Below are 115,343 nucleotides of genomic sequence, written 5' to 3'. Positions count from 1 at the left end.
GCGCCTCGTTATAAGAATATAGAAAAATCCGGTCATTCATAGAATGTTCGGATTTTTCTATTGCTGCTAGAGACTTTCTAAAAGCCGCTTACCATTTGATACTGATATTTTCTTATTATAGTTAATTGCATTTTTTAGGAGAATAGTGTGATAATAGAACTATATATTCATGGGAGATGGATGAAGTGTTAAAAAAAGGGATAAACTTGTATTTAGAGCTTGTAAATGAGGGGAAAAAGGAAAAATATAAAACCAAAATAGCGGAAATGACAGACGATGAGATATTTGTTGAACTGCCTATTCATGATAAAACAAAAAAATTTGCTTTTTTTATTTTAAACACAAGTTTTAAAGCGGTTTATTATGATTCAGGTAAAGTATTTCAGTTTACTACCGTGCTATTGCGTAGAATAAAAGAAAATGTCCCGCTGTTAGTTTTATCTTTTCCAGGAGAAGAAAATATAAAGACCATTCAGCGACGGCAATATGTCCGTGTAGAAACGTCTCTTGATGTGGCCATTCACCCTGTTGTTCCTCATCAATTTTCTCCTTTTACAACCGTCACCTTGGATGTGAGTGGGGGCGGCTTATCCGTCCATTTACCTAAAGACTATGGATGGCAACCTGATCAGGAAGTTGATCTTTGGCTTGTTTTACCGATGGTAACGGGGGAATATAATTATTGCAAAATAAGAGGTCTTTTCATCCGTCAATTTATATCAGGTAAGTTTTTACGAGCTTCTTTTGAATTCAAGAATATTAGTAAGCAGGAGCATCAGAAACTTATACGCTATACACTTGAGAAAGACCTTTATTCCAAACGGTTAGCGAAGTCATAAAGGAGGTTAATCATGCGGAGTGATTTACCAAAAACCGTTGAAAAGTGGTTAGTAAGACTTGTGATTATTCAATTCATTGCGCTTATCATGGCCCAGTTTATGATGAAACACCATACTCTTTCTCCCTATTTAAATAAGGCAGTGAGATATGAGGGCGTTTTTGAGCCGAAAGAGAGTAAGACTCTTGATACCATTCAACAATCTCCCTATATGTGGTATGATGAAAATAAAAAATTTAAGGAATAGTTATGGGAGGCACTATGGATTTGCAGATTGCTATTGATGGGCCAGCGGCGGCTGGGAAAAGTACAGTCGCTAAAATGATCGCTGACAAAATGAACTATATATATATAGATACAGGGGCAATGTATAGAGCGATTACACTTAAAGCCTTGGAAAACAAGGTGGATGTTGAGGATAGCGAAGCGCTATATCAGCTTTTGAAAAAGACAGTGATTGAATTGGTGGCAAAAGAAAAGGGCCAAGCTGTTATCCTTGATCAAAAAGATGTCACAGAAAGTATTCGCCTGCCAGAAGTTACGAACAATGTTTCGTTTGTTTCTAAACATCCAAAACTACGTGAAGAAATGGTCAAGCGCCAGCAAGAACTTGCTGCAAAGCAAGGGGTTGTTATGGATGGTCGGGATATCGGGACTAAAGTTCTACCGAATGCTGAAGTAAAAGTGTTTTTAAAAGCTTCTGTGGAGGAACGAGCGACACGGCGTTATAAAGAGCAGATCAATAAGGGAATTGAAACACCTCTTGAAGAATTGAAAAAAGAAATCGCATTACGTGATACTCGCGATAGTATTCAGTTAGTCAAAGCTCACGATGCTGTCGAAATTGATACCACAAAATTAAGTATTGCTGACGTTGTCGATCGCATTCTAGCAATCATAAAGGAGAGAACTTACCAAAGTGAGTCTTTATGATCTAGGGAGAGGGCCGGTCAAGCTTTTTTTTAAGCTATTTCATCGCATTGAATATATTGGAATTGAGCATTTTGATGCCATTGATCCAAAGGATGGCATATTAATATGTAGTAATCATGTGAGTAACTTTGATCCTCCAGCTGTTGGGGCGGGTTGTCCACGGCGATTAAGCTTTATGGCAAAAGAAGAGTTATTTAAAGTGCCCTTATTGAAACAATTGATTACTAAGTTACATGCCTTTCCTATCAAAAGAGGTGCGGGCGATCGTCAAGCTTTAAAAATGGCTATAAAGATTGTCAATGAAGGGGGAACACTGATCATGTTCCCTGAAGGCCATCGGATGAAAGAGGGGAAATTAGGAAAAGGTCAACCTGGCGTAGGGTTTATTACACTAAAATCAAATGCTGTCGTTGTCCCTGTTGCAATTATCGGACGTTTTAAACTCTTTCAAAAAACAAAAATTGTTTATGGACAGCCTATCGATGTGAGTATTGCAAGGGCTGAGAAGCAAAAAGCAGCAGAAGTTACACTTGAAATCATGAACCATATCCAAGCTTTGATTGATCAGCATTCATAACTTTGGCTATTTTAAAGGTCATTCTACTTGACAAACGCTTTCGTTTATAAGAACTTAAAATAAGGATATTATTTTGGATATTATTTTTCTCTCATCATGAGTCTATTATTTTTGCATGAAAGTAGGGTCTTGACTCTATCGCTTATTTCTAATCCTTCATAGGTAAAAGTATTAGCTAAGCGTTAAGGCTTTTCTAATCGTGTTCAATTTTTAAGGAGGTCACTGTCAATGGTTGATGAAATGAATAATGAAATGACAACTTTTGATGCATTACAAGTCGGAGATGTTGTTACTGGACAAGTAACAAAGGTTGAAGAAAAACATGCGCTTGTTGATGTAAACTACAAGTTCGATGGGATACTACCAATTAGTGAAATTTCGAGTTTACATATTGATAAAGTGAGTGATCTATTGACTGTTGGAGAAGAAGTCACGCTAAAGGTCACTAAACTTTCAGAGGAAGAGCTTGTCTTATCTAAAAAGGCGGTTGAAGCTGATAAGGCATGGGATGACCTTGAACAAAAATTTCAATCAAAGGAAACTTTTACAGTTACCATTGCAGATGTTGTTAAAGGTGGTTTAGTCGCTGATCTAGGTGTGAGAGGTTTTATGCCAGCCTCCTTGGTTGAACGTCATTTTGTCGAGAGTTTTGAAGATTATAAGGGCAAAGAGCTTGAGGTCAAAATTGTAGAATTTGATAAGGAGAAAGGAAAATTAATTCTTTCTCATCGCGCTGTTCTTGAAGAAAAAGCTAATGAGGCCAAACAAAATACCTTAACAAGCTTAAAAGAGGGCGATGTCGTAGAAGGAACAGTTCAACGGTTAACCGATTTTGGTGCTTTTGTAGACATTGGCGGTGTAGATGGACTTGTTCACATTTCGCAGTTAGCCCATTACAGAGTGGAAACACCTTCTGAAATAGTGAATGAAGGGGACAAAGTTAAGGTAAAGATCCTTTCTGTTGATCGTGATAACGAAAGAATTTCTTTATCTATTAAAGATACTCAACCCGGTCCATGGGAAAAGGCCGCAGAAGAGCTTCACGCCGGAGATGTTGTAGAAGGAACGGTTAAACGCCTTGTCCCATTTGGTGCTTTCATCGAGTTATTGCCAGGGGTTGAAGGGCTGGTTCATATCTCAGAAATTTCTCATAAGCACATTGGAACTCCTGGAGAAGTGCTCTCAGAGGGCGATAAAGTAAAGGTTAAAATACTTGATATGAGTCTGGCACAAAAAAGAGTTTCACTCAGTATAAGAGAATTGGAAGAACCAGAAGAAGAACTCTCTGAAACAATAACCACTGAGCAAGAAGAATCAACGGGATTCTCTTTTGGGGATGTCATTGGTGATCAACTTAAAAATTATAAATAAGCATGATAGAACAAAGACGATCCAATCTGGATCGTCTTTTTGAATATAAGGATGTCTAACATTCTGGCAACAGGATGTGTGGATTTCCGCTTCAGAACGCTCGTTTACCTCATGCTTACAGGACTAAGGAAACTTTTATGCATTCTGGTAATTTCAGAAAATGTGCAATTCTTTTTCGGTGAGGTTTATTTTCTCTTTTTCTCTTCCATACTGTGATTGAGGTGAAATCACTTGGAGGGAATCCTATTTTATTGGTTGGCTTGGATGAGTTGGATATTTGTGTCGTTTTTAATGAGAAAAGGCAAGGAGCGAACTTTCCTGAACTTCGGTATTTTACTCCTTATTTGTGTGTCATCTAATTCCTTTCAATTCGATGGCTATACAATAAATTGGGGCTTTTTGATGCTTATTTTTTGCTGTGCTTTTCCATTGAAAGAGTTGTCTGTTTCCTCACTGATTTATCATATTTTTTCCGTAATGATTATTGGGATGTCTTATGTATTGCTGCATATCTATCTCTTGTTTGATCCAGCTATATTACTTATTATTCATCCTTGGATGGTCGTTTTTCCGTTGCTTTTTATCACCCATTTTTTGGTGCGTTCTTTACCCATGCGACTGTATACAACTATTCTAGGTATGGGTGTCGGAGAATGTTTACAAACATTGGTTTTCCAGTCATTTGATCAGACTTTTGGCGATACATCCAGTCTGGATGCGATTGCTCTTGCTACGGGTCTGACGATTCTTTTTGGTCTGATTGGAAGACTTGTCAACAAAATGAGAGTCTTATATGAAAGACAGTTTCCAAAACGACTCTCTAAATAATCATGAAAAATGAAATTGTTTCTATGGCTAATTTTTGATAAGATTATAACGCCTGAGTAGAAGGGGTAAAAGAGTCAGAAGAGAAATGAGCTGTTGAAAGCAATGAGGTCTTTTGGCGCTCACAAAAGACTTCAACATACACCCTTTTAATGAAAGTTTAAGAATAAATCTCAGGTAGGGATGTCAACCTATGGCTTTTTGAAGCCTCTCTAGGGAATTTTTATAATATAAATGGATAGTAAATCATGTTGCATGAATATTAATAAGGTCAGTAGAGTGGCCGAGCATACTGATGTACTGTTACAGGAAGGATGTGCTTTATGGCCCAATCAGTTGTTGCGATTGTGGGAAGACCCAATGTTGGGAAATCAACGATTTTTAATCGAATTGTTGGAGAAAGAATGGCGATTGTAGAGGATACACCTGGTGTGACTCGAGATCGCTTGTTTGGTGAAGGGGAATGGTTAGGTAGACGCTTTCATGTTATTGATACTGGCGGAATCGAAATTGGGGATGAACCTTTACTTGTTCAAATGAGAGAACAAGCTCATTTAGCAATTACTGAAGCCGATGTTATCTTATTTGTTGTTGATGGGAGAGAAGGTTTGACGGGTGCAGATGAGGAAGTCGCGCAGATGCTGTATCGCTCGAAAAAGCCTATCGTCTTAGGTGTGAATAAGATCGATAACCCAGATCGGATCCAAAATCTTTACGAGTTTTATTCTCTTGGTCTTGGAGAACCCATCGGGATTTCCGGTGCCCATGGAATAGGGGTCGGTGATATGTTGGATGCTTGTGTAAGCCATTTCCCTGACGAAGAAGAGGAAGAGTATGATGAAAATACTATTTTATTTTCCCTTATTGGTCGGCCGAATGTAGGGAAATCGTCTTTAACCAATGCTATTTTAGGGAAAGATCGCGTGATTGTGAGCAATATACCCGGTACCACGCGGGATGCTATCGATACACCTTTTCATCAAGATGGACAAGACTATGTCATTATTGATACAGCAGGCATGCGTAAAAGAGGTAAAGTCTATGAAAAGACTGAGAAGTACAGTGTGCTGAGGGCACAAAGAGCTATTGAGCGTTCAGATGTCGTTTTAGTTGTCCTTGATGGTGAAGAGGGCATTATAGAACAAGATAAAAAAATCGCAGGTTATGCCCATCAAGCAGGACGAGCGATTGTGATCGTCGTTAATAAGTGGGATGCTGTGGAAAAAGATGAGAAAACTATGGATGCTTTTCGTAGAAATATAAGAGAGCAATTTAGATTTCTCAGTTATGCTCCGATTGTCTTTGTCTCGGCAAAAACAAAACAGAAGATGCACCAGCTCTTACCTATGATTAACCAAGTAGCTGAAAATCATAGTTTCCGGGTGCAGACAAGTATGTTGAATGATGTCCTTATGGATGCCATTGCACTTACACCACCACCATCTGATAAAGGGCGCCGTCTAAAAATTTATTATGGCACCCAAGTGGCCGTTAAGCCGCCTAATTTTGTCTTTTTTGTTAATGATGCCGAGCTGCTCCATTTTAGTTATGAAAGATACTTGGAAAATAAAATTAGAGAAACCTTTGGCTTTGTAGGAACACCGATTAAGATCAATGCGAGAAATAAGCGGGAGTAGGGGGATATTAGAGTGGTGATGTTCGTTGTATTGTCATGTGTTGTCAGTTATTTGCTAGGGGCCATTAGCTTTAGCTACATCTTTACAAAATGGATTAAAAAAGTTGATATTAGGGAACATGGCAGTGGTAATGCAGGAGCAACTAATACTGCTCGCGTTCTTGGCACTGGTCCAGCCATCGGTGTTTTAATTTTGGATGTTTTGAAAGGGGTCGTGGCTGTTCTGATTTCGATGGCTTTTCACCTTCCAGACTGGGGGATTGCCTTATCGGGATTATGTGCCATTTTAGGCCATATATGGCCCGTCTATTATGGTTTTAAAGGTGGAAAGGGCGTTGCAACCACTATTGCTGTTTTTTTGATGCTTATGTGGTTACCGACCTTGATTGTGGCAATCATAGCCATACTTTTAATTGCTCTGACACGTTACGTATCTTTAGGTTCATTAGTTTTTATTTTGACCCCCATAGCGGGGCTCGCTATTGGTGGTTATCCATCAAGCTATATCATTGTATCCGCTATTATTGCTCTATTACTCTTATGGAAACATCGTGCAAATATTCAGCGGCTTGTCCAAGGAAATGAAAGCAAATTCGGGAGTAAATCAAAGTAAAACATCATTGGAGGTTATTTAATTGAAATCAACAATCGCGGTTCTTGGTGCGGGAAGCTGGGGGACAGCTTTAGCCATCGTCCTTGCTGATAATGGCCACAGGGTGAAATTGTGGGGACGTCGCAAAGAACAAATGGATGAGATTAATCGAAACCATAAAAATTCACGTTATCTACCAGATGTTGTTCTTTCAGATTTAATTGAAGCAGACGATGAGATGGCGAATGTAGTCGATAATGTGGATACTGTCCTAATTGTGACACCGACAAAGAGCATGCGGCAGGTCCTTGGGGAGCTGCGTCTTCATTTAAAGAAGCCAACGACCATTATTCATGCGTCTAAAGGGATTGAACCTCGGACATCTAAAAGGATTTCAGAAATCATTGAAGAAGAACTTCCACCAAGCATTCTGAAAACTGTTGTCGTGCTTTCAGGACCGAGTCATGCTGAAGAGGTGTCACAAAGAAAACCTACGACTGTTACAGTTTCCTCCAAAAAGATTGAGGAAGCAAAAGCTGTCCAAGATCTTTTTATTAACCAGTATTTTCGAGTGTATACCAATGATGATTTAGTTGGTGTTGAAATTGGAGGGGCTTTAAAGAATATCATTGCTCTTGGGGCAGGAATCTCAGATGGTCTAGGCTATGGTGATAATGCTAAGGCGGCTCTCATCACCAGAGGGCTGTCAGAGATTACGCGTTTAGGCATTCAATTAGGTGCCCATCCATTGACCTTTACGGGGCTTGCAGGCATGGGGGATTTAATCGTGACCTGTACAAGTGTACATAGTCGAAATTGGCGAGCTGGGAATATGCTAGGGAAGGGAAGTACCTTAGAGGAGACCTTAGAGTCTATGGGGATGATTGTAGAGGGTGTTCGGACCACTGAGGCAGCATATCTCCTATCAGAAAAAGAAGGCGTAGAAATGCCTATAACTGAAGCTATTTATCACGTTTTATTTAATCATAAGGATCCAAAGGATGCAGTTGACGAGTTAATGAGTAGAGATCGGCGCCATGAATATCATGATATCGATGAGATGTTTACTTCGAAATGGAAGGATTAATGCCTATTTTTTGATGTATTCATTTGTGTAATCACAAACGAAAGCCCTTCGCCATATACTGTCATGAAAGCATGGAAAAAGGAGGGCTTTCATGGATCCTAAACATCCATTATTTGATCAAATTGAAAAGAAGACCAATGTTAAAAAGGAAGATATTTTTGCGTTGGCACAATCTGTAGCGAATGCGGACTTTCGTGATGAAAAAACAGTTCGCGATATTGTGAGTCGTGTTGCTAAGTTAGCGAATGTTGAGGTATCTAAGGAAAAAGAAGATAAAATTGTGAATGCTGTTACAAAAAATAACATGCCTTTAAATATTTCTTCCTTAGCAAATATGTTTACCCAAAAGTAAATTCTAGGCCAACGTCATCAACAATCTAATGTCGTGTGGCATACGGTATAATGAATACACAAAAAATATCCTAATGAAGAGCTGCAAAACGAGTGGAAGGTTTTAGTCACTCCGAGAGAGGCATCTTAAAGCTTCTCTCGGTTTTATTTTAAGTCACCGATGATAACGCTCCTTTGGGTGGGATTTTGGACAAGCTTTAATTTGAATGCGCTTTCCTTATTGGTTTAATATTTTTACAAGCTTTCCCAATCTTCTTTATCTACATAAAATATTGTGTTAAAATACGGAGGTAAATTAAGGAGGGATTATATGTCACCTGGTCTCGCAGCAATGTGGCTTTCCTTTGTGGCCATGGGTCTACTCATCGTCGCTGCCTTACTCATAATGTTTTCTCGCGCAAAATTAAAAGGCTTTTTTAGAGCAATTTTTTCCTTCGTAGCTTATTTGCTATTGATTTTCGGTGGGCTATTAATGATTCTAGTGGTGATCAACTGGCCAGATTAATACATAAGACATGCTGATAAGGTGTTGAGACATATGAAACGATTTTTTATATACATAATTTTAACCATTTTTCTTTTAAGCCTCTCTGGGTGTATGAATTCCGAAAGTGACACCACCTTTCAACATCAGGCTTACAAAGCACAGCTAGTAGCTGTTCAGGATGCTATTGATTCCTATCATAAAGATACAGGCGTTTTACCTATTAAGAATAGTACTGAAGACACTCCCATTTATCAAAAGTACCGTATAGATTTTAAAAAGTTAAAAGAGTATTTACCCAATCCCCCTTCAGATGCCTATGAACAAGGTGGGGATTTTGAGTATGTGCTGATAAATCCTGAAAAAGATCCCACTGTTAAGGTCATAGATATGTCTCTCGTCAGCAAGGTTCAGGACTTAAATAGAGATATTCAAGTGTATTATTCGAATCATAAGTTTTCCCCGCTTAAAGATATTCTTGCGGATGGGCGCTATAGCATCGATTATAAAGCGCTAGGATATAAGAAGCCGTTAACAGTGACAAGTCCATACAGTGGGCGCCAATTAGGATTCATACTCAATGAAAAAGGTGAAGCTTGTATTAATTACTTACCTGATATTTATGATGCCGTAAAGAAATCGAACAAAACTTATAAAGAAGGATATGATCTTAGACAATTGTTAACAAATAGTACGCCATATGTGCCTATAGATTCAGTTGCTTATACAATGAAAAAGGGTGAGGTTGTTTTTTTATTGAATAAATAATCAATGATTTAAAAAAGCTAAAAGATTAATAGCTTTTATGGGAGGAATGAGTGCTTTAATTTTTTAGTATCCAGAGACTATGTGACAGACGTAGAAGAGTCAATGCTGCTAAGCTTTTTGGGTGCACTCACAATCAAAGGCAAACTTTTTTAGCAATCTTTCAAAAATAAATAGTCATGTTTCCCTCTCTTCAACAATAATCTATATTGGGAGAGGGTTTTTTGCGTTCATTCGAAATCATATTTTTCGTATTTGTTAGACCACATAGCATATTTGGTGGACAAAGTCATAGTTATATATTACATGACTTTAATGATTACGTTGATCGGGAGGGTTCAAATTGGAAAGAGTCGATATTTTTAAAGATATCGCCGAGAGAACAGGCGGAGACATCTATTTAGGTGTTGTGGGAGCTGTTCGTACAGGTAAATCTACGTTTATTAAAAAATTTATGGAACTTGTCGTACTGCCTAATATCACAGATGATGCTGAGCGTGCAAGAGCTCAAGATGAGTTACCACAGAGTGGTGCTGGGCGTCAAATCATGACAACTGAGCCAAAGTTTGTGCCTAACAATGCGGTAACTGTCAGTGTCGACGAAGGTCTTGAAGTGAATATTCGAGTCGTCGATTGTGTGGGTTATGCAGTCCAAGGAGCTAAAGGCTTTGAGGATGAAAATGGGCCACGAATGGTGCATACCCCTTGGTACGATGAACCTATTCCTTTCCAAGAGGCAGCAGAAATTGGAACAAGAAAGGTCATTCAAGAGCATTCTACCCTTGGAGTGGTCATTACGACCGATGGCAGTATAGGAGATCTTGGACGAAGAGACTACCTAGAAGCTGAAGAACGCGTTGTTGAAGAACTTAAAGAAGTGGGTAAGCCTTTTATTATGATTGTCAATTCCGCACACCCACATCATTCTGAAACAACAGCACTCCGTAATGAACTCTCTGAAAAATATGACATACCTGTACTGGCTCAAAGTGTTGAAAATATGACGGAACAAGATATTAATAATGTCCTTCGTGAAGCCCTTTATGAATTCCCAGTCCTCGAAGTGAACGTTAATCTTCCAAGCTGGGTCATGGTTCTACGCGAAGATCATTGGCTCCGTCAAAGCTATGAGGATGCAGTCAAAAGTACTGTTAAGGACATAAAACGATTGCGTGATGTAGACCGTGTTGTGGGTCATTTCCATGAGTATGAATTTATTGAAGATGCCCAACTTGCAGGGATGGAAATGGGACGTGGTGTGGCAGAAATCGATCTATATGCACCAGATGAACTTTATGATCAAGTATTAAAAGAAGTTGTGGGTGTCGAGATTCGTGGTAAAGATCACCTTTTACAACTCATGCAAGAATTTTCTTATGCAAAAAGAGAATATGATCAAGTAGCAGATGCGTTAAAGATGGTGAAACAAACAGGTTATGGTATTGCCTCTCCTGCACTAACGGATATGAGTTTAGATGAGCCTGAAATCATTCGCCAAGGTTCACGTTTCGGTGTAAGATTAAGAGCGGTCGCCCCCTCCATTCATATGATTAAGGTGGATGTGGAATCAGAGTTTGCTCCAATCATAGGGACAGAGAAGCAGAGCGAAGAACTTGTAAGATACTTAATGCAAGATTTCGAGGACGACCCACTTTCGATATGGAATTCAGATATCTTTGGGCGTTCACTGAACTCTATAGTTCGTGAAGGAATTTCTGCCAAATTATCATTAATGCCAGAAAATGCTCGCTACAAATTAAAAGAAACTTTAGAGCGTATCATCAACGAAGGCTCTGGTGGTCTGATTGCCATCATTTTATAACTACTTTGACTCCTTAATCTAGGGGTCTTTTTTTGTAAAGTCGGGATGTATCACTTAGCGGAGGACCTTTAAGCGCAACTTAGGCTTTCGCCATAAGACTTAGCGTCAAGCCAAGTTTTCTTAAATAGATCAGTAAATTTCTGGTTATCAGGAGGGTGCGGATTCCGCTCCAATCCACTTGATGGGACTTTGCATTTTAGTAAAAACATTTTATGCCAAATGAATGAGGACCGGGCGCTCTGCCCGGTTTTTCTTATGCGATAACGTATAAGCTTAAGGTTTTATGGAAATGAGTATAAGGAAAACGTATTTTATTGGAATTAAACGCGTGATTTTAGGAGGGTGATGTTTAAAATTGATCGGCATTTTCATATCACTAGAACATTTGCAATAAATATATGAAAATTCCATCTTTGTTTACTGAGATCTATAAAAACAGAGTTTATTTGGGTGAAATTACCAATTTATAGTGTAAATGTGTAAATATTGTGGGTGAAACTCCAAAAAAATAGGGGTTTTTCTTAAAAAGTTGTTGAATTCTTGGGTGAGTTCCTTTAATATAGCGTTGAAAACAGTTTTTTGTCGAAATGGCAAAGCTGAAGCCTTGAGAGGAGGTGAAGGCATTGAATAAAACGGAACTCGTAAATGCTGTTGTCGAATCCACACAACTTTCAAAAAAGGATGCAACACAAGCAGTTGATGCTGTCTTTAATACGATTACGGATGCCTTGAAAGAAGGCTCTAAGGTACAACTTATTGGTTTTGGTAACTTTGAAGTTCGTGAACGCTCTGCTCGTAAAGGACGTAACCCACAAACAGGTGAAGAAATCGAAATCGCAGCAAGTAAAGTACCTGCGTTTAAACCAGGTAAAGCCCTTAAGGACGCTGTAAAATAATAATTTATACATAGGGCGGTAAAAAAAGAGTCACTTAAAGTGGCTCTTTTTTATTGATATAAGAACCTTAAATAAATAGTGGTTAGTCCAGTTCAAATAATGAAAAAGGGATGGTTCATAACAAGAGGAGGCTTGGGCTCCTAGGAGATTACACGGCGACATTCCAACTTCAACCCATATCTAGTTATCTTTTGAAAAAAACTTTGGAATACGCCTGTGAAGTGTTTGGATCCCTTAATCGATAAAGGGAATAGACTACTTAATCAAATAAGTTTTCCTTTATTGAGTCTAACCGGCTTTACTTTACTTTGTGAAAAGCCTTATGATAAAATTTGTACATATATCTCGGTACCATGAATGGAGGATCAACGTGGCAGTCGATCACGATAAAATAGAACAAGCAGTAACGATGATTTTAGAAGCTATAGGGGAAGATCCCCGTCGCGAGGGACTCATTGATACACCTAAACGAGTTGCTCGTATGTATGAAGAGGTTTTTCAAGGTCTTAATCAAGATCCAAAAGAATATTTCGCAACTGTTTTCGGTGAAGATCATGAGGAACTTGTTCTAGTCAAAGATATTCCTTTTTATTCAATGTGTGAGCATCATTTAGTGCCATTCTACGGACAAGCTCATGTCGGTTATATTCCAAGAGGTGGGAAAGTGACAGGACTGAGTAAGTTGGCAAGAGCGGTAGAGGCCGTTGCCAAGCGTCCGCAGCTCCAGGAACGCATTACAACAACAATTGCAGATTCGATAGTGGAAACGCTCGACCCTCATGGCGTCATTGTTGTCGTAGAGGCGGAACATATGTGTATGACAATGCGAGGGGTAAAAAAACCAGGTTCTAAGACGCTTACCTCTGCGGTGCGAGGTGTTTTTGAGGAAAATCCAGCAGCGCGATCTGAAGCGTTGATGTTAATAAAAGGATAATAAGGAGGGTGACCATGGAAGCTAAACAAAGCGAAGAATTTTTTGTGATAAAGGCATTAGAAGATGGTGTAAATGTTATTGGTCTCACACGGGGAGCGGATACTCGTTTTCATCACTCAGAAAAGCTGGACAAAGGCGAAGTGATGATTGCCCAATTTACTGAGCACACTTCAGCTGTGAAAGTTCGAGGGAAATCTCTTATACAAACGAAGCATGGCGAGATGGTTTCTGGGGTAGAATAAGGATAGAATGGCGAAAGGGTTTAGTAGGGATTTGAGGCTAGAACCTTACTCAGCTTCTTAAGCCCAATGATGGAAAACTGGCGGCGATTTTTGTGATGTGTATATCCGAACCGGAGAATTCATTCGGATTTCCTTTGATATAACGGTTTTGTCTCAGCCATCTCATGAAAGAAATAAGGGGATAAATCTGTTTGGAATCATTTTAACCGGTTTTCTCGTATCGCTTTATGCCTCTCACTTAAGTATGCTATACTGAATACAGCGTATCCTTGAACGGGACAATGAAACAAGGATGCTGATCAAACCTTTTAGAATTGGAAAAGACACTTTGATATAGATGAAATCGAAGAAGAAGTTAAGTTTGTAGACTTTAAGGCTTCTCAGGTGAATAAGGGACGCGTGATAATCATGAATAGTGAGCTTAATGAGATCAAGACGATCATTGAAGAAGCAACCCGGCATCCGGTGCTTGATAAATACATAGGAAGACCCGAGATTGATGAAGATAAAATAACGGTCTTGTTAGCGATGTTTCGAGAAAACAACGCCTATAAACATGTAAGTAAGTACATATCCTCAATCCTAATTGTTCAAATGGCTCTAGAAATTCATGATTCTGTAACGTTGATGGCACTTCATACTCCAAGTGAAATTAAATCACGTCAACTTACCGTGCTTGCAGGAGATTTTTATAGTGCGCAATACTATAGCCTTTTAGCAGAAGTTAAAGACTATAAAATGATAGGTCATATTTCTGAAGCGATTCAAAAACTGAATGAATTAAAGACGCGCGCCTTTAAAGCGGAATTCCACTGGGATCGGTTATTTGGATTTTTGCATGATATTGAGTCAACGATACTTATTAAGGTGGCACAGGTTTTGGGACTTGCTCATTGGATTCCCCCCCTTCGCCATTATTTTTCATTGAAAAGAATTCTAATGGAACGGAAAAAGGGACTTGAAGGTGAAGTGTCAACAGTATTGCAGCCTTTTTTTATTCATTTGCCGAAAAAAAAGCAACAATTTATTCAAGCGACAGATGCTTACTTAGCGTCAATGCAGCCTGAATTAATACTCAATCATAAAGAAGTCCCTCCTGTGTTCTCCCAATTAAGTACAAAAGTAAACCGCTGGAAACAGATTGCTGAAAATGATAGAAATAAAAGAATGGCAAAAGAAGGATTATGATGAACGAACAAAAGAGCGAAAAAGTGCACCATGTGTTTCAAAGTATTTATAAAAAATATGATTTCATGAATTCACTAATAAGTTTTAATCAGCATAAGGTTTGGCGCAAAAAAGCGATGCGGGCCATGGCTATTGCCCCCGGAAAGAAGGCACTTGATGTGTGCTGTGGGACAGGCGATTGGACGATTTCTTTAGCACAAGCGGTGGGTCCTAAAGGGCATGTCGAAGGATTGGATTTTAGTGAAAATATGTTATCGGTTGCGCGTCACAAGATTGAAGAACAACAATTATCAAATGTTACTTTAACGCATGGTGATGCGATGCGTTTGCCTTATGCTGATAATACTTTTGATTATGTCTCTATAGGGTTTGGCTTACGAAATGTACCAGACTATTTAACCGTTTTAAAGGAAATCTTTCGGGTTTTAAAGCCTGGAGGAACCTTGACTTGTTTAGAGACATCTCATCCTAAAATTCCTGTTTATACACAACTCTATTTCTTATATTTTCGTTATGTGATGCCGGCTCTTGGGAAGATTTTTAATGGAAGCTACGATGAATATGTATGGTTACATGAATCAACACGAAACTTTCCCGATAAAAAGGCCTTAACCGAACTATTTTCTCAAGCTGGTTTTAGTCCAATTCATGTCATCTCCTTAACAGGTGGGGTAGCGGCCATCCATCATGCAACGAAACCACCACTTCTTAAGTGACATGATATTGTTAAAGAGCTAACCTGAAGGAGCTCTTAAAATACAGGTGTAGAAACCTATATAAAGGTGAAATCCATGAGCTTAGCAACAATATATAAAGAAATTAAGCACGAATTAAATGCAATTGAAAAACTACTAGAAACGGTCGTTGAAGCCGATCAAGACATTCTAACGCAAGCGTCCTCGCAACTGTTAAAAGCGGGAGGAAAGAGAATGCGCCCTATTATGGTCTTGTTGGCTGCTCAATATGGAGAACGTGACCGTGAAGATGTCCGGAAAATCGCAGTCGCTTTAGAACTTATACATATGGCTTCACTTGTTCACGATGATGTGATTGATAACTCGGAAATGCGGCGGGGACAACAGACGGTAAAATCACGCTGGGATAATCGGGTGGCTATGTATACGGGCGACTATATCTTTTCTCGCTCGTTAAAGCTTGCTTCGGAGATCGAGATTCCTGAGGTTCATCAGATTTTGTCTCATACTATGAAAGAAATTAGTTTAGGTGAGATAGAGCAAATCGAGGATCAATATAATTGGACTCAAAATGTTAGAACATACTTTCTGCGTATAAAAAGAAAAACAGCCTTGCTCATGGCCATCAGCTGTCAACTTGGAGCGATAGCGGCTGGTGCCCCTGAAAAAGTCTGTCGTCATCTATATTATTTCGGCTATTATACGGGGATGTCCTACCAAATCATTGATGATGTCCTTGATTTTACGGCAACAGAGAAGCAGTTAGGAAAGCCTGCTGCCAGCGATATAAAGCAAGGGAATGTGACATTGCCTACGCTGATTGCCCTTCGGAAAGAGAATACGGCTGAAAGGTTAATGACAGCCTTAAAGAAGGGTGATAAAAAGACCCATGATTGGGATGCTATTATTCAGTTAATCAAGGACTCTGGTTCTACGAGTGAAGCAGAGAAGGTCAGTACTCAATACATAAAGAAAGCCTATGATCAGTTAACTTACTTACCTCAGACGAAGACGACAAAGCACATGGAGCGTATTGCGGATTATATCAGTAAGAGAAAATATTAGATTGTCACCTGTTATGGGTTTTGATAGACTAAACATTGTAAATAATACGAAGGGGAGCGCTTCCAACTCCCCCTAAACCAACATCTGAAGAAGAGAGGGGACATAGTATGGAAAGAACGTTTTTAATGGTCAAGCCAGATGGTGTACAACGAAATCTTGTTGGAGAGATTGTCTCACGATTCGAGAAAAAAGGATTTAAACTTGTTGGTGCGAAATTAATGTCAGTGGACCGAGCATTGGCTGAAAACCATTATGCCGAACATAAGGAACGACCATTCTTTGGTGACCTAGTTGAGTTTATTACCTCTAGCCCTGTTTTTGCGATGGTTTGGGAGGGCGAGGGTGTTATTGCAACGGCACGTAAAATGATGGGCTCTACAAACCCTGCAGATGCTGCCCCAGGGACTATCAGAGGAGATTATGGTGTACAAATGAGTCAAAATATTATTCATGGCTCTGATTCTCCTGAAAGTGCTAAAAGAGAAATCAACCTATTCTTTTCACAAGATGAAGCGCTTACTTACGAAAAGGCTGTCGAGCGCTGGGTATAAAAGGAAGTTAAGGTACCGACCAAAGGGTTGGTACTTTTTGTTTGAAAAATAAGCAACGAGACAATGAAAGTGTCTGTTGGTCTGACTTTGATTTTAAAAGGATAAGTTGAAGCGCTAGAATTTAGTTTCGGTCTGTTTTTTAGCCATTATACAATAAGATTTTAATAGAAAAATTAAAAAAAGGTCTACATGATCGTCTAGAATATGCTAGTATATAAAAAAATATAGAAATACATATGTTTTAAGAGAATGGCTCTCTTTTCTAAAATCCGTAGTCATACCAAGAGCAGTACGACTTTTAGAAGAAATAGAGATGGGGTGGGGGGAGAGCTGACAAGATGATCGATGACTATGAGTGGTTTCAAAAGAAGATTTTTGAAAGAACAGGCATTGATTTGGCGCTCTATAAAGAAGAGCAAATGAAACGGCGATTGACGAGCTTAAAGACAAAACATAAAGCTTTATCTTTTGAAGAGTACTATTTTAAAATAGAGAAATCGAGTGCGTTATTTGCTGAGTGTCTTGATAAAATCACGATTAATGTCACTGAATTCTTTCGCAACAAGCAGCGTTGGGAGGTTCTAGAAAAACAAATCTTACCGCTTCTTTTAAAAGATAGAACCCATCGCTTAAAAGTATGGAGTTCAGCGTGTTCAACGGGAGAGGAGCCTTATTCTCTTTCGATGATGCTGTCTAAATACTTGAAGCCTCGTGATTATGAAGTACTTGCGACAGATATTGATGAAAAGGTACTAAAGATTGCTCAATTAGCGAGATATCCAGATAGAGTTTTAAAAGAAGTCAGTAAGGATGAGCGGGCCCGTTATTTTAAACCCGCTGATTTACTATGGGAAGTCGATCGTGAAGTGAGAAAACCGGTACAATTTAAAAGACTGAATCTATTGGCGGAGACATACGGAAGTGAGTTTGATCTCATTTTATGTCGAAATGTCGTGATTTACTTTACTGATGAGGCAAAACAGCAATTATATTTAAAATTTGCTCAAGCTTTAAGACCTGGTGGTGTTTTGTTTGTTGGGAGTACAGAGCAGATCTTTAATCCAAGAAGTTATGGTTTAGAACCTTTAGAAACATTTTTTTATCAAAAAGTTTGAGACTGGGAGGAATATCAGAATGAGATTTTTAACTGCAGGTGAATCACACGGACCACAATTGACCATTATTATCGAGGGTTTTCCAGCGGGTCTTGAGGTCAAGGCTGATGCTATAAATGAAGAGTTAAGACGTCGTCAAGGTGGTTATGGACGCGGTCGACGCATGAAAATTGAAAAGGATACTGTGCAAATTGTAGGCGGAATTCGCCATGGGTATACAACAGGAGCACCTATTGCTTTAGTCATTGAAAATAAAGATTGGAGAAACTGGACAGAGATTATGGGTCCAGATCCTATTGAGGATCCGTCATCAGTCAAGAAACGGGTGAGCCGTCCCCGTCCAGGTCACGCAGACTTAAATGGTGCTATAAAGTATGGTCATCGTGATATGAGGGATGTCCTTGAACGTTCGTCAGCACGGGAAACTGCTGCCAGAGTAGCCGTAGGAACGATTGCTAAACTTTATTTAAAGGCCATTGGGATTGAAATTGCTGGGCGTGTAGTAGAAATATGTGGAGCAAAGGACACAAGCCCATTACCTGAAAGTATTGAAGTGATTCGTGAGAAGACAGAAGCATCAGAAGTAAGGTGCCTTGATCAAAAGGCAGAAGAGGAAATGAAAAAAGTCATTGACGAGGCAAAAGCTAACGGAGACTCTGTTGGCGGTGTTGTTGAAACAATCGTTGCGGGTGCCCCCGTAGGTCTTGGAAGTCACGTTCATTATGATCGAAAGTTAGATGCCAAAATCGCGATGGCCGTCATGAGTATCAATGCTTTTAAAGGTGTTGAATTTGGGGCTGGGTTTGAGATGGCAAGTCTGCCTGGAAGTCAAGTTCATGATGAAATTCAATGGGCAGAGGGCCAGGGCTATTCAAGAAAGACTAATCGCCTGGGCGGTTTTGAAGGTGGGATGACCACAGGGATGCCGATTATTGTTAGAGGTGTCATGAAACCTATTCCGACATTGTACAAGCCTCTTCAAAGTGTTGATATTCAGTCGAAAGAGCCTTTTTCCGCAAGTATTGAAAGAACGGACAATTGTGCAGTACCCGCAGCTAGTGTTGTCTGTGAACATATGGTGGCTTGGGAGTTGGCACTTGCTGTAAAAGAAAAATTTGGAGGCGATCGCATGGAAGAAGTCATCCAAGCCGTTAAGCTTCACCGTGAGCGATCAGTGGCATTCTAATGGAACAGTTTACAATAACAACACCCCATAAAACGTATCCAGTCGTGATTGGAAAAGGGTTACGTCATCAATTATTAGAGCTTTTAAAAAAAGAGTTTTCTGCCTATGTTATTGTGACGGATAGTCAAATTGCTCCTTTATATCTTGAGGATGTCAAAAAGGCCTTAATGTCTAAACCCAAAGTCTATAGCTATGTTGTCCCTAGCGGTGAGGCGTCGAAGGATTTTGACACCTATAAGCGCCTCATTGACTACATGGTGGAACTTAATCTTGATCGCCAATGCTGTGTGATTGCTTTAGGGGGAGGGGTTGTTGGCGATCTCGCTGGCTTTGTTGCTGCAAGCTTTTTAAGAGGCGTTGCTTTTGTGCAAATGCCAACCACTTTGCTTGCACATGATAGTAGTCTTGGTGGTAAGGTTGGAATTAATCATGATCTTGGTAAGAACTTAATCGGCGCTTTTTATCATCCAGAAGCGGTTATATATGATACTGAGACTTTGTCTTCCTTACCTGAAAAAGAATGGCGTTCCGGTTTAGCAGAAGTCGTAAAGCACGGTATTATAGATTCCAAGGCACTTTATGATAAAATGCGTCAATTGCTTCCCGAGAGGCAGGCGATTAGTGTGGAGGTCATGGCTTCTATTTTAAAAGAAGCCATGATGGTCAAGGCTAATATTGTTGCTCAAGATGAGACGGAGTCCGGTGTTCGTAAATTCCTTAACTTTGGTCATACGCTAGGACATGCATTAGAAAAGGAAAGTGGTTATGGCGCGCTTACACATGGTGAAGGTGTTGCGATCGGCATGATTTTTGCACTGAAATTAAGTGAGCGAGTCTACCATCATTCTTTGCCGATTGAAGAAATAACAGATTGGTTAGGGCGGTTAGGTTTGCCAACGAGCATTCCCAAAGGTCTTGATAAGGCCAAGCTGGTACAGACTATGAAATATGATAAAAAACGTACAGACGGACAAATTGTCTTCGTATTATTAAAAGCCATTGGTGAACCCAAAACCCAAGCGGTTCCCGAAGATCTAATTATTGAAGTGTTAGAGGATTTTCACGAGTAGGTATTGAAAAATTCCCTTATATCCCATTGACACATATGCAGATTTTGTTTACTCTATATGAAGAAAGAGTATTGACTTATTAGTTTAGTTATTAGTTATCTGATTAGATGAGATGAGTAGAGTGAGAGAATGAGATGAGTTGAGGAGAGCTTAGGGTATATCATGGCATACATTCCCCATAGGCTGTTCGCCTATGGGTTTATTATTTTTCCACATTTATACACCCCCCTAAAACCTCTCATACTCATTCTCTTCCAAAATTAAGGAGGAGAAGGTTTATGACTGTGATGATTCCTAATGAAGACAGCTTTAAGGACGGCCTACGCCGGCTCATGAACGGTGAACAATTTAATAGACAAGAAGCCCGACACATGATGGATTGCATTATGAGTGGGATTGCTACGACAAGCCAGATTTCTGCATTTTTATCTGTTTTACAGTTTAGGGGAGAATCCTCTGAGGAACTGACAGGTTTTGTCGAGTCGATGCGATCACATGCTATCACCATAGAGAAAGCAGAGCATGCACTTGATACCTGTGGAACGGGAGGAGACGGTTTATCTACATTTAACATCTCAACGGCTGTAGCTATTCTTCTCTCTTCACTGAATGTAAAAGTCGCCAAACATGGCAATCGGGCGGTCTCCTCGAAAAGTGGCAGTGCTGATGTTCTAGAATATTTAGGAGTCCCGGTCCAGTCCTCTGTTGAAGATGCTTTAAGAGCCTTAAAAAAGAATAATATGTGCTTCTTATTTGCCCCTCTTTATCATGCTTCGATGAAACACGCTGCCGGACCTCGTAAAGAGCTTGGTTTTCGAACAGTATTTAATATTCTTGGTCCTTTGGTCAATCCCGCCAAAAGTGAATGTCAGCTTCTTGGGGTCTATGACTTTAACATCGCAAGAAAAATGGCAGAAACCCTGAAGGCTCTGGGGACTAAGCGCTCTATGCTCGTCACAGGGGAGTATGGGTTAGATGAACTCTCAATTACAGGACCCTCCAATGTGCTCTTAGTTGAAAACAACCAGATTCGTGAACTGACGATCGCCCCAGAAGATGTTGGCCTTCCCAGAGGCAATTTAAAAGAGATACAGGTCTCTACTGTCGAAGAAAGCGCACGTTTGATCGAAGCCATTTTCAATGGGGAAAATCAATCAACGGCCTATAATATTGTTCTTCTAAACGCTGGGGCTGCCCTGTATGTTGCTGATAAAGTCCCTACTGTTACAGAAGGTGTTAATATGGCAAGAGAGGCTATACGAGCCGGTCGTGTGAGCGAACAATTAAATCGTCTAAAAGGGGAAGCGAGGGAAGAACGTCATGCTTGAAACCATCATTCAATCAAAAAAAGAAGAAATTAAAAAAACTCAATTTGAAGCCGGACGCTTTGAAGGCTTGCGTTATTCTTTGAAAAAGGCCTTATTAAATCCTAATCAAAGTGTAGGGTTAATCGCGGAGGTGAAACAAGCCTCTCCGTCTAAGGGAGTTTTCACGACGGCGTTTGATCCTGAGCACATTGCAAAAAGTTATGAGAGCGCGGGGGCCGATGCGATATCGGTTCTAACCGATCAAAAATTTTTTAAGGGATCCATTAGTTATTTAAAATTAGTCAAACAAGCGGTACATCTTCCTGTTCTTAGAAAAGATTTTATTATTGATGAGCGGCAAATTGATGAAAGTGTTGCCATTGGGGCGGATGCCATTTTGCTCATTGCAGCAGCGCTTGAACCAAAAAAACTTCATGAATTTTATTTGAAGGCGTATGAAGGGGGATTGGAGTGCCTTGTCGAAGTTCATAATCGACAAGAGCTAGAAGCACTTCTTGAAGAATTTCACCCGGAAATCATCGGCATTAATAATAGGGATTTGAAAACCTTTTATACAACTCTTGACACGACAAAGGAGGTTCTCCCTTTTATTCCGGAGACCAGTGTTTCAGTTAGTGAGTCAGGGATACTTGCTCCTGAAGCTATTGATACGCTCAAGCGTTTAGGTGTCAACGGTGCCCTTGTGGGTGAGGCGTTGATGACAGCTGAGACCCCAGAGCGTGGTATTCACTATTTATTTGGAGGGAGTTCGAGGTGACCTTTCCTCTTCTAAAGTATTGTGGCAATCAAAATTTTTATGATTACCAGCTTGCAGCTTCTTCTAAGGCAAGCCATATCGGCTTTATTTTTTATGAAGGGAGTAAACGGTATGTTCGTTCCCAAGAGGTCGGACGATGGATAGGGAAGTATCCTAAGCAAAAGCGACAAAAACTTGTGGGTGTCTTTGTTCATCCCACTCTTGAGGAATTAAAGGACGTCCTTCAATATGTCAAGTTAGATATTATCCAGCTTCACGGTCACGAAACGGTCTCGTTTTTACAGGAGGTCTCCCATGCCGTTAAGCTCCCTATATGGAAAGCAATCCACCATGATGAAGAAGCACTCAGCCTAATGAGGGAATATAATGGAGTGGCTTCAGGTTACGTGATTGATGTGAAGACCAAAGAAGCCTGGGGAGGCACGGGGCAAGCTTTTAACTGGGAAGTTGTTCCTGATTATACACAAGAAGCGGCAAGGCAAGGTGTTCAGTGTTTCATTGCAGGTGGTGTGAACCCTAGTAATGTCAAGCAATTACTTTTGTATGAACCTATGGGAATCGATCTTGCTTCTGGCATTGAACAAGCTGGTGTCAAATCAAAGAAACTGGTGGAAGACTTAGAAAGGAAGGTTGAACAGACGATGAATAAATTTCCAGATGAGCAAGGAAGATTCGGAGATTTTGGTGGGAAATTCGTCCCAGAAACACTCATGTATGCTTTGGAAGAATTAGAATCAGGGTTAGGAGAAGCGATGGCGGATCCCGAATTTATTGATCTTTACCATAAAACAATGAAGGATTATTCCGGTCGTCCTACCCCTGTGACTTATGCCCGGCGATTATCAGAAAAAATAGGTGGGGCAAACCTCTACTTAAAGCGTGAGGATCTTAATCATACCGGTGCCCATAAAATAAATAACGCGATTGGACAAGGACTTTTAGCCAAACGCATGGGAAAAGAGAAATTAGTGGCTGAGACGGGAGCGGGGCAGCACGGAGTTGCTACCGCGACGATTGCCGCTTATCTAGGGCTATCATGTAAAGTGTTTATGGGCAAAAAGGATGTCGAACGCCAACAACTTAATGTCTTCAGAATGGAGTTGTTAGGGGCTGAAGTTATCCCGGTGGAAAGTGGAAGCCAGACCTTAAAAGATGCGACGAATGAAGCTCTTCGTTATTGGGTGGAAAATGTTGAGGATACCTTCTATCTTATTGGGTCAGTTGTCGGACCACATCCTTATCCCATGATGGTACGTGATTTTCAACGCGTTATAGGTGACGAATCTAAAGCACAATTTCTTGAACTAAAAGGGAAGCTACCGGATGTTATTGCTGCCTGTGTGGGTGGTGGAAGTAACTCGATGGGGATGTTTTATCCTTTTTTAGAGGATGATGTAGAACTCATTGCTGCTGAAGCAGGGGGAAAAGGTGAAGATACCGCCTTTCATGCGGCGACCCTCGCGAAAGGTCGAAAGGGCGTCATTCATGGGGCTTTAACTTACTTAATCCAAGATGAAGCTGGACAAATTATCGAACCTTATTCGATCTCGGCGGGGCTTGATTATCCAGGAATTGGACCTGAACATGCCTATCTTGCTTCTATCGATCGTGTCCATTATGAAAGTATTACCGATGAGGAAACGTTAGAAGCGGTAGAATTACTCTGTCGTTTGGAAGGTATCTTGCCAGCTTTAGAAAGTGCCCATGCGTTGGCATTAGCGATAAAAAAAGCGAAGACGTTAACGAAGGAGCAAGATATTTTAGTCTGCTTATCTGGTCGGGGAGATAAAGACGTCCATTCGATTCAGAAGACCTTACAAGGAGGTGGCGTTCATGAGTAGATTATCAAAGACTGTGAGTGCATCTGATAAAATGCATTTTATTCCCTTTATTACAGCGGGGGATCCTAATATCGAAACGACCATAGATCTTGCATTAATGTTGCAAGACATGGGGGCATCAGTTCTTGAGTTGGGGATTCCGTTCTCAGACCCTCTAGCAGATGGTCCGGTCATCCAAAGAGCTTCATTGAGAGCTTTGGCAGGTGGTATGACCCTATCTAAAGCGATGGATATTGTCCCGAAAATGCGCGAAAAAGGGCTAAAAATACCCGTTATTATCTTTACTTATTACAATCTTCTGCTACAATTAGGAGAAAATAATTTTATTAAAAAAGCGATAGAAAATGAGATTGATGGACTTTTAGTGCCTGATCTTCCCTATGAAGAAAGTGCAGCGTTGCGTTCACAATGTCGAGAGCATCATCTTGCCTTAATCTCTTTAGTTGCGCCAACCACATCACAAGAGAGGTTAGAGCGCATTGGGAAGGATTCGGATGGGTTTCTCTATTGTGTATCCTCTCTTGGGGTCACAGGTGTAAGAAAGACCTTCCATCCTCATGTCCTATCTTTCCTTCAACGTGTTCAGAAAGCTTCAGAAATTCCTGTTGCCGTTGGTTTTGGGATTTCTTCTAAGGAGCAAGTGCAGCAACTCAAGGATTATTGTGAGGGTTACGTGGTTGGAAGTGCAATTGTCCGAGAGATAGAAAGTAGAGAAGATCGGCTCCAATCTGCTGAGCGCGATCAGGCGATTGAAGAAATAAGAGAAACATTATCTCAAAAATTACTTTTCTGATAGAATAAGAGGGAAATAAATAGAGTTCTATCGCTTATTGACTTTTCATCAAAAGGAATGACCTCTTAATAGAAGAAAGGGCGGATAAGGTTGAAAGAACAGCTTAGGTCAATTAGCCCTTACCAACCCGGTAAGCCAATTGAAGAAGTAAAAAAAGAGTTCGGATTAGAAAAGGTGATTAAATTAGCTTCCAATGAGAATCCTTTTGGAAGTTCCCCGAAAGCTATTGAAGCCATGAACGCAGCAATTAAGGATGTCGCAGTCTATCCTGATGGTCACGCAACTGAGCTTCGCCAAGCCCTCTCGCATTTACATGGTCTTTCGGAAGATCAATTTATATTTAGTAATGGTTTAGATGAACTCATACACATGTTAAGCCATAGCATTCTAGAAAAGGGCTCTAATACGGTCACGGCTGACATTACTTTTTCGAGCTATAAAATTGCGGCACAAATAGAAGGAGCCGAAATTAAGGAAGTCCCCTTGATTAAAGGGCGTTTTGATTTGCAAGGGATACTCGAGGCTATTGATGAGAACACTGGAATTGTTTGGATATGTAATCCGAATAATCCAACGGGTGATATTCTTTACAAGGATGAGTTTGAAATTTTCTTAGAGAAAGTCCCTCCACATGTTGTCGTTGTTTCTGATGAAGCCTATTACGAATATGTGGCTCACAAGGATTATCCAGATACAATAAAATACCTTGAGCGTTTTCCTAATCTTGTGATCATGCGTACTTTTTCTAAAGCCTACGGATTGGCGGGATTACGGATAGGTTATGGCATGGCCGATGCCAATTTGATCAAAGCTCTAGAACCGGTCAGACAGCCCTTTAATGCCTCACGTATTGCTCAAAAGGCCGCTATTGCCGCACTTGATGATCATGCCTTTATTGATATGGCGGTACAAAAGACACATGAAGGTCTTGACCAGTACTATACCTTCTGTGAAGAATATGGGCTCCATTATTTCCAGTCTTATGCCAATTTTATTCTCATAGATTTTAATACTTCAGGGGAAGAAGTGTTTAATTACCTATTGCCAAGAGGATTTATTGTCCGAGTAGGTGTTGCAAAAGGCATGCCTAACACAGTACGAATTACCATTGGATCTAAGGAAGAGAATGAGGCTATCATCAATTGCTTGAAAGGTTTTTTAGATGAACAAAAGTAAAGTATTTGTGATTGGCTTGGGTCTTATCGGTGGATCTTTGGCAAAAGCATTAAAAGGAAATGAAACGCTCTATATAACGGGTTTTGATCCTAAGAAAGAAACCATGGAAGCCGCTCTAGATTTAGGTGTTATTGACCGTGCAGAACCTGATATCCCTACGGGAGCTTCAGAAGCTGATCTTATTATATTATCTGCACCTATATCAGGGATACTAGATACACTTGATGTCTTGGCAAAAGTGACGTTAAAACCAGGTGTGATTATTACAGACACAGGGAGCACCAAACGCGTGATTCGTGATAAAGCAAATCAAGTTCTCGGATCAGAGGCGTGCTACATAGGTGGACACCCGATGGCTGGGTCCCATAAAAGTGGTGTGTTTGCTTCGAAGGCGGATTTATTCGAAAATGCCTTTTACTTTATCACACCTGAAGATGGGGAAGATAAAGCTAAAATTCGTCAACTAGAAGAGTGGTTAAGTGCAACCCGTGCAAAGATGATGACGATTGACCCGGAGACTCACGATCAAGTGGTCGGTATTATTAGTCATTTTCCTCATATTGTTGCGAGTGCACTTGTCCATCAATTGAATCGGAATCCAGCCAATAAGGAACTGGACTTACCTCGGTTGGCTGCTGGGGGCTTTCGTGACATTACCCGCATTGCTTCTTCAGATCCATACTTATGGCAAGATATTACGATGCACAACCACGATGTCCTACTTAAGTTATTTGATGACTGGGAGCAAGTGCTCCATACAATAAAACAGCAGCTCGTCCAGCATGATAGCACGTCGGTCTACAGCTTTTTTGAGAAGGCCAAAAATATAAGGGATCAATTTCCTGTTAAAAAAACGGGAATATTGCCCCCTTCGTTTGACCTCTATCTCGATATTCCCGATGAGCCTTGCGAAATTTCTAAAGTAACAGGTATTATTGGGAAAGCAAATATTTCAATTATAAATATCAATGTGATTGAATTAAGAGAGAGTGTCTCTGGGGTTTTGCGCCTTTTCTTTCAATCAGAATCCGCTCGTGATCAGGCGATGCGTTTATTGAAAGACCATCATTACAATACGTACTTGATTGATTAATTTTTAAATAGAGTGAACCTTCCCTTGTGGACAGGTTCTTTTTTACTTTTAGCTCACATATCGTTAAATCAAGAAGTTCTAGAGCTGAGGGGAGAGGAAGAACTTGGTTTACTCTATTCGATACGGCTATCCAGAGCAGACACAGTTTCTCGTGATAGAACATGGGAAGATTATTGATTGTACAACTCGGCATCCACGGAGCGAATGCTTAATTGATTTCAAAGGCTTGAGACCGCGTCCGGGTGCAACGTTTTACGCACCCTATTTACTAGATTATTCTAGGAAAGAAGATAGACTTAAAGCCTATCAGTCTATTATGGATCGTGGCGGAACTTCAGTGATTGTTCCCTGTTATTGTAAGAATGTTGCGCTATTAAAAGCGAATCTTCAGGCCACGAGACAAGTGATGAAACATTCCCCTTTAGATTATCTCATTGGTTTGTCAACACATATTGAGTTTTTATCACAAGCCCTTGTCATTGAATGTAATAAACAAAGTATTCCATTTATACAATTTGAGTTTAGTCATATTGATGACCTCTATTCTTATCCATGGGAGTGGTTACGGGATGCGGTAAATGGTCAAAGATTGCTCTTTATCCCCTTTTACAAGACAAGAGGAGAAGATAAGAAAGCAGGGCTACAAAGGAAGAAGTTTTATCACCTCTGGTATCAATTTGCAGATCGAATGAACATTCCAACGGCGCTTGCATTTGAGGAAGACCATGCCATCCCTAATCCCTTAACAAAAAACCTAGGTCTCTATCCTATTAAAGGCGCTCTTGTTCCTGGAAGTGATTGTGATTGTGTCTTGACTCCCGTATCGCTTGAACAGCAAGAGAATCTCCATTATGATGAGAATAATCACAGTGTGGTTGTGATACGTGGGCAGGTTCAAAAAGGGAACGGGAACATGATGTGTCCAGGCTTTGGACAAGAGATAAAAGTCCCGATGGTCCACCGTTTTACAGGAGATTGGGAGTGCTGACAGTCATTATGAATGAGCGATTAGATTGGGCAATACATTTAATAGAGAGTGGTCAATACGACGAAGGATTAAAACAAATAAAAACAATATTAAAGGAAGCAGATGAGGAGACAGCCTTCGAAATTGCGACACATTATCAGGAGTGGGGGATGGCTGAGGACGCTCGTGCCATCTTAACTCGACTTCATAAACAGCATCCAAGTGATTCACATATATTAATGGCGCTTGCGGAAGTCGATATCGATCTGGATCAAGAGGATCAAGCGATAGATTGGCTGATGAGCATTCATCAATTAGACGAAAATTATTTGAGTGCACAAGTTTTACTTGCCGATCTATACCAAGCACAAGGTTTGGAGGAAGCCGCTGAGCGGAGGTTACTTGAAGCTCATAAGTTTTCACCTCACGAGCCCATTTTGATTTTTGCATTGGCCGAGTTTTATGCTTCAGTTGGGCGAGCAGGACAAGCCGCAACATTATATAAACAAGTACTCCATGCGGATACATTAAAACATGAAAATGTTCAATTGAAGCTCGCCGAAGCTTTAAGTTACAATGGTCAGTTTGAAGAAGCACTTATCTACTATAAAAAAGGGCTGGAGTCAGATAAACCATTAAATAGTTTATTTGGTTATGGCATGACGGCATTCAAGGTTGAGCAATATCAGACCACGATTACTGCTTTGGAAGAGCTCAAAGAGCTGGATCCTCAATACAGTACGCTTTACCCTCTATTAGCCAAAGCATATGAAGCAGAAGGGGCTGTTGATGAAGCTTTTGCGACGATTGAGGCGGGGATTAAAATTGATGAATTTAATGAGCAATTATTTATTGAAGCCTCAGATCTCGCAATGAAATTAAAAGACCCTTATAAAGCAGAACATTATTTAGAGCAGTTATTAGCAATAGATCCAGAAAACACTGAGGCTATAAAAAAATGGGTAGAAATAAAAAGAGAACAAGAAGATCATGAGGCTATTATTCAGCTCTTAGAAAAGGAAAAAGCTGATCCGGAACTTTTATGGTATTTGGCGAGTGCCTACGTCGAAGAGGAACACTTGGAAAAAGCAGCAAAAATTTATAATCAAATCGTGTCACATTTTAAAGAAGATCCTGCCTTTTTAAAAGAATATGGGGAGGTATTGTGGCAATTAGGAGAACGCTCTGAGGCGCTACAAATGTTACAGGACTCCTTAAGTTTAGACCCCGAAAACGAAGAATTGAGAGCATTTGTCGAACGAATTGAGCAGGATTTTTAATGTTGGCATAGAATTGTATAGATTAAGAGAAAGAGTTGAACTCATGCTTCATCGATTAAGAGGGATTATGTACACTTTTTGAAGATGATATTTTTCATGAAGGGAGACGCTTTTAATGGAGCAAATGATTTCCATTGAAGAAAAACGTTCGTTTTTAAAATGGTTTCTCCGAAGCTATCAATTAAAAAGCCGTGAATGTATTTGGTTGTTAAATTATATTTTGAGTGATGAACATTTACTTGGACTTCTTAAATTTGTGGATAATATTAGTGGATGCCCGAGAGCGATTGTGGTCTCCGAGAAGAATGTCCCCCATCCTGCTTTTATCTATCGGAAACAAGAAGTGGAAACGCATGAACCGGAAAAAGCTTTTCATGATATACGGATGGATCAAGAAGAAGCGATTTATATCCATCTCATGTTTCCCTCATCTTCTCGCTCCTCAGAGTACGTGTCGATACTTGAAGAAAATCCATATGATCGGAGACATCTTAGTGATCGATATGGTGAAGAAGTTAAACTTCTTATTGAAAAGTCTGAGAAGCAATTTATGATGACTTATTTAGAAAAAAAAATTGACGAATCTCTCGAGAAGAAAGACAAAAATCAGTTTGAGAGACTTGTTGCTGAATTACAAAAATTAATGGTGTAATGAATGAATGGAGGAAGCCCTTGATCTTTTAAGGGCTTCTCTTTTACAATCATAGTCAAAAGGTTTTGGTGAAAGTGGGACTAGTTTAACAAGAAGGGAGCAATCGATGTGAAATGGCGTGCAAAAGATATAGAACGGTTTTTAGAAGAAAAGCAATATGTCGATACTATCATTGTTCCGCTCATCCCATTAAACTGGGATGAAGGGATGCTTGCCACAGTGAGAGAAGGGGAATATGTTCAGATTTTAGGAGATGAAATTGAAAGGCAGCTTAAAGGTCGAGTCGTATTAAATCCGGCTTTTACTTATTTTAAGGAGGAAGCCCTTGAAGAACGAATGAAAAGATTAGAAACGTGGAAGAATGGAATGATAAATGGCGGAGGTAAATTTGTCTATTTTGTGACATCTGATGTGGATTGGAAAGCCTATGAAAGCCAATTAGAACATCTTATCTGGTTACCAGCGGTCCCGTTAGAGCACATGGATGAGCGCCACCGCAACGATTTTGTTGCTGAGACTGTCGGATCAGTCATGAAAACGATAACGGGACAATGGATCAGTTAATTGTACTAAAGCTGTCAATCTTTATTGACAGCTAGCAAAAGATTGCGCTATCATTGGGATGTCTTAGTAAATATGTGTGATCATTCATGTTCGGAACTTCCAATAGAATAGGGGGGGAATTATGAGCAACAAAGAGCATGATGTCAGTCGACGTCAGTTCCTTAACTACACTTTGATGGGTGTAGGCGGTTTCATGGCGGCCACTATGGTGGCACCGATGGCCCGTTTTGCCATCGATCCACTCCTCCAGAAAAAAGAAGGGACGGAAATGATATATGTCATGGATGTTAAGGACATCACGACTGAACCACAGAACAAGAAATTCACTGTGAAAAAAGTGGATGGTTGGCACAAGTTTGATGAGCAAAATATCGCTTATATCTTCAAAAAGAAAAATGGCGATATCTTAGCTTTGTCCCCAACTTGTACACATCTTGGCTGTACGGTCGCATGGAACGATGATCCTGCTCATCCTAATCAATTTCATTGTCCGTGTCACGGAGGACGTTACACAAAAACAGGGATTAACATTCCTGGAACACCCCCGCCGGCACCATTAGGTGTCTACAAGACACAAGTCAAAGACGGGAAATTGTACCTTGGAGAAGTCCAATCAAGAGGGGGGGCTTAATGTATGTTACAAAAATTGTACGATTGGGTAGACGAGCGCTTAGACATTACGCCACTATGGCGCGATGTAGCCGATCATGAAGTCCCTGAGCACGTTAACCCCGCCTACCACTTCTCAGCCTTTGTTTATTGTTTTGGTGGATTGACCTTTTTTACAATCGTTATCCAGATTCTTTCTGGGATGTTTTTGACGATGTATTATGTACCGGACATTAACAATGCATGGGATTCTGTTTATTATTTACAGAATCAAGTGGCCTATGGCGTTATTGTACGTGGCATGCACCATTGGGGTGCCAGCGTGACGATTGTAATGGTCTTCTTACATACTTTACGTGTTTTCTTTACAGGGGCATATAAGAAGCCGCGTGAATTAAACTGGATTGTCGGTGTTCTACTCTTTTTTGTAATTTTAGGCTTAGGTTTTACAGGTTATCTATTACCTTGGGATATGAAAGCTTTGTTTGCCACTAAGGTTGGACTAGACATTGCTGCATCATTCCCATTTATTGGAGATTGGATTAAGGTCCTACTACAGGGAAGCGATATTGTAGGTGCGCAAACACTTGCGCGGTTCTTTGCGATTCATGTATTCTTCCTGCCAGCTGCGTTGTTAGGTTTATTGGCCGCTCACTTCTTAATGATTCGCAGACAAGGTATATCTGGACCGCTATAATCTGTGTTCAAAGGGAGGGGAAAAGGGCGAAATCATGGAAGTTTGCTAGCTCTTTTTTCCAGACTATTTGCACAACCATTTTAAGCCTCACTTGATTTAAAAAGGAGGGAAATGCATGCATCGTGGAAAAGGAATGAAATTCGTCGGTGATTCGAGGGTACCTGTTAAATCAAGAAAATTCATTCCTCCCAAGGATTATTCTGAATACCCAGGGAAAACAGAGGCCTTTTTGCCTAACTTCCTATTAAAGGAATGGATGGTTGGAGCAGTATTCCTCGTTGGGTTTATGATCTTAACCATCGCAGACCCGGCGCCGTTAGAAAAAGAAGCCGATCCAACAAGCTCAGGCTATATTCCACTACCCGACTGGTACTTTTTATTCTTATACCAATTGTTAAAGTATCCTGCAGCTTCAGGTCAATATAAGGTTATCGGTACAGTCTTGATACCGGGTCTTGCTGCCGTAGCATTGTTAGCGGCTCCGTGGCTTGACCGTGGGTTGGAACGTCGGCCCATCAAGCGTCCTATTGCGACCTTGATCATGTTACTTACTTTTGTTTCCATGATATATCTTACATGGGAATCGACAGTTTCTCATAACTGGGAACAAGCTGAACAACAAGGGAAAATCGTTCAAACGGTTGATTTTGATAAATCTGATCCGGGATATAAGCTGTTTAGTCAGAATTGTTCGTCCTGTCATGGTGAAAACCTTGAAGGTGCGGTTGGACCATCTCTTATTGGGAAAAACCTTGATCCTGCTATGGTCAAGAAGATGGCGACCCAAGGTGGCGGACAAATGCCAGCGGGAGTATTCAAAGGTTCAGATAAGGATTTAGATGCATTAGCTAAATTTGTTTCAGATGTAAGTAAAAAATAAGCTGGGATTCCCGGCTTATTTTTTTATAATCAGAATTATAACTTTGAGGAAGACCTTATAAGGTGCAACTTTATTGGTATTGTGGAGCATCAAATCATTCTGGTATATATTGGGACCTAACAATCCTTGACATGCTATTTTGAACTTTTTACTAGGCAGCTATAATTAAATGCGAATGCTTAATTTGAGACGATTGTTGTTTTTCAAGTCATCAATTTTCGGAGTAGAAGGAAATTGCGACATAAATCATAAATCACCGCTACGGAAATACACTCCGCTTTCCGCGGGCGGCTGGTGAGCCTCCTCGCGCTCCGCGCTCCGGGGTCTCACCTATGCCTCTGCTCCCGCAGGACTAAGGAAGGCAACTAGGAGAATAATCCTCGCAGAAAAATCGTGTTTTTTATGATTTTTTGAGTCTACGTGTATTTCCTTTGCTAGCTAGTTAAGATGATCTGATTTAAGTTGCACCAAAGCTAAAATCACCTTGAGAGAAAAAGCAAAGACGCCCGGTCTTTCCTATCAAAAAAGCATCGACAGCACACAAGGAGATTGGAGCGTAAGGCGCGAGACTCCTTCGGGAACAGCAACCAGCGTTACTTCTCGAATAAACTTCGAGTTGTTCCGAGAAAGCTGACTGCGAAGCGGTACGAGTAGACGCAGGAACAGGAGATTTTTATTCATAAATACTTGGGAACAAAAATAGCCCATTCCCAAGTTAGCTGAGGCACTAAGGACGATCGGTTAAAATCGTCACGTCCTGTGACAACACCGATCCTACCCACGTCCTGTGGGCATGAGGAAAGCGAGCGACCTGGAGCGGAGATCTACACTATTAGCTCGGAAAAGTATCACCTTGCAGTTACATCGCAATCTATATCAATTACGCCTTTAATGGTTTGAGTCTTGCTATTTCTGTTTTGAAATCTTATCATTAGTTAAAATCCTTAATACCCTAACATTTCACTGAGAACCAAAAATTTTACTATAAATGGACAAGCTATCGTTTGGGTTAGAAAGATTGAATGGAATGGAGGAGGGTTTTAAATGCCCGTCATTTGGTATCATGTTTTGCGACAAAGGAGCGTTTTATTACTCCTGCTTATTGTCAACACGGTTGGTACAATTTATGGTTATTATTGGTATAAATATCAATTGATGGACACGCCCACTCGTTTTTTATTATTTGTACCAGATAGTCCTACAGCGAGTTTGTTTTTTTGTCTCGTATTGTTTGCTTTCCTTTGCAAACGGCATTTTCCTTTAATTGAAGCTCTGGCCATGACATCCTTATTCAAATATGGCGTATGGGCTGTTGGGATGAACATTGCTTCAGGTTTTACAGGGTTCCATCTTACTTCAGCAAATTATATGCTCATCATTTCTCATGGCTGTATGGCATTGGAAGGCTTATTGTATGCGCCGTTTTATAAAATGAAAATATGGCATCTCATGGTAGCGGGGGTTGTACTGTTGCACAATGATATCATTGATTATGTCTTTAATATGATGCCCAGATATGATCCTTTGGCTGCTCATCAAGATTTGATCGGTTACATCACCTTTTGGCTCAGCCTATTTTCTATCTTTCTAACCTACTGGCTTTGTATACGATATCAAAAAAATACCGATTACATATAAACTGGTCTACTCTTGTCCCTTTTTACATACAATGATGGTGTGAAAGGGGGACGGGCAATGAAAAAGATATGGGTTATTCTTATCATTTGTATATTGTTGTTAACGTTAGGTTTAGGAAATACCGTCCACGGAAAAGAGCAAGTCCCACAGTCTTTGGACTCATTAGTACCTTTATCCAATAAGATTTATGAGTTTATTAATGATCAAGAATATAATGCGGCCAAAGAGTCACTTAAGCAATTCGAGAAAAAGCTTAACACCCTCACTAATAATGAGCAAGCGTCTCTCGATCCAACAGTCATCCGAACAGTGACAACGAGTGAGGAGCAACTCAAGATTATGCTCGGGGTTGATGAAAAAAATAACCAAGAACTTCACCAGGCTGCGCTTGAGTTGAGATTGGTCATCGATGCGTTGGGTTCTGATGGTGAACCCTTATGGAAAAGTTTAAAGAAACCTCTTTTCAGTGCTTTTAACAAAGTCAAGCAGGATGCTGCTAATAAAAATGATCAGAGTTATCAATATGATCTTAATCAGTTTGTAGATCTTTATCAAACCATCTATCCTGCTCTTGTTGTTGATATTTCTCCAATGAAATTAGGACAGATTGATCAAGCCGTAACTAAACTGGTCGAGGCAAGGACGACGACCACTCAAGACGTTAAGAAAAACAAAAAGCAATTGCAGGAAGTGTCTAAAGACTTAAATCGTTTGTTTGATAGTAAGCTGACGACAATCGTTCTTACTGGACCCATGCTTTGGGCAATAGTGCTAGGTAGCGTAGTCGTTATCACATTATTTTATGTGATTTGGAGAAAATATAGAGGAAAGCAATTAGGAAGGGCCTATCCTTAAAGATTCAGTGAACAAATCGCCATCTATGTTGACAGGTCGGGGGGATTTGACTAAAATTGACCTTAATAGATTATTTTATATAATGGCAAGCCAACCCTACTTTGATGTCTTTTGAGTCAAAAATTAGACCATTAAGTAGGACTCATGTGCTTATCATGAATCGATTCTGTTCAACGAACATTCGATGGGGAAGAGCACTCTCCTTTGAATGAGGTTTAACATAATGTTTAAAGAGAGAGAAAGGAAGATTGACCACGCAAAACGATGCATTCCTTTACCTTTTTAAACTACCGCTAACCAAATATGGAGGGTTGTCCTATGAGTCTAGGTGCATATCTTATTTACTTCGTTATAATCATGGCCATTCCCATTTGGGCACAAAGTAAAGTGAGAGGAACCTTTAATAAATACGTTCAAGTGCCGAACGAAACAGGTTTAACAGGGGCACAAGTCGCTAGGCGAATTCTTGACGAGCATGGCTTATATAATGTTGATATTGAAGAGATCCCTGGTCAACTTTCTGATCATTATGATCCGAGAAGTAAAGTATTGAGGTTATCCTCAGCCATTTATCATGGAAATTCAGTTGCAGGGACTGCAGTTGCAGCCCATGAAGTAGGCCACGCCATTCAAGACAAAGAAGACTATGTGCCACTTCGCTTCCGACATGCTTTAGTACCAGTGGCGAATTTTGGTTCCAGTATGGCATGGATCTTTATCATTGCTGGAATGATTTTCAGTGCTACATTAGGATTAATAGGTGTTATCTTTTTTGCAGCAGCTGTCCTTTTCCAAATTGTCACATTACCAGTAGAATTTAATGCCTCAAGAAGAGCGATGGTTCAGCTAGAAACATTAGGGCTCATACACAGTGAGGAGAAGCGGAGTGCTAGAAAAGTCCTAAGTGCTGCTGCTTTAACCTATGTGGCTGCTGCGTTGGTTGCTGTCCTCGAGCTTTTGCGTTTTGTCTTAATGTTTGTTGGGACTAATGATGAGGATTAATTTTAATGAAATCAAAGGGGCTGAGACATAACTCGCCCAAAAGAGTAAAAAAGATTCCGATGACCGCTTTTTGATCATAGGAATCTTTTTTGTTGGTTGCTTACCAAATCCATTAGGTGTTGAGGCTGTAGCCGAGGAAGGGATCGTTGCTTTCACAGGAGAGCTAAATGACCAGAGGCCCCTATTCTTCAAATAAAGGCTTTTTATTTTCATCAAGTGTAAAACCTTCACCAAGGACATCATGGATATCGTTCACAGCCACGAAGGCGTGAGGGTCTATACTTTTAATGATATTCTTCAATCTGAAAATCTCACTACGACTAACGACGCAATATAAGGCATCGATTTCTGCCCCCGTGTACCCACCTTTTCCTGTGAGGAGTGTGGCTGTTCGATCAAGTTTCTCAATAATCTCTTTGGCAATCTCTTGATTTTTTTTAGAAATAATCATAGCAGCATTCGCAGCATAGGCTCCCTTTTGAATAAAGTCAATGACTCGAGAACCAACGAATACTGCGACCAAAGTATACATCGCTTGCCGATAATCAAGATAGATTAATGAAAGCACAATTACACAGGCATCTATGGCAAACATAGTTTTCCCAATTGGCCAACCCAAGTATCGAAAGGTTAACCTGGCGATAATATCTGTGCCTCCCGTAGTGCCACCGTATCTAAAAATAATCCCTAGTCCTGTACCAATTGTAATTCCCGCAAAGAGAGCGGCTAAGGTCATATCGTTTTGAAGTGTAAAGGAAAAAGTAATAAAGTATTGAAAAATCCATAAAAAGAGCGATAGGGAAGCAGTGCCAATGACACTATAGATAAAAACCGTCCGTCCAAGTAAGCGCCATCCAATAATAAATAACGGAATATTAATGATCAGGTTACTGAGACCAGGATCAATGTGAAAAAGATTATAGAGAATAAGGGTGATCCCTGTTACGCCACCTTCAGCTAAATTGTTTTTTATATTAAAATTGACGAGGCCGAAGGCAAAAATCGCAGATCCTAATAGCATGAAAAGTATATTCTTGATTCTAATTTTAAACACCATAAAAAAACCTCCTGTCTTACTCAGTTGAAATAATAATTAGAAAGAAATCAGCTTTTCTTTTTAGGGGAGCGTGTTATTATGTAGGTAAACCGAGAAAATAAGTTAAAACGATTTCTCTCAAGCTTTTTTTCTCTAAAAAAACCTTTGATAAAGTTGGGACATGATGAAATGAAGTGCTTTTGACATCATTACTTTATAAGGTTCCCTAGCTAGTATAGTCAATACCAGCGCTAGTTACAATAAAACGTTTTTCATTTGGCATTAGTCTTTGATATTCGCTAAGATAGAAGAGGAACATGTCATAAAGAAAGTGGGGTCGTGTGAATGAAATCAATGGCTGAACTCCAGCGAGAAGTTGATGAATATATAGGACAATTTAAAGAAGGTTATTTTTCGCCACTGGCTTTGACTGCACGTTTGACTGAAGAACTTGGTGAACTGGCACGTGAAGTGAATCATTACTATGGTGAGAAACCAAAAAAACAGTCAGAGGCACCGAATACGGTTGAGGAAGAACTAGGCGATTTATTATTTGTCGTCATATGTCTCGCCAATTCATTACATATTGATCTTACCGAATCTTTTGATGGTGTCATGAACAAATTCAAGACACGTGATAAAGACCGCTGGACGTTAAAAGAACAACGGGAGGGTATACAAGATGAGTAGCATGATAAAAGTTGCAGTAGCAGGTCCGAGAGGGAAAATGGGGAAAGAGGCCGTGAAGATGATTACGGGTCAATCACATTTTCAACTCGTTGCAGCTGTCGATAGGGAAAATGAAGGTCTACAACTAAAGGATTTAGAGGGTTTTCCAGATAGTGATGCTCCAATTTATACTGATATTGACAAATGTTTCGCAGAAATAGATGTCGACGTCCTTGTTGATTTTACACATCCAGAAGCAGGAAAACGCCATGTTGAAAAGGCACTTGCTCATGGTGTGAGGACTGTTGTAGGGACATCTGGCTTTAGTGAAGACGATGTGGCTAACTTTCGGTTAATGGCTGAAGATAAGCAACTTGGGGCCATTATTGCTCCTAATTTTGCCATTGGCGCTGTGCTGATGATGAAGTTTAGTCAGATGGCTGCCCGTTATTTTCCTCATGTTGAGATTATTGAACAGCACCATGATCAAAAGCGCGACGCCCCCTCTGGCACAGCGATCAAAACAGCAGAATTAATACATAACAATCGTGAAGCGTTACAACAAGGTCATCCTGAAGAAAAGGAATTATTAGAAGGTGCTCGAGGGGCTCATTATCATGGATTTCGGATTCATAGTGTACGACTCCCAGGTTTAATTGCCCATCAACAAGTGATTTTTGGAAGTGATGGGGAGTTATTAACCCTTCGTCATGATTCGATGAACCGCGAATCCTTTATGCATGGCGTGCGTTATGCTATAGAAACGGTGATGCGTCTAGATACATTAGTTTATGGCTTAGAAAACATACTTGAATAAAGGTGGAGCTGTTATGAAGATAGCATTAATTGCCCATGATAAAAAGAAAAAAGATATCGTTCAATTTGCACTTGCCTATCAACCTATTCTAAAGAAACATGAACTTTATGCGACAGGAACTACAGGTTCCAGAATTCAGGAGGCGACAGGGTTAAACATCCACCGGTTTCAATCGGGTCCGTTGGGTGGCGATCAGCAAATTGGTGCAATGATAGCAACAAATGAAATGGATATTGTGATCTTTTTTAGAGACCCACTTACTGCTCAGCCGCATGAGCCTGATATTTCTGCCCTTATACGTTTAAGCGATGTTTATGAGATCCCACTGGCAACAAACATGGCAACCGCTGAATTGTTGATACATGCTTTAGAGAGAGATGAACTTCATTGGCGAAATATTATTAAAGACCGTCGTGAAAAGGATAAGTTATGATGGTTGAATCATTAGATTTATTGGCCTTTGGCGCACATCCCGATGATGTGGAAATCGGCATGGGGGGGACAATTGCCAAACATATCTCTCTAAAGAAAGCAGTGGGCATCATTGATTTAACAAAGGCAGAGCTCTCCTCGAATGGAGATGTTGTCACTCGACAACAAGAAGCCAAGGAGGCCTCCGAGATCCTTGGCTTAACCGTCCGGCAAAGTTTTGATATACCTGATCGCGGTATCGAGATGAACCATGAGACGATTTCGCTTATCGTCGATAGCATAAGGCGCTACCGCCCAAGCGTTGTTTTTGCCCCATATTTTATTGATCGTCATCCTGATCATGGCCATTGTGGCAGGCTTGTGGAAGAAGCCGTTTTTTCGGCTGGAATCAGGAAGTATAAAGGGATGCAAGATTTACCTAGCCATAAAGTAGAGGCACTTTATTTTTATTTTATTAATGGGTTTCATACTCCAAGTTTTTGTGTTGACATTACTCAAGTCCACGAGCAAAAAATGCGAGCTTTAAGTGCCTATAAAAGTCAGTTTATCTTATCAGAGGAAAGTGTTGAGACACCTCTAACAACAGACTACTTAGAAACGGTAGAGAGTCGAGATCGTTTATTTGGCAAAGAAATCGGAACTCGTTATGCAGAAGGCTTTATTTCCAAAAAGCCATTGGTCATCTCATCGTTTATTTAGGAGGATAGGAGAAGAATAATGACACTAAAAATAGGAATTACGTGTTATCCCACGGTTGGCGGTTCAGGCATTGTAGCAACCGAGCTCGGAAAAAAACTTGCCGAGAAGGGCCATGAAGTGCATTTTATAACCTCTAGTATTCCTTTTAGGTTAGATAAATTTTCTCGCAATATTTTCTATCATGAAGTAGAAGTCAATCAATATGCGGTGTTTAGATATCCTCCATATGATATTGCATTAGCAAGTAAGATGGCGGAGGTGGCTCAAAGAGAACACTTAGATCTATTACATGTTCATTATGCTGTCCCTCATGCTATATGTGCGATTTTAGCGAAGCAAATGGTTGGGGATCACTTGAAAATTGTGACCACCCTGCATGGCACCGATATAACCGTTCTCGGATATGATCCTTCATTAACACAGATGATTCGATTTGGGATTGAACATTCTGATCATGTTACCGCAGTCTCTAAAGATTTGGTACAACAAACAAAAGCATTAATTGAAACAGATAAATCGATCACACCGGTTTATAACTTTGTGGATGAAGGCACTTATTATAAAAGAGCATCAAGTGATTTAAGAGAGGCCTATGGGATCACGTCTGAAGAGAAGGTCCTTATTCACATCTCGAATTTTAGAGAGGTCAAACGGGTTCCGGATGTAATCAAAGCTTTTGCGCGTATTCAAGAGAAGATCAGTTCCAAGCTCATCCTTATCGGAGAGGGTCCAGAGCTTCCTATTGTTACACGACTTGTAGACCAATATGGCTTAACGGATAAAGTCCTTTTCCTTGGAAAACAAGAAAATGTTGCTGAAATATTATCGATTAGTGACTTGGCCTTTCTCCTCTCCTCTAAAGAGAGCTTTGGATTGATTCTTCTCGAAGCAGCGGCTTGTGGCGTACCTGCCATTGGAACGAAAGCTGGAGGGATACCAGAAGTGATTGTTGAGGGTGAAACTGGTTATTTAAGCGAAGTGGGTGACATTGAAACTATCGTGTCTCAATCCTTAAAGATTCTTGGAGATCATGACTTACATCAACAAATGGCCAAAAATGCAGTAGAGTTAGTCAGGAAGAAATTCCACTCTGAACATATTGTAAAGCAATATGAAGATATTTATTATCAAGTGTTGAGTAAATTTCCTAATAATGTATAGCGCATAAGAAAAGAAATAGTCTTGTAACTGGAAGGATTAAGGAAATGAGGTCTAAGAAAGTGAAGAATCGTGCCATTGAACAGGCAAACGCTGTTTTATATTTATTAGAGCGCGCACATTACCAAGCCTATATCGTAGGTGGAGCTGTTCGAAATCTTCTCTTAGATCTCCCTATCCATGATGTTGATATTGCCACTTCTGCTGAGCCCGACGAGGTCATGTCGCTTTTTCAGGTCACCTTTCCAGTGGGTATCGAGCATGGTACAGTGGTTGTACGATATGATCATGTTGATTATGAAGTCACTACCTTTCGTTCAGAGTCAGAGTATAAGGATTTTAGGCACCCTGAACAGGTCAGGTTTGTAACATCTCTTGAGAAGGATCTTGCTCGGAGAGATTTTACTGTTAATGCCATTGCCATGAATAGAGAAGGCACTTTGATTGATCCATATAACGGACAAGCTGATATTCAAAGACAGGTTTTGCGCTCTGTTGGTAAGGCTTCAGAGCGTTTCGAAGAAGACCCGCTTAGGATTTTACGGGCGGCCCGTTTTGTAGCTCAGTTGAATTTCAGTCCAGATGTAGAGCTGAAACAGGCGATGCAAGCGAAAAATTTTAGAATACGTAAATTGTCAGTCGAGCGTATCTATCAAGAAATGACAAAGCTTCTTGCTGGACGATGGGCAGCAAAAGGATTACACCTCTTGATGGCAACAGGTGTTTTTTCAGAATTACCGTTGCTTTGTCATCAAAGCCCTAAACAGAATCATGAAGTGGTAAAAATAGATTATAGGGAATGTTCTTCCGATGCCGAGCGCTGGGCGGCGTTTTTACTCTCTTTGGATATCAAAGATGTTAAAGCCTTTTTAAAAGCCTGGCGATTTTCTAGAAAAAACGAAAATCAGGTACAGTTCTTGATCAAACAGTTTAAGGTTTTTACAAAGAAGGAATGGGATGCTTACGCGGTTTATCAAGTGGGTATTGAGAATGTAAGAGCGATTGAAAGATTAAAAAAAGCCTTTCACTTGAGAGGTGAGGGGCAAAAACAATGTGCTGAAGCATACAACGAGAGACTTCCGATTCATTCTCGAAAAGAATTAAAGGTAAATGGAAATGACCTTCAACAATGGTTGGGCCGAAAACCGGGTCCATGGATTCAGGAATGGATAATAAGGATTGAGGCTGCTGTTGTAAAAGGGCAACTCGTTAATGACAGAGTTGCGATTAAAGGATGGGTAGAATCTTGTCACAAACAAAAGAAGAAATTTTAAAATTATTATTTCAACATAAGGAAACCTTTATCTCAGGGCAAGCCATTTGTGAACAACTTGGATGTTCTCGAACAGCGGTTTGGAAGCATATCACTGAATTAAGGAAGGAAGGCTATACGATTGAATCTGTCCAAAAACGAGGGTACAAACTTTTAGAGGCCCCCAAAAGATTGACCAAAGAGGAAGTGCTCGCCAATCTAAATTCCCGCTATTTTGGAAAGGTTATTGATTTTCATGAGGTTGTCCCGTCTACTCAGAAAATCGCCCATCATTTGGCGGAAGATGGTGCGACTCATGGGACGTTGGTTCTTGCTGATGAACAAGCAGGGGGACGGGGAAGATTAGGCCGTGTTTGGCACTCACCAAAGGGAACAGGGATATGGATGAGTTTAATTCTTAAGCCAGACCTGACGATTAACCGTATTCCACAACTCACATTATTAGCAGCAGTGGCGATTGTTCGATCAATTAAAAAGGTTTCAGACGTAGACTGCAGCATTAAGTGGCCGAACGATATTCTCTTTGAGGGGAAGAAACTTGTTGGGATATTAACGGAATTGCAATCGGAAATGGAGAATGTAAGGGCTGTTATTATCGGGATGGGGATTAATGTGAATATCGAATGGGCTGATATGCCGGCAGAAATTCGTGACATTGCCACCTCGCTTAAGATTATCACTGGAAAAACACAGTCAAGAGTGATGTTAATTCAAACGATCATGACCGAATTAGAGAAGTTATATGACCTTTATCTTAACGAGGGTTTTGAAGTCATTAAACCGATGTGGGAGACTTACGCGTTGAGCATAGGAAAAGTCATTCGTGCTCGGACCATGCAAGGCGAGGTTCTCCAAGGCGTTGCCAAGGGCATTAATAATGATGGAGTCCTTCTCCTTGAAGATGATCAAGGCGTTGTCCATCATATCTATTCTGCTGATATTGAAATTTAATTTTTTTACAACTTCATGGATAACTTTCCCCATTCAAAAACAAACTATTTGTTGGAATGGGGGAGGTTGTTATGAAGAAAAAAGTGTTGTTTATCCTAGGGGTTGCCTTAGGCTTATTTGTAAGTTCACATACATTAACCTATGCGGCCGAATTGTCGGGGATTAGACGGATCAAGATGGATATCGCACCTGATGAACTCGTCGTTTCCTTCTTGAAATTAACGTCAGGTGAAGCGACACTGATAAAAAGTGAAGATGAAACCATCCTAGTGAACACAGGGAGTCGTTCCTCTCGAAGGGAACTGCTGAAAAAACTGAAGGTATTTAATACAAAAAACATTGATGATTTGGTTATTACAAATGATAGCCCCTCCTATACAGGGAACATGAGTGCCATCGTCAAAGATTATGATGTGAGTAAAATCTATACATCACATATCATTGCTCATCACATGTGTCAAGACGAAAGATTACCTTATTGCTTTTTAATTAATGTGTGGAAAAAAGGAACGTATTATCCTCTGGATGCATTGAAGACAAGGGTAGTAAGTGTCTCTCCAAGTGGAAGTCTCAATCTTTTATTTACTTTTGGAAAAACCACTTTATTTCACATGGGGTATTTCCCTAGTGAGGAGGAGCAAACACACCTTGAAGAACACCTTAGGGCAACACAGATCCTTAAAGTGGCTGATTATGGCGAGAGTGAATTGTTTGATGAAAGATTCTTAAGGCATATTGATCCTCATGTTGCAGTCCTCTATCACCATCCTGACTTTAGAACCAACGCAGACCTTATTTCGCAAATTGAAAGTCATTGGGTGGATATATACAAATTACATCAGGTTGGGACTGTGACGTTCTTTTTGAACCGTGATGGTTATGAGGTCAAATCCTTTGACTGAAAAGGGAGAGGGCAAAGTCTCTAGTTGCATTTTTACGAAAAAATGATTACGATAGAGATGTTCATTAAAAAACGAAACCCAAAAAAGGTTTCGTTTTTTAAAAGGTGTCGGTTAGGTTTTTTATTTTCCCTTGTCTTATAAAATGAAAGCTGTGTCCCCTGAGGTTACAGCTAGGTGTTTAATTAAGGGTAATTATAGTTTGACCTTGAAACGGCTAAGTATGACTAGTATATTTTGTACGTTTATCCTTTAATCTTTTGTTATATAAGTGGCATTCTCTTGACCATTTTTTATAAAATGTGTTTTCTATTACTGTACATAAGTGAGTGAATGGTTTAATGAAAAAAGCATTATGGATTGTCGGTGCCATTGTTGTCATTATCGGATTTTGTCTTGGACTCCTTTATCACGATGCGATGGGATATAAGCGAAGTCAAGCGACAATCGCCAAAAATGAGGTTTTGAAGCATTACGATGTCAAAAAAGTCAAAAATGTGAGTGCTTTTCATGGGGATGTCCCTTACCAGGTGGTTGACGCCGTTCAAAACTCTGGAGAAGAAGTTTATATTATGATTCCTGATAAAAAGAGTAAGGCTAAAGCCCAAGTCATTCCCGCCAATACAGGGTATACAAAGAAAGAAATTTTGGCTGCCTTTAAATCCCACGTTTCTTATCGGAGTATTGTTTCGACTCAGTTGGGGATGGTGAGCGGAAATCCCGCCTGGGAAATTGTTTATAAAGATAATGAAAATCGTTTCGTTTTCAGTTATTATAATTTTAATAATGGTGATAGCCTTTCGGATCCAATCGCTATTCAATAAAGCTCAAACTAACAATGCTAAGAGTGTAAGTTCAAAGCACGTTTTGGACGGACTCTAAGAATGGGAAATGGGGAGACTAGAGACATGGAATTATCACAAAGAGTGAAGAATATTACACCTTCGAGTACTTTAGCGATAACAGCCAAAGCAAATGAATTAAGAGCAAGTGGCATTGATGTCATCGGTCTTGCTGCTGGTGAACCGGATTTTAACACACCTGAGCCAATTATAGAGGCGGCGATTAAGGCGGCGCGGGAAGGGCATACCAAATACACTGCGACGTCAGGTTTATCAGCATTAAAGGAAGCTATTGTAAAAAAAATAGCCCATGACAACAAAATTCATATTAAAAGTGAAAACATTATCGTTACAACAGGTGCTAAACATGCGCTTTACCTAACATTCCAGGCCTTACTTAATCCAGGAGACGAAGTAATCATTCCTGCGCCTTATTGGGTCAGTTATACAGAGCAAGTGAAACTAGCAGAGGGTGTCCCTGTTATCGTGAATGGGCTTGAGGAAAATGATTTCAAATTATCTCTTGAACAAATCAAGCAAGCGACGACTGAGAAGACCAGAGCCATTATTATTAACTCACCAAGTAATCCAACGGGGATGATTTATTCTAAAGAAGAATTAAAAGAGATTGGTGAGTATTGCTTAGAAAAAGGCTTGGCTGTCATCTCTGATGAAATTTATGAAAAGCTTGTGTATGACGGTGCAGTCGCCACTTCAATAGTGGAAGTGGTCCCTGAGCTTCAAAAGACTGCGGTAATGATCAATGGCGTTTCAAAATCTCATGCGATGACAGGGTGGCGGATTGGCTACGCAGTAGCAGACAGCGTTCTTATAAAGGCCATGACTAATGTTGCCAGTCACAGCACTTCGAATCCTACGTCAATTGCCCAGTATGCCGCTCTAGAAGCTTATACAGGCTCACAGGAGTCTGTTGAACATATGCGCCAGGCGTTTGAAGGACGCTTAAATAGAGCTTATGAACGCCTTATCTCAATTCCTGGTATTCGTTGCATTAAGCCTCAAGGTGCTTTTTACCTTTTTCCTAATGTTAAGCGGGCGGCAGAGATGACAGGATTTTCCTCTGTGGCGGATTGGGCTACGGCTTTAGTTGAAGAAGCTAAAATAGCGGTTGTTCCAGGAGAGGGATTTGGCGCTCCTGATTATATGCGATTATCCTATGCTACCTCAATGGAAAATATTAATGAAGCTCTAGACAGGTTGCATACCTTTATGGAAAGTCATATTAAGTAACCAGCGATATTTTTGCTCGTTCTACCCTTTGACAGATTGTTTTGAGGCGTAAAGGGGGAACGTAATCTGGTATAAATAAGCGTACAATTGAAGAATAAAGGAAGGTTAACATGCAGAAAACGACAATTTCACAAGTATCAAAATATGTTGAACAAGAGGTTAAGATTGGCGCTTGGATCGCGAATAAACGTTCAAGCGGTAAAATTCAATTTTTACAGCTTCGAGACGGTACAGGATTTATACAAGGCGTAGTGGTCAAAAGTGAAGTTTCTGAAGAAACATGGGAAGCTGCGCGATCTTTAACCCAAGAAAGTTCCTTATATGTGATCGGTACTGTCCGTAAAGATGATCGTGCGCCCTCAGGGTACGAACTTACAGTAAATGAAGTCCAAGTCCTCCAGATTGCTCAAGATTACCCGATTACGCCTAAAGAGCATGGAACAGAATTTTTGATGGATCACCGCCATCTATGGTTAAGGTCAAGTAGGCAAAATGCGATTTTACGTATTCGAAATGAAATCATCAAAGCGACCTATGAGTTCTTTAATGAAGAAGGCTTTATTAAGGTTGATCCACCCATACTCACAGGAAGTTCTGCAGAGGGCACAACCGATCTCTTTCATACCGAATATTTTGATCGTGATGCGTATTTGTCACAAAGTGGACAACTTTATATGGAAGCGGCGGCGCTTGCCTTTGGTAAAGTCTTTTCCTTTGGTCCAACGTTCCGTGCTGAAAAATCAAAAACCCGTCGGCACCTCATTGAGTTTTGGATGATTGAACCTGAAATGGCTTTTGTTGAACATGAAGAAAGCTTAGAGATTCAAGAACAATATGTGTCTTACATTGCTCAATCGGTCCTTAACAACTGCAAAATGGAACTTAAAGTTTTAGATCGAGATGTCTCTAAACTTGAGAACATTAAAGCTCCTTTTCCGCGGATTACATATGATGACGCTATTCAATTGCTTAAAAATAAGGGTTTTGATGATATCGAGTGGGGTGAAGACTTTGGTGCACCGCATGAAACAGCAATCGCTGAAAGCTTTGATAAGCCAGTGTTTATTACTCACTATCCAACCAATATCAAAGCTTTTTACATGAAACCTGACCCTGATCGTGAAGACGTCGTATTGTGTGCTGATCTCATTGCACCTGAAGGTTACGGTGAAATTATTGGAGGGAGTCAGCGTATTGATGACCTCGAGCTTCTTCAGCAACGTTATAATGAACACCAATTAACAGATCCTGCGTACGAATGGTACCTAGAACTTCGTAAATACGGATCTGTACCACACTCAGGATTCGGCTTAGGTCTTGAGCGAACAGTGGCGTGGCTATGTGGCATTGAACATGTGCGTGAAACCATTCCATTCCCAAGATTGTTAAACAGATTGTATCCTTGATGTAAAACGAGTGACTCTCTACTGAGTCACTCGTTTTTCTAATAAAATCAAAATGTATTAGTTGACCTCTTACGCGCGTCCTTTTTCTGAATAAATAAAGTTCTGTGGATGTTAATAGAGGCGTTAGTGTTGCTCGCCACTCCAGACTGCTCGCTTTTCCCATGCCAACACGAAGTGGAGAGTGGTAGCGTGGGAGGCGTATGCCTGAACATCAGGCTGGGCTTAAAGAAACGGTGAAGTACAAACCAAGTTTTCTAATCATTCATTCAGCGTGATATTCCTTTTAAATGTGTTATAATCTTCATTAGAGGTGTCGAATGATGGAGAAGGAACTTTTAATTGAATTTCTGACCAATGGTGGTCTGACCATACCTAGGCTTTTAATTGAAAATTATTCAGAATTGGGTTTAAATGAGGAACAGTGTCTTATGGTGATTCATATCTATTCTTTTATTAAAGAAGGGAACACGTTTCCGACACCGGATGAACTCGCTCGGAGGATGTCCTGTGATTCTTCTCAATGTAGCAACCATTTACGAATGCTTGTGCAATCAGGATTTTTAGAAATTAAACAGGAAAAAGATCGGAGCGTTTATACAGAAAGCTATTCTCTTGATCCTTTGTGGGAGCGGCTGATTAGCCTAAAATTCCTAACGAAAAATACAGAAACAAAGATGGAGCAAGAAGATGCCCTCTATACGATATTCGAAAAAGAATTTGGAAGACCGCTTTCGCCGATGGAATGTGAATCCTTAACGATGTGGATGGATCAAGATCAACATTCTCCAGAAATGATTACGGCGGCATTACGTGAAGCTGTTATCTCAGGGAAATTGAATTTCCGCTATATCGATCGCATCTTATTTGACTGGAAAAAAAGTGGCGTTCGAACTTTGGCACAGGCAAAATCTCATGGTGAAAAAATTAGAGGTCGCTATACCGCGACTTCCTCCAAAAAGCCAAGTGATAAACCGAACCATAGGCAAACAAAAATACCGATGTACAATTGGCTTGATAATTAATAGTGGGGCTCCCTTATGGGGAGCCCTGTCCTTTGAACGGAAGGTGATAATATGACAGTTACAAAGAAGGTCATGCGACATATATTAGATACTTTAAAAGAGATGTTTCCTGATGCTGAGTGTGAGTTGACTCACTCTAATGCTTTTGAATTAACAATAGCGGTTCTTTTAAGTGCTCAATGCACAGATAAAAAGGTGAATCAGGTGACGGAGGATCTCTTTAAGAAATATAAGACACCTTGGGATTATTTAGGCGTCTCTCTTGAGGAGTTAGAAAATGATATCAAACGCATTGGTCTTTATCGTAATAAGGCGAAAAATATCCGAAAGTTGTGTGAAGCTTTAATCGAGAAATATGATGGGGAAGTCCCGCGCACTCATGAACAACTCGTAGAATTAGCGGGTGTGGGTCGCAAAACAGCGAATGTCGTCGTCTCTAATGCTTTTGGTGTTCCGGCTATCGCCGTTGATACCCATGTCGAAAGGGTCAGTAAACGCTTAGGCATTTCTCGATGGAAGGATAGTGTCTTAGAGGTTGAAAAGAATTTGCAACGGCTTGTTCCAAAAGAAGAATGGACACAGACGCATCATCGTTTAATTTTCTTTGGGCGTTATCATTGTACAGCTCGAAATCCAAACTGTCCGGAATGTCCTTTATTAGAGATTTGTCGCGAAGGCAAGAAAAGAATGAAGAGCCGTGAGGAATAAGAAGTAGGTGTTGCACTTCACTGCATTTATAGGCATAGAATACAGCATGATAATCTGCGAGGAGGAGAATCATGCAAATTCATGTTGTCAGTCAAGGGGATACCATATATGCGTTAGCTCGTACCTTTGGTGTTCCAGCGCAAGAGATTATTACACAAAACAACTTGGATCACCCCAATGATTTAGTCGTAGGGGAGACCTTACTTATTCCCACAACCAACACCTATATCATTCAACCCGGGGATACGTTATGGGAGATTGCCAAAAAGTTGAACATCAATTATCAGGCACTCCTTGATGCCAATCCCAATGTGAGACCGCAAAATCTGTATCCCGGGCAAAGTTTGTCGTTACCGCAAAGGGAAAAACAGCACATTATAGTCAATGGTTATTTAGAACCTCACACAGGAAATGCTCAGCGTTTTGTGGAGGCTAGTGCCGCACTGACTTATTTATCTGTTTTTAGCTATGAAGTGAGCGCTGAAGGGAATCTAACGGCTCCAGATGATGCTGAAGTCTTAGCAGCGGTTAAAAATACAGATGTTTCACCACTGATGGTCATTACGAATTTATCAGAAGGCGAATTTAAACGGGAAATTGCTGCTGCGATCTTTAATAGTAATGATGTTCAGGAACATTTGATTTCCAATATCTTATCCGTTTTGCGGCAAAAAGGGTATCGGGGCATCAATATTGATTTCGAATTTTTAGGCAGTAATATGCGCGAACAATATAATCAATTTCTCCAGAAAATAACGCAACGCATGCACCAAGAGGGTTATATAGTCAGTACTGCACTCGCTCCCAAGACAAGCGGAACGCAAGTGGGGGCATGGTATGAAGCACATGATTATGCGTTTCACGGTCGGACTGTTGATTTTGTCGTTTTAATGACCTATGAATGGGGATGGAGTGGTGGCCCACCAATGCCAGTAAGTCCAATTACCCAAGTTCGCCAAGTGGTTAACTATGCTCTTTCGGTAATGCCAGCGAATAAGATAGTCATGAGTATACCGCTCTATGGCTATGACTGGACCTTACCCTATCAAGAAGGCGGGAAATTTGCAAGAGCTGTACGGTATCAGCAAGCAATTGATTTAGCAAGACAAAATCACACGAATATCGAGTATAATCAAAAGGAAGAATCACCTTTTTTTAGGTATACCGACGCCCAAGGGCAGCAACATATTGTGTATTTTGAGGATTTAAGAACAATGGAAGCTATGTTTCAAATGGTCGATGATGATAATTTAAGAGGCATTAGCTTCTGGAATCTTGCGTTTACTTTCCCACAAGTTTGGCCACTGTTACAAGATAAGTTCACGATAATAAAAGAAGGATAATAACACGAAGGCTGTTCCACTAAAAGAAAAGAGTGGGCCAGTCTTTTTTATCTATAGAATCCGAATAGAGCCAAAGAATCACACTCAAAAATGGTAATAAGCATTTTTTACTTTCCTTCATTTCTTAAAGAGACTATGATAAAAAAGAAGTCTCTGAGCAAAAGGAAGAGAAGGAGTGATCTCTTTGGGGAAAATTGTTTATTCTTGCATCACCCCACACGGAGGAGAAATTATACCTGAACTCGCAGGGAAGCAACCAAAAAGAATGGAAAAAACAAGACAAAGGATGTGCCAGTTAGGAAAAAGGGTTGAGGCACATCATCTAGAAGCGCTGATTATCATCACCCCTCATGGGATTAGGATCGATGGTCAATTTTCAATTATTAATAGTGAAACGGTAGAAGGAAGCGAACAAGAAAATCAGCGTACATATTACATGATCAGGGAAACCGATCGATCATTAGCGAAAGAGATAGCCCAAGAAGCCCAAAACATGAATCTGCCATGTGGGTTATTAAACTTTGGGACCGCTGAAGGCCCATTATCCCGGTTACCATTAGATTGGGGCGCGGTAGTCCCTTTAGCTTTTATGCCCGATGTTCCCGTAGTCATTATCACACCCTCACGTTTAAATTCGAATGAAGACATGCTTGCCTTTGGAAAAGCCTTAAGAACCGCGGTGGATAAAAGTGATAAACGCGTAGGCATTATCGCAAGTTGTGATTGGTGTCATACTCACGATGCAAGTGGTCCTTATGGGTTCCACCCGTTGGCAAAGCAAGTAGATGAACGTGTGGTGGAGTATATAAAAAAAGGGGAAATAGAAGCTTTAAGTGAGATCTCAAAAGAAGAGATTGAGCAGGCAAAACCTGATGGCATTTGGCAAGCGTTGATTTTAGCAGGGGCAATACCAAAATCTGAGCGTGCAGTTGACTTTTTGTCTTATGAAGCCCCCACGTATTTTGGATTGATTTGTGCAGAGATTAGCCATGAATAACTGCTCGTTAGTTTTTTGAAGCGGCAAAGAGTAACGGTTTTGTCACGGAGCGCAGCCTTAGGGGAGTCCTGTTAGGCTCGCTTTTCTAGTGCCTAAAATAAAAAAAATAGAGGGAAAGCACCGCATTAAAGGGCGTTTCCCTCTATTTTTTACTAAAAAGGTGAAGCCGACTTAAAATCACACTTTTATGATTTCAAGTCGGCTTCTTTCATTTTATTTTGGCTTTGTATTAAAAGGCGAGAGGCTAATCTCCTGAGTTGGAATCCTCATCCTTATCATTATCGCCATTGACTAGACCATCTGGAAGGCCACCCGGGTTATCTCCTTGATTGTCACCGTTGACGTGCCCATTCGTACTTGTATGGTCATTATCATTGTCTTCATCTGTATTTCCTTGATTATTTCCATTATCATTTGGATTGTCTTGCCCTTGGCCTGGGCCTGGGCCTTGATTTTGGTCCTGATTTTGATCTTGGTTCTGATCTTGGTCTTGGTCGTTTCCATTTTTCTTATCTTCATCATCATTATCATTTTTTATTGTAATAGTAACAGTGGCAGGATCACTTGTTTTGTTATTCGCTTCATCGTCTTTGTCAGTATAAACGGCTGTGACAGAGAACTCATAGGATTGACCTGGCTCTAAATTTTGAATAGAGACGCTCTTGTTGGTCGTGTTATCAATCGGTTGATAATTGCCGCCAAATTTTTGAGCCACTTCGAAGCTAATGCCATCCATTTTTCCATAGTTCCACGAAAGAGAAACAGATTGATCATCAGGATTGTATTCAGCCTTTAAGCCTGTTGGTGCATCAATTTTTTGATACTTTGTTGATTGTTTTGTAGGCGCAGTCCCTTTGACATATAACCCACTTGTAATGTCACTGCTTGGTGTATTGGCACTTGCCACCAACCCAGTGTCTTTTTCAACAGAAACTCTAACAACAGAGCTTGGTTGCTTCCAATCCGCTGTGCTTTTTGAAGCGAGACGTTGAACCAAGGTTCCTGCTAAGACATTGGACACATGCTTTTCTGCAGGTGTAGACAATATCGCTCCCTTTTTAGCAGCCTGCTTCGGATCGTCAGGATCAAAACCACTCGTATCATAGCCACTCCACACAGATAAAGAAATATCTGGCGTATAGGCATTAAACCAAGAATCCAGGTAGCCACTATTGAGTTCACTATCGGTGAGATGATATTTTTTTTGATATTCAGCATTAGCGTTAGAGGAACCTGATTTACCAGCTACAACGTAACCAGATAAAGAAGGTCCGCTATAGGTCACTCTTTGTGTAATAACCTTTTTTAACATATCCGTAATCATATAGGCTGTATAATCATTCATTGCCGGATGCTGGTTATGATCATAATTGACCTTGCGACCATCCGGATAGACGATGTATTTAATCGCATAAGGTTCATTATAAACCCCACCGTTTCCGAAAGCAGCATAAGCACTGGCCATTTGTAATGGACTTTGGGTATTAGAACCAATCGCATAAGATTCATGGAGGGTTTTAATCCCTAATCCTAATTTATTGGCGAAATCGATAATTTTTTGATTCCCTTCTTTTTCTGCCACCTCTTGTAAGGTTTTAACGGCAGGAACATTTCGGGATTCATAAAGGGCTCTTTCGATGGTCATGGTGCCTTCATATTTATCATCCCAGTTATGAATTTCTGGTCCGCCGTTGGAATAACTGTGCGGTTCATCAGTTATCAAATGATTGGTAGGCCACTTGAGATATTCAATAGCAGGACCGTAATCAAAGATCGGTTTTGCTGAAGACCCAATTTGATTGTCCTTAGAATCGGTCGCAAAATTCCATTCGGTCGGATTATAGTGGCGCCTTGCACCAACAGCTAAAATACCACCCGTTTTTGTATCGACGACCGAGATCCCTGCCTGCATGTTTTCTCTGGTACCTTCGAAATTACTATCATTATTAATGACATCTTCAACTTGATCCTGAGCCTTTTCACTGAAGGTGGTATAAATCTTTAATCCCCCTTGATTCCAGGCCTTTTCAGAGATGTCTTTGTCCTTACCCACATACAAATCCTTAATGACGTCAATCATGACATAATGCTGTTCATCTTCTTCTTTATCCTCTTTTGGACGATTTTTCAGCATCTCTTTGATCGTGACTTTCTTGGCCTTATCGGCTTGTGCTTGAGTGATTTTATGATTTTTGACCATCATATCGAGCACAAGGTCACGGCGTTTTTTAGCATGATCAGGGTGAGTAATAGGATCATAATAAGCAGGGAGGTTAGGGATTCCTGCAAGCATAGCAGCCTGGGCCAATGTAATGTCATCAAAGTTATCGACAGAAAGGCCAAAATAAGTTTTCGCGGCTGTGGCAACCCCGTATGCTCCTTCGTTATAGTTGATCTTATTTAAGTACATGTCTAGAATTTGATCTTTTGTATATTCACGATCAAGCTTTACCGCAAGATAAGCTTCTTGAATTTTTCTTGTTAATGTTTTTTGCGGCGTTAAATAACTCGTTTTGATTAATTGCTGATCAATCGTACTTGCGCCTTGTGATCCGAACCCGTTTTTAAAGTTGGCAATAACAGAACCACCAATACGTATGGGATCTATACCAAAGTGGCTATAGAATCGAGCGTCCTCAACCGAGACCACAGCATCCTTAACGACCTGAGGGATTTCATCCGAAGATACATTTATGCGATTTTTAGATCCCGTCGTAGCCATGATGACAGGTTTTCCATCGTCACCAACTCCATATATTTCGTTGACAGCCGGAACTGTAAGTTTTGATTGATCAAGCGCTGGGGCTTTATGAATAATAATTGCAACAGCAATGGCTCCCGCGAGTGCAAAAAATAAAAATACGAGACAAAGGATCAAGACAATTCTTTTCACAAGGCTTTTTTTCTTTTTTCCGCCTTTTCGATGCTTGCCTTTATTTTGCATTGCTTTTCGACGTTCTTGTCTGGAAGTATAATCTGCCATATCTTCTCCAACCTTTCCGGTAGGCAAAACTATTCAAGTAATTCTATTCGTATAAAAAATTTATTTTGTGGCTACAAATAGATTTTATCTATGATTTGAATATAGTCAAGTCGTGGTCTATAGCTATTTTTTATTAGATAACCTTTGTTTTCAAAAACTTCCTTAGGGATTGATTTTCGTCCTCCATTTATTTGTTCCCACCAATACTGTAATAAAAACTCTGAATCGAGAAAATACACTTCATTAACATTAGAAAATTTGACAATAATAAAAGCAATACCGTTATGCTGTTTCACTTGACGCATATGCTCAATTTGGTGGTCGTGAAAGTTTTGCATAGGAAGTGCTGTTTTATTCTGCGTTTCTTTTGCTTCAAAGTCAATATATTTCCCTTTATAAACGCCGTTGTAATCAGTGGTAGATGGCTTTTTAAAATAAGCTTCAGTGATTTTGGCTGCGCTGCGTTTGGGATATTCAACATTGACAATTTGCAAGGGTGTGGGTTTTTTATGTATGAGTGCAATCTCATGATCCCGATAATATTTATTAGTGATATTAAGATCTTCTTCTAAAGTCATCCCACGATTACCGTAAGTAGTCTGCTTAACTTTCTTAGCTTTTGCTAGCGCTTGGTGCTCTATGAATTTTTTTCCGTTTGGATAATGAATGGCCATATCCTTTCTCCTTTAAATAGGTATTCATTTTATTATAACGCAAAAATAAAGGAGAAGGTTTCACATAGACCCAAAAAAGATGCACAGTCTTATGACAAGTAAGGTGAATTAATGATTAAAACACCAACAGAATGTCAAAAACGTAGAAAGCGTATCGTCCTTACGATTGAGGATCATAAATATATTGACATCATTAGAGGCAAGACACGGATTAATAATCGAGATAATGTTTCAAGAACAAAGAGCTACCTTACTTATTATCTTCAGCACCCTGAAATAACGTGGTCCTTGCTGGCCAGTATGGTCTCTCGAAATGCCGGATGGAATATGACCGATTTATGGAATGAACCTTTTCTTCAGTGGTTACGAGCGCCTTTTAGGCAAACCTTGTTTCATACTTATGAGCGCCCCAATTGGCTCATTTTTGAAGACACTTATCCTCAACTTTTAGTTTATGCTTTGTCAAAACAAGAGAAAAAGCCAATGTTTTATCTACTAAAAGCTTTTGGCGTTTCCATTTTTATAGAAGCAGAGTGGGAAAGGTATTGGAAAGAAAAAGACGGAGAGCGTTTGTACAAGGCACAGATCATAAACGAACAACAACTTATTGAGAGACCTGTTTTAAAACATCATTTTTTTCAGCAGAGTGTATTTAATACAATGCTTTTTTTTAGTCAAGAAGTACTTAAACTGAATGTGGTTGTATTTCCTACACTCCACGGCGAGCTTTACGGATATCCTGTCAGTCATTTTCAGGCGGTTAATGAACGCATCGAGTTAGGAAAAAATTTGCATAGTTTACTCTTTAAAAGTACACAGTCTCGAGCAATTCAGGAATTCGCCTTCACAGTTGCTCATACGGGCTCTAGAAGTGATTATGAACAATTTTTACCCCATCAAACTAAACCTGATTGGAAGCCGGGATTAAGGGAAGTGGGGCAGGAGATCAGGCATAAACGCAGTGAGGTGCAAGAGTGGTTTAAAGGAAAGATTTTAGGGCAATGGTTTGCGGAGCCTCAACAGCCGGCAAAAAGATTATCACCCTATTTTAAAAAGAGGCGGTTGCTCAATAAATGGGTTTCTTTTTGGTCATAACGTCAAAAAAGGAACAAAAAGGAAGCCCTTATAAGTGCAACTAAGGCTTTCGCCATTAAGGTGGCGATAAGCCAAGTTTTCTAATGAAATTGCAGAAAAAAGACAAGCTTTGCAGAATGGGCACTTCTTTTGTCAGGTGTGAAGGGAGGAAAGAAAAAACCGCGAATATAGTATTTAAATCCTAATGATGAGAGGAAGATTGCGGTGGCTAAGAATTTCCCAGATCAAGGCATTTCAAAAGAGGTATTTACTCATAAGCTTGAATCTCTAGAAAATAAAATAGAGCAAATTGACCGTAAAGTTTCTAGCAAGGCTGATGAAATTGTGAGTTTGCAAATTCTCGAGCATCGACGTGAATTAGAAGAAATTTATCAAGTGATCAAAAGTATAGATGCTCATATCCTTCACATTGAATCAGAACTTTCCCGGGTCGAGAATGTCTCAAGCGATCTCCATCAAGTCGATCTAGACATCCCCTCACGCAGTGAAAAGAAAAATAAAAGAACTTCAAAAGTAACGCCTTTGTTTACTTAAAGTAGAAAAGAGACGTCGTTTTTTGGTAGGATAGAGGTGGAGGTGACAGTCGTGGACATAGAAAAAAAACGGCGGTTACTAGAATTGAACCGACAATTAACAGCATTCAATCAACAAGCGAAAGATCAGTTTGTCCTCCGAACACGAAGTGAAGGGTACGAAATGGATTTTTATGGGGAAGTCAAGCCTTTTGCGGATGAAGTATTAAAGGTTGTGGACGAATGGAAGGATTTAGTGAGCGATTGGATGACTTCAGAGCAGCCAAAATACATTTATCTAAAGCAAATTGAAGATACTTATGATAATTTAACCATTGTTTCTGTCACTTCATTTCAAAAGGATACTCGGCGTAAACGTTTTTTGAACACAATAAGCTCCATCGGCTATGTTTTAGAAACCATTGAACAGCAATTAAATGTTAATATATAGAAAGATTAAAAAACGTCCTTTAGAACATATTAAATGATGAAGGGACGTGAGGAAATGACGGTTGCTCAACAATTAAAGTCGACGATTGCAACCTTAAAAAGTGTTCAGGCGAGCTTGGAGCTTTTTTCCTATGAAACCAAAGACGAAAAGGTACAAAACTGTTTTAAGCAGGCCTGTACTGATTCGGATCAGGTGATTACATCATTGGAGACACGTTTATTGCAAATTGAAAAGGAAGAACCTCAATTTAAAACTCAGCCTGCGCCACAAAAGCAATCGTAAAAACCATCCACGTTACACACGTTACAATGGATGGTTTTTTTCTACATTTTATAGATTTGTTTTAAGAGGGTCCTTAAATGAGTGAGGAGTATAGTGGCCTGTTTATGGTCTTTGACCGCAATGGCCGCTTTGATTTGCTGGATATCATTTGCTGCCGTTTCGTATTCTTCTTTATCTCCCATGAGTTGGTATTTCCATTGTTTATCTTTATAGTGCCTTTCTAACTTCTCAGCATATTGTTCGGCAGCATCCCAGTTTTTCACTGAAACATTTTCTTGAATTTCAGTGAGAATGAGAAAGATTTGCTTTTCTTGCTTGGCATGGGCTACCGGTGGTACGAATAATAACAGGACCATAAAAGCTAAGGTCACTCGGGATAAGTATTTGTGGGGCATGAGAAGAACCTCCTTATATTGTCAATGTATCTTTTTCTTAGGATGTCCAAATAATAAAGAATGATGAATAAGAACAAGACAATTTTTGGAGGAACCTTACCATGCCAGAATATCTTCTAATCCTATTGAGGTCTTTGATTGCGTTTGTTTTTTTGTTTATTATCTGTCGCATGCTCGGAAAGCAACAAATTTCTCAGCTCACATTTTTCGATTATGTTGTTGGGATTACCATCGGTTCGATCGCTGCCAATTTATCGGTAAACCCTAGTGTGAAAATCACAAGCGGTATTATGTCGCTCCTTGTGTGGGGAATTATACCTATAATATTCGCCTTTATGACATTAAAATCAAGAAGCTTTGCCACGCTTATTGGAGGCAAACCCACGGTTATTATAGAAAACGGTCAGGTTAATGAGAAAAATCTAAAAAAATCAAAGCTGAGTGTTGAACAATTAATGTTAAATTTGCGAGAACAAAATGCCTTTAAGCTTTCTGATGTTGAACTTGCTGTATTCGAAACCAATGGAAAAATGAGTGTCATGAAGAAAAGTGATCAACAGCCTATTACTCCAAAAATTCTTGGAATGACTTTAGAACAGGAAAAACGACCCTACGTGTTAATTAGAGATGGTCAAGTCCAGGATAAGGCGCTGGAGCAGTTTGGATACACCAAAGAATGGCTATATGGAGAAGTACAAAAGCAAGGTGCAATAGATTTTAAAGATGTTTATATTGCACAAATCGATTCAAAAGGAAACTTGTATGTAGATCTTAAAAATGATCAAAAAAATGAACAACCTTCAAATGAAAGAAAAATCGTTGCAGCACAACTAAAAAAGATCAAGGCCGATTTGGATATGTATGCATTAGATACAGAAAATCAAGAGGCAAAAAATTTATTTAAACAGCAAGCGCAGACCATTGATAATATGAATAAGCAACTCGAGCCCTACTTAAAGTAAAAAAGATACCGTGACACAATAAAATAATGAATACAAATACGGACAATGCTAGTGCAAAGATGGAGCAGGAAGCGGAGCGTGTTGAGAAAATGAGGCACTCCAATAGGCGCAGCAGGCGTCCAAAGACCCACTTTTCAAGTATTAAAAGACCTATTCCAAGGTGAGCCGAAAGCCTTACCCGTCGAACGCGAAGTGGTTTAATGGAGCGATGCACCACATGCCAAGAATAAAGAAAAAATCCGTTCATTCAAATTGAATGTACGGATTTTTTCTGTGAGTGAAAGCGTTAGATCCCAGCCGCTTATCTTTTTTATCAGAGATTACGATTCATAAAAGGAAGAGGACAAGCATAGACTCTATTAAAACGATTTGGTAGGGGGATTTTACTATGCTTGCGGAAAAATATAGTATACAAAAGACCACAACAGTAACACGATCGGCACATTTGAAGAATAAAATTGAAGCCATTAAAAATTGGGATCCTGAACGTTTAGTAGGGCGCCTGTCTGATGCTCTTTTTAAATGTGTTCTCTTTTTCGCGATCCCTTATTTTATTTATGTGTTGATCAAGTTTCTGACATTATAAACCATGTTCCTGAAGCTTTTTTTGCAATTCTGAAAGGGTTAGTTGATCAAGACTAGTGATACCGGCATCAGCTAAAGCTAATGTTTTTCCATTTATAAAGGGATACACGCCGCTCCAGCCCCCATTTAAAATGTAATAAGGGGTACCTGCTAGTCTTTTAAAAAAACAAACATATTCATTTTCACTTGTGAGCGGTCCGGTGTATATTAGGTTGATGGGATCATGCGCCTGCGGCTGTGGATCAATCTCCGTCCCAAAAAGGTAGACGTTTTGAATGCCTTGACCTTTGAAGGGGCGTAGCACATGAAAGGCTTGAGTAAAATTGACTAAAGCTCCTTGTTGAATATGATGGGGGGTTTTAAAGGTTTGATGAACCTCACCAAAGCTGCCATAGGCAATGAGATCGGAACTTGCAATAAGTTGGTGTAAGTTAGTCAGTGAGTGACTTGCAATAACATCATGTTTTGGATCGAAAGCATAAGTAAGAGGGGCCTTCCATTCGAACCATCCAATCAGGAGAGAGAATAACGCCAGTACAGTTATATAACGTTTCATATGGATTCACCTATATCCCTTCGTTTTTTCATAGCTTACCCATCATTCTCTCCATAAATTTAAGGAAAACTATAAAAGAACACAGAAAAATCCCCAGTAAAAGGGGACTTGTAGGTTAGAAACTTTTCTTTTGATTATTCATATATTCCGCGCGCTTTATGAAAGCTTGTTCATCTTCTACAAGACCACAGACACCGCATTGGACCTTTCGTTCTGGGCCGCGATAAGGTAAATGAAAAGGGCCTAGGTTATCTTCACCAAATTCTTCAAGAACTTCGCCTGTTTGTGGATTCATTTTTACACTTTTGGGCTTTTGTTCTATGATATTGAACCGGGTTTTGTTGGTTTTGCAATTTGGGCAAAGATATGGACTTGGCAATGCAATCACCTCCTTTTTTTATCATGTCTTGATTTGAATTATCTTATTCTTATTAGTAAATGATAGAAGTTGACAGTGGAAATGGACAATGCTATAATTATCTCGAATTCAAGATATATAAAAGGGTTGAGAAGCGAATGGTAGAACAAAACGAGGCTCTTTCTCTTAAATTATTTGTTATTCTTACACGAGCTCACCGCACGATTGCGGATAAGGTGGCCAAAGATATTCGGAGTTATGGGTTAAATACGACTGAATTTGGTGTCCTTGAATTGCTTTATAATAAAGGAGAGCAACCCATTCAGCAAATAGGTGGGCGCGTCCTTTTAGCAAGTGGCAGTATGACTTATGTTATTGATAAGTTAGAAAAGAAGGGCTATATCAGGAGAAGACCATGTCCGGATGATCGTCGAGTGATTTATGCTGGCATAACAGAACAAGGTCATGAACTGATGGAAACCATTTTTCCCAAGCACCAAGAGGTCCTTACTCGGTTGTTAGAAGGAGTAACAGATGAAGAGAAGCAGGAATTGATGACATTACTTAAGAAGATGAGTTTTTATGCTCAAAAACTTGAGTAAGCTTTTCCCTATATATCTCGAATTTGAGATACTTTGATATAGTGTAAATTTCTTCAGGGATAAAAAACAGGAGACTGGGAATTTCTATAAGAGTCAGTTTTGATGTTTTGTGACACTTTATCAAAGTGAATGATAAAAGAATTAAGGAGTGTTTTGTTTATGGCACAAGTAAAATTAGCTGTAGTTTATTACAGTTCAACAGGAAGTAATTACAAACTTGCAACAATTGCTGCTGAGGCTGCAAAGCAAGCAGGTGCTGAAGTTAAGGTACTTAAAGTAGGTGAATTGGCACCAGAAGAGGCCATTGCTTCGAATCCCGCTTGGAAAAAACATTATGAAGAAACAAAAGATACTGTACCAACAGCAACTCCTGCAGATCTTGAATGGGCAGATGCAATTATCTTTAGTGCGCCTACTCGTTTTGGAAATGTTCCTGCACAAATGAAACAATTCTTTGACCTATGTGGCGGGTTATGGGCACAAGGAAAACTTGCTAACAAGGTTGTGAGTGCGATGTCTTCAGCTCAAAACGCTCATGGGGGTCAGGAGCAAACCGTCCAAGCTATCTATACTACAATGTACCACTGGGGCGCTATTGTTGTAGCACCAGGGTATACTGATAACTCTATCTTCGTTGCTGGCGGAAATCCATATGGAACAAGCGTGACTGTCGATGCTGACGGCAATTTTGCAGAAGATGTGACAGGCGCAGTTGAACATCAAGCAAAAAGAACAATTCAGGTTGCTGGTTGGGTTAAAGCTGGCTTAAATCAGTAAGCTTTTACGTACTTAAAAAAGTGTGAGAGTCTGGGACATAACGAAAATAAGCCAAGTCAAAAGACGAACAATTATATTTATAAATATGAGTAAGTGTCACGACGCAAATAAAAAGCGTAGTCAAAATACGTGGACTCAAAAAAATCGTAAGAACCACGATTTTTTCTGCGAAGATGATTCTCCTAGTCGCTTTCTTTAGTCCTGCGGGAATAGCACGAGGTGAAAATCCATTCGGGATAACATATTTTATTCCCGAGTGAGCTAAGGCCGTGCCCGCGGAAAGCGAAGTGTTTTGACGGAGCGACCTTACGTACAAAGGGAAAACCGAATGACTTCACAATCGTTCGGTTTTTCCTTTGTCTTATATACTTTATCCCAGGCTCTTCATTTGGAAACATTTTATTAGATCATGCTAACCTTATAGGAAATCATCGACGTGGAAGTGTGAAAAAAGTTTTAATTTATTATAAAAAACTTGATAAATAGACTAAGATAGGTTATAGTTAATGAAAGTATAAATCATTAATACTTTTCATTTAGAACCTTCCCCTCAAGATAAATTCTTATTATTCCTTTCTACTTTTATCCCTTAACTTAGGTATAACCATTAGAAATGATGATCAGAATGCAATGTTATTTTGTTGAACAATTCGTTCTGGCGCGGTCATCGGAGCCGTAAGGACGAAAGAGAGGTAGGGCTTTCGTTGTGTTGATCAGTAAAACAACAGAAATAACCCTTTGGCATCGCCAATAACGAAAAGGGGTATGGATTGTCGATTCCCATCTTATTAAGATTATCGACACCGACTGTGGATACTCTTCATAATATGTGAATTTTACTAATAGAGGATGTTCAAAAATTCAGGGGACTTACCATTGCGTGAGCCAGTTCGATCTGTTTCAGGATGAAACGTCACTGGAACTTCATTGATTTCCACCCTGTTTGTTCTCTTTTTTGAATACACACTTACACGGTAAATTGCGAACATATTAATAATTTTTTGGAGGTTTTGCACTATGCAAACAGGTACTGTCAAATGGTTTAACGCAGAAAAAGGTTTCGGCTTTATTGAAGTTGAAGAGGGTAACGATGTATTCGTACACTTCAGCGCTATCGAAGGTGAAGGTTTCAAATCATTAGAAGAAGGACAGCGTGTAGAATTCAACGTCGTTGAAGGTAACCGTGGTCCTCAAGCTGACAAAGTAGTAAAATTATAATTTAATTTTGTTATAAAAATCAGCAGAATTCAGACTGTGCGAGCACTCGCCAGTCTGTTTTTTTGTGTTCATAATGTTGAGGCGAGGCTAACGCCATTTAAAGGTTTATTCTAAATTATTTTAAGGCTATATTCTAGAAAGTGTATTGCTTTACCCAGAGTCGTGAGTTTTTCGAAGTAGAAGGAAATTGCGACATAACTATTAAGTTAAGAGTTCACAAGTGATTACTGCTTGCTTATGGTGTGGATTTGAGCTTCAGGTCGCTCGCTTTCCTCGGGCACGGCCCGCAGCGGTGGGGTGTCCGTGAGGAGGCTGAAGCCGTGCCCACGGAAAGCGAAGTATTCTGCTGAAGCGGTAATTTAGCACCAAATAAAGTAAGGTATGAGATGCCAACGCCGATCGAATTTACGTCCCAATCTATAGCAATAGTGCAGTATCTGTGGAGTCAAATTTGAGTGTAAAGAAGTTTTTATTCAGTAACCTTCTATTTAATAGTTTACAGTATGCATATGTTGTTTTATACTAGGTCAGATTCTTACTTTCCATAAAATGAATGCGTTTAACAACATAATATCGTAAGAAGGAAAGGGCGTCTTTAGATTAATGTTACATAATCCAACGGGAAAAGAGCGCTTAGGATTGGTCTTTCTTTTAAGTGCACTTGGCATATTGGGACCGCTTAATATCGATATGTATTTACCAAGATTTCCTAATATTGTCTCAGATTTAGGAACAAATGATTCATTCGTTCAACTAAGCTTAACTGCTTGTTTGATCGGATTTGCTGTTGGACAAATGGTGGTAGGACCAATCAGTGATAGCCAGGGGCGCAGGAAACCATTGATGGTCTCAATTTCTTTATTTGTATTAGCTTCACTGCTCTGTGCATTTTCACCGAACATTGTGATACTTGTCATGGCCAGGTTATTACAAGGTTTGACCGCTTCGGCAGGTCTTGTTCTTTCTCGAGCCGTAGTACGAGATGTTTTTAGTGGTAGAGAAATGACAAGGTTTTTTGCTCTTTTGATGGTGATCAATGCGATTGCGCCAATGATTGCACCGATGACCGGCGGTGCACTCTTACTATTACCTTTTGCGAGTTGGCATACGATATTTTTCTTTTTGAGTTTCCTTGGTCTTTTGATTGTTACGCTTGTCGCTTTTAAGTTAAAAGAAACATTGCCTCAAGAGAGAAGGATCCCAAGTTCGATCGGTACTTCATTTCGGACGATGGGAGGCTTGTTAAAAGATCGATCATTTATGGGCTATACTTTGACTGTTGGTTTTGTTCATGGGGGAAGTTTTGCTTATGTTTCAGGGACCCCTTTTGTGTATCAAAATATTTATCATGTATCACCCCAAGTCTTTAGTATTTTGTTTGGCATTAATGGTCTGGCCATTATTTCGGGAAGTTTTATAATAGGCCGGTTGGGTGGCATTATTCATGAACGGAGCTTACTAAGAACAGCTGTTATGACCGCTGTCCTGGCAACTATGCTTCTTTTGATAATGACAATGATCAAAGGGCCATTAGCAGTTTTAGTCATATTGATATTTATTTACATGACAACCATGGGAATGATTACAACAAGTACTTTCACCTTAGCGATGGAAAACCAAGGACATCATGCAGGAAGCGCAAGTGCTTTACTGGGCATGCTGCCATTATTCATTGGATCTATTGTTTCGCCGCTTGTGGGACTCCATGAAGCAACAGCTGTTCCAATGGGCATAATCTTATTTGGCACATCTTCTATAGGGACGATAGCCTTTTTTACATTAACGAAGAAAAAAACGCTGATTCAGTCGGAACGGGCTGTAAATTAAGGAGGGGATCCCTCATTTTTAAAATATAAGCGGGTTTTGCTATAAAAGTTCTTGTGTTGTACATCTAACCATGATGCCTTATAGTACGCTTCTCGGAACAAAGTGAAGTTTACTCGTGAAGTCATGCGTGTAGTTGCACCCGAGGGAACTTGCGTCCTCTGCTCCAATCAATGGGGCTGTAGTCGCTGTCTTGGGATTTTCAGATCCTAACCAAGGGGCAGGCATGTTTTGACTCTATAAGTAAGACGCGTTTTTTTAATGAAGATAACGTCCGTGATCTGGAACAGCGAGAGTCTGAAATTGGGAGGCTAAATGATTTAATCCTTGGGTTAGGGGTTGTCCCTTCATGGGCTGGCCATGTCCTGTGTAGGCAAAGGCCGGGTTCAGCTCATTTAATCGCTTGACTGATTGTTCGGCAGCCTTCCAGTCTGTAGTGAAATATTTGGGTGGACCATGGACCTCTTCGTTTTGGCTCATGACAGAAAGTGCTGATTCCTGTTCAACTGTAATGAAAGCATCACCAGTAATAAGGGTACGGTCTTGTTCTCTCCATAAAGAAATATGCCCTGGTGAATGCCCAGGTGTCGCTAGCCAACGCCATTGGTCCATAAAAGGCACTTGACCAGTCTGAGGTAATGGTTGAATACGTTTCCCTAAATTTATTCGACTATGTGGATAGAGTGGAGAAATAAGGGACATTAAGCCCCCGCCAACAGTAGGATCAGCAGCGGGGTAATCTTTTTGTCCTGTTAAATAGGGAAGCTCTAACTCATGAGCAAATACTGGAACATGCCAATGATCGAGAAGTTCTTCAAGTGATCCGATATGATCAAAATGACCATGGGTTAATATGATGGCTTTGGGATGTTGATCTCCAAAACGATGAAAAGCAGCTTCCTGAATCTTATCTGCACTATTAGCAAGACCGGTATCAACTAAGATCCAATCAGTATTTTCCCCAGGATCTCCTACTAGATAGGCGTTAACGATAAGACATGGGATCCTTTCTATGTCTTTAGGAAATTCGATTATTGGGTGTATAACTGGCGGTGCTTGCTGATGTTCTTCTAAGCGGTGCTCTTTGTCCATTGAGTAAACCTCCAATCTATTGCCAACCAAGAAAATGCTATGTAGCATGGATAGCCCATTACTTATTCATACTAGTAATTTTATCTTTAATTTTTTTACTAATGTCATCGGTACTAAAGGTGTACATTTTACCCTTAAAATTGATGATGACTTCCTTTTTTTCTGGATTGCCTTGAATTTTAAGATCTTCTGCTTTGATTGTATAATCACCATTTGGCTTCTCAGAATAATCGGCTTGATCGATCTCACTTTTGATGAGAGGTTCAAGGGTTTCATGATAAAGGTCTGAGGAGCTCATGAATGCTGATTTTCCTTTGTCAATCACTTGGCCAGGTGTTAGACCAATACAAACGACCATGATGACGCCTATGATGGCCGCAATAAAGGCCATTTTAAGAGCCATCCGTATAACGGCACGTGCGATGAAGAGGATAAAGAGAAAAGCTACAATCCCTAATATCCAATGATGACTGATGCTATTGATGGTATCGCCCACTCGTCACACCTCCATTTATAATTATTGACGAAAGTCTTCGTGACACATACAAAAGAATTTTTACCATTGGCACATTTTTTGTTTATGATGTGCTTGGTCAAATTCAGATATACCTTAGCACCATACAGTTTAAGAAACATAAGGAAAAAGGCAAATAAGAGTGACGATTCGATTAATTTCATGGTATATTAGTTGGGTAATCATCTTGGCTTGGTTTAAGAGTAATACGGATTTTGACCTCTATTTTTTGTTGCGCTAGGATGAGGTTAGATTAGAGAGCATGTGATCTCGTAATGACTAAAGGATCTATACATAATTGCAAAAATTTGAGTTTTTTTAATCTATTCATCCAAAAGATTCTGAATTTTTTTGAAAGACGATCTGGTATGGAAAGTTTGAAAAGGGGGATGACCTTTGCCTATTAATGTTCCGAAATTATTACCTGCAAGGAATATCCTTGAAAAGGAAAATATATTTCTTATGGATGATGAGCGAGCGGTGTCACAAGATATACGTCCGCTCAATATTGTCATTCTAAATTTAATGCCACAAAAGGAAAAAACGGAGACCCAATTATTACGTTTATTGGGGAATACAGCGCTTCAGGTTAATGTGACATTGTTGTATACCTCCAGTTATGAATCAAAGCATGTCAGCCGGTCCCATCTGGAGCAATTCTATTCCACGTATAATCGTATAAAGCACCGTCGGTATGATGGGATGATTATTACAGGTGCGCCTATAGAACATTTTCCTTTTGAGAAGGTTCACTATTGGCCTGAGCTAACCGAAATCATGGAATGGTCAAAGACACATGTCACGTCGACTCTACATATTTGCTGGGGAGCGCAAGCGGCTCTTTACTATCATTATGGGATTAATAAATACGAGCTGCCTGAAAAAATAGCAGGGATATTTTCTCATGGGGTAAGTGATCCAACGGTAAAACTGGTTCAAGGGTTTGATGAAGAATTTTTAGCGCCTCATTCTCGTAATACAGATGTATCACAAGAAGAAATAGAGGCTGATGAACGTCTAGATCTCCTCTCTGTTTCACCTGAGGCTGGTGCCTTTATTATTATGTCAAAAGATCAAAAGAATATTATGGTGACAGGTCATCTCGAGTACGATTCGTATACTCTTCAGGAAGAATATTTGCGGGATCAAAAGAATGGGCTTAATCCTAAGCTGCCGAAACATTATTTTCCTGAGGATAACCCCGATCTCAAACCTGTTAATCGTTGGCGTTCTCATGCTCATTTATTATTTTCTAATTGGCTCAATTATTATGTCTATCAACAAACACCTTATTTGTGGGACTAGGAAGCAGGGAAAACTTTTCTGATTTGATGGGGGACACTTATATGATTGTCGATATTGAAAATGTATCATGGAAGCGAGAAAAGCAATGGATTCTTAAGGATATTTCTTGGCAGATTCGACAAGGTGAGCATTGGAGCCTTGTTGGATTAAATGGGTCAGGGAAGACAACGCTATTGAACATGATTAATGGGTATATATGGCCCACAAAAGGCTCGATATCTGTGTTAGATCAAACCTTTGGTCGGTGTGATTTAAGAGAGTTAAGGAAAGACATTGGCTGGGTCAGTTCTTCCCTGCAACAGCACCTCCATGGAGAAGAAACAGCAAAACACATTGTCATAAGTGGAAAATTTGCAACCATTGGATTATACGATCAAGTAAGTACTGATATTGAAGAGCAGGCTGAACAACTTCTGACTTTATTAAACTGTCAAATTTTTAAAGATCGTCGTTATGATACCCTTTCTCAAGGGGAGCGACAAAGAATATTAATTGCCCGAGCTTTAATGGCTGAACCGAAGCTATTAATATTAGACGAACCTTGTACGGGGCTCGATATCATTGCTCGCGAACAATTATTGCAGATAATTGAAAAGGTTTCAAAAGCACCACAGGCACCGACTTTAATTTATGTGACGCACCATGTTGAGGAGATCCTTCCTTGCTTTTCACACACGTTGATGCTTAAGAAAGGAGAGGTGTATCAATTAGGGCCGACAGAGAAGGTTTTAACCTCAACCCTGTTAACTGATTTTTTTGATACGCCGATTAAGGTCTATCAACAACAGGAGCGCTTGTGGTTAACACTTGCTTGATCTGATTAAGGTAGAGATATTTCACTTTTTCCATCAGTGAAATATCCTTTTTTTTATGTGAGGTTGAATTTCTTTTTTTGCCGCGATTATATATGTTAAGTCCAACATTCGTTTTATAATGTCGTTCTTGAATGATTCATAAATGTTTCCATTATGAAATAATAATAGAAAGGGAGATACTTGTACAGCTTTTTAAGGAGACGAGGACATGTTGAAGATCACCGCTCTCATGAATTTTTCACGTTATGGTATTCTTATTAGCGGGGCAATGTTACAGGGAGTCGCTATGGCTCTTTTTCTATTTCCTCATCATATTCCATCAGGAGGAGCCGCAGGGCTGGCGATCATTTTTAATCAACTTTTCCATTTGTCCCACAGCTGGTCACTGTGGTTAGTTAATTTTACTTTCTTGATCTTTGCCATCTATTGGTTTGGTCTTGCTTGGACCGTTCGGACTATGTTTGCAGTAACCATCACCTCTATTACGATACATGTCCTCAATAGCACTCTTGTCATTCATACCCACCCCTTAATCATCGATCTTCTTTTTGGCGCGATTCTCTTTGGATTAGGTGTCGGGTTATTAATTAAACATGGCGCTTCAAGTGGGGGGATGCTCATTCCTGCACTAATGATTTCGAATACACGTCATTTTCCTCCTGGTAAAACTATGTTTTGGATTAATTTATCAATTTTCGTTATTACTGCATGTATTATCGACTGGCGTATTGTAATTTTCGCTATTATATGCCAATGGATATCCAGTCATATCATTGACCTGAATAATGCTTAATTCACTTAGCTGTGTGGACATTCGTTAAGTTTTACTTAATAAAGCACTTTCCTCCGATCTGATCAATACAATAGTACTGATCACCGTAAAAGGAGGAAAGGGTATGAACAAGCATTGGAAAAAAATGTGGGAGTTTTTTCTCGCCTTCTTCCTTCCAGTACTCCTTATTGTAGTAACCTTAGTGGCACTTACCCTCAATCAAATGAATGAGACAACTCATAAAAGCAGTCCAAACACTGAGCATAACAGCGATAACCAAAAGGAGCATAAGGATGATAAGAAAGACAATGGCCATAAGAAAGGTGATAGTCAAAAAGATCATAAAACAGACGTATCTAAGCTTCAGTGGGGGATTGACACGGCCAAAACGATTAATAAATCCGCGTATCAGTGTATAGAAAAAAATTTTGGAAAACCTCAGATTGCAGGAAGATATTTGGTTGGTAAAGAAGGAATCAATGCGGGGTTAACGAAAGAGGAAGTCAAGCTATTGCACGATAAAGGGGTTAAGGTCCTGCCTATTTACAATAATTTCACGAACGCAACCGGAAAAGACCGAGGGCAATCCATTGCCAAAGAAGCGATTAAAGCAGCAAAAGAAATTGGTGTCAAAAAGGGAACCTTTATTGTTGCCGATATTGAACCAAAGACACCTGTAGATGCAGACTTTTTAATAGCATGGACAAAGACTATAAAAGATTCAAATTATAAAGCGGCAATATATGGTGATTTAGAGGATGATAACTTAAAAGATGTTTATAAAAAAGCGAGTAATAATAGTGACGCTGTTCAACAACATTTAATGTTGTGGACAAACGGGCCAAATATAGGCATCACTGGGAAAGAAAAGGCTCCAGATAAGTTTAACGGAGCAAGTCCAAATAAAGATCATACCTATGCATGGCAGTACGGAATAGAGTCAAAGCAATGTAATATTGACACTGATCTCTTTACGGGTCAAGTGCTAGAATTTGTTTGGTAAATGGCGAGTGCTGATAAGCCCTAACCCCTACGGTTAGGGTGTTTTTTATTTTTCCGGACGTTATTGTTTCGTAAATGAAAGAGAAAGCTTCAAAAGCTTGGCGCTCTAAAGAATAATCTAGGCTTACTTTTAAAACAGAATCAAGAAAGAAGTCTCCGCTACTATACAGATATTACTGATGCAAGAGGCATTTCTGAATTACTGTGAGACTATAAGAATTTAAAAAAGTGATTCACACTCTGGACATTCTGTTATATAATATTATAAATATAAATAAACTGTTATTATACAGTCGGGGTGAGATTTTAAGGGTTCATTTCAGTTTGGGAAGAATATTTGAATAATCAGTCTTTAGGGAACGTTTGAGGAGAGAGGAACGAAAGGACTCAAAATAAAGGGAGAGGTGAGTGGCTATGATTCAAAAAAGTACGGCGTTTTTTAAAAACCTACCGCCAAAACAATGCTCAAAATGTGGTGAGGTCATTCATGAAAAGCATGAGTTTTATGCGAATCTTTGTAATGAATGCATGCAAAGACAGACCATCACTAAATTTTGTAGAAACTAAGCCTTTCTTAAACTTATGAAAAAATAATAGTGTCTAAAGTAAACGTGTTAATGCTAACGCCAGAATGCTTGCCCCAAGTCCGCAGAACTCACGCATAATAGAAATAGTCCTCACATAAAGTCCTGCCGTATCTTTACGATGGTGTGAGTATACCTTTGGGCTTGGCACTCGGATGTGATGACTCCAACGTAGTGAGTCAATTCAAGATCGGAGAGCCTATTGACACTCATCCACGACTTCTCTGTGGATGAGTGGTGGGGCATAAACTGATATGCTATTATTATAGATAGAAGGTATATTTGTTGGACTATTCTGTACTCAGGAGAGGTTAATGTGGATAAAACAGTTGTTCTTGCTGGGGGATCGGGATATTTAGGACAGTCACTGTCTCGATACTTAAAAGAAGGGGGATATTCTGTTGTTGTTTTAACACGGGGAATGGAGCGCTTTGAAAAGGGAATACACTATGTCCATTGGGATGGTCAAACTTTAGGGCACTGGATAGACGTTATAAATGGGAGTTACGCTTTAATCAATCTCACAGGAAAGAGTATTAACTGCCTTTATAATGAAAAAAATAGAAGTGAAATCATTCGTTCTAGAGTGGATTCCGTAAATGTCCTACATGAATGCGTTTTAAATTGCGAGAATCCCCCTGAAATTTTTGTACAGGCCGGTTCGATCGCAATTTTCGGAGATACTAAGATACCCTGTGATGAAGACGCGCCTTATGGAAATGGATTTTCTGCGGAAGTCTGTAAACAATGGGAAGCAAGCTTTTTTGGTATGGATCTCCCACAAACCCGCCAAGTGATGCTTAGAATTGGCATTGTCCTAGGAGATGGGGGTGGTGCCTTAGAACCCTTTAAAAAACTCACTCGTTTTTACCTTGGAGGAACAATAGGTTCAGGAAAGCAATATATAAGTTGGGTCCACCTTGATGACCTCATGAGACTATTTATGCAAAGCCTTGAAGATTCAGCGTTTATTGGCGTTTACAATATGACAGCACCTAAACCAGTGCCAAATAAGATCTTCATGCAAACCTTGCGGAAAGTCATGAAAAAAGGATGGGCTCCTCCTACACCAGCTCCGTTTGTAAAATTAGGAGCCTATCTTGTGATGCGTACAGATCCTAGCGTGGCTCTTGAGGGGATGCATGTTATTCCTAAACGGATTCTTGATCAAGGGTTTGTCTTTAAATATCCTCAGCTAGAATCAGCTTTAAAAAACTTGCTGTAAAAGGAAAAGGGCACCCCTTTTGGAGCGCCTTGTGCAAAATTAATACGTTTTATTGGCAATTTCTTCAAGTTGACCGCGAACATTTTCTTTACATAAACCGCCGTGGTAACAGACAACTTGTTCAATATCGAAGTTAAGAAACTTCTTCAGAGAGTCTACTGCAGCGGCCATATCGGGTGTAACCGCGACATTGGGACCGAGCATTTTCCCATCATTGGAAACAAAAGCATCTCCTGTGATTAGGGTTTTGCTTTCATTGAGGTAGAGGCTGATGTGGCCGGGTGTGTGTCCAGGCGTATAAATAACAGTTATTCCTCCACAAAAGGAAAGCTCCTCATTATCTTCAAGAGTGGTGTTGACCGGTGCCTGTGGGGCTTTGCCAAAAAGTTTAGTTGCTTTTTCTCGCTCAGCTTCAGGAAGAGACTCAAATCGTTTGAGCATTTGATCGGCATCGAATTTAATAAGCGGCTTGTCTCCTTCTATGTAAGGCTTATCAACACGATGAGCATAGACTTCAATCGGATGATCAGCAGCTGCTAAAATTTCTGGTAAGCTCCCAATATGGTCAAAGTCTTGGTGGGTTATAATAATTTTGTTGAGTCTTTCAAAAGGAACGCCAGCTTTCTTCATTTCTGCTTGGATGGCGGCAAGTTGGCCTGGAACCCCAGTGTCAATTAGAACAACATCCTGGTCATCCCAAACAAGTGTTGGATGAATTTGCATCGCATGCTCACCCATATTCATCGTTAAATCAATAGTATCTACACCCTTAGCAATTTTCATTCTAATCCTCCAAATCTAAAAGTTATTCAGCTAAATTCTACGCTGGTCGGGCGTTCATTACAAGTGAAAGATATTGTGAGTTGTTTGGAAGAAAGCATAGGCATTCTCTAGCTTTGCTCCCGCAATAGTTTGCTTTTTCCTTCGCTCGTTTGGTAAATGACACTGGCAACAGCCAAGCATAATTACTGTAAGCTTAAGAGTGGTTGCGGGCTTATACGATGATCCGTTTCAGAACACTTCCTGCGTAGTGCGATCCTCCGTGTCGTTGACACACAGTAGCTATATTTGTTTCCTTGAGGCATATAGAAAACGAGCACCTGGAGCGGAAATTCGACGACTAGTAATGTTGCGATCTATGTCAATAGCGCGCAAGGGGCAAAAATTAAAAAACATGTACCCATGAGATACATGTTTTGAAACTTGGCTACTAGACGTTGCGGATTTAACAGCCAATTTGATGCGTAATAAAAGGAGAGGACTCTCACACCTCTCTGTTTGTTAAGGAACAGTCGCACTGCTCATCATCTTATTGACTAAGCTTTAGGTTATGTTTCTTGTCAATTTTTTCTTCTATTTTTTCGAGTAATTGTTGGTTGTTAATAATTTCACTTCGATTTTTAACGACGAGTTCTTTAAATGATGTTTTCTTTCTCAACGTGTTCACCTCACATGTGTATTGTTTCACTTATTAAAAGGTCAGGTGTTGCACCTGATTCAAATATTGATAAGCTTACCTATTGTGCTGTACACCTATAGCATACCCAATAAAGCCTATCGGTAAACAAAATGTGTGAAGATTTATTTATTTCAAGACAGTTTGTGGGTTGAAATTTAACTTTCAAAAATTATTATTTGTTTATAGTTAGCGTTCTTTGTTAGAATAAGAACAGAGTTTAATCGTGACTTCGTTATTGTTGGTTTTGTAAACAGCAAAGCGAAAAAGATACCCTTGAAACGACAACCATTAAATCGCTAAGGAGGTTTATTCAGTGTTAAAGATTTCTGATAACGAACTGATCGAAGCTTACTTTGCAGCTTTGGATTTGGCTCTAGACAGTGATTTTATTCAGATGCTGGAAGAAGAAATTGATAGCAGAAATCTAAGAAGTAAGCTTGAAAGCAGTACTGTATGAAACATCACTTTTTTAAAGGATAGGAGCCTCGACGCATAAAATAGTAATTTTATTTTAGTATGTAAGCCTTTGCTTATACTCTGTCGCTTTGCACAACCCCTCTGGTGTTCCAATAATCTCCATTATGCACCAAGCGGTTAAAATAAATTTTTGGATCATTTTTTAATAAAATGAGTAACACTTTTGTTAAAACGTGTGATGACTTATTTTATCCAACCCTATTAAAGATCCATTTTTGGTGGTTCTGGATACCACCCTTTTGATACCATGATTTTAATGCCTTCTCTTGCGAATTCATACACATCTTTACCGAATAGACCTTGTTTTAGAATCAAGTCGTTACGCAAATTAAAAGCAGCTCCAAAAGATTGACTTCCTAGGCTAAACCCACATAACAAGTATGTACAAAACATCATCAGTCTCTCAGAAAAAGGCGATTCCGTCGAATTTGTAACGGTCCCACCAGGTGTTACGGGGACTTGGATGTTGTCTTGAAGAAGCAGGTTTGTTGTTCCCTTCAGGATGTGCTTTGAGAGTTCCATCCCCTTCATGAAATAATCTTTCACCTTTTCATCTTTGCAGCATTGTGCAAAACCAGTCATTAATTGCATACCCGTTATGTTTGTCTCAATGCCGTGGTAAAGGTAACCGAATTCAACAGTATTTAATTGTCTCTTATCTCCAAAGAGATTCGTCCCTTTTAAATAATGGGGATCATTAATTGTATCGGTTGAATGCGGCATGATGGTAAACGGTGGTCGAGCAAGAAGATCTTCTTTTAACAGGTATTCTGTAAAGAGTTGATAGTATGTTTGCGTTAATTCTGTAAGATCCCTGTAAAGTTCAATGATGTCCTGACGATAGGCTATTGTCAAATGGAGAACATACATCCCCATACTGATTTCCTTTAATATCCGACAAAACATAATATCAAAGCCATGATCAAAGAGTTTAGGTGCTTTTAAATTAACATCGTCTTTTGCAAAACCGCTAGGAACTGTTGCGCCATCATTCTCAATGATTTTTTTTATTTGAGTGACTTTTTTATCAAGTTTTTCCCACAAACCTGCCATGAGACTTTTAGCTTTGGGTTGATCTGATGTTTCTATGAAATATTCTAATATTCGGAGTATCATGGTCTTTTTGTGATAGGTCATCCAAAGGGCCCCAAGTTCGGCGGCATTCATTCGCATTTTTTTAGGCATTGAGAGTCTCTCCTTATCATTAAATGCAATGCACGTATTTATGGAGAATAGTATGTAGCCTTTTTCAGGAAATATTCTTTAAAATACGCAGCGACAAGAGTTCCCTTGTATACGTTAAGTAGTGGATAATTATACTTAAAAAGGGAATGCATATAGGAGTAGAGTAAATGTATGAAGTGATGAGAACTGGCCATTGCTACGGGGGAGGTTTTTTACAATAGGACATGTTAACCAAACCTTACAGGCTAAGGAGGAAGAAATGAAGCAAAACATTGCTGATTTACTTATTGATTCATTATTACAAGCAGGTGTAAAGCGTATTTATGGTATAGTAGGGGATTCTCTAAATGCTGTTTTAGATTCAATTAGACGTTCTGGGAAAATTGAATGGGTCGGGGTCCGTCACGAAGAAGTTGCAGCGTTTGCCGCAGGATCAGATTCACTTTTAAGCGATAGTATTGCAGTATGTGCAGGAAGCAGTGGTCCAGGGAATCTGCATCTTATAAATGGACTCTATGATTGCCAGCGTAGCCGGATTCCAGTGCTTGCTATTGCAGCTCACATTCCTAGCAACGAAATTGGCGGGGAGTATTTTCAACAGACACGACCTGATGAGCTTTTTAGGGATTGTAGTCATTTTAGTGAGGTGGTTACGAGGCCAGAACAAATGCCTCGAATGGTCACTATTGCATTACAGCACGCTATTTCCAAAAAGGGTGTTTCTGTTCTAGTGCTTCCAGGGGATGTCGCCGCCTTACCTGATGACGAAACTGTGCCTGAACAAGTCGCTCATGTTACGCAGCCGGTAATCAGACCGTCTGACACAGAATTGCAACAGCTAGCAGAATACTTAAATAAAGGGAAAAAGATCACCCTATTATGCGGGGCAGGTTGTGCGGGGGCTCATCACCAGTTAATGGCGCTCTGTGACAAACTAAAATCTCCAATGGTTATCGCTTTGAGAGGGAAGGAGCATCTTGAGTACGACAATCCTTATTTAGTCGGGTTAACAGGACTCATTGGTTATTCCTCTGGCTATCATGCCATGATGGATTGTGATGTTTTATTAATGTTAGGTACTGATTTTCCTTACCGACAATTTTTCCCCAAGAAAGCCGCTGTTCTACAAGTGGATATTCGTCCTGAACATCTTGGGAGACGCGCTTCACTTGCATTAGGTCTGTGTGGTGACGTCAAAGATACTGTTGAATCCTTACTCCCTTTACTCACTGAAGAACATGATAGTCACCATCTTGACAAATATGTCTCTCACTATAAAAAGGTTCGAAAAAGTCTTGATGAGATGGCCATTGGTAAACCTGGGCGTAGACCTATCCATCCTCAGTATCTTACAAAAGTGATCAGTGATCTTGCGGATGACAATGCAGTGTTTACTTGTGATGTGGGCACGCCGACATTATGGGCTGCCCGGTATCTGCAGATGAATGGAAAAAGAAGGTTATTAGGCTCTTTTAATCATGGGACGATGGCGAATGCCATGCCCCAAGCAATTGGCGCTCAATGTGCAAGCCCGGGAAAGCAAGTGATCGCTTTAGCAGGTGATGGTGGCCTCTCCATGTTGATGGGGGATTTATTAACGCTACGTCAGTACCGTTTGCCAGTAAAAATCGTTGTTTTTAACAATAGTGCTTTAAGTTTTGTGGAACTCGAGATGAAAGCGGCAGGATATTTAGAAACTGGAACAGGTCTTGAAAATCCGAATTTAGCTGCAGTGGCACAGGCTATGGGTATCGAGGGTATACGTGTTCAAGATCCCGCTGATCTTGAAGTTGCTGTTAAACGAGCTTTCCAGCATAACGGGCCGGTTTTATTAGATGTTTTAGTGAACCGTCAAGAACTGTCTTTACCACCGAAGATTAACTTCGAACAAGCACATGGTTTCACCCTGTGGATGTTAAAGGCTGTCCTTAATGGGGACGGTAGCAAGTTAGTTGAGCTTGCTAAAACGAACTTAAGAAGATAAAAGAATTGAAAATCATGTCACAAAACATCCCCTTTGATCGTCTTGAGTGTAACTCAGATAAGATTAAGGGGGATTTATTATGGAGTGACTTCTTGAAGTGGAGTGAATGTTGTTCAAAAGGGAGAGGGAGGATCAGGATTAAAATTTTTAAACAAATACATTTCATTCAGTATTTCTTCCAAAAGCACAAGTTTGTTGTTAAATAATAGGAACCAATAACCGATACAATATATAGATAGAAAAAAGTAGATGGGAGATAAGGGGAAATGGTCGCAGAACTTCAGACAAAAATGTCGATTTTTTTTAAAGCAGTGAATCAATCTTTAGCCATCATAACATTTGATCCTCATGGCACTATTTTATTTGCGAATCAAAATTTTGCTCAATTAATAGGGTATTCAAGTGAAGAGCTTGAAGGAATGCATCATCGTCAGTTATGTCCAGAGGCGTTCGTTTCAAGTCCAGACTATAAAAACTTCTGGATAAATCTAGGTCATGGTGTTGCTTTTCACGACAAGGTTGAACGGATCACAAAAGCGGGAAGCTCTCTTTGGCTTGATGCAATGTACACCCCGGTCCTCAATGAAGAAGGAACGGTTGAAGCTGTCGTCAAAATAGCCACAGATATTACCGAGCAAGAGACGGTATTACAACAAAGCGCAAGTGAGTTTAGAATTGTCGTGGAAGAAATGACGGCCAGTACAAATGAAGTTCATGAGGCTTCGCTTACTATTGCCAAAAATATGGAGGCGCTTAATATGGAATCGGATGGAGTTAAAAAGAATATTGAACAAATACAATCGATTGCCTCCTTTGTAAAAGAAATTGCTGCCAGATCAAAAATTTTAGGGTTGAATGCATCTATTGAAGCTGCAAGGGCTGGAGAACACGGACGTGGTTTTGCAGTTGTGGCTAACGAAGTTCAAAACCTAGCACAAACGAGCGAAGAGGCGGCAGATAATATTTCTGATCAACTGAAAAATATTTTATATTCAGTAGCTACAATGATAGAAAAGGTTAAAGAAATAACGAGTAAAATAGAGAGTAATACTACATCTATAGAAGAACTTAATGAAGCTTATAATCATATTGCGGCTACAGCGGAAAATTTAACAGTTACCCACTAAATACGGTGAGCGTTCAAGGCATTGAAAACCGTTACGGGATCCCTTACTTGAAAGGGCAGAGCCTCTCGATCACCTTTGAGAAGTTCTGCCTTTTGGTTTGTCTTCATCGAATGTGTGAAGGTCTCAGACGTCCTTCGTATTAGAAAACTTTATCGCCATTAAAGATAGAGTTTTTCACAATGACATAGTCAACATTACGAATGGCTTCTAACTTGTTACCCCCGGCATAGGAAATAGAAGATTGAAGGTCTTGCTCCATTTCCTTCAAAGTGTCCACTAGAGACCCCTTATGCTCAACAAGCATTTTCTTTCCCTCAACATTTTTCTTTTCGCCTTTTTGAAATTCAGAAGCCGAACCAAAATATTCTTTAAGGAGTTTTCCGTCTTTTTCAATCGTTTCCCCTGGAGATTCTTCATGACCTGCAAACAGTGAACCAATCATCACCATTGTCGCGCCAAATCTAATCGACTTTGCGATATCTCCGTGGGTACGGATGCCGCCGTCAGCAATAATGGGTTTACTCGCTGCTTTGGCACACCACCGTAAGGCTGCCAATTGCCAGCCCCCAGTACCGAAGCCCGTTTTGATTTTGGTAATACATACTTTTCCTGGTCCAATCCCGACTTTCGTAGCATCAGCACCAGCATTTTCTAATTCTCTAACCGCTTCAGGCGTTCCGACATTTCCAGCAATGACAAAACTATGAGGAAGTTGTTTTTTAATATGTTGAATCATTTCAATCACAGCATTGGAATGACCATGGGCGATATCGATGGTAATAAATTCAGGAACAAGGTCTTCACTCGCGAGTGCTTCGATGAATTTATATTCTTCTTCTTTAACCCCAACACTGATCGATGCGAATAACCCTCTGGCCTTCATGTCTTTCACAAAAGCAAGCCGTTGCTCGGGTTTAAAGCGATGCATAATATAAAAGTAATCATTTTCTGCTAAGAAAACAGCAATCTTTTCATCTATAATGGTCTGCATATTTGCAGGGACCACAGGTAATCTAAAGGTTCTGCCTCCTAAGGTAATCCTTGTATCACATTCTGAACGGCTATTAACCACACATTTCGCAGGAATCAATTGGATATCTTCGTAATCAAATACATTTTCCATGGTATACACCTCTAAAAGACGAATATTGTAATTGCTTTAAATATTAAACGTTCGTACATTCTGTAATGTACATCATTTTGGAAAGGATGTCAAAGAATATGTGAGGTGAATTTTATCATTTTTGTATTTATGGTATTTTTCCCACAATATTAAGAAACCCAAAGAGCTTGGCAAGTTTGTCCTATTCATTGCATATGTATAGATCATTCCCTTTTAACTGTGAAGAGATTAATTATTTTTAAGGGGAAATATTTATACGGAGTCGGTACAACATGATAAGTATCTTAATTTTTGTTTTTCTTCTCGTCTTATTTCTACCTTTAACCGTTAACATTGTCGAAAATAATCTTGAAGTCTTTTTATTTTTTATGGGTTTACTGACAATCATCATAAGTGGTGGATTTACCGAAGCCTTATTTGCAAAAGCCGCTCAGGATCCTATTAAAATTGCTGTAGCAGTATTTATAGCGGGTTTATTATTCAGGTGGTTGCAAGCCCCTTTGGAGAGAGTCATTAATGGATGCCGTAGATTGATCCCGCATAGGTTATTTATAGCCTTTTCGGTATTGTTCTTAGGTCTGATATCAAGTGTCATTACTGCCATTATTGCGGCACTTGTGATGGTTATTATTGTGACCACATTGAAAATGGACCGCCGATCAGAGGTACGCTTTGTGGTCTTGTCATGTTTTTCTATTGGTTTAGGGGCGGCACTTACACCTATTGGAGAACCGCTCGCGACTTTAGTTGTTGGTAAATTACATAAGCATTTCTTTTTTTTAATGCAATTAATTGGTCCTGAAGTCTTTGTTGCACTTCTTATGTTCTCTATTCTGGCTGCGCTCTTGGTAAAACCACCTACTTTTCAGATGCAAATAACCAAACGCTCAAACAAAAGGGAAGGGTATGAAGACATTTTTGTACGTGCATTGAAGATTTACTTTTTCGTCATGGGTCTAGAATTCTTAGGCGAAGGTTTTGAACCGCTTATCAATACATTTCTTGTCAACCTCAATCCTGCACTCTTATATTGGATTAATATGATTTCTGCTGTTTTGGATAATGCAACACTATCAGCAGCCGAAGTCAGTCGGACAATGGGTCCGATTACGCTTAAAGCTATTTTACTTGGTCTTTTAATCAGTGGAGGGATGCTGATCCCAGGAAATATTCCTAATATAATTTCAGCTGGTAAATTAAAAATCACCAGTTTAGAATGGGCAAAATTCGGTGTTCCACTAGGTTTGATATTTATGATGATCTTTTACTTATCCATGTTTAAGATTATCCTTTAGACGAAAAAAAACCCTTTAATCCCACAAAGTAGTTAGTGCGATGTTTCTTAGACATTCGAGGACTCCTTACTGCATGCAGCAAGGAGATTTTTTTCTGGATTAACGGCTCTTTTTATATGGAAAAGGTGTAATGTTGTCTTTTTAGGCGAAGAATACTACACATAACTATATGAAATGACGAGGAGAATAAAAGCATGACCTATGATTATGAGCTAAAAAAAATCAATAATCAAAAAGAGGAATATGAACTTATTATTTATCTTAACGATCCTACGACTGAGTTCGCTGTTGAACTAGGAAGAGTGTCAAAAGCAAGGGCTAATCTGCTGACTACGACTCGACAAATGGTTATGGACCGGTACCCCAATATAAGAATTACTATGGCAAAAGTGGTGATTGGTGGAATAGCGATCACTTCCTTCTCATTGTTGGGCGGAAATACGTCATCAGCAGAGACTACAAGTACAACGAAAGCATCAAAGAATGAGGCTCAGTCAAGTTCTATTTATTATTATGTCGTCCCAGGAGACACACTTTGGAAAATTGCAAGTCAATTTAGTTCCACCATTGATAACATCAAACGTGCGAATCATCTGACTTCAGATACACTAATATTAAATCAAAAGTTAGTCATTCCAATGGCCTTTCATACTGTTGGAACCGGAGATTATTTAACGGTTTTGGCAAAAAAATATGGAACAACAGTTGAAGCCATTAAGACCGCAAATGGTTTGAAAAGTGATGCCACACAATTAGGTCAAACCCTTATTATTCCTATGGTCATTGGCACCCAAGCAGCAGCACCTTCTTCGGGCTCATCTACTACAATATCAGGCTCAACCTATAGCGTTGTTTCTGGAGATAGTTTATCTGTGATTGCAAAGCGATATGGCACGACAGTAGAAGCCTTGCGTAGTGCGAACCATTTAACCTCTGATCTTATATCTGTGGGACAAATTTTAAAAATCCCGTCTGGAGGATCAACTCCCACGAATACAACAGCACCTCCTGTCAATAAAGGTTATGTTGTCCGTTCGGGAGATACTTTGTGGAACATAGCTCATCAGTATGGTCTATCTGTTGATCAACTCAAGCAAGCGAATCAATTGACCAGTAATACTATTCAGGTTGGACAGGCTTTAGTCATCCCGAAGAGTGAGGCATCATCATCGACACCTATTCAAGCTGAAATCCAGGCAGTTCAAAATAACCTCCATGCTCTGGGTTATTATGCTGTAACTGCAATGACTGGGACTTATGATTCAGCTACGAAGCAAGCCATAAGTACCTTTCAGACCAATTATGGTCTTCCCGTCACTGGGGTGGCTGATGACAACACAATCAAGGCTATTGACCATGCCATTGTAAAAAAAGCACTCGTTAGTGATACAACCAACTATTTAGGCGTACCTTATCTTTGGGGAGGGACGACACCCACAGGATTTGATTGTTCCGGTTTCGTTTATTACATGTTCAACCAACATGGCGTCACTATGTCCCGCAACACATCAGGAGGACTCTATACTCAAGGAACGCCCGTGGCACGAACACATTTACAGCCAGGAGATTTAGTGTTTTTTGCAGTGAATACAACCGGGACCATTTCTCACGTTGGTTTTTACATGGGAGGGAACCAATTTATTTCCGCAACAGATTCCAAGGGGATCGCGATTTACTCCATGGATAACACCTATTGGTCAAAATATTACGTAGGTGCGAAGCGGGTGTACTAATAAGAGAGTCATGAGAGAATAGCCTTAAAGAGGCTGGGACTGAAGTCTCTCACTCAAAGAAAAATCCGAACATCCTTGAACTGCACCCCAATTATTAGACGCCATCTAACAATTGGAGGTGCTTTTCTTGTGGCTAAATTTACAGCTATAGATAAGTTAAATGCTGTTAAACGATATTTAACCAGTAATGAAAAGTCCATTGGCCTCAGCTCACTTTGGAGTGGATCTTTTCGTGCTCCAAAGTATTTATGATTAAAAGCCCCCTGTTCCTGCGTCTACGAGTATTGCTTCGAAGTAAGCTTTCTCGAAACCACTCGACGTTGACTCGTGAAGTCACGCGGGTTGCTGTTCCCGTAGGACTAAGGAAAGCAACGAGGAGAATCATCTTCGCAAAAAAACATCGTTCTCACAATTTTTTTGAGTCTCCGTCTTTTGACTACACTCTCCTTTTCCTACTCAATCTTTGAACTTGCATGGTTCGGTATTTGTCTTCATTATTTTGTTTTGTCTCAACCTTTTTTTGAGTTTAGATTTACTTGGCTAGAGAAAATAGCTGTTTTTAAAGTTTGCCTTTACTATATAATAAGGAAGGGGGGATGGCGAATAAAATTGGATTCAGTGGCTTTTGTGTAAACGGTCTAGCTGTCATCCCTTTGGTGTTAATAGTTGAGAGAGAAAGAGTGTGTCCAATCATGAAAAGCTTAGGGATCGAAACACTAATGGATAGCATCGGTGAATTACTCGCTGAAGAAACATCACTTGTCCTATCAAATACTGAGGAGTACCTATATTATCGTCCCAGCAAGAGGATTGATCTTAAAATAAAACCTGGGGACCCTGTACTTGATGGGTCTATTACATTTAAAGCTTTGCAACAAAAACAGAAGATCTCGGAATATATTGATCGTGATATTTTTGGTGTCCCTTATTATGGGATGTCCGTCCCTTATCCAGTAGGAGATCCATCACAAGAAATTCAAGGGGTACTGACCGCAGTTTTTCCAACTTTAACCTCTGCCCTGTCTGTAGTGACAATTAAAGTCAATGATGGGTGGATGCCCCTTGCTTTTAAAAAGCTACTGTACATCGAGGCAAAAGACCGTAGAACCTATGTCGTAGGACAAGAGGTGACCGGCACACACAAATTCACATTAAATGAATTTGATTTTTTATTACCAAAGGAAGCCTTTATCCGTTGTCATCGCTCTTTTATTGTCAATGTGAATTACATCCAGACAATCTATCCTGATACACATTCAACCTTCGTGTTAAAAATGCAGGACGGTACGTTAATTCCTGTCAGTCAATCTTATTCGAGTTACTTTAGAAAGGTATTAGGTTTTTAAATTGAAACAGGGAATAAATATTTTAAGCTATGGAGTCCAAGGTCTAGGAGTATGGATAGTGGCTTAGGATTCTTTTTTATCCTTAAATTTATAGCTTCTATCCCATTTTTTTAGTCTTTTATCTTGAAGCACCAAACCCGTCATCACTTCACGTTAAAATAGAGGTGAAATATTTTAAATTCTTTTACAAGGGTAGGTATTCAAGGTGAAGATGAACAACTTCGAACGTATTCAAAACCCAAAATTAAGACATCGAGTCGTTACTGCTGAGCAGGCAGCCTCCTGGATTGAAGATGGTATGACTTTAGGGCTCAGTGGATTTACACGTGCCGGTGATGTGAAAGCGGTACCGACAGCCCTCGTTAAACGGGCTCAACATGAAAAATTTAAAGTTAATGTATTTACTGGAGCTTCTCTCGGATCAGATATTGATAAATTATTTGCTGAAGCGGGGATATTAAGAAAACGATTACCTTTCCAGGCAGATGCAACCATGCGAAAAAGGATTAATGAAGGTGAGTTCTTATTTGTTGATCAGCATTTATCCCATACTGCGGAGTATATACGTAACCGTGTGTTAGAGCCTATTGATTTCGCAATTGTGGAAGCGATTACAATAACCGGAGAAGGAATGATTATCCCAACGACCTCTGTCGGCAATTCTTTAGTTTTTGCGCAACATGCCCAAGAAATTATTGTTGAGATCAACACGGCACAGCCTTTAGCCCTAGAAGGCGTTCATGATTTGTATGAGGTTGGTCAGCAAGGGGAACGGAATCCAATTCCAATAACAAAGCCAGAAGATCGTATTGGTGTAAAGGGAATCCAAGTGGATGTAGATAAAATTAAGGGAATCGTGTTTACTCATCAATTAGACTCTCCATCCACAATTGTTCCTCCGGACAAAACGACGCAAACGATGGCTAAGCACTTAATTCATTTTTTCAGAGCTGAAATCGCAGCTGGGCGATTAACTGAGAGTTTAGCTCCGCTTCAATCGGGGATTGGATCAGTTGCCAATGCCGTTTTTCATGGCTTTTTAGAATCTGAATTCAGTCATTTAAAGGTCTATTCAGAGGTTTTACAAGATGCTGTGTTTGATCTGATTGATGCGGGTAAAGTGTCTTTTGCCTCTTGTTGCTCTATGACGCTTTCCGATGCAAAAATGAAGCAAGTCTTCGCACACTTTGAGAAGTATCGTGAAAAATTAGTGTTAAGGCCACAAGAAATTTCAAATCATCCGGAAATAATTCGCCGCTTAGGTTTAATCTCAATCAATACTGCGCTTGAAGTGGATCTCTACGGCAATGTAAATTCGACGCATGTGTTAGGTACTAATATGATGAATGGTATTGGCGGTTCCGGAGATTTTGCTCGTCATTCGAGATTAGCCATTTTTGTAACGAAATCGATAGCCAAAGAGGGGAACATTTCGAGTGTGGTTCCGTTTGTTTCTCATGTTGATCATACAGAGCATGATGTAGATATTATCGTGACCGAACAGGGATATGCCGATTTACGCGGTTTAGCCCCAAGAGAACGCGTGGCTTTAATTATTGAGAAGTGTGCTCATCCTCTTTATCGAGAAAAACTGTGGGATTATTATAAAGAGGCCCTTAAAGGAGGAGGGCAAACACCGCATGTTTTAGAAAAGGCATTCTCATGGCACAGCAATTTTAAAAAGTATGGAACTATGAACCCTACTGTTTCAGCGGACTGAATAGTATTGCTACCTTTTACCTAATAAAAAATACTTAAAAATTAGTTCTGTAAAAAGGGTATACGACTACTATTAAATAGTGGCTCAGCTCAGTTCAAGGCGGCTCTTGAAGGAATCATTGATTCGTCACATACCATTAATGCTTTGTATGGGGGGTACAAGGTTTATACTCAAAATGTCCACGAAGAAACAGAAATCGCCCGATTTTTTCCTTTGGATCATCTTGATTAGATCCAAGATGTACCTGTAGGTGACCTCAATGAGGGACATTAAACAAGAGAGAGTTCCTAAATGGGACTGTCTCTATTTTTATAAGGTTAGAACGTTGGCTTTCGCTACTAAGACTTGGCGATAATCTTAGTGTGTGAGTGTGATAGCACGAACAGGCTGTCCATTGCGATAAGATAAGCTAATCCAAAATAAATGGTCGTAAAGTGTAAGGAGGGATAGTAATAGAGTTTAAAAAAATGTTAGAATGTAAAGTTCTAAATGTCTATCAAAAATCATATACATAATCCAATTTAACTTGTAAGCGGTTACAAAATGTGAATGGGAGGAGGATATTATGAAAAAGCTTGTATGGGTAATGGCATTTGTTTTAACCTTTTCTTTTATACTCACGGGTTGTCAGTCTACTTCAAGTAAAGGGTCAGGTCGTACCGTGGTCATTAAAGTCGGTTTTAGTGGAACCGAGTTCACGGATGCTGAAATCGCGGCTTTTAACAAAACGCATAAAAAGGTACAAATCAAGTACATTGACATCAGTTCTCCCGGGAAATTACAAGCTTTATTAGCGTCAGGGAATGCCCCAGACATCATACGGATTCAAGCAGCTTCACAATTAGGGAATTACATCAATAAAGGGATAGCGATGGATTTGCAATCTTATTTTGATAAGGATCCACAGTTTTCCGACACATCGACATTCATGCCTGTTGCTAAGGAATATCAATATGACAAGAAGACAGGAAAACAGGGGACCGGGGATTATTATGGTTTCGCCAAGGATTGGTCTCAGGATTTTGCGATTTGGATCAATAAGGCCATTTTTAAAAAAGAGGGCGTGCCTCTTCCAAGTACGACTGAGCCTATGACATGGGATGAAGTGTTTAGTTTAGCGAAACAATTGACGAAAATCAATGCGAAAGGTGCTGTGACCCAATATGGACTAGGCTATTACAATAACAATACGATGGCGACCAATAGTTTAATGCTCTTGCAGTTGGCGCAACTCGGCGAGTCTCCTTGGAAGGCCGATTTTGGGAAGGCCAATTTTGAAAGTCCAACAGCGATTCGGTTACTTGAAAGATGGGTAGATGTTGTCAAGGCAAACCTCGGTCCCAATCCTTTGAACCAAGATCCCAATTCATCGACCAATCTGTTTGTTCAAGGAAAGCAAGCAATGCTTATTTCCGGCTATTGGTATTCTGGTATGCTCAGAGGAGAAATAGGCAAAAAGGTTGATGGCAAGCCATTTGATATCAATAACTTTGAGATGATTCCTGCAGCGGTTGAAGCCGGTGGGACGCGCATCAATCCCACAGGAGCGGCGGTTGGTGGCATTATTTACTCGGGTACAAAACATCCTGACCAGGCTTGGGAGGTCTTTAAATATCTCTTTGGTGGTGAACCTGCGGATGATCGGGCGAAATCGGGATGGGGTTTGCCAGCTTGGGAATCGAAAATGAGTGAGCTGCCAAATAAGACAGCATTTGACCAACAGGTATTAAAAGTACAAACCGCAGAGTTAGAGTATGCTTCACCAATTTTAAACTATAACCCCTTTTTAGATCTAACGGCGGTCAACACTGTCCTTTCCAAGTACATGATTCCTGTTTATTACGGTAAGGATACAGTACCTAATGCCGCAAAAAAAATTGATAAGGCTCTAAATGCTCTCATTAAACAAGGAAAGCAAGATCTTGGCATTAAATAAGCGTTATTCATTCATAAAGAGTTCTGATTTCTATCCTAAAGGGTTGATAAAGGAGTGATGAAAAATGCAGAAAATGAGTCCGTCAAAAAAACGTGAGGCCCTTTCCTTTTATCTTTTAATTTCACCCTGGCTCCTTGTTTTCTTCGCACTAGGATTACTCCCACTATTGTGGGGACTATACCTTGCTTGTACGAATTATACGGGGTTCAATTTCAATCAACTTCATTGGGTGGGATTGAGTAATTTTAGTACCGTTTTTCATGATGATGATGCGATTAGTTCCCTATTTCGTACCATTATTTTAAGTATCGTGATTGTCCCTTTAAGTACAGCGATTGGCTTTCTACTTGCGGTACTCCTTAATAATAAAATAAAAGGGTTGCCTTTTTTTAGAACGGTTTTTTATTTGCCTTCTGTTTTTCCTGTTATTGCGGCCGGATTGATGTGGCAAGTGATGTATGGAAGGCAGGATGGCGTGATCAATATTATTTTAGGTTACTTAGGCATTCATCCTATCAATTGGATGGGATACAACTTAGCCCAAACTTCGCTTGTGCTCATGATGCTTTGGGGATCGGGTGGGGCATTAATGATTTATTTGGCTGGATTAAAAAATGTCCCACAAAGTTTGTATGAATCGGCGGCTATTGATGGGGCGGGATCTTTTCAAAAGTTTTGGAAAATAACGATTCCTCTTACTACCCCAGTCATTTTCTATAATGTTATAATGGGAATCATCGGATCATTACAAATGTTTGCACAACCGATGTTGTTAACCCCAGGGGCAAGTTGGAATACGGTTCCTCTACAACCCATCTATTTGTATGTTGTCAATGCCTGGATCCAAATCTTTACGAATAATCGTTACAGTTATGGGCTGGCATTGCTTTGGGTGTTATTTATCGTCGTTTTCATACTATCACTCATTGTTTTCTTCACGAGTCGTTATTGGGTTTATTACGAATCAGGTGAGGAGTGAGAGATATGGTCAATCAAAAAAGTCGTTTAAATAGGGTTGTGCTCTACATTGTGGTGATCGTATTAGCCGCTATTTTTGCTTTTCCAGCGCTTTGGACATTTGGCAATTCCTTAAATGATGTGTACGCAACCGTTTCCTTGCTGCCTTCGAGTGTCCATTTGAGTAATTATAAACTGGCTGTCACGCTCATTCCTTTTATGGACTATCTGTGGAGCTCCATTATTATTTCAGGACTTACAGTTGTCTTAACGACAGTTTCCAGTGCCGTTGTAGCGTATGGTTTTGCTCGCTTTAGAGCACCAGGAAAAAGTTTCTTTTTCATACTCATTATTTCAACGATGATGGTACCTCCATTAGTGACACAGATTCCGACATATATTTTCTTTAATAAAATCGGGTTAACGAATACGTATTTACCATGGTTCTTTTGGGGAATTGGTGGAAACGCTTTCTTCATTTTCTTGTATCGCCAATTTTTCTTAACCTTACCGAAGGAATTGGATGAATCGGCTCGAATAGATGGCTGCAGTTCATTGGGGATATTGTGGCGAATTCTAATGCCGATCTCCATTCCAATCGTAGTCACGGTAGCGGTCATGTCCTTTCAATCTTCATGGGGGGATTATCTCACTCCTTATATGTTTTTAGATAGTACGAAATGGAATTTGGCAACGGCACTTCTTGGTTCAAGCTACACGTTGCCTAATAACCCTACCATTATTTTAAAGCCGGTCATTGATGCTGCTGCTGTTTTACTGACGATCCCGACTATTTTTGCCTTCTTCTTTGGTCAAAAATATTTAGTCGAGGGTATTGTCACAACAGGATTGAAAGGGTGAGAGATGATGCAAAAGAAAGCACTGATTACGGGTGCAAGTAGTGGCATAGGAAAAGGCATTGCCTATGCCCTCGCCAAAGAAGGTTACGATTTAGTATGTTCACATTATCAAGATGTAGAAAATGCCACCAATGTTAAAAGGGATATTGAACAAACCTATTCTGTTGCTTGCACATTTTTTGAAGGGGATTTAGCGGAAGAAACCTTTCCGCGGGTCCTCTTTGATCAAGCTTTAGAGACATTAGGGCACATTGATGTTCTTGTCAACAATGCCGGTCGAACGATTATGGAGAGTGTACTAGAGACAAAAGTAGAATCCTTAAATCTGCTCTTTGGGCTGAATTATCGAGCCCCTTATTTGTTAACGCAGTATGCCAGTCAACACATGATAGAGGAGGGGATCCAAGGAAGTATTGTTCATACAGCTTCGACACGGGGGATTCAAGGTTATCCGCGCGATGGAGTATATGGAGGTTTAAAAGCAGCATTAATTCGATCGACGAAATCGATGGCGCTAGATTTAGCCCCGTACGGGATTCGGGTCAATTGTGTGGCACCAGGTGCGATTCAAGTCCGCCATAATGATGCAACCAATCACTTTTATAAGCAACTCGGAAAACGTATACCTTTAGGAAGAGCTGGAACACCGGATGATATAGCCCAGGCAGTGACCTGGCTTGTGTCTGACAAAGCTGCTTATGTCACGGGCATCGTGATTCCTGTGGATGGAGGTCTCATTCTTCCTGGAATGCCGGAGCGAGTGCCTGATGGGTATGATGACTATGGGTGGGGGAATGTACCATGCAAACCTTAGTCGAAAGTCCACTCTATCACTTTTTAGATCGGTTCACCAAACTTATTTATTTGAATCTGCTGTGGGTATTGTTTTCACTCATGGGGGGTGTCATCCTTGGGGTGTTTCCGGCTACGGCAGCGGTCTTTGCTATTATAAGAAAATGGGCATTTCAAGAAGAGGTCCCGATTTTTTCGACCTTTTGGCTATATTATAAAAGTGAATTTAAGAAGTCTCAAATTACGGGTTATGGGTTCGTGTTGATGTGGTTGTTTTTGCGGGCAGACCAGAACTTTTATCATAATGGGATCTTTACGTTTTTGTGCCAGCTGGCGTCACTGGTTTTCTTCACCATGCTTCTTTACATCGGGCCTGTTTTTGCCCATTATGACACCGGCTTTTTTAAGCAAATAAAATTCACCTTTTTACTTGCAATGGCTCATCCTTTCCGCTCTGTTTTCTTGATGACTATGACATTAGGTTACCTCTATATTAGCTTGACGTTGACTTTCTTTAAATTTGTACCGCTTTGCGGCGTCACCCTGTTTGCATTTCTGTGCACAGTCATTGTGCAAAAAACCTTTCCTGAAGCTCAATCTCAATAAGGAGTGAAAATAAAATGTGTGCTTTGCAAATAAAAGATGTTCGTGTGATTCTCACAGCACCTGAAGGTATTAATTTAGTGATCGTAAAAGTTGAGACTAATGAACCAGAATTATATGGGATCGGATGTGCAACTTTTACCCAACGGCATTTGGCGGTAAAAACGGCGGTTGAAGAATATCTTAGACCCTTTTTAATAGGAAAAGATCCACAGCGCATAGAGGATATTTGGAACAGTGCAAATGTCAGCGGATACTGGAGAAACGGTCCCATTATGAACAATGCATTATCAGGTGTGGATCAGGCACTTTGGGATATCAAAGGAAAATTAGCCAATATGCCCCTTTATCAATTATTAGGGGGCAAGGTCCGTGAAGGGGTTGCTGTTTATAGACATGCCGATGGCCAAGATGTCCATGAGGTCGAGGAAAATGTTTTGAAATATATGGAGCAAGGGTTACATTATATCCGCTGCCAATTGAACGGTTACGGTGGGAAATCACTTGAAAGGCCAAAAGGGGCACTGCCGGGCGCCTATTATGATCCGGATCAGTATGCGCAAAGTGTTCCCAAATTGTTCGATCATTTGCGCGATAAGATTGGGTTTGGTGTGGAATTGCTCCACGATATTCATGAACGCCTTGCGCCTATCGAAGCGGTTCGTCTGGCAAAAACCGTGGAACCCTATCGCTTATTTTTCTTAGAAGACGCTCTTCCTCCAGAGCAAACTGAGTATTTTCAAATGATTCGTCAGCAATGTGCGACTCCGATTGCTATGGGAGAACTCTTTAATAATCCGATGGAATACAAATCTTTAATTACGAATCGTCTGATTGATTTCATCCGCATTCATATTAGCCAAATTGGCGGTATTACTCCTGCACGAAAACTAGCTGCTTTCTGTGAAGCTTTTGGCGTAAGGACAGCTTGGCATGGACCTGGTGATACTTCTCCTGTAGGGCACGCAGCCGATGTGCATTTGGATTTAGTGTCCCCTAATTTTGGTATTCAAGAATGGGCAGGCTTCTCAGAACCGATTTACGATGTGTTCCAAGGGTTACCTGAACTACGAGGTGGCTATGTTTATGTGAATGATGAACCGGGGTTAGGCATTGATATTGATGAAGAAAAAGCAAAGAAATATCCCCCTTACCATGATCTTCCGGCGTGGACTTTGGCTCGGCTTCCAGATGGAACGCCTGTGCGGCCGTGATGATGGCTATTCAATACATGAGTCAACTCAATCTACATAACTAGGAGGTTCGGAATCAATGAAAATAACAAATCTTGACATCATTCATGTACGCCCGAGATGGTCGTTTTTAAAAGTCTCGACAGATGAAGGTCTCGTCGGATGGGGAGAAGCTATAGTTGAAGGGCGCTCTCGTACTGTTGAAATGGCGATTCGGGAATTAGAGCCGCACTTGATCGGAGAGGATCCCCGGAGAATTCAGCATCTATGGCAATCCAATTACCGTGGGACTTTTTATCATGGTGGTCCTGTATTAACGAGTGCTGTGAGCGCTATTGATCAGGCGCTTTGGGATATCTTAGGGAAATGGTTGAATGTCCCTGTTTCTCAACTTTTAGGTGGAGCGGTCAGAGAGCGTATTCGCATGTATGGTCATGTCGGTGGGGAGACATTGGATGACATTCATGCGAGTGCCAAAAAAGCAGTTGAAGCTGGATTTACCGCTGTGAAGACATCAATTGCCAATCCAGCCAGATTTTTAGAATCCCCCGCCTGGATTCAGCGGGAAATCGAGCGTTTCGAAGTCATTCGCGATGCGATTGGTCCTGAAAATGATTTTGCTGTCGATTTTCATGGCCGTATTCAACCTGCCCTTGCTATCAAACTATGTAAGGAGTTAGAACGATTAAATCCGCTCTTTGTTGAAGAACCGTGTTTATCAGAAGAACTTGATGAGATGGCGCGTATTGCTCGAGCGACAAGTATTCCCATTGCAACAGGAGAACGGCTCTATACGAAATATGCATTTCGCGAGTTACTTTCAAAACAAGCTGCAACCATTGTCCAACCCGATCTCGCTCATTGTGGCGGTATTTCTGAAGCGTTAAACATTGCCCGCTTAGCAGAGGCGCATTTTGCTGCTTTTGCTCCGCATAATCCGCTAGGTCCCATTAATTTGGCCGCAAGTCTTCAAGTCTCAGCAGTTTCAGCCAATTTCTTGGCACAAGAACACGTCCATTTAGGCGAAGGGTATATTAAAACACCATTCGAGGTTAAAGACGGTTACATCGATGTTCCCACGGCACCCGGTCTAGGTATAGAAGTAGATGAGACTTTGTTAGAAGACAAACGTTACGATGGAGTATGGGATTCCCCGCGTTGGTTCCATGAAGATGATGGATCGGTTGCTGATTGGTAGAAGTTTTTGAGAAAACGGCGTTGGCTCTAACGGACAGTAGATTTGGGAGTCATTACGACACGATTCATAGACATTCACTATCTATATAACAAGGGAGGTCAAGGGATGGACTTAGGGCTGAAAGAAAAAATAGTTTTAGTCACAGGCGGAGCGAATGGTATAGGGAGAGGGATTGTGAGTGATTTCTTAGAAGAGGGCAGTCGCGTGGTTATTGCCGATTGGAATGAGGAAGACGGCATCCAAACACAAGTGGCGTTTCGTGAAAAAGGTTATGAGGTTATGTTTTTGCAGATGAATGTCCGTCATTTAGATGAGATCAAACAGGCTGTAGAGACTGTGATTGAACATTATGGAAGAATTGATGTATTGGTCAATGATATTGGGACGCATATGTATAAATCATCACTAGATTTTACCGTCGAGGAATTTGATCAGCTGATTCAAACAGACTTACGTGGTCATTTTTTAATGACCCAACAAGTGGTTCCCCATATGAAAGCTCAGGGTGGTGGTGCGATAGTCAATATTGCCTCCGTTCATGCTTTAGCGACACGACCTCATTTCTCAGTTTACGCCGCAGCCAAAGGTGGCATTGTTTCTATGACGCGGGGATTAGCCCTCGAGTTTGCCCCTGCAGGCATTCGTGTGAATACTGTTTTGCCAGGCATGTCAATCTCTAAGGATTTTCAAAAGCGGTTAGAAGTCCTATCTGATAAGGAACGTGAGGCGGCCTTAGAAAAAGCAGCCTATAATACGCCCCTCGGTGTCGTCGGGGAACCGAAATTTATTGGTTACCCGGTGGTTTTCTTAGCCAGTGAAAAGGCTGCGTTTATGACAGGCGCTATCGTTCCAGTAGACGGTGGTGAAACCATTCATCTCGATTGGTGAAAGATAGGGATGAGAAGGGACATTTTCATAAGGAATTGAAATCCTCCCACTTCGAGGAAGGGGCTGTTGGCTTGTGATTCAATGTCTTCTTTCGAGGAAAGGCGGTGCAGTTAATTAAGAAAAGTAGACCAATGCCATCCCGGGCGGTCTACTTTTTGTTTTGTCTGTATCATGCGTATGATAGGCAAAAAGATGTAACGATTACTCTTTGGTTCCATCGTAATATTGCTTTAGCCTAGCATGACTTGCGTTTGTATGCTGGGCTATAAAGAAATTAAAAGCTCATGCTTTACTTATGAAAACCTTGGCGTTATGATGAATATAAATTGCATAATGGCAAACTACTAGGGGTGCCTTTCGGCTGAGAGAAAAACGCTTGTTTTTTAACCCTTTTGACCTGATCTGGATCATGCCAGCGTAGGGAAGTAGTTAAGTGAAACGGCTCATTTTTCTCTTACTCTCTAAGCTAGGTCCATTCGGATCTAGCTTTTTATTGTTTTTGTAGGAAAACAATGGATTTGCCACTGTGAAGAAGGGAAGATGAACATGGAAGAATTAAGAGAAGAATCAAAAGAAAAATATTATCCTCAGCAAGAGCTGACCATTGGACCTGATGAGACATTGTCACCGGGCAAAAATTTTTTATATGGCCTTCAGCATGTGTTTGTATCAAATGTATGGCTAGACCCTATTTTTGTTGCAGCAATGATTGGCTTACCTCTATCACTCTCTGCCAATATCGTGAACGCAATCTTTATTACCGCGGGGATCGTCACATTGGTGCAAGCGACGAAACTTGTCAAATTACCGATCGTTCAAGGGCCATCGGCGGCGTTCGACTCGATTATGATTTCAACAGGTAAACAGAGTGGTTTAGCAGCGGCAAGTGGCGGGATTTTTCTTAGCGCGATGATCGTTTTTATTCTCTCTATTACTAGTGTGATCGGTCGTTTGAAAGTATTATTCACACCGGTCGTTTCTGGGACGGTCATCTTTCTAGTTGGGATTTCCTTATCTGGATTTACCTTATCAGAATTCTTAGGTGGGTCACCGGGGGATAAGGGTTTTGCAAGTCCTGCCACACTCATTTTGTCGGTCCCAACGGCCATTATTGTTTTATTATTATCGATTTTTGGAAATGGAGTGTGGCGATCGTTCTCATTTCTGATTGCTCTCGTCGTTGGAGACATTATTGCTGTTGTTTTGGGACAAACACAGTTTTCGATGCTTGCTGATAAGGACTGGTTTGGTTTTCCTCATTTTCTTCCTTATGGCGGTTTAAAGTTTGAATGGGGGACTTTTCTTACTTTTTTCATTGCTTACATTGTTGCTGTCATCGAAGCCATGGGCGTTTATCAAGCCTCAGCCACCATATTAAAAACAGAGATGCATGCGAAACGCGTGCGCAATGGCTTTGCAGGGGAGGCGGCGGGATCCTTTGTATCCTCACTTATTGGCGGCTTTCCTACAACCGGCTATGCTCAGAATGTAGGTTTACTCAGATTAACAGGTGTCGGATCAAGGTATCCCGTCATGGTAGCGGGAGTGATTTTTTTAGTGTTTGGCTTCGTGCCAAAAGCAGGCGCGCTACTTGCTTTAACACCCGATGCAGTTGTGGGAGGGATCTTTTTGCCAGCAGCAGCGACCTTGGTATACACAGGTATTTCGATTCTTGCAAAGGTGGAGCATTCGGAAAAAAACGTTATGATTATTGGTTTATCGATTTTGCTGGCCATATCATTGCCTGCTTATACAACAGGGGTGAAGGGGACAGTAGGAACATTTCTGTCCAATAGTCTTTTCGTTGGCGCTTTTATGTCAATTTTATTGCAATTAGTCTTTGTGAACATTCCTCACTGGGTTAAGAAAGGAGCATGAACATGAGAGAAGCAGCGCAACAGATCACACAGGACATCCTTCACTTTATTGATCACTATCATTTGGGTGTACATCATCCTAAAACAGTTGAAACAGAGTTTAATACGTTAGCACTTGAACTCTTTCGTTATCAGTTTCAAAATAATTTACCTTATAAGAAATTTTGTCAAGTAAGAAGAAGAACACCGCTAACAGTAAAGCATTGGCTGGACATTCCACCGATGCCGATTCAAGGTTTTAAACAGCTTTCATTATCGTGTGAACCTATTGAAGAAGTGCGGGCTGTTTTTATGACGAGTGGAACAACCAATCCAGAGTTGAAAGGGAAGAATTATCATCCTGATCTTTCCGTTTGGGATGCCTCAATGGAAGGGCCTTTTAAAACATTCGTACTGCCTGATCGAGAGGAAATGACGATTTTTGTTCTCTCACCTGCAGAGGATTTAAATAAGAACTCATCCCTTTCGAGGTATTTAACACATGCAGTCACTACATTCGGCTCTGATCATAGTCGATTTTTCTTTAATGAAAATGGACTGGATATGGAAGGATTAATAGACGCTCTGAAAGATTGTGCAGAGCGCAATGAACCCGTACTGTTAATGGGAGCGACTTTTTCCTATGTTCATTTTCTTGATTATTTAGAAGAACATCAGATTACTTTCCAACTTGCAAAGGGGAGTCGAATTTTTGACACAGGGGGATTTAAAGGACAATCGCGAGAAGTAGAGATGGAACAATTGTATGCTCGGTTCTATAACTATTTTAATGTCGGTCGCAACGGTTGCGTGAATATGTATGGGATGACGGAGATGAGCTCACAAATTTATGATCAAACACTACTTACAGCATCTGAGACTGATAGTGTCATCCGTGATAAAACTGGACCTGCTTGGGTGAAGACAGTGATACTAGATACTAACACACTAGATCCTGTGAAGATTGGCGAAACAGGCGTGATTGCGCACTATGATCTCGCTAACTGGAATTCATGTCTCGGCATTTTGACAGAAGATTTAGGGTGCAAGACAGAACATGGCTTTGTGCTCCTTGGGAGAATAAAGGGATCAGAAGCAAGAGGCTGTTCGATTGCCGTCGATCAATTACTGCAATCGAATTTAGGTGGTGGACAGCGTTAGTGACAATAGCAGAAGAGATATCTATCTATAAAGTGCCTAAAACGATGGCATTCACTCAATTCAGCGAAGCGATCATTGAGGGTGAACGAACGGTTTATCATTTAAAGTATCCCAGCCTTACGAGTGATGACATTCAACAAATGATGAATGTGGTTGAGGCGAATCGGGAGAGCTATCTTGCCTCCCTCACAACACAGGAAATTGTCGAGAAAATAGATCAGGCGATTCAAAAATGGTTGGATCCAGACTATCCATTGCGGCGAAGAGCAGAACAACTTCTCCCTGTCATCACAGGCTACGATAAGGACATGGTTCGTCTGGAATTAAAAAAGTATATGAGGACATTTCGAAAAAAGGAATTACTCCGCTTTTTAGATGAAGAATTTGATCAACCAGCAATGCTTGATGAATTTCGGCCAAGAAAATCGGGGGGGATGAGTCGAGCCTTTGGCCCCAACACGCTCTTTCATGTCTTTTCAGGGAATGTGCCGGGCGTGCAAATTTGGAGCCTTATCATGGGGCTTTTACTCAAGTCGGCAACGTTAGGGAAAACCTCACTCTCTGAACCCCTCTTACCCGTTTTGTTTGCTCAATCTTTGGAAGAAGTGGATGAAAAGTTAGCGGAAACCCTTGCCATTCTCCCGTGGAAAGGGGGAACAGCAGAATTAGAGAATGCTGCGATTGCAAACGCGGATGCGGTTATTGTGTATGGCTCTAATAAAACGGTGGAAACCATGCGACAAAGAGTCCCACTTGATAAACCTTTTTTAACTTACGGACATAAGATCAGTTTTGCAGTGATTGGTAAGGAAGCCTTAACACCGGACCTTTATTATGAAACGATTTATAAATTGGCTGAGGATATCTCGATCTATGATCAGCAAAGTTGTCTGGCGCCACAATCGGTTTTTGTTGAACAAGGTGGGGCGATAAGTCCAAAACAGTTTGCACAAATACTGGCTTCTGAACTTGGGCGTTACCATAAAAAGAGGCCGCGAGCGCGCTTAACTGATGAAGAAGCAATGGCCATCCAAAAATTGAGAGATCGCTATCAATTCGAGGCTTTACAAGGTGATCAAGTAGAGGTGTATGCGAGTCAAACGAACACTGCTTGGACGGTGGTTTATCATGAGGAAGCAGGTTTTGAAGGCTCACCGTTAAATCGCTCAATTCATATTTTTTCTTCTGAAAACTTGGAAAGGGACGTGCTTTCAATTAAGCCTTATCAATCCTTGTTACAATCCTGTGGTCTTGCGGTGGCTCCGGATAGATTATTTACTCTAGCTGATAGATTAGGTCATTATGGCGTTAATCGCATTTGCTCGGTTGGCGAAATGAACAGTGCTAAACCAGGCTGGCATCATGATGGCGGCTTTAATCTTCTTGATTTAGTACGCATAGTGGATATCGAACGGGATGTCGAACAGAAAATGGAAGCTTTTGATCCAGACGTCGAATAGGAAGGGGACTATGAACCGATGAATTTAAAGGATAAAATTGTTGTGGTCACAGGAGCAAGCCGTGGTATTGGTGCCGCTATTGCCAAAACATTTGCCACTGAAGGCGCGTTTGTGGTGGTGAACTACCTAAAAAATACGGCGCTTGCTGAAAAAGTTGTCAGTGACATCGAAGCTATGGGAGGACAAGCAGTCGCCATGCAGGCCGATGTCCAGGATATCCAGCAAGTGGACCACATGATGACAGAGATTACCGATGCTCTTGGTGGCATTGATGTAGTCGTGAACAATGCCCTCAGTCATTATACTTTTAACCCAAAAACGAGAAAAACAGCTTGGGAGATCGAATGGCAAGACTTCGAGCAGCAATGGGAAGGCAATGTCCATGGAGCGTTTAACATTTGTAAAGCCGCGATGCCCTATATGAAAGCGCAAATGGCAGGGAGAATCATCAATGTCGTCAGTAATTTAATTGACTTTCCAGTGGTTCCTTACCATGATTACTCGACATCGAAAATGGCCTTACTTGGGTTGACAAGGAACCTTGCCAAAGAGTTAGGTGCGTTTGGCATCACGGTGAATGCAATTGCACCAGGCTTAACCTATCCCACTGATTCTAGTTCTGAAACACAAGAGAATGTAAGAAAATCTATTATCGATCTCACACCGATGCATCGATTAGCAACACCCGATGACATTGCGGGAAGTGCTGTATTTCTCGCTTCTGATTGGGCCTCGTTTATCACGGGCCAGTGCTTGAACGTCGATGGCGGATTGGTGATGAAATAGAATTGGGAGTTTAGCTCTATAAAACAGAGTGTGGGTCAGCTTAAACACACTTTTCGTCAATGAATGGTGAGCAGACGCTATTTAATATAGAATGGCGTCTTTCTTTTTGTTTATACTGTAAATAGAAAGGAAGTGTCCACATGCCAAATCGTTTAGCGCAAGAAAAATCGCCCTATTTGTTACAGCATCAAAATAACCCCGTGGATTGGTACCCTTGGGGTGATGAAGCTTTTGAAAAGGCTCGCAAAGAAAACAAACCGATTTTTCTTTCCATTGGTTACTCGACCTGTCATTGGTGCCACGTGTTTGCGCACGAATCGTTTGAAGATGAAGAGGTTGCAGGTCTTTTAAATACATACTTTGTATCTATTAAAGTGGATCGTGAGGAGCGACCGGATATCGATTCGGTTTATATGACCGTTTGCCAAGCTTTAACGGGTCAGGGAGGCTGGCCATTAAGTATTTTTATGACGCCAGATCAAAAGCCCTTTTTTGCAGGAACGTACTTCCCGAAAGAGAGTCGCTATGGGCAACCCGGCTTTATTGATGTATTAAAGTCAATCTCTACCCAATATCAAAAGGATAAAGAGAAATTGACAGCTGCTGGTCAAGAAATTGTCAAGGCTCTTGCAGGTCATCGCGCGCCCTCTGCCGCTTTTAATCCGGAGCTTGTTGAGGAGTGTATAGAGGATTTTAAGAAGAGCTTTGATCCTGAATATGGAGGATTCGGTACAGAGCCGAAGTTTCCCGCTCCGCATCAATTACTGTTCCTGCTTCGCTATGCCCACTGGAAGCAGGACTCTCAGGTGCTGAACATGGTTGAAAAAACATTAGAGGGCATGGCAGAAGGGGGTATTCACGATCATATCGGTGGCGGTTTTGCACGATACTCCGTTGATAGTGAATGGCTTGTCCCGCACTTTGAAAAAATGCTCTATGATCAGGCCATGTTGATGATCGCTTATTCAGAGGCTTACCAAGTCACTCAAAATCCTGACTATCAGAAGATTGTGGATGGGATTTTTACTTATCTTATCCGCGAAATGCGTGATGAAAAGGGGGGCTTCTATTCGGCAGAGGATGCAGATTCAGAAGGTGTTGAGGGTAAATTCTACGTTTGGGACCCGGATGAAGTCATCACATTACTTGGTGATCAAGAAGGCGAACGTTTTTGTATTGCCTATGATATAACGGAAGAAGGAAACTTTGAAGGAAAGAATATTCCTAACCTTATTGGCCGGGATATACGAAGATTAGCGGAGGATCAGGGACTCACTTTAAAAGAGTTTCATGCTGAATTAGAGAAAAATCGTCACATCCTTTTGCAAGCACGAAGTCAGCGCGTACGTCCGCATCGCGATGATAAAATACTGACGAGCTGGAACGGGTTGATTATTGCGGCATTAGCCACTGCGGCTCGCATTTTTCAAGAGGAACATTATTTGAAAGCAGCTGAAGAAGCTTTTACTTTCATCAAGGAGACGATGGTGAGCGATGGACGGTTGATGGCCCGTTACCGTGAAGGGGAGATCAAACATACGGGTTTTCTCGATGATTATGCTTACTTACTTTGGGCTTGTGATGCCCTTTATGAAGCCACTTTTGATGTCGACTATTTAAGAGTGATGGAGAACTTAGCTGATCAAACAGTGACTTATTTTTGGGATGAAGAAGGGTTTGGATTTTATCTGAACGACAAAACAGAATCACTCGTATTTCGTCCAAAGGATCTTTACGATGGTGCATTGCCTTCAGGGAATAGTATCGCAGCGCTGATGTTATTTAAATTAGCTCGTCGCACAGGAAATATTGATTTTGAGATGTATGTCGATAAAATGCTTCAGAACTTAGGAAAAGAAGTCGAGCATTATCCCATGGGCCATAGCGCTTTATTGACGAGCTTTTTGCTCACGCACATGCCAACGAAGGAGCTTGTGATTCTTGCAGCTCAGCAGGACGTCGCAAAAGAAGCTGCTGAGAAATGCCTCGTTGATTTTCACCCGGACGTGTTCATGGTTGCAGGAACAACCGATCAACTCACGGGAGTGGCTAGCTTTACGACGGAATTTAAGCTTTTAAATGATAAGGTGACTTATTATTTATGCGAAAACTTTAGCTGCCAGCGACCGACCAATGATGTGGATCAGATAAAGAGACATTTATAAATGAACCGAGGTGTGCCTTTTATATTATCAAGACTTAAATCGAAAAAAGTATAAAAATAAACATACTAAGACAGAAGTATTTCACTCAAAGAAAAATCCGAACATTCTTTTTTGAATGGACGGATTTTTCTTTATACTTAGCATGAGGTGAATCGCTTCGTCAAAATACTTCGCTTTCCGCGGGCACGGCCTCAGCTCACTTTGGAGTGGGTCTTTTGGTTTCCCAAGTATTTATGAATAAAAACCCCCTGTTCCTGCGTCTACTCGTACCGCTTCGTCGTCAGCTTTCTCGGAACAACTCGAAGTTTATTCGAGAAGTAACGCTGGTTGCTGTTCCCGTCGGAGTCTCCGTATTTTGACTACGCTCTCCTTTTCCTACTCAATCTTTTAACTCGCATTGTTCGGTATTTGTATTCATTATTTTGTTTTGTCTCAACCTCTTTTAATTCGTGTTCAACAAATGTTTAGTTGTGAAATAAATGGGGATCAGAAACACCCCATTCTGTAATAGGACAATTATTTTTTATTATGATAAAATCGCTTTGCTTTGGCACGATTCCCACAATCAGCCATTGAACACCATCGTCTGCTACGATTACGGCTTGTATCCAAAAACAGCCAACCACACGGAGCTCCTTCGCACTTCTTCACTCTACTGAGTTCTTTTTCAGAAGTAAGAATGTCTATAGCCGATTGAACAATCGGTGGAAGCATGCCGTCCAATGTTTCTCCACAATTCAAAAATTTCAATGAAAATTTATGTTCACCAGGCACTAATCGTATCAAACCGTAAGCATGGCCTAAGGCTTTATTCAAAATAGAAAGGTCCCTAGAGGCTGGTGGTTCATTGTTGGACACTAAACTAAAAATTTGGTAAATCGATTCTCGTAGCTCAATCGCTTGTTGGAGAATCTCTTTTGCCTTAGACGGTTGACTTTGTGCTTTTTTTAGGAGTGAAAGGGATTGTTGTTGATTAAAAATATTGGCCTGTAGACTCCAGTTTACCAGTTCCTCGTAACTCGTCAGTAACTCCTCTGATTTCTCACGGCTATCGTGCCAACCGACTGTATTAGCAAAATCCAAACATAAACGTCCGCCGATTAAATCAAATTTGTGTACATTTTTATTTATATCAGACATGTGATTTCTCCTTGTCTTACCATATATAACCTTTACCTTTTTCTTATAACCATTATAAAAGCTATTGACAGTTAGAATCAAACACTTTAATATATAACCATCTAAAATTATATAGAGGGTTATATTTTTGAGGCAATGGGCTAATTTCATTCAAAAGTAGCTTCGGAATTTTACAGAAGGGATGTCACCCGCTACGGGCAATTTGACTAACGGTTGTGAATGAAAGCGCTCTTCCGTCCAATGATGTCAGAGTGAGTCCTCACATGATCGGTGGAAGAAGCAGAATAGAGAGTTTGAGGAACACGGAAAGGGGTGGTGCGGATCGACTTTCATTGATATGAACCCGGATGGTGTGACAATTGGCAGTTGAGTGTATCTATAACAAAAAATATTGGAGGACGAAACATGAGTGAAACATTAAAAAACTCGGTTAAAACGATGATAAAGGAAACCTTCGAAGGTCCGCCTGTTCCTCTAAAAGGAAGTTGGTTTGTCAATTCAGAACCAAATTCTGGAATTTTCGGTGCAATAGAGAGAATGTCTTGCGACGAAGCCTCAACATCAATACATGGAACAACGCTTGCTGCCCATACTGACCACGTCCGCTATCACCTGTGGGGAACCAATGAAATCTTGAAAGAAGGGAAACAACCGCAAATGAATTGGGGAATGAGTTGGGAGATCCATTCAGTAGATGAAAAGCAATGGAATACAATTCAGGAAGGTTTACGAAAAGAATACTTAACACTTTTGGAAGCGATTGACGCTATTAAATGGAATGAACTTCTGGCAAATGAAGTGTTATCTTCTTTAGCTCATTCAGCATATCATCTTGGAGCCATTCGACAAATGTTAAAAGTAGTCAAGGTGTAAGATCGGTGTCAGTGTAATCATTCCGAATTCTTGATCCCGTATAAACTTTGAAGAAATTGCTTTAAGAAGCAGTAAAAATAAAGTCCCCTGAGATTCAGCTATTTTGTAGACTTCAGGGGATTCCTCCGACTTCGTTATATATTTAAAATTGTTGTTCTTCGCTTATGGGCTAGACTCTTTTAAATAGGATTCTATTTTAATCACTCTCAAGTAGGTATTCCGGACTCAGTGTCCAAACTTAAGCTTTTAAAAAATCAACAAACAAGCGTGTTCAAGTTTATTGACGCGCACAATTTTATCGGCTAATATTTAAGTAAATAACTAAATACTTAAATGAGGAAATTTTATGTTAAATGATGTCTTTAAAGCACTTTCTGATCCGACCCGAAGAAAGATTTTGGATTTGCTAAAAGAAAAGGATTTAACAGCAGGTGAAATATCGAATCATTTCAACATGTCTAAACCGAGTATTTCCCAGCATTTGAAATTACTTAAGAATGCGCAGTTAGTTCATGATGAGAAAAAAGGCCAGTACATTTTTTATTCATTAAATACAACGGTCTTTCATGACATCGTCAGTTGGGCGTTTCGTTTTTATGAAAAAAAGTAGAGGAGGGAATGAACCTTGAGGAAATATCTTTTTCCGATGATCTTAATTCTTTTATCGGTGATAGCATGGTTAGTAGCCTGGCCATATTTACCTTCAGAAATTGCGACACATTGGAATGCAAAAGGGGAAGTTAATGGCTATTCTTCTAGGTTTGGAGCAACTCTGATCATGAATGGCCTGCTTATCTTTTTATATTTTTTGTTTTTGGTCCTTCCAAAAGTAGATCCTAAAAAGAACAATTATAGACTTTTCTCAAAAAGTTATACGATTATCTCTAATACTGTTCTGGTCATCTTTTTTATCCTAAGCTTGCTGACCCTTTTATACAGTCTTGGCTATCCCATTCCAATGGCTGGTCTTTCACCCTTTATTGTCGGAGCCATTTTTATTGTGTTAGGCAATTTTATGCAGACCATAAGACCGAATTTCTTTCTTGGCGTTAGAACACCGTGGACTATCAGCAATGAAAATGTCTGGAGAAAAACGCATCGCTTGGCTGGGAAGTTTATGTTTATCGCGGGAATTATTATTATTCTCTCAGTCTTTTTTCCTGACAACTGGGAAAGTGCCATTATCATTACATGTGCAGTCCTTTCAGTGGGCATACCCGCCTGTTATTCTTATTGGGTTTATAAAAATGAAATTTTAAATAAGTAGGCTCTCCAACAAAGCAGACTAGAAAATTATTATGTAAACTTAATGAGGCGATGAGTTAGTTATTTTTACTTGAAAGCAGGACAAGTCTATGATCATGAAGAAGATTAACGTAGTGGATTATTTTATAAGAATAGCCTACAATTGTTTTTGTACATTTTTTTGGTTTTATTCGGAGGTAAGACATTAATGAAAAAAGGCTCGTTACGTCATGCTTTTAAATTTATTTTAATCGTCACGCTCATTTCTATCCCCCTTAGTGGATTATTTGATACAGGTACGGTTTTTATGGACGGCATTCCATGGTCAATTGGTGTTTTTATTGTAATTTTTATTGTATTGGTCGGTGCATTTTTTGATATGATTGGTGTAGCCGCTGCGGCTGCAACGGAGACACCATTTCACGCCATGGGTTCTAAACGCATTTTTGGAGCGAAAATGGCAGTTAAAATTGTCCGTAACGCAGAAAAAGTTGCGAGTATTTGTAGTGATGTTATTGGCGACATCGCGAGTGTGTTAAGTGGAGCGACGGCACTCGCGGTTGGACAGCAAATCGGAAATTCTTTAGGCTTGCATGGATGGGGAGCAGAAGGGATTTCTATAGCGATTACGGTGATGGCGACAGCCTTAACCATTGGGGCAAAAGCGTTTGGCAAAACTGTAGCCGTGTATTTTCCCACATCGATAATTCTCTTTGCTTCAAGAGTCGTGGAGAGGGGATTAACCGTCCTTCCAGGGCGTAGGCGTGGCACCACACGATAAAATTCAGGACGAGAAAGCGTTCATCGTAAGGTCATGGCTGAGAAAATGAATGAACGGCTTACATAAGTTTCAAAACAATAACGTTATACTGTATGGTTTTATGCTATAATTAAGATAGAGGTGATGAAATTGGGAAGTTGCTAAGAATTGGTGAACTCGCTCAAAAAGCGGGGGTGTCTAAGCGCACAATTGATTATTATACAACATTAGGTTTAATCGAGGCCCAAAGGTCATCATCAAATTATCGATACTACAGTGAAGAGACAGTGCAACGTCTTAAACTCATTCATTATCTTAAACAAGAACATCTCCCATTAGAAGAGATTAAAGAACGCTTGGCGATTATGGATCAATACGCTGATGACCAGACAGAGAAGGTCTTTGAAAAGCTTCAACATATTCAAGAGGAAATGAAAAGAATTGAAACGGAACTCCTTCAGCTTAAACCAACCATTGAAAAGTTGGATAATAAACAAGTGCTCTCCTTAAGAAAGCTTTTGGAAACACAGAATTTAGCCCTTGCACAACTTTTGATCCTTGTCCTCTTTGGGTAAACGAAAGCTAGCACATGTTTCTAAAAAGTTTATGATTATTTCAAAAGTTTTAAGAATATAATTGGATATTAAATGATAATTAAATGGAGGTGACACCCGTACACTTATGTGTAGGGGATTTAATTGGATGATATTGTTGGTATATTAGTCATTGTGATTTTGATTTTATTAACAGCTTTTTTTGTTGCTGCTGAATTTGCCATTGTGAAAGTGAGATCCACTCGGATTGAACAAATGGTGCAAGAGGGGAATAAAAGAGCAGAAGCTGCGAAGAAAATTATCGATCATCTAGATGGCTATCTTTCCGCTACTCAACTGGGCATTACCATTACTGCTTTAGGTATTGGTTGGGTTGGCGAACCTGCTGTTTCTCACTTATTTGAGCCCTTATTTCACGTTCTGGGTCTTGGGGGAACAGCGACAAAATCAATCTCAGCAATCATTAGTTTTGTTGTGATTACCTTTATCAACGTCGTACTTGGTGAGTTAGCACCGAAAACATTAGCGATTCAGAAGGCTGAAAGTATCACGCTTGCGATTAGCTATCCACTTATTTGGTTTAACCGTATTATGTTTCCGTTTATCTGGTTACTCAATGGTTCGGCTCGTATAGTGTCTCGCCTGTTTGGTGGGAAACAGGTGACCGAACAAGACAGTGCCCACTCTGAAGAAGAGCTTCGTCTCATTTTATCGGAGAGTTATCGAAGCGGTGAAATAAACCAATCTGAATTGAATTATATGAACCGTATTTTCGATTTTAACGAACGGACTTCTCGGGAAATTATGGTTCCAAGAACTGAAATTGCATGTCTTTATAAAGACGATCCCATTGAAGAAAATTTAGCTGTTTTAAAAAAGGAAAAATACACCCGTTTCCCTGTTGCCGATGAGGACAAAGACAACATCATTGGGATGATCAACATTAAAGATATTTTTGATGATCTTTTGACCAAGGATGTAAAATCTTTAGAGGGCTATATTAGACCAATCATCACTGTGTTTGAAACAACACCTATACAAGAATTGCTCATTAAAATGCAGAAAGAAGGCATTCATATGGCGATTCTTTCCGATGAATATGGGGGTACCGCGGGATTGGTCACAGCAGAGGATATTATTGAAGAAATTGTAGGCGATATTCGAGACGAATTTGACGCCAATGAAGAGCCGGAGATACAGAGACTAAGTCAAGATACTTTGCTTATTGATAGTAAGGTGTTAATAACGGAAGTAAATGAGTTGTTAAATATAGATATTGAAGATGATGATTTGGATACGATTGGCGGCTGGGTCTTGTCTGAGGAATCAGATGTCAAACAAGGGACAACAGTCGTCTATGACAATTATAAATTCGAAGTGAAGGAGATTGATGATCGTCATATTAAAAAACTTTTAGTTAAAAAAAGGGACGATCATACAGAACAGCCAGTGGAAAATCGCCAAAGGTTAACGGAAAACTCCACTATTTAAAGGCCCTTCGCTTAAGTAGATAACCCCCACATAAACATGGTGCGGGGTTTTTTACATTGTTTGGATAACAAGCGTTGATTATTGAGGCGAATGAAGTATAGGAAAAGAAATAATGGGTAAAGAGGGACAGTTTCTTTGTAAAAAGTTTGATTAACACATAAAATGAAAGCGTAATCATAAGTGGGGTGTCTTTTAAAACAAAAGAGGTGAATAGAAGGTTGTTCTTAGGCACTTTCAATTGGTAGTCAATGACTAAAAGGGTTTTTGGATGAGCTCGTACATTTAGACAAGATCAAAGGCAATTACACGAATGAATGAGTATGACGATTTAAAGAAAGGAAGGATCATCTATGAATCGAGATCAAGCAGAAGCAAGAGGGGTTCAAGCCTATTATCCTAAAGATATGGCCTGGTGTTATGGGTGTGGACGGCTGAATGAAGCAGGACATCACTTTCAAACCAACTGGGAAGGGGAGGAGACTGTAACGACCTATACGCCATGTTCAGAGCACATGGCGATTCCGGGGTTTGTCTATGGTGGGCTTATCGCTTCCTTGCTTGATTGTCATAGCACAGGGTCTGCTTCACTTGCTCTTTACCGCGATCAAGGTCATGAACTCGGGAGCGATGCGCCTCTTCCTCGGTGTGTCACCGCTTCACTAAAGGTTGATTACTTGAAACCAACGCCATTAGGAGTGAAACTGATTGCCCGCGGGAAAATCCGAGACATGAATAACAAGAAAGTTGTGGTGGAAAGCGAGCTCTATGCAGAAGGTATCCTTTGCGCAAGAGGGGAGGTCGTTGCTGTTAGTATGCCTGAAAACTTTGGTAAGTAAAGTAGTGTAACTTCTCGTCTTTCATTCTTTACGCTAAAATAAGAGAGGTTTAACGTGAAAGAAGTGAAAGGGAGTAAAGACAGATGAAATTTGAAGCATTTACAGAAGGGCAGACCTTCACAACAAAACCGGTCACCATTACAAAAGAAGCCATTTTTGACTTTGCGGAGCGAAACGATCCTCAATACCTACATCTCGATGAAGAGGCTGCTAATGAAGGCCCTTTTGGTGGCATTATTGCTTCGGGTTTCCATACACTTTCAGTAGTTTGGGTGCAATGGATACACATGGACATTTTCGGTCGCGATTGCCTTGGAGGAATGGGCTTAAATCGCCTTTCATGGAAAGCGCCTGTTTTTCCCAATGATACTGTCGTAGGGGAATTTAAGGTATTAAGAAAACGGAAATTAGAAGGTCATAGAGGCGTTCTAACTTTAGGCATTCGAGTGAATAATCAAGAGGGCAAAGAGGTTCTCAGTTGTGAAGTGGTGGCCGTAATGCGTTCAGAGACTTAATATTAAAAAGAGAAGCGAGGGCTAGAAAATAAGGTCCTCGCATTCAAATATTTAGCTTTGCTATAACGATTTTAGAAATTTTATCACAAGTTCCGTAAACTTTTCTGGTTCTTCTAAGTCTGGGAAATGGGCACTATTATAAAAAAGTTCCCACTGACTATTAGGAAGTTCACGATGAATGATGCGCGAAATGGGCATCCCAGTGTTACGGTCATGCACGCCAGTTAAGATAAGCACCTTGTGTTGGATCGCTTTTAAACGATCTTCCAAGGGCGGGGCCATCGGGTGTTTCCTCAAAGCTTTTGCCATGAGTCCTGTATTTGGGAGATTACTTTGCTCCCAAAGCTGACGATTCTTTTTCGCGATCGCTTGATCCTCAAACAAAAAACGATCAACGGTGTCAATATCAATGGTTTCCCATATCTGGTCTAAGACTCTATCGATAGGAAGAGAATTGGATAGTAGCGCCTCGATGTCCTTCATCATCTCAATATTAACCACAGACATAAATCCAGCAATTTGAGTGACATCGGTTACTTTTAAAGTCAGCAAGCTTGGAGAGGATAATACCATACTTCTTACTGTCTTAGGATAGTGATAAGCATACTCTAGGGCTAATTCGCCGCCAAAGGAATAACCGAGTAAATCCACTTGATCGTAGCTTAGCCATTGAATGAGTTGGTTAAGGTCATCAATAAGCTCTGGAATCGTATAGGCCCCCTCTGACTGAGGCTGAGCACTACGCCCCGAGCCACGCTGTTCATAGTAAATGAGGGTTCTATTTTCAGCAAGTCTGGGTCCTATTGTACGCTCGAAGGTATAATGATTGCCACCCGGTCCTCCATGGATCAAGAGGAGTGGAATCGTTTGATTTTCTGCACCTTCTACTTTGAGCCAATGTTCTATTCCGTTTAATGTTACTCTCTGTTCACCATTCTCTAACGTCAATGACATCACTTCCTTTTTTCACTTACCCCCATTTTAATAGATTAATAGTAAAAAAAACAGCAACCCAAGCAGTAAAAACCATCAGTTCGTAGTTTGATAGATCTTCATTACTGGTCCAATACTCCTCATGAAGCCTGTTATAGGTCAAAAGTACTGAATTGGACAAGCCATTCTTTTCAGGGACTAGGGTTTAAAAAAATAGGAAGAAAGCCTAGGTGTTATTGAGTCATTAGAGTGGTAAAATTCCGAATAAATAAAAAGTTGGAAAGTGTCGAAGGGGCAAGGAATTTATATTATTTTAGGAGGTTCTCATGTTAATAAAAAAACAATGGGGAAAAGGAATGGTTGCAGTGGCATTGGGCTTAGCGATGACTGGAGGTGGGGTTTACTCTATCCATGGTTCTGTAGCTAAAGCCAGCACTATCACCCATAACGCGGCTGGAACAGCGCAAGGGGGAAGTGATCATCGACAGACTGTTCATGTTTACAAACACCATGGCTTTCAATTAACCGTTCAGGATAAAAGTGGTGATCCTAAGTTACGCCCTACCATTAATCAACTCGTCAAACTGTATTTTCATAAGTACCCAGACATTTTAAGTTATTGGGCAGGGGATAATGACGATACACATATTAAGAATGTTAAACTCATCATTGACGCGGACTATGATGGTGTCGCCTATACGGTATGGCAGGATAAAGAAGTCACCGTCGGAGCTGATTATATTGCCAGTCATCCAGATGACATTGCTTTTCTCACCCATGAATTGACACATATGGCCCAAGCTTATCCTACTTATGATAATAATACGGTCTGGTTAACTGAAGGTATTGCCGATTATTCTCGTTATCTGTTTGGCCCTAATGGAACAGAATGGCGGCTTCCTGAATTTAGCGAGGATCAACATTACTATGATTCTTATCGCGTGACGGCAAGATTTTTATTGTGGATTGAGCAACATGGTCATGAGGGATTTGTAAAAGAGCTCAATAACCGGCTTCAAGAAAATACGTACACCATTCAAGATTTTGAAACGTTAACAGGTCAAACGGTTGAAGAACTTTGGGCGGAATATGCACAGAACCCTGAGGTAGAAACGCATTACAATTAATATAATGATGATTCGCCGGATGGCAGAGACCATCCGGCTTTTCTAATTGTTTAGGAAATTATAATATGTGTCTCTTGTGGATAACTATCAAGACATTTTGGGGAGATAAGCTACGGACAAACGAAGGAGTGCTACCGCATCTAAGTTGTTTACATTGGCCCGTTTGTTCTCCGTTTTAAAAACGGTCAGCAACCCTGCATTAGAAACTGCGGCGACACCACGGAAGCTCTACCCAATGTTATATCTTTTGAATGATGACTGTTATTTTTAAAAAAATGAATGAAAAAGAAAGAAAGTGAATATTTTTGAATGAAAATGCTTGAAATGTGAAAAGGCTTTCTCTATAATAAGGGTACAACATCGTTAGTAGGAGGCATGCGGCGTGTTAACTCCGGAACGTCACGGCATTATTTTAAAATTATTGAAACAGCAAGGCATCGTTAAGATCCATGAGATGATGGAGGCCACGAAGGCTTCCGAGTCAACGATCCGGCGAGATCTGATCCAACTTGAACAAGAGCACCGGTTAAGGCGTGTCCATGGTGGCGCTTCCTCATTACAAGGAAAACGCATTGAACCAAGCTATGCTTCAAAGTCAGATAAAAATTTTAGTGAGAAACAGCGTATTGCTCAATATGCTGCCGAATGTGTGGCGCCGCGAGATTCTCTTTATCTCGATGCAGGGACAACCACCTTACAAATGATTCCTTACCTTAATCAAGAGGACCTAACCGTTGTGACAAATGGCGTGACGCTCATTGAACCCCTGATTGAAAAAGGGATCACAGCCTATCTTCTTGGAGGAATGGTGAAATCTAGAACGAAGGCCTTGATCGGGAGTGCAGCTTTGCAGAGTTTAAAAGGCTATCGCTTTGATAAATGTTTTATAGGGGTAAATGGTATCCATCCTGAATATGGCTATACAACACCAGATCCGGAAGAGGCACGTCTTAAGGAAACTGCACTGGCTTTATCACAGGAGTCCTTTGTTGTTGCCGATCATAGTAAATTGGGTGAAGTTTCTTTTGCTAAAATAACCGACTTAGCGGAGGCGACACTTATTACAGATAGTTTTATTGACGAAAATAGGGCAGCTTATGAAGCATTAACAGAATTGAGGGTCGTCACAGCATGATTTATACTTGTACACTCAATCCATCGATTGATTATTTTATTGAGGTTGAAGACTTCAAACTTGGTGGATTAAATCGCATAGACAAGGAAATAAAGGTTCCAGGTGGCAAAGGAATTAATGTCTCTAGAGTTCTAAACCGCTTTGGAGTTGAAAATAAAGCTTTAGGTTTTACAGGTGGATTTACAGGGCAATACATTATGGACTGTTTAACAGAAGAAGACATCTCAACCGATTTTGTCAAAGTGGATGGGGATTCTCGAATCAATATCAAATTGCGATCGGGGAGAGAAACGGAAATGAATGGAAGGGGTCCAGAGATCTCAGAACATGCCCTCAGGACCTTTATGAGCAAGCTTGAGGTGTTAGAGGCAGGAGATATACTTGTACTCTCAGGGAGTATCCCTGATTCTTTACCGAAAACACTTTACGAGCTGATTATAAAGAAATTTTCTGAAATGGATATCAAGGTTGTTGTTGATGCGACAGGACAACAATTATTACATGTTCTTCCTTATCATCCCTTTTTGATAAAACCTAATCACGTTGAACTCGGTGAGGTGTTCGATGTTCGTATCCAGACGGTAGAGGATGCTATCCCTTATGGCCAAAAATTAGTGGATCGGGGAGCGGAAAATGTGATCGTATCTATGGGAGAAAAGGGGAATCTTTTGTTTACGAAAATGGGGATCTACTACGCGAATATTCCCGAGGGACAATTGAAAAATTCCGTCGGTGCTGGTGATTCCGTGGTGGCTGGATTTATTGCTTCTTATGTTAAACAAGGTGATATTGTCAAAGCCTTTCAATTCGGAGCCACAGCAGGCAGTGCTTCAGCTTATGCTGAAGGTTTTTGCACACCCGAAACTATAGATGAATTAATAGATCAAGTTCAGATTACAGAATTATAAGGAGACAACGATGAAAATAACAGACCTTTTAAAGAGGGATACGGTCATTCTTGACCTCACCTCGACTTCAAAATCAAGTGTTATTGAAGAATTAGTAGCTAAATTAGATGAGGCAGGGAGGCTGAAGGACAAAGCCCTCTATAAAGAAGAAATTTTAAAGCGCGAAGCCCAAAGTACGACAGGAATCGGTGAAGGCATCGCTATTCCTCATGCGAAGACAAAGGCGGTCAAAACCCCAGCCCTTGTCTTCGGTCGCTCACGACAAGGGATTGATTATGACGCGCTAGACGGTCGCCCTAGTCATTTGTTCTTTATGATTGCGGCAAGTGAAGGCGCTAACAGTGATCATCTCGAAACGCTTTCTAGACTTTCAACCTTGTTAATGGACGCGAGCTTTAGGGAACACCTTATGACATTAGAAAGTGAAGAAGCTATTTTAGCAGCCATTGATGCAAAGGAAAAAGCTGAGATTGCGGAAGAACCTGAGGGGTCTGACACACAAAATAGTGAAGGGATGATCCTGGCAGTAACGGCCTGTCCAACGGGGATTGCACATACCTATATGGCGGCAGATGCTTTAAAAGCTAAAGCTAAGGCACTGAATATTGATTTTAAAGTAGAAACCAATGGCTCTACAGGGGTGAAGAATCGCCTAACTGCCGATGAAATTGAAAACGCCACCGCGATTATTGTCGCTGCAGATAAACAAGTGGAAATGGAACGTTTCAAAGGAAAGCGGGTGATACAAGTTCCTGTAGCCCAAGGACTCCGTGATCCAGAAGGTCTTTTAAAGCGGGCGATGACACAGGATGCTCCCATCTATCAGGGGACTGGAAAATCACCGGACGAGCAGCCAGGTGGAAAAGGTGAGCGTACTGGTTTTTATAAGCATTTAATGAACGGTGTGTCCAATATGCTGCCGTTGGTTGTGGGTGGTGGTATTTTAATTGCACTTTCCTTCTTGTTTGGCGGGATTAAGGCTTACGACCCTGATGACCCATCTTACAATGTCATCGCAGGAGCTTTACACAGTATTGGAGCAGATCATGCCTTTGCGTTGATGATTCCTGTCTTAGCTGGTTTTATTGCCATGAGTATAGCCGATCGTCCGGGATTGGCTCCGGGTTTGGTCGGTGGGTTCTTGGCTTCAACGACAGGGGCTGGCTTTTTAGGCGGATTAATCGCCGGGTTTTTGGCCGGTTATGTTGTTGTCTTATTGAAAAAGGCATTTGCTAAGTTACCGGAGTCACTTGAAGGCATTAAGCCTGTCTTATTGTATCCATTCTTTGGGATATTAATCACGGGTGTTGTCATGTATCTGTTAGGCGATCCTCTACAATGGATCATGAATGAATTAACACACTGGCTTGAAGGTTTAGGAACCGGAAATTTAGTCGTCTTAGGTTTAATCCTTGGTGGGATGATGTCCATCGATATGGGCGGGCCGATTAACAAGGCTGCTTTTACTTTTGGCATTGCTATGATTGATGCAGGAAATTATGCCCCACATGCCGCCATTATGGCGGGAGGGATGGTGCCACCCCTTGGTTTAGCACTAGCGACAACTTTATTTAAAAATCGTTTTACGAAGCAAGAACGGGATTCAGGAAAAACATGTTATGTCATGGGGGCGACGTTTATTACAGAAGGCGCGATTCCCTTTGCGGCGGCTGACCCTTTACGTGTGATTCCATCCTGTGTCATCGGTTCATCGGTCGCGGGTGCCCTCGCGATGGTCTTTAAGATCGGTTTACCAGCGCCACATGGGGGGATCTTTGTCATCCCCTTTGTCCAAGGTCATTGGTATTTATATATTATAGCGATTGTCATTGGTTCACTTATCACAGCACTTCTTGTCGGGTTTTTAAAGAAACCGATAAAAATAAAAGCAGAATAGATAAAAAAACTGTCTCGTCAAGGTCTTGTTTACAGATCTCAGAGACAGTTTTTTTAATTTTACCGTGAAATACTGGTTGAATTGAAACATGTTTGGACAAAACGATAGTAATTTTTTTCGGCTCTATTATATATGTTGGGGTTTGTAGACAATTTACAATGCTGTTTTGGTTAAGTGAAAAATA

General features: G+C 40.4%; 116 protein-coding genes and 1 riboswitch. Of the genes, 102 read left to right on the top strand and 14 right to left on the bottom strand.

Annotation, left to right across the window (positions count from 1 at the left end; all coding sequences use genetic code 11):
• The first annotated feature begins 185 nt into the window (after positions 1-185).
• The 39 genes from IEV91_RS06605 to IEV91_RS06415 all read left to right on the top strand — a co-directional run bounded on the left by IEV91_RS06605 (position 186) and on the right by IEV91_RS06415 (position 36,355).
• Positions 186-839, top strand: coding sequence for a flagellar brake protein (locus IEV91_RS06605; RefSeq protein ID WP_188496629.1), 654 nt, complete (start codon positions 186-188; stop codon positions 837-839).
• Between the two features lie 12 nt (positions 840-851).
• On the top strand, positions 852-1,085 hold the full coding sequence (locus tag IEV91_RS06600) for a YpfB family protein (RefSeq protein WP_188496628.1): 234 nt from the start codon (positions 852-854) through the stop codon (positions 1,083-1,085).
• 14 nt (positions 1,086-1,099) lie between these two features.
• On the top strand, positions 1,100-1,771 hold the full coding sequence (cmk, locus tag IEV91_RS06595) for a (d)CMP kinase (protein ID WP_188496627.1): 672 nt from the start codon (positions 1,100-1,102) through the stop codon (positions 1,769-1,771).
• On the top strand, positions 1,758-2,348 hold the full coding sequence (locus IEV91_RS06590) for a lysophospholipid acyltransferase family protein (RefSeq protein ID WP_188496626.1): 591 nt from the start codon (positions 1,758-1,760) through the stop codon (positions 2,346-2,348). Before cmk ends, IEV91_RS06590 begins: the two co-directional genes overlap by 14 nt.
• A 228-nt stretch (positions 2,349-2,576) precedes the next feature.
• Positions 2,577-3,719: a 30S ribosomal protein S1 gene (gene rpsA, locus IEV91_RS06585; RefSeq protein WP_188496625.1), complete on the top strand. Its 1,143-nt coding sequence runs from the start codon at positions 2,577-2,579 to the stop codon at positions 3,717-3,719.
• 231 nt (positions 3,720-3,950) lie between these two features.
• Positions 3,951-4,547: a YphA family membrane protein gene (locus IEV91_RS06580; RefSeq protein ID WP_420850724.1), complete on the top strand. Its 597-nt coding sequence runs from the start codon at positions 3,951-3,953 to the stop codon at positions 4,545-4,547.
• Between the two features lie 320 nt (positions 4,548-4,867).
• On the top strand, positions 4,868-6,181 hold the full coding sequence (gene der, locus IEV91_RS06575) for a ribosome biogenesis GTPase Der (RefSeq protein WP_188496623.1): 1,314 nt from the start codon (positions 4,868-4,870) through the stop codon (positions 6,179-6,181).
• 18 nt (positions 6,182-6,199) lie between these two features.
• Entirely contained in the window at positions 6,200-6,793 is a 594-nt protein-coding gene (plsY, locus tag IEV91_RS06570; RefSeq protein WP_188496679.1) for a glycerol-3-phosphate 1-O-acyltransferase PlsY, read from the top strand.
• A gap of 22 nt (positions 6,794-6,815) precedes the next feature.
• A complete protein-coding gene (locus IEV91_RS06565) occupies positions 6,816-7,859 on the top strand; it encodes an NAD(P)H-dependent glycerol-3-phosphate dehydrogenase (RefSeq protein WP_188496622.1) in 1,044 nt (347 codons plus the stop codon).
• Positions 7,860-7,950: 91 nt separating this feature from the next.
• Positions 7,951-8,211 carry a stage VI sporulation protein F gene (locus IEV91_RS06560; RefSeq protein WP_188496621.1) on the top strand — a complete coding sequence of 87 codons (261 nt, stop codon included), beginning with the start codon at positions 7,951-7,953 and terminating at the stop codon, positions 8,209-8,211.
• A 309-nt stretch (positions 8,212-8,520) separates the two neighbouring features.
• Complete coding sequence (locus IEV91_RS06555; RefSeq protein ID WP_188496620.1) at positions 8,521-8,715, top strand: DUF2768 domain-containing protein; 195 nt, start codon at positions 8,521-8,523, stop codon at positions 8,713-8,715.
• Positions 8,716-8,748: 33 nt separating this feature from the next.
• On the top strand, positions 8,749-9,462 hold the full coding sequence (locus IEV91_RS06550; protein WP_188496619.1) for a YphF family lipoprotein: 714 nt from the start codon (positions 8,749-8,751) through the stop codon (positions 9,460-9,462).
• 340 nt (positions 9,463-9,802) lie between these two features.
• Entirely contained in the window at positions 9,803-11,281 is a 1,479-nt protein-coding gene (spoIVA, locus tag IEV91_RS06545) for a stage IV sporulation protein A (RefSeq protein ID WP_188496618.1), read from the top strand.
• 623 nt (positions 11,282-11,904) lie between these two features.
• Positions 11,905-12,177 carry a non-specific DNA-binding protein Hbs gene (gene hbs / locus IEV91_RS06540; RefSeq protein ID WP_188496617.1) on the top strand — a complete coding sequence of 91 codons (273 nt, stop codon included), beginning with the start codon at positions 11,905-11,907 and terminating at the stop codon, positions 12,175-12,177.
• A 370-nt stretch (positions 12,178-12,547) separates the two neighbouring features.
• Complete coding sequence (folE, locus tag IEV91_RS06535; protein WP_268236357.1) at positions 12,548-13,111, top strand: GTP cyclohydrolase I FolE; 564 nt, start codon at positions 12,548-12,550, stop codon at positions 13,109-13,111.
• Positions 13,112-13,125: 14 nt separating this feature from the next.
• Entirely contained in the window at positions 13,126-13,353 is a 228-nt protein-coding gene (mtrB, locus tag IEV91_RS06530) for a trp RNA-binding attenuation protein MtrB (RefSeq protein ID WP_188496615.1), read from the top strand.
• A gap of 408 nt (positions 13,354-13,761) precedes the next feature.
• Positions 13,762-14,541, top strand: a complete 780-nt coding sequence (locus tag IEV91_RS06525) for a heptaprenyl diphosphate synthase component 1 (protein ID WP_188496614.1) — start codon at positions 13,762-13,764, stop codon at positions 14,539-14,541.
• A complete protein-coding gene (locus tag IEV91_RS06520; protein WP_188496613.1) occupies positions 14,541-15,257 on the top strand; it encodes a demethylmenaquinone methyltransferase in 717 nt (238 codons plus the stop codon). The genes IEV91_RS06525 and IEV91_RS06520 overlap by 1 nt, the downstream gene beginning before the upstream one ends.
• 75 nt (positions 15,258-15,332) lie before the next feature.
• Entirely contained in the window at positions 15,333-16,301 is a 969-nt protein-coding gene (locus tag IEV91_RS06515) for a polyprenyl synthetase family protein (RefSeq protein ID WP_188496612.1), read from the top strand.
• 107 nt (positions 16,302-16,408) lie between these two features.
• The gene (ndk, locus tag IEV91_RS06510) at positions 16,409-16,852 is read left to right on the top strand and encodes a nucleoside-diphosphate kinase (protein WP_188496611.1); all 444 of its coding nucleotides are present in this window, start codon (positions 16,409-16,411) and stop codon (positions 16,850-16,852) included.
• 338 nt (positions 16,853-17,190) lie between these two features.
• Positions 17,191-17,967 (top strand): CheR family methyltransferase, encoded by a 777-nt coding sequence (locus IEV91_RS06505; protein WP_188496610.1) that lies wholly within the window; start codon positions 17,191-17,193, stop codon positions 17,965-17,967.
• 19 nt (positions 17,968-17,986) lie between these two features.
• Positions 17,987-19,153 (top strand): chorismate synthase, encoded by a 1,167-nt coding sequence (aroC, locus tag IEV91_RS06500; RefSeq protein WP_188496609.1) that lies wholly within the window; start codon positions 17,987-17,989, stop codon positions 19,151-19,153.
• Positions 19,153-20,223: a 3-dehydroquinate synthase gene (gene aroB, locus IEV91_RS06495; RefSeq protein WP_188496608.1), complete on the top strand. Its 1,071-nt coding sequence runs from the start codon at positions 19,153-19,155 to the stop codon at positions 20,221-20,223. The genes aroC and aroB overlap by 1 nt, the downstream gene beginning before the upstream one ends.
• Positions 20,224-20,510: 287 nt before the next feature.
• Positions 20,511-21,551 (top strand): anthranilate phosphoribosyltransferase, encoded by a 1,041-nt coding sequence (gene trpD, locus IEV91_RS06490; protein ID WP_373284405.1) that lies wholly within the window; start codon positions 20,511-20,513, stop codon positions 21,549-21,551.
• Entirely contained in the window at positions 21,544-22,308 is a 765-nt protein-coding gene (gene trpC / locus IEV91_RS06485; RefSeq protein ID WP_188496607.1) for an indole-3-glycerol phosphate synthase TrpC, read from the top strand. Before trpD ends, trpC begins: the two co-directional genes overlap by 8 nt.
• Entirely contained in the window at positions 22,305-24,149 is a 1,845-nt protein-coding gene (gene trpB, locus IEV91_RS06480; RefSeq protein ID WP_188496606.1) for a tryptophan synthase subunit beta, read from the top strand. The genes trpC and trpB overlap by 4 nt, the downstream gene beginning before the upstream one ends.
• The gene (gene trpA / locus IEV91_RS06475; protein ID WP_188496605.1) at positions 24,142-24,942 is read left to right on the top strand and encodes a tryptophan synthase subunit alpha; all 801 of its coding nucleotides are present in this window, start codon (positions 24,142-24,144) and stop codon (positions 24,940-24,942) included. The genes trpB and trpA overlap by 8 nt, the downstream gene beginning before the upstream one ends.
• A gap of 84 nt (positions 24,943-25,026) precedes the next feature.
• Positions 25,027-26,118: a histidinol-phosphate transaminase gene (gene hisC / locus IEV91_RS06470; protein ID WP_188496677.1), complete on the top strand. Its 1,092-nt coding sequence runs from the start codon at positions 25,027-25,029 to the stop codon at positions 26,116-26,118.
• The gene (locus IEV91_RS06465) at positions 26,105-27,211 is read left to right on the top strand and encodes a prephenate dehydrogenase (protein ID WP_188496604.1); all 1,107 of its coding nucleotides are present in this window, start codon (positions 26,105-26,107) and stop codon (positions 27,209-27,211) included. Before hisC ends, IEV91_RS06465 begins: the two co-directional genes overlap by 14 nt.
• A 103-nt stretch (positions 27,212-27,314) precedes the next feature.
• The gene (locus IEV91_RS06460) at positions 27,315-28,199 is read left to right on the top strand and encodes a hypothetical protein (RefSeq protein ID WP_188496603.1); all 885 of its coding nucleotides are present in this window, start codon (positions 27,315-27,317) and stop codon (positions 28,197-28,199) included.
• On the top strand, positions 28,193-29,458 hold the full coding sequence (locus IEV91_RS06455) for a tetratricopeptide repeat protein (protein WP_188496602.1): 1,266 nt from the start codon (positions 28,193-28,195) through the stop codon (positions 29,456-29,458). The genes IEV91_RS06460 and IEV91_RS06455 overlap by 7 nt, the downstream gene beginning before the upstream one ends.
• Positions 29,459-29,573: 115 nt before the next feature.
• Positions 29,574-30,110, top strand: coding sequence for a ReoY family proteolytic degradation factor (locus tag IEV91_RS06450; RefSeq protein WP_188496601.1), 537 nt, complete (start codon positions 29,574-29,576; stop codon positions 30,108-30,110).
• Positions 30,111-30,218: 108 nt separating this feature from the next.
• Positions 30,219-30,674 (top strand): YpiF family protein, encoded by a 456-nt coding sequence (locus IEV91_RS06445; RefSeq protein ID WP_188496600.1) that lies wholly within the window; start codon positions 30,219-30,221, stop codon positions 30,672-30,674.
• A 121-nt stretch (positions 30,675-30,795) separates the two neighbouring features.
• A complete protein-coding gene (locus IEV91_RS06440; RefSeq protein ID WP_188496599.1) occupies positions 30,796-31,305 on the top strand; it encodes a Rieske (2Fe-2S) protein in 510 nt (169 codons plus the stop codon).
• 3 nt (positions 31,306-31,308) lie between these two features.
• Positions 31,309-31,980 carry a menaquinol-cytochrome c reductase cytochrome b subunit gene (gene qcrB / locus IEV91_RS06435; protein ID WP_188496598.1) on the top strand — a complete coding sequence of 224 codons (672 nt, stop codon included), beginning with the start codon at positions 31,309-31,311 and terminating at the stop codon, positions 31,978-31,980.
• Positions 31,981-32,095: 115 nt separating this feature from the next.
• Positions 32,096-32,860, top strand: a complete 765-nt coding sequence (locus IEV91_RS06430) for a menaquinol-cytochrome c reductase cytochrome b/c subunit (RefSeq protein ID WP_188496597.1) — start codon at positions 32,096-32,098, stop codon at positions 32,858-32,860.
• 1,044 nt (positions 32,861-33,904) lie between these two features.
• Positions 33,905-34,498 (top strand): lipoprotein heptaprenylglyceryl N-acetyltransferase LhaT, encoded by a 594-nt coding sequence (lhaT, locus tag IEV91_RS06425; protein ID WP_188496596.1) that lies wholly within the window; start codon positions 33,905-33,907, stop codon positions 34,496-34,498.
• A 57-nt stretch (positions 34,499-34,555) separates the two neighbouring features.
• Complete coding sequence (locus IEV91_RS06420) at positions 34,556-35,353, top strand: sporulation protein YpjB (protein WP_188496595.1); 798 nt, start codon at positions 34,556-34,558, stop codon at positions 35,351-35,353.
• 318 nt (positions 35,354-35,671) lie between these two features.
• Complete coding sequence (locus IEV91_RS06415; RefSeq protein WP_188496594.1) at positions 35,672-36,355, top strand: zinc metallopeptidase; 684 nt, start codon at positions 35,672-35,674, stop codon at positions 36,353-36,355.
• A 181-nt stretch (positions 36,356-36,536) separates the two neighbouring features.
• Here IEV91_RS06415 and IEV91_RS06410 read toward each other — a convergent pair whose 3' ends face one another.
• Positions 36,537-37,412 carry a YitT family protein gene (locus tag IEV91_RS06410; protein ID WP_188496593.1) on the bottom strand — a complete coding sequence of 292 codons (876 nt, stop codon included), beginning with the start codon at positions 37,410-37,412 and terminating at the stop codon, positions 36,537-36,539.
• 324 nt (positions 37,413-37,736) lie between these two features.
• Here IEV91_RS06410 and IEV91_RS06405 point away from each other — a divergent pair, with 324 nt between their 5' ends.
• The 15 genes from IEV91_RS06405 (at position 37,737) to IEV91_RS06335 (ending at position 51,858) form a co-directional block, all read left to right on the top strand.
• Positions 37,737-38,081 carry a nucleotide pyrophosphohydrolase gene (locus IEV91_RS06405; protein ID WP_188496592.1) on the top strand — a complete coding sequence of 115 codons (345 nt, stop codon included), beginning with the start codon at positions 37,737-37,739 and terminating at the stop codon, positions 38,079-38,081.
• Between the two features lies 1 nt (position 38,082).
• A complete protein-coding gene (dapB, locus tag IEV91_RS06400; RefSeq protein WP_275584375.1) occupies positions 38,083-38,877 on the top strand; it encodes a 4-hydroxy-tetrahydrodipicolinate reductase in 795 nt (264 codons plus the stop codon).
• A 13-nt stretch (positions 38,878-38,890) separates the two neighbouring features.
• Positions 38,891-39,310 (top strand): methylglyoxal synthase, encoded by a 420-nt coding sequence (gene mgsA, locus IEV91_RS06395; protein WP_188496590.1) that lies wholly within the window; start codon positions 38,891-38,893, stop codon positions 39,308-39,310.
• On the top strand, positions 39,307-40,008 hold the full coding sequence (gene bshB1, locus IEV91_RS06390; RefSeq protein ID WP_188496589.1) for a bacillithiol biosynthesis deacetylase BshB1: 702 nt from the start codon (positions 39,307-39,309) through the stop codon (positions 40,006-40,008). The genes mgsA and bshB1 overlap by 4 nt, the downstream gene beginning before the upstream one ends.
• Before the next feature lie 18 nt (positions 40,009-40,026).
• Complete coding sequence (gene bshA / locus IEV91_RS06385) at positions 40,027-41,169, top strand: N-acetyl-alpha-D-glucosaminyl L-malate synthase BshA (RefSeq protein ID WP_188496588.1); 1,143 nt, start codon at positions 40,027-40,029, stop codon at positions 41,167-41,169.
• A 44-nt stretch (positions 41,170-41,213) separates the two neighbouring features.
• Complete coding sequence (locus IEV91_RS06380) at positions 41,214-42,440, top strand: CCA tRNA nucleotidyltransferase (protein WP_188496587.1); 1,227 nt, start codon at positions 41,214-41,216, stop codon at positions 42,438-42,440.
• Complete coding sequence (locus tag IEV91_RS06375; protein WP_188496676.1) at positions 42,410-43,390, top strand: biotin--[acetyl-CoA-carboxylase] ligase; 981 nt, start codon at positions 42,410-42,412, stop codon at positions 43,388-43,390. Before IEV91_RS06380 ends, IEV91_RS06375 begins: the two co-directional genes overlap by 31 nt.
• A gap of 71 nt (positions 43,391-43,461) precedes the next feature.
• Positions 43,462-44,292 carry a ComEC/Rec2 family competence protein gene (locus IEV91_RS06370; protein ID WP_188496586.1) on the top strand — a complete coding sequence of 277 codons (831 nt, stop codon included), beginning with the start codon at positions 43,462-43,464 and terminating at the stop codon, positions 44,290-44,292.
• Between the two features lie 338 nt (positions 44,293-44,630).
• Entirely contained in the window at positions 44,631-45,113 is a 483-nt protein-coding gene (locus tag IEV91_RS06365; protein WP_188496585.1) for a cell wall elongation regulator TseB-like domain-containing protein, read from the top strand.
• Positions 45,114-45,197: 84 nt separating this feature from the next.
• Entirely contained in the window at positions 45,198-46,382 is a 1,185-nt protein-coding gene (locus tag IEV91_RS06360) for a pyridoxal phosphate-dependent aminotransferase (RefSeq protein WP_188496584.1), read from the top strand.
• A 110-nt stretch (positions 46,383-46,492) separates the two neighbouring features.
• The gene (gene asnS / locus IEV91_RS06355) at positions 46,493-47,788 is read left to right on the top strand and encodes an asparagine--tRNA ligase (RefSeq protein WP_188496583.1); all 1,296 of its coding nucleotides are present in this window, start codon (positions 46,493-46,495) and stop codon (positions 47,786-47,788) included.
• Between the two features lie 317 nt (positions 47,789-48,105).
• The gene (locus IEV91_RS06350) at positions 48,106-48,810 is read left to right on the top strand and encodes a DnaD domain-containing protein (RefSeq protein ID WP_229745436.1); all 705 of its coding nucleotides are present in this window, start codon (positions 48,106-48,108) and stop codon (positions 48,808-48,810) included.
• 51 nt (positions 48,811-48,861) lie between these two features.
• Positions 48,862-49,518, top strand: coding sequence for an endonuclease III (nth, locus tag IEV91_RS06345; RefSeq protein WP_188496582.1), 657 nt, complete (start codon positions 48,862-48,864; stop codon positions 49,516-49,518).
• Between the two features lie 71 nt (positions 49,519-49,589).
• Positions 49,590-50,861 carry a glycosyl hydrolase family 18 protein gene (locus IEV91_RS06340; RefSeq protein ID WP_188496581.1) on the top strand — a complete coding sequence of 424 codons (1,272 nt, stop codon included), beginning with the start codon at positions 49,590-49,592 and terminating at the stop codon, positions 50,859-50,861.
• 184 nt (positions 50,862-51,045) lie between these two features.
• Positions 51,046-51,858 (top strand): DODA-type extradiol aromatic ring-opening family dioxygenase, encoded by an 813-nt coding sequence (locus tag IEV91_RS06335; RefSeq protein WP_188496580.1) that lies wholly within the window; start codon positions 51,046-51,048, stop codon positions 51,856-51,858.
• Between the two features lie 244 nt (positions 51,859-52,102).
• Here IEV91_RS06335 and IEV91_RS06330 read toward each other — a convergent pair whose 3' ends face one another.
• Together IEV91_RS06330 and recU are read right to left on the bottom strand one after the other, a co-directional pair.
• Positions 52,103-54,841, bottom strand: coding sequence for a transglycosylase domain-containing protein (locus tag IEV91_RS06330; protein WP_188496579.1), 2,739 nt, complete (start codon positions 54,839-54,841; stop codon positions 52,103-52,105).
• A 71-nt stretch (positions 54,842-54,912) separates the two neighbouring features.
• Positions 54,913-55,515, bottom strand: a complete 603-nt coding sequence (recU, locus tag IEV91_RS06325) for a Holliday junction resolvase RecU (protein ID WP_188496578.1) — start codon at positions 55,513-55,515, stop codon at positions 54,913-54,915.
• Positions 55,516-55,626: 111 nt separating this feature from the next.
• On the opposite strand from recU, the gene IEV91_RS06320 reads away from it, so the two are divergent.
• The 4 genes from IEV91_RS06320 (at position 55,627) to IEV91_RS06305 (ending at position 57,855) form a co-directional block, all read left to right on the top strand.
• Complete coding sequence (locus IEV91_RS06320) at positions 55,627-56,610, top strand: DUF2515 family protein (RefSeq protein WP_188496577.1); 984 nt, start codon at positions 55,627-55,629, stop codon at positions 56,608-56,610.
• Positions 56,611-56,814: 204 nt separating this feature from the next.
• Entirely contained in the window at positions 56,815-57,144 is a 330-nt protein-coding gene (locus tag IEV91_RS06315; RefSeq protein ID WP_188496576.1) for a hypothetical protein, read from the top strand.
• A 51-nt stretch (positions 57,145-57,195) separates the two neighbouring features.
• On the top strand, positions 57,196-57,573 hold the full coding sequence (locus IEV91_RS06310; RefSeq protein ID WP_188496575.1) for a YppE family protein: 378 nt from the start codon (positions 57,196-57,198) through the stop codon (positions 57,571-57,573).
• A gap of 54 nt (positions 57,574-57,627) precedes the next feature.
• Positions 57,628-57,855: a DUF1657 domain-containing protein gene (locus tag IEV91_RS06305; RefSeq protein WP_188496574.1), complete on the top strand. Its 228-nt coding sequence runs from the start codon at positions 57,628-57,630 to the stop codon at positions 57,853-57,855.
• A 41-nt stretch (positions 57,856-57,896) separates the two neighbouring features.
• Here IEV91_RS06305 and IEV91_RS06300 read toward each other — a convergent pair whose 3' ends face one another.
• The gene (locus tag IEV91_RS06300; protein WP_188496573.1) at positions 57,897-58,250 is read right to left on the bottom strand and encodes a DUF4363 family protein; all 354 of its coding nucleotides are present in this window, start codon (positions 58,248-58,250) and stop codon (positions 57,897-57,899) included.
• Between the two features lie 101 nt (positions 58,251-58,351).
• On the opposite strand from IEV91_RS06300, the gene IEV91_RS06295 reads away from it, so the two are divergent.
• Positions 58,352-59,212, top strand: coding sequence for a DUF421 domain-containing protein (locus IEV91_RS06295; protein WP_188496572.1), 861 nt, complete (start codon positions 58,352-58,354; stop codon positions 59,210-59,212).
• A 388-nt stretch (positions 59,213-59,600) separates the two neighbouring features.
• The gene (locus tag IEV91_RS06290) at positions 59,601-59,798 is read left to right on the top strand and encodes a hypothetical protein (RefSeq protein ID WP_188496571.1); all 198 of its coding nucleotides are present in this window, start codon (positions 59,601-59,603) and stop codon (positions 59,796-59,798) included.
• On the opposite strand, the gene IEV91_RS06285 is transcribed toward IEV91_RS06290, so the two are convergent.
• Positions 59,793-60,353, bottom strand: coding sequence for a hypothetical protein (locus tag IEV91_RS06285; RefSeq protein ID WP_188496570.1), 561 nt, complete (start codon positions 60,351-60,353; stop codon positions 59,793-59,795). The two genes, IEV91_RS06290 and IEV91_RS06285, sit on opposite strands and share 6 nt — an antisense overlap.
• A 115-nt stretch (positions 60,354-60,468) precedes the next feature.
• Positions 60,469-60,732: a DNA alkylation repair protein gene (locus IEV91_RS06280; protein WP_188496569.1), complete on the bottom strand. Its 264-nt coding sequence runs from the start codon at positions 60,730-60,732 to the stop codon at positions 60,469-60,471.
• 137 nt (positions 60,733-60,869) lie between these two features.
• On the opposite strand from IEV91_RS06280, the gene IEV91_RS06275 reads away from it, so the two are divergent.
• The 4 genes from IEV91_RS06275 to IEV91_RS06260 all read left to right on the top strand — a co-directional run bounded on the left by IEV91_RS06275 (position 60,870) and on the right by IEV91_RS06260 (position 65,135).
• Positions 60,870-61,313 carry a MarR family winged helix-turn-helix transcriptional regulator gene (locus IEV91_RS06275; RefSeq protein WP_188496568.1) on the top strand — a complete coding sequence of 148 codons (444 nt, stop codon included), beginning with the start codon at positions 60,870-60,872 and terminating at the stop codon, positions 61,311-61,313.
• Positions 61,314-61,472: 159 nt separating this feature from the next.
• Complete coding sequence (wrbA, locus tag IEV91_RS06270) at positions 61,473-62,090, top strand: NAD(P)H:quinone oxidoreductase (protein ID WP_188496567.1); 618 nt, start codon at positions 61,473-61,475, stop codon at positions 62,088-62,090.
• A 1,017-nt stretch (positions 62,091-63,107) separates the two neighbouring features.
• Positions 63,108-63,308: a cold-shock protein gene (locus tag IEV91_RS06265; RefSeq protein ID WP_188496566.1), complete on the top strand. Its 201-nt coding sequence runs from the start codon at positions 63,108-63,110 to the stop codon at positions 63,306-63,308.
• A gap of 603 nt (positions 63,309-63,911) precedes the next feature.
• Positions 63,912-65,135 carry a Bcr/CflA family efflux MFS transporter gene (locus tag IEV91_RS06260; protein WP_188496565.1) on the top strand — a complete coding sequence of 408 codons (1,224 nt, stop codon included), beginning with the start codon at positions 63,912-63,914 and terminating at the stop codon, positions 65,133-65,135.
• A 255-nt stretch (positions 65,136-65,390) separates the two neighbouring features.
• On the opposite strand, the gene IEV91_RS06255 is transcribed toward IEV91_RS06260, so the two are convergent.
• Together IEV91_RS06255 and IEV91_RS06250 are read right to left on the bottom strand one after the other, a co-directional pair.
• The gene (locus IEV91_RS06255) at positions 65,391-66,224 is read right to left on the bottom strand and encodes an MBL fold metallo-hydrolase (protein WP_188496564.1); all 834 of its coding nucleotides are present in this window, start codon (positions 66,222-66,224) and stop codon (positions 65,391-65,393) included.
• 58 nt (positions 66,225-66,282) lie between these two features.
• Entirely contained in the window at positions 66,283-66,720 is a 438-nt protein-coding gene (locus IEV91_RS06250) for a hypothetical protein (RefSeq protein ID WP_188496563.1), read from the bottom strand.
• Between the two features lie 414 nt (positions 66,721-67,134).
• On the opposite strand from IEV91_RS06250, the gene metA reads away from it, so the two are divergent.
• From metA to IEV91_RS06220, 6 genes are all read left to right on the top strand, one after another.
• A complete protein-coding gene (gene metA, locus IEV91_RS06245; RefSeq protein WP_188496562.1) occupies positions 67,135-68,043 on the top strand; it encodes a homoserine O-acetyltransferase MetA in 909 nt (302 codons plus the stop codon).
• A gap of 41 nt (positions 68,044-68,084) precedes the next feature.
• Positions 68,085-68,858 (top strand): ABC transporter ATP-binding protein, encoded by a 774-nt coding sequence (locus tag IEV91_RS06240; RefSeq protein ID WP_188496561.1) that lies wholly within the window; start codon positions 68,085-68,087, stop codon positions 68,856-68,858.
• A gap of 208 nt (positions 68,859-69,066) precedes the next feature.
• Complete coding sequence (locus IEV91_RS06235) at positions 69,067-69,651, top strand: YitT family protein (protein WP_229745434.1); 585 nt, start codon at positions 69,067-69,069, stop codon at positions 69,649-69,651.
• Between the two features lie 103 nt (positions 69,652-69,754).
• Positions 69,755-70,633: a glycoside hydrolase domain-containing protein gene (locus IEV91_RS06230; RefSeq protein WP_188496560.1), complete on the top strand. Its 879-nt coding sequence runs from the start codon at positions 69,755-69,757 to the stop codon at positions 70,631-70,633.
• Between the two features lie 413 nt (positions 70,634-71,046).
• Entirely contained in the window at positions 71,047-71,199 is a 153-nt protein-coding gene (gene yhfH, locus IEV91_RS21860) for a protein YhfH (RefSeq protein WP_188496673.1), read from the top strand.
• 333 nt (positions 71,200-71,532) lie between these two features.
• Positions 71,533-72,441 (top strand): TIGR01777 family oxidoreductase, encoded by a 909-nt coding sequence (locus IEV91_RS06220; protein WP_188496559.1) that lies wholly within the window; start codon positions 71,533-71,535, stop codon positions 72,439-72,441.
• 39 nt (positions 72,442-72,480) lie between these two features.
• Here the strand turns inward: IEV91_RS06220 and IEV91_RS06215 are convergent, their stop codons facing one another.
• Entirely contained in the window at positions 72,481-73,224 is a 744-nt protein-coding gene (locus IEV91_RS06215) for an MBL fold metallo-hydrolase (protein WP_188496558.1), read from the bottom strand.
• Between the two features lie 526 nt (positions 73,225-73,750).
• Positions 73,751-73,879, bottom strand: coding sequence for an FbpB family small basic protein (locus tag IEV91_RS06210; protein WP_188496557.1), 129 nt, complete (start codon positions 73,877-73,879; stop codon positions 73,751-73,753).
• Between the two features lie 334 nt (positions 73,880-74,213).
• Here IEV91_RS06210 and sda point away from each other — a divergent pair, with 334 nt between their 5' ends.
• Positions 74,214-74,357, top strand: a complete 144-nt coding sequence (sda, locus tag IEV91_RS06205; RefSeq protein WP_188496556.1) for a sporulation histidine kinase inhibitor Sda — start codon at positions 74,214-74,216, stop codon at positions 74,355-74,357.
• A 221-nt stretch (positions 74,358-74,578) separates the two neighbouring features.
• Here the strand turns inward: sda and IEV91_RS06200 are convergent, their stop codons facing one another.
• Complete coding sequence (locus IEV91_RS06200) at positions 74,579-75,562, bottom strand: DUF3231 family protein (protein WP_188496555.1); 984 nt, start codon at positions 75,560-75,562, stop codon at positions 74,579-74,581.
• A 259-nt stretch (positions 75,563-75,821) separates the two neighbouring features.
• On the opposite strand from IEV91_RS06200, the gene poxB reads away from it, so the two are divergent.
• Both poxB and IEV91_RS06190 read left to right on the top strand, forming a co-directional pair.
• Entirely contained in the window at positions 75,822-77,546 is a 1,725-nt protein-coding gene (gene poxB, locus IEV91_RS06195) for a ubiquinone-dependent pyruvate dehydrogenase (RefSeq protein ID WP_188496554.1), read from the top strand.
• Positions 77,547-77,812: 266 nt separating this feature from the next.
• A complete protein-coding gene (locus IEV91_RS06190; RefSeq protein ID WP_188496553.1) occupies positions 77,813-78,673 on the top strand; it encodes a methyl-accepting chemotaxis protein in 861 nt (286 codons plus the stop codon).
• Positions 78,674-78,812: 139 nt separating this feature from the next.
• Here IEV91_RS06190 and guaC read toward each other — a convergent pair whose 3' ends face one another.
• Positions 78,813-79,796: a GMP reductase gene (gene guaC, locus IEV91_RS06185; protein ID WP_188496552.1), complete on the bottom strand. Its 984-nt coding sequence runs from the start codon at positions 79,794-79,796 to the stop codon at positions 78,813-78,815.
• 272 nt (positions 79,797-80,068) lie between these two features.
• On the opposite strand from guaC, the gene IEV91_RS06180 reads away from it, so the two are divergent.
• The 17 genes from IEV91_RS06180 to IEV91_RS06100 all read left to right on the top strand — a co-directional run bounded on the left by IEV91_RS06180 (position 80,069) and on the right by IEV91_RS06100 (position 101,745).
• Complete coding sequence (locus tag IEV91_RS06180) at positions 80,069-81,091, top strand: DUF1646 family protein (protein ID WP_188496551.1); 1,023 nt, start codon at positions 80,069-80,071, stop codon at positions 81,089-81,091.
• Positions 81,092-81,285: 194 nt separating this feature from the next.
• Entirely contained in the window at positions 81,286-82,824 is a 1,539-nt protein-coding gene (locus tag IEV91_RS06175) for a C40 family peptidase (protein ID WP_229745433.1), read from the top strand.
• Between the two features lie 692 nt (positions 82,825-83,516).
• A complete protein-coding gene (locus tag IEV91_RS06170; RefSeq protein ID WP_188496671.1) occupies positions 83,517-84,170 on the top strand; it encodes a LytTR family DNA-binding domain-containing protein in 654 nt (217 codons plus the stop codon).
• A gap of 211 nt (positions 84,171-84,381) precedes the next feature.
• A complete protein-coding gene (gene scpC, locus IEV91_RS06165) occupies positions 84,382-85,890 on the top strand; it encodes a succinyl-CoA:acetate CoA-transferase ScpC (RefSeq protein WP_188496670.1) in 1,509 nt (502 codons plus the stop codon).
• Between the two features lie 565 nt (positions 85,891-86,455).
• The gene (locus IEV91_RS06160; protein ID WP_188496550.1) at positions 86,456-87,826 is read left to right on the top strand and encodes an ABC transporter substrate-binding protein; all 1,371 of its coding nucleotides are present in this window, start codon (positions 86,456-86,458) and stop codon (positions 87,824-87,826) included.
• A 64-nt stretch (positions 87,827-87,890) separates the two neighbouring features.
• Complete coding sequence (locus tag IEV91_RS06155) at positions 87,891-88,805, top strand: carbohydrate ABC transporter permease (RefSeq protein ID WP_188496549.1); 915 nt, start codon at positions 87,891-87,893, stop codon at positions 88,803-88,805.
• A 5-nt stretch (positions 88,806-88,810) separates the two neighbouring features.
• Complete coding sequence (locus IEV91_RS06150; protein ID WP_188496548.1) at positions 88,811-89,644, top strand: carbohydrate ABC transporter permease; 834 nt, start codon at positions 88,811-88,813, stop codon at positions 89,642-89,644.
• A gap of 6 nt (positions 89,645-89,650) precedes the next feature.
• On the top strand, positions 89,651-90,457 hold the full coding sequence (locus tag IEV91_RS06145) for an SDR family NAD(P)-dependent oxidoreductase (protein WP_229745432.1): 807 nt from the start codon (positions 89,651-89,653) through the stop codon (positions 90,455-90,457).
• Entirely contained in the window at positions 90,445-91,041 is a 597-nt protein-coding gene (locus IEV91_RS06140) for a YesL family protein (RefSeq protein WP_188496546.1), read from the top strand. The genes IEV91_RS06145 and IEV91_RS06140 overlap by 13 nt, the downstream gene beginning before the upstream one ends.
• Before the next feature lie 14 nt (positions 91,042-91,055).
• Positions 91,056-92,252 (top strand): enolase C-terminal domain-like protein, encoded by a 1,197-nt coding sequence (locus IEV91_RS06135; protein WP_188496545.1) that lies wholly within the window; start codon positions 91,056-91,058, stop codon positions 92,250-92,252.
• 58 nt (positions 92,253-92,310) lie between these two features.
• Positions 92,311-93,429 (top strand): galactonate dehydratase, encoded by a 1,119-nt coding sequence (dgoD, locus tag IEV91_RS06130; RefSeq protein WP_188496544.1) that lies wholly within the window; start codon positions 92,311-92,313, stop codon positions 93,427-93,429.
• Positions 93,430-93,534: 105 nt separating this feature from the next.
• Entirely contained in the window at positions 93,535-94,317 is a 783-nt protein-coding gene (locus IEV91_RS06125; RefSeq protein ID WP_188496543.1) for an SDR family NAD(P)-dependent oxidoreductase, read from the top strand.
• 336 nt (positions 94,318-94,653) lie between these two features.
• Positions 94,654-94,758: riboswitch (TPP riboswitch) on the top strand.
• A 105-nt stretch (positions 94,759-94,863) separates the two neighbouring features.
• Entirely contained in the window at positions 94,864-96,195 is a 1,332-nt protein-coding gene (locus IEV91_RS06120) for a solute carrier family 23 protein (protein WP_188496542.1), read from the top strand.
• A gap of 2 nt (positions 96,196-96,197) precedes the next feature.
• Positions 96,198-97,334: a LuxE/PaaK family acyltransferase gene (locus tag IEV91_RS06115; protein WP_188496541.1), complete on the top strand. Its 1,137-nt coding sequence runs from the start codon at positions 96,198-96,200 to the stop codon at positions 97,332-97,334.
• Entirely contained in the window at positions 97,334-98,794 is a 1,461-nt protein-coding gene (locus IEV91_RS06110; RefSeq protein ID WP_229745431.1) for an acyl-CoA reductase, read from the top strand. Before IEV91_RS06115 ends, IEV91_RS06110 begins: the two co-directional genes overlap by 1 nt.
• 18 nt (positions 98,795-98,812) lie before the next feature.
• Positions 98,813-99,580 (top strand): 3-oxoacyl-ACP reductase, encoded by a 768-nt coding sequence (locus tag IEV91_RS06105; protein WP_188496540.1) that lies wholly within the window; start codon positions 98,813-98,815, stop codon positions 99,578-99,580.
• A 140-nt stretch (positions 99,581-99,720) separates the two neighbouring features.
• Positions 99,721-101,745 carry a thioredoxin domain-containing protein gene (locus tag IEV91_RS06100; RefSeq protein WP_188496539.1) on the top strand — a complete coding sequence of 675 codons (2,025 nt, stop codon included), beginning with the start codon at positions 99,721-99,723 and terminating at the stop codon, positions 101,743-101,745.
• 516 nt (positions 101,746-102,261) lie between these two features.
• On the opposite strand, the gene IEV91_RS06095 is transcribed toward IEV91_RS06100, so the two are convergent.
• On the bottom strand, positions 102,262-102,885 hold the full coding sequence (locus tag IEV91_RS06095; protein ID WP_188496538.1) for a CGNR zinc finger domain-containing protein: 624 nt from the start codon (positions 102,883-102,885) through the stop codon (positions 102,262-102,264).
• Positions 102,886-103,290: 405 nt separating this feature from the next.
• Here IEV91_RS06095 and IEV91_RS06090 point away from each other — a divergent pair, with 405 nt between their 5' ends.
• The 8 genes from IEV91_RS06090 (at position 103,291) to IEV91_RS06055 (ending at position 109,159) form a co-directional block, all read left to right on the top strand.
• The gene (locus IEV91_RS06090; RefSeq protein WP_188496537.1) at positions 103,291-103,758 is read left to right on the top strand and encodes a hypothetical protein; all 468 of its coding nucleotides are present in this window, start codon (positions 103,291-103,293) and stop codon (positions 103,756-103,758) included.
• 346 nt (positions 103,759-104,104) lie between these two features.
• Positions 104,105-104,368, top strand: a complete 264-nt coding sequence (locus IEV91_RS06085; RefSeq protein ID WP_188496536.1) for an autorepressor SdpR family transcription factor — start codon at positions 104,105-104,107, stop codon at positions 104,366-104,368.
• Between the two features lie 15 nt (positions 104,369-104,383).
• Entirely contained in the window at positions 104,384-105,025 is a 642-nt protein-coding gene (locus IEV91_RS06080) for an SdpI family protein (RefSeq protein ID WP_188496535.1), read from the top strand.
• A gap of 186 nt (positions 105,026-105,211) precedes the next feature.
• Entirely contained in the window at positions 105,212-105,784 is a 573-nt protein-coding gene (locus tag IEV91_RS06075; protein ID WP_188496534.1) for a hypothetical protein, read from the top strand.
• Between the two features lie 137 nt (positions 105,785-105,921).
• The gene (locus tag IEV91_RS06070) at positions 105,922-106,338 is read left to right on the top strand and encodes a MerR family transcriptional regulator (RefSeq protein ID WP_188496533.1); all 417 of its coding nucleotides are present in this window, start codon (positions 105,922-105,924) and stop codon (positions 106,336-106,338) included.
• 123 nt (positions 106,339-106,461) lie between these two features.
• The gene (locus IEV91_RS06065) at positions 106,462-107,808 is read left to right on the top strand and encodes a hemolysin family protein (protein ID WP_188496532.1); all 1,347 of its coding nucleotides are present in this window, start codon (positions 106,462-106,464) and stop codon (positions 107,806-107,808) included.
• Between the two features lie 350 nt (positions 107,809-108,158).
• Positions 108,159-108,644 carry a PaaI family thioesterase gene (locus tag IEV91_RS06060; protein WP_188496531.1) on the top strand — a complete coding sequence of 162 codons (486 nt, stop codon included), beginning with the start codon at positions 108,159-108,161 and terminating at the stop codon, positions 108,642-108,644.
• Positions 108,645-108,727: 83 nt separating this feature from the next.
• On the top strand, positions 108,728-109,159 hold the full coding sequence (locus IEV91_RS06055) for a MaoC/PaaZ C-terminal domain-containing protein (RefSeq protein ID WP_188496530.1): 432 nt from the start codon (positions 108,728-108,730) through the stop codon (positions 109,157-109,159).
• 60 nt (positions 109,160-109,219) lie between these two features.
• Here the strand turns inward: IEV91_RS06055 and IEV91_RS06050 are convergent, their stop codons facing one another.
• A complete protein-coding gene (locus IEV91_RS06050) occupies positions 109,220-110,107 on the bottom strand; it encodes an alpha/beta fold hydrolase (protein WP_188496529.1) in 888 nt (295 codons plus the stop codon).
• Between the two features lie 311 nt (positions 110,108-110,418).
• Between IEV91_RS06050 and IEV91_RS06045 the strand changes: the two genes are divergently transcribed.
• The 4 genes from IEV91_RS06045 (at position 110,419) to IEV91_RS06030 (ending at position 115,159) form a co-directional block, all read left to right on the top strand.
• The gene (locus IEV91_RS06045; RefSeq protein WP_188496528.1) at positions 110,419-111,219 is read left to right on the top strand and encodes a basic secretory protein-like protein; all 801 of its coding nucleotides are present in this window, start codon (positions 110,419-110,421) and stop codon (positions 111,217-111,219) included.
• A gap of 382 nt (positions 111,220-111,601) precedes the next feature.
• Positions 111,602-112,354 (top strand): DeoR/GlpR family DNA-binding transcription regulator, encoded by a 753-nt coding sequence (locus IEV91_RS06040; protein ID WP_188496527.1) that lies wholly within the window; start codon positions 111,602-111,604, stop codon positions 112,352-112,354.
• Entirely contained in the window at positions 112,351-113,262 is a 912-nt protein-coding gene (gene pfkB, locus IEV91_RS06035) for a 1-phosphofructokinase (RefSeq protein ID WP_188496526.1), read from the top strand. The genes IEV91_RS06040 and pfkB overlap by 4 nt, the downstream gene beginning before the upstream one ends.
• 10 nt (positions 113,263-113,272) lie before the next feature.
• On the top strand, positions 113,273-115,159 hold the full coding sequence (locus IEV91_RS06030; RefSeq protein ID WP_188496525.1) for a PTS fructose transporter subunit IIABC: 1,887 nt from the start codon (positions 113,273-113,275) through the stop codon (positions 115,157-115,159).
• Positions 115,160-115,343 lie beyond the last annotated feature (184 nt).

The organism is Pullulanibacillus pueri (genome assembly GCF_014639255.1).
GTDB classification, from domain to species: Bacteria; Bacillota; Bacilli; order Bacillales; family Sporolactobacillaceae; genus Pullulanibacillus; species Pullulanibacillus pueri.
Note: the sequence above shows the minus strand (reverse complement) of the source record. Positions and strands in the feature narration are given on the sequence as shown.

Bases quoted from the DNA above. Each gene is read 5' to 3' on its own strand.
- IEV91_RS06600 (WP_188496628.1), top strand. From the start codon at position 852: ATGCGGAGTGATTTACCAAAAACCGTTGAAAAGTGGTTAGTAAGACTT.
- cmk (WP_188496627.1), top strand. From the start codon at position 1,100: ATGGATTTGCAGATTGCTATTGATGGGCCAGCGGCGGCTGGGAAAAGT.
- rpsA (WP_188496625.1), top strand. From the start codon at position 2,577: ATGGTTGATGAAATGAATAATGAAATGACAACTTTTGATGCATTACAA.
- der (WP_188496623.1), top strand. From the start codon at position 4,868: ATGGCCCAATCAGTTGTTGCGATTGTGGGAAGACCCAATGTTGGGAAA.
- plsY (WP_188496679.1), top strand. From the start codon at position 6,200: ATGTTCGTTGTATTGTCATGTGTTGTCAGTTATTTGCTAGGGGCCATT.
- IEV91_RS06560 (WP_188496621.1), top strand. From the start codon at position 7,951: ATGGATCCTAAACATCCATTATTTGATCAAATTGAAAAGAAGACCAAT.
- IEV91_RS06555 (WP_188496620.1), top strand. From the start codon at position 8,521: ATGTCACCTGGTCTCGCAGCAATGTGGCTTTCCTTTGTGGCCATGGGT.
- IEV91_RS06550 (WP_188496619.1), top strand. From the start codon at position 8,749: ATGAAACGATTTTTTATATACATAATTTTAACCATTTTTCTTTTAAGC.
- mtrB (WP_188496615.1), top strand. From the start codon at position 13,126: ATGGAAGCTAAACAAAGCGAAGAATTTTTTGTGATAAAGGCATTAGAA.
- IEV91_RS06525 (WP_188496614.1), top strand. From the start codon at position 13,762: ATGAATAGTGAGCTTAATGAGATCAAGACGATCATTGAAGAAGCAACC.
- IEV91_RS06520 (WP_188496613.1), top strand. From the start codon at position 14,541: ATGAACGAACAAAAGAGCGAAAAAGTGCACCATGTGTTTCAAAGTATT.
- IEV91_RS06515 (WP_188496612.1), top strand. From the start codon at position 15,333: ATGAGCTTAGCAACAATATATAAAGAAATTAAGCACGAATTAAATGCA.
- ndk (WP_188496611.1), top strand. From the start codon at position 16,409: ATGGAAAGAACGTTTTTAATGGTCAAGCCAGATGGTGTACAACGAAAT.
- IEV91_RS06505 (WP_188496610.1), top strand. From the start codon at position 17,191: ATGATCGATGACTATGAGTGGTTTCAAAAGAAGATTTTTGAAAGAACA.
- aroC (WP_188496609.1), top strand. From the start codon at position 17,987: ATGAGATTTTTAACTGCAGGTGAATCACACGGACCACAATTGACCATT.
- aroB (WP_188496608.1), top strand. From the start codon at position 19,153: ATGGAACAGTTTACAATAACAACACCCCATAAAACGTATCCAGTCGTG.
- trpD (WP_373284405.1), top strand. From the start codon at position 20,511: ATGATTCCTAATGAAGACAGCTTTAAGGACGGCCTACGCCGGCTCATG.
- trpC (WP_188496607.1), top strand. From the start codon at position 21,544: ATGCTTGAAACCATCATTCAATCAAAAAAAGAAGAAATTAAAAAAACT.
- trpA (WP_188496605.1), top strand. From the start codon at position 24,142: ATGAGTAGATTATCAAAGACTGTGAGTGCATCTGATAAAATGCATTTT.
- IEV91_RS06465 (WP_188496604.1), top strand. From the start codon at position 26,105: ATGAACAAAAGTAAAGTATTTGTGATTGGCTTGGGTCTTATCGGTGGA.
- IEV91_RS06450 (WP_188496601.1), top strand. From the start codon at position 29,574: ATGGAGCAAATGATTTCCATTGAAGAAAAACGTTCGTTTTTAAAATGG.
- IEV91_RS06440 (WP_188496599.1), top strand. From the start codon at position 30,796: ATGAGCAACAAAGAGCATGATGTCAGTCGACGTCAGTTCCTTAACTAC.
- qcrB (WP_188496598.1), top strand. From the start codon at position 31,309: ATGTTACAAAAATTGTACGATTGGGTAGACGAGCGCTTAGACATTACG.
- IEV91_RS06430 (WP_188496597.1), top strand. From the start codon at position 32,096: ATGCATCGTGGAAAAGGAATGAAATTCGTCGGTGATTCGAGGGTACCT.
- lhaT (WP_188496596.1), top strand. From the start codon at position 33,905: ATGCCCGTCATTTGGTATCATGTTTTGCGACAAAGGAGCGTTTTATTA.
- IEV91_RS06420 (WP_188496595.1), top strand. From the start codon at position 34,556: ATGAAAAAGATATGGGTTATTCTTATCATTTGTATATTGTTGTTAACG.
- IEV91_RS06415 (WP_188496594.1), top strand. From the start codon at position 35,672: ATGAGTCTAGGTGCATATCTTATTTACTTCGTTATAATCATGGCCATT.
- IEV91_RS06410 (WP_188496593.1), bottom strand. From the start codon at position 37,412: ATGGTGTTTAAAATTAGAATCAAGAATATACTTTTCATGCTATTAGGA.
- IEV91_RS06405 (WP_188496592.1), top strand. From the start codon at position 37,737: ATGAAATCAATGGCTGAACTCCAGCGAGAAGTTGATGAATATATAGGA.
- dapB (WP_275584375.1), top strand. From the start codon at position 38,083: ATGATAAAAGTTGCAGTAGCAGGTCCGAGAGGGAAAATGGGGAAAGAG.
- mgsA (WP_188496590.1), top strand. From the start codon at position 38,891: ATGAAGATAGCATTAATTGCCCATGATAAAAAGAAAAAAGATATCGTT.
- bshB1 (WP_188496589.1), top strand. From the start codon at position 39,307: ATGATGGTTGAATCATTAGATTTATTGGCCTTTGGCGCACATCCCGAT.
- bshA (WP_188496588.1), top strand. From the start codon at position 40,027: ATGACACTAAAAATAGGAATTACGTGTTATCCCACGGTTGGCGGTTCA.
- IEV91_RS06380 (WP_188496587.1), top strand. From the start codon at position 41,214: ATGAGGTCTAAGAAAGTGAAGAATCGTGCCATTGAACAGGCAAACGCT.
- IEV91_RS06370 (WP_188496586.1), top strand. From the start codon at position 43,462: ATGAAGAAAAAAGTGTTGTTTATCCTAGGGGTTGCCTTAGGCTTATTT.
- IEV91_RS06365 (WP_188496585.1), top strand. From the start codon at position 44,631: ATGAAAAAAGCATTATGGATTGTCGGTGCCATTGTTGTCATTATCGGA.
- IEV91_RS06360 (WP_188496584.1), top strand. From the start codon at position 45,198: ATGGAATTATCACAAAGAGTGAAGAATATTACACCTTCGAGTACTTTA.
- asnS (WP_188496583.1), top strand. From the start codon at position 46,493: ATGCAGAAAACGACAATTTCACAAGTATCAAAATATGTTGAACAAGAG.
- IEV91_RS06350 (WP_229745436.1), top strand. From the start codon at position 48,106: ATGATGGAGAAGGAACTTTTAATTGAATTTCTGACCAATGGTGGTCTG.
- nth (WP_188496582.1), top strand. From the start codon at position 48,862: ATGACAGTTACAAAGAAGGTCATGCGACATATATTAGATACTTTAAAA.
- IEV91_RS06340 (WP_188496581.1), top strand. From the start codon at position 49,590: ATGCAAATTCATGTTGTCAGTCAAGGGGATACCATATATGCGTTAGCT.
- IEV91_RS06330 (WP_188496579.1), bottom strand. From the start codon at position 54,841: ATGGCAGATTATACTTCCAGACAAGAACGTCGAAAAGCAATGCAAAAT.
- recU (WP_188496578.1), bottom strand. From the start codon at position 55,515: ATGGCCATTCATTATCCAAACGGAAAAAAATTCATAGAGCACCAAGCG.
- IEV91_RS06320 (WP_188496577.1), top strand. From the start codon at position 55,627: ATGATTAAAACACCAACAGAATGTCAAAAACGTAGAAAGCGTATCGTC.
- IEV91_RS06305 (WP_188496574.1), top strand. From the start codon at position 57,628: ATGACGGTTGCTCAACAATTAAAGTCGACGATTGCAACCTTAAAAAGT.
- IEV91_RS06300 (WP_188496573.1), bottom strand. From the start codon at position 58,250: ATGCCCCACAAATACTTATCCCGAGTGACCTTAGCTTTTATGGTCCTG.
- IEV91_RS06295 (WP_188496572.1), top strand. From the start codon at position 58,352: ATGCCAGAATATCTTCTAATCCTATTGAGGTCTTTGATTGCGTTTGTT.
- IEV91_RS06290 (WP_188496571.1), top strand. From the start codon at position 59,601: ATGCTTGCGGAAAAATATAGTATACAAAAGACCACAACAGTAACACGA.
- IEV91_RS06285 (WP_188496570.1), bottom strand. From the start codon at position 60,353: ATGAAACGTTATATAACTGTACTGGCGTTATTCTCTCTCCTGATTGGA.
- IEV91_RS06275 (WP_188496568.1), top strand. From the start codon at position 60,870: ATGGTAGAACAAAACGAGGCTCTTTCTCTTAAATTATTTGTTATTCTT.
- wrbA (WP_188496567.1), top strand. From the start codon at position 61,473: ATGGCACAAGTAAAATTAGCTGTAGTTTATTACAGTTCAACAGGAAGT.
- IEV91_RS06265 (WP_188496566.1), top strand. From the start codon at position 63,108: ATGCAAACAGGTACTGTCAAATGGTTTAACGCAGAAAAAGGTTTCGGC.
- IEV91_RS06260 (WP_188496565.1), top strand. From the start codon at position 63,912: ATGTTACATAATCCAACGGGAAAAGAGCGCTTAGGATTGGTCTTTCTT.
- IEV91_RS06255 (WP_188496564.1), bottom strand. From the start codon at position 66,224: ATGGACAAAGAGCACCGCTTAGAAGAACATCAGCAAGCACCGCCAGTT.
- IEV91_RS06240 (WP_188496561.1), top strand. From the start codon at position 68,085: ATGATTGTCGATATTGAAAATGTATCATGGAAGCGAGAAAAGCAATGG.
- IEV91_RS06235 (WP_229745434.1), top strand. From the start codon at position 69,067: ATGTTGAAGATCACCGCTCTCATGAATTTTTCACGTTATGGTATTCTT.
- IEV91_RS06230 (WP_188496560.1), top strand. From the start codon at position 69,755: ATGAACAAGCATTGGAAAAAAATGTGGGAGTTTTTTCTCGCCTTCTTC.
- yhfH (WP_188496673.1), top strand. From the start codon at position 71,047: ATGATTCAAAAAAGTACGGCGTTTTTTAAAAACCTACCGCCAAAACAA.
- IEV91_RS06215 (WP_188496558.1), bottom strand. From the start codon at position 73,224: ATGAAAATTGCTAAGGGTGTAGATACTATTGATTTAACGATGAATATG.
- IEV91_RS06200 (WP_188496555.1), bottom strand. From the start codon at position 75,562: ATGCCTAAAAAAATGCGAATGAATGCCGCCGAACTTGGGGCCCTTTGG.
- poxB (WP_188496554.1), top strand. From the start codon at position 75,822: ATGAAGCAAAACATTGCTGATTTACTTATTGATTCATTATTACAAGCA.
- IEV91_RS06190 (WP_188496553.1), top strand. From the start codon at position 77,813: ATGGTCGCAGAACTTCAGACAAAAATGTCGATTTTTTTTAAAGCAGTG.
- guaC (WP_188496552.1), bottom strand. From the start codon at position 79,796: ATGGAAAATGTATTTGATTACGAAGATATCCAATTGATTCCTGCGAAA.
- IEV91_RS06180 (WP_188496551.1), top strand. From the start codon at position 80,069: ATGATAAGTATCTTAATTTTTGTTTTTCTTCTCGTCTTATTTCTACCT.
- IEV91_RS06175 (WP_229745433.1), top strand. From the start codon at position 81,286: ATGACCTATGATTATGAGCTAAAAAAAATCAATAATCAAAAAGAGGAA.
- IEV91_RS06170 (WP_188496671.1), top strand. From the start codon at position 83,517: ATGAAAAGCTTAGGGATCGAAACACTAATGGATAGCATCGGTGAATTA.
- scpC (WP_188496670.1), top strand. From the start codon at position 84,382: ATGAACAACTTCGAACGTATTCAAAACCCAAAATTAAGACATCGAGTC.
- IEV91_RS06160 (WP_188496550.1), top strand. From the start codon at position 86,456: ATGAAAAAGCTTGTATGGGTAATGGCATTTGTTTTAACCTTTTCTTTT.
- IEV91_RS06155 (WP_188496549.1), top strand. From the start codon at position 87,891: ATGCAGAAAATGAGTCCGTCAAAAAAACGTGAGGCCCTTTCCTTTTAT.
- IEV91_RS06150 (WP_188496548.1), top strand. From the start codon at position 88,811: ATGGTCAATCAAAAAAGTCGTTTAAATAGGGTTGTGCTCTACATTGTG.
- IEV91_RS06145 (WP_229745432.1), top strand. From the start codon at position 89,651: ATGCAAAAGAAAGCACTGATTACGGGTGCAAGTAGTGGCATAGGAAAA.
- IEV91_RS06140 (WP_188496546.1), top strand. From the start codon at position 90,445: ATGCAAACCTTAGTCGAAAGTCCACTCTATCACTTTTTAGATCGGTTC.
- IEV91_RS06135 (WP_188496545.1), top strand. From the start codon at position 91,056: ATGTGTGCTTTGCAAATAAAAGATGTTCGTGTGATTCTCACAGCACCT.
- dgoD (WP_188496544.1), top strand. From the start codon at position 92,311: ATGAAAATAACAAATCTTGACATCATTCATGTACGCCCGAGATGGTCG.
- IEV91_RS06125 (WP_188496543.1), top strand. From the start codon at position 93,535: ATGGACTTAGGGCTGAAAGAAAAAATAGTTTTAGTCACAGGCGGAGCG.
- IEV91_RS06120 (WP_188496542.1), top strand. From the start codon at position 94,864: ATGGAAGAATTAAGAGAAGAATCAAAAGAAAAATATTATCCTCAGCAA.
- IEV91_RS06115 (WP_188496541.1), top strand. From the start codon at position 96,198: ATGAGAGAAGCAGCGCAACAGATCACACAGGACATCCTTCACTTTATT.
- IEV91_RS06105 (WP_188496540.1), top strand. From the start codon at position 98,813: ATGAATTTAAAGGATAAAATTGTTGTGGTCACAGGAGCAAGCCGTGGT.
- IEV91_RS06100 (WP_188496539.1), top strand. From the start codon at position 99,721: ATGCCAAATCGTTTAGCGCAAGAAAAATCGCCCTATTTGTTACAGCAT.
- IEV91_RS06095 (WP_188496538.1), bottom strand. From the start codon at position 102,885: ATGTCTGATATAAATAAAAATGTACACAAATTTGATTTAATCGGCGGA.
- IEV91_RS06090 (WP_188496537.1), top strand. From the start codon at position 103,291: ATGAGTGAAACATTAAAAAACTCGGTTAAAACGATGATAAAGGAAACC.
- IEV91_RS06085 (WP_188496536.1), top strand. From the start codon at position 104,105: ATGTTAAATGATGTCTTTAAAGCACTTTCTGATCCGACCCGAAGAAAG.
- IEV91_RS06075 (WP_188496534.1), top strand. From the start codon at position 105,212: ATGAAAAAAGGCTCGTTACGTCATGCTTTTAAATTTATTTTAATCGTC.
- IEV91_RS06060 (WP_188496531.1), top strand. From the start codon at position 108,159: ATGAATCGAGATCAAGCAGAAGCAAGAGGGGTTCAAGCCTATTATCCT.
- IEV91_RS06055 (WP_188496530.1), top strand. From the start codon at position 108,728: ATGAAATTTGAAGCATTTACAGAAGGGCAGACCTTCACAACAAAACCG.
- IEV91_RS06045 (WP_188496528.1), top strand. From the start codon at position 110,419: ATGTTAATAAAAAAACAATGGGGAAAAGGAATGGTTGCAGTGGCATTG.
- pfkB (WP_188496526.1), top strand. From the start codon at position 112,351: ATGATTTATACTTGTACACTCAATCCATCGATTGATTATTTTATTGAG.
- IEV91_RS06030 (WP_188496525.1), top strand. From the start codon at position 113,273: ATGAAAATAACAGACCTTTTAAAGAGGGATACGGTCATTCTTGACCTC.